Source organism: Paenibacillus sp. D51F (genome assembly GCF_053345695.1).
In genome coordinates this window covers 57,672-169,430 of record NZ_JBKFAO010000002.1, presented here as the reverse complement: position 1 = coordinate 169,430, position 111,759 = coordinate 57,672, and the positions used below count along the sequence as shown (strand labels likewise).

127 protein-coding genes, 1 tRNA gene and 1 riboswitch (2 of these 129 running past the window's edge) are annotated in these 111,759 nt (G+C 58.2%); of the genes, 121 read left to right on the top strand and 7 right to left on the bottom strand.

Annotated elements, in window-relative coordinates; genetic code table 11:
• The 7 genes from dxs to spo0A form a co-directional block, all read left to right on the top strand.
• Positions 1-1,200 carry the 3' portion of a 1-deoxy-D-xylulose-5-phosphate synthase gene (gene dxs / locus ACLBWT_RS04345; RefSeq protein WP_447661843.1) on the top strand. 696 nt of this gene lie to the left of the window's left edge, so 1,200 of the gene's 1,896 nt are visible here — the last part of the coding sequence; the start codon falls outside the window, past its left edge; the stop codon is at positions 1,198-1,200.
• A gap of 96 nt (positions 1,201-1,296) precedes the next feature.
• Positions 1,297-2,139, top strand: a complete 843-nt coding sequence (locus ACLBWT_RS04340) for a TlyA family RNA methyltransferase (RefSeq protein ID WP_447661842.1) — start codon at positions 1,297-1,299, stop codon at positions 2,137-2,139.
• Between the two features lie 153 nt (positions 2,140-2,292).
• The gene (locus ACLBWT_RS04335; protein WP_447661841.1) at positions 2,293-2,766 is read left to right on the top strand and encodes a hypothetical protein; all 474 of its coding nucleotides are present in this window, start codon (positions 2,293-2,295) and stop codon (positions 2,764-2,766) included.
• A gap of 3 nt (positions 2,767-2,769) precedes the next feature.
• Positions 2,770-3,219: a transcriptional regulator AhrC/ArgR gene (gene ahrC / locus ACLBWT_RS04330; RefSeq protein ID WP_021882313.1), complete on the top strand. Its 450-nt coding sequence runs from the start codon at positions 2,770-2,772 to the stop codon at positions 3,217-3,219.
• Positions 3,220-3,252: 33 nt separating this feature from the next.
• Entirely contained in the window at positions 3,253-4,953 is a 1,701-nt protein-coding gene (recN, locus tag ACLBWT_RS04325; protein WP_447661840.1) for a DNA repair protein RecN, read from the top strand.
• A 120-nt stretch (positions 4,954-5,073) separates the two neighbouring features.
• Positions 5,074-6,402: a SpoIVB peptidase gene (gene spoIVB / locus ACLBWT_RS04320; protein WP_447661839.1), complete on the top strand. Its 1,329-nt coding sequence runs from the start codon at positions 5,074-5,076 to the stop codon at positions 6,400-6,402.
• A 197-nt stretch (positions 6,403-6,599) separates the two neighbouring features.
• Positions 6,600-7,415, top strand: coding sequence for a sporulation transcription factor Spo0A (spo0A, locus tag ACLBWT_RS04315; protein ID WP_447662242.1), 816 nt, complete (start codon positions 6,600-6,602; stop codon positions 7,413-7,415).
• Positions 7,416-8,260: 845 nt separating this feature from the next.
• Here spo0A and ACLBWT_RS04310 read toward each other — a convergent pair.
• Positions 8,261-8,539: a DUF2627 domain-containing protein gene (locus tag ACLBWT_RS04310; RefSeq protein ID WP_447662241.1), complete on the bottom strand. Its 279-nt coding sequence runs from the start codon at positions 8,537-8,539 to the stop codon at positions 8,261-8,263.
• Positions 8,540-8,717: 178 nt separating this feature from the next.
• Between ACLBWT_RS04310 and lpdA the strand changes: the two genes are divergently transcribed.
• The 5 genes from lpdA (at position 8,718) to lipB (ending at position 14,414) form a co-directional block, all read left to right on the top strand.
• Positions 8,718-10,145 (top strand): dihydrolipoyl dehydrogenase, encoded by a 1,428-nt coding sequence (lpdA, locus tag ACLBWT_RS04305; protein ID WP_447661838.1) that lies wholly within the window; start codon positions 8,718-8,720, stop codon positions 10,143-10,145.
• A gap of 116 nt (positions 10,146-10,261) precedes the next feature.
• A complete protein-coding gene (locus ACLBWT_RS04300; RefSeq protein WP_447661837.1) occupies positions 10,262-11,287 on the top strand; it encodes a thiamine pyrophosphate-dependent dehydrogenase E1 component subunit alpha in 1,026 nt (341 codons plus the stop codon).
• Positions 11,288-11,290: 3 nt separating this feature from the next.
• Positions 11,291-12,274, top strand: a complete 984-nt coding sequence (locus ACLBWT_RS04295; RefSeq protein ID WP_447661836.1) for an alpha-ketoacid dehydrogenase subunit beta — start codon at positions 11,291-11,293, stop codon at positions 12,272-12,274.
• Between the two features lie 66 nt (positions 12,275-12,340).
• Complete coding sequence (locus ACLBWT_RS04290) at positions 12,341-13,678, top strand: dihydrolipoamide acetyltransferase family protein (RefSeq protein WP_447661835.1); 1,338 nt, start codon at positions 12,341-12,343, stop codon at positions 13,676-13,678.
• A gap of 31 nt (positions 13,679-13,709) precedes the next feature.
• Complete coding sequence (lipB, locus tag ACLBWT_RS04285; protein ID WP_447661834.1) at positions 13,710-14,414, top strand: lipoyl(octanoyl) transferase LipB; 705 nt, start codon at positions 13,710-13,712, stop codon at positions 14,412-14,414.
• 39 nt (positions 14,415-14,453) lie between these two features.
• Here lipB and prli42 read toward each other — a convergent pair whose 3' ends face one another.
• Positions 14,454-14,552, bottom strand: a complete 99-nt coding sequence (prli42, locus tag ACLBWT_RS04280) for a stressosome-associated protein Prli42 (protein WP_157053892.1) — start codon at positions 14,550-14,552, stop codon at positions 14,454-14,456.
• 102 nt (positions 14,553-14,654) lie between these two features.
• Between prli42 and ACLBWT_RS04275 the strand changes: the two genes are divergently transcribed.
• Positions 14,655-15,782, top strand: a complete 1,128-nt coding sequence (locus ACLBWT_RS04275; protein ID WP_447661833.1) for a M20/M25/M40 family metallo-hydrolase — start codon at positions 14,655-14,657, stop codon at positions 15,780-15,782.
• Between the two features lie 67 nt (positions 15,783-15,849).
• On the opposite strand, the gene mciZ is transcribed toward ACLBWT_RS04275, so the two are convergent.
• Positions 15,850-15,990: a Z-ring formation inhibitor MciZ gene (mciZ, locus tag ACLBWT_RS04270; RefSeq protein ID WP_447661832.1), complete on the bottom strand. Its 141-nt coding sequence runs from the start codon at positions 15,988-15,990 to the stop codon at positions 15,850-15,852.
• Between the two features lie 112 nt (positions 15,991-16,102).
• On the opposite strand from mciZ, the gene ACLBWT_RS04265 reads away from it, so the two are divergent.
• The 34 genes from ACLBWT_RS04265 to ACLBWT_RS04100 all read left to right on the top strand — a co-directional run bounded on the left by ACLBWT_RS04265 (position 16,103) and on the right by ACLBWT_RS04100 (position 47,096).
• Positions 16,103-16,690: an NUDIX hydrolase gene (locus ACLBWT_RS04265; RefSeq protein ID WP_447661831.1), complete on the top strand. Its 588-nt coding sequence runs from the start codon at positions 16,103-16,105 to the stop codon at positions 16,688-16,690.
• 72 nt (positions 16,691-16,762) lie between these two features.
• Complete coding sequence (spoIIM, locus tag ACLBWT_RS04260; RefSeq protein WP_447661830.1) at positions 16,763-17,401, top strand: stage II sporulation protein M; 639 nt, start codon at positions 16,763-16,765, stop codon at positions 17,399-17,401.
• Positions 17,402-17,478: 77 nt separating this feature from the next.
• Positions 17,479-17,937 carry a ferric iron uptake transcriptional regulator gene (gene fur / locus ACLBWT_RS04255; RefSeq protein WP_447661829.1) on the top strand — a complete coding sequence of 153 codons (459 nt, stop codon included), beginning with the start codon at positions 17,479-17,481 and terminating at the stop codon, positions 17,935-17,937.
• 330 nt (positions 17,938-18,267) lie between these two features.
• The gene (locus ACLBWT_RS04250) at positions 18,268-18,501 is read left to right on the top strand and encodes a DUF4227 family protein (protein WP_447661828.1); all 234 of its coding nucleotides are present in this window, start codon (positions 18,268-18,270) and stop codon (positions 18,499-18,501) included.
• 97 nt (positions 18,502-18,598) lie between these two features.
• Positions 18,599-19,570, top strand: coding sequence for a tyrosine recombinase (locus ACLBWT_RS04245; protein WP_447661827.1), 972 nt, complete (start codon positions 18,599-18,601; stop codon positions 19,568-19,570).
• Between the two features lie 21 nt (positions 19,571-19,591).
• Positions 19,592-20,422 (top strand): purine-nucleoside phosphorylase, encoded by an 831-nt coding sequence (locus ACLBWT_RS04240; RefSeq protein WP_447661826.1) that lies wholly within the window; start codon positions 19,592-19,594, stop codon positions 20,420-20,422.
• A gap of 111 nt (positions 20,423-20,533) precedes the next feature.
• Positions 20,534-20,710 (top strand): aspartyl-phosphate phosphatase Spo0E family protein, encoded by a 177-nt coding sequence (locus tag ACLBWT_RS04235; protein ID WP_447661825.1) that lies wholly within the window; start codon positions 20,534-20,536, stop codon positions 20,708-20,710.
• A gap of 217 nt (positions 20,711-20,927) precedes the next feature.
• The gene (locus ACLBWT_RS04230; RefSeq protein WP_447661824.1) at positions 20,928-22,166 is read left to right on the top strand and encodes a D-alanyl-D-alanine carboxypeptidase family protein; all 1,239 of its coding nucleotides are present in this window, start codon (positions 20,928-20,930) and stop codon (positions 22,164-22,166) included.
• Between the two features lie 110 nt (positions 22,167-22,276).
• Complete coding sequence (gene spoIIAA, locus ACLBWT_RS04225) at positions 22,277-22,630, top strand: anti-sigma F factor antagonist (protein ID WP_048748177.1); 354 nt, start codon at positions 22,277-22,279, stop codon at positions 22,628-22,630.
• Positions 22,627-23,079: an anti-sigma F factor gene (gene spoIIAB / locus ACLBWT_RS04220; RefSeq protein ID WP_447661823.1), complete on the top strand. Its 453-nt coding sequence runs from the start codon at positions 22,627-22,629 to the stop codon at positions 23,077-23,079. Before spoIIAA ends, spoIIAB begins: the two co-directional genes overlap by 4 nt.
• A 19-nt stretch (positions 23,080-23,098) precedes the next feature.
• Positions 23,099-23,854, top strand: coding sequence for an RNA polymerase sporulation sigma factor SigF (gene sigF, locus ACLBWT_RS04215; RefSeq protein WP_447661822.1), 756 nt, complete (start codon positions 23,099-23,101; stop codon positions 23,852-23,854).
• Between the two features lie 130 nt (positions 23,855-23,984).
• The gene (locus ACLBWT_RS04210) at positions 23,985-24,644 is read left to right on the top strand and encodes a stage V sporulation protein AA (protein WP_447661821.1); all 660 of its coding nucleotides are present in this window, start codon (positions 23,985-23,987) and stop codon (positions 24,642-24,644) included.
• On the top strand, positions 24,637-25,065 hold the full coding sequence (locus ACLBWT_RS04205) for a stage V sporulation protein AB (protein WP_447661820.1): 429 nt from the start codon (positions 24,637-24,639) through the stop codon (positions 25,063-25,065). The genes ACLBWT_RS04210 and ACLBWT_RS04205 overlap by 8 nt, the downstream gene beginning before the upstream one ends.
• A gap of 488 nt (positions 25,066-25,553) precedes the next feature.
• On the top strand, positions 25,554-27,305 hold the full coding sequence (locus ACLBWT_RS04200; protein WP_447662240.1) for a spore germination protein: 1,752 nt from the start codon (positions 25,554-25,556) through the stop codon (positions 27,303-27,305).
• Between the two features lie 152 nt (positions 27,306-27,457).
• The gene (gene lysA / locus ACLBWT_RS04195; protein ID WP_447661819.1) at positions 27,458-28,789 is read left to right on the top strand and encodes a diaminopimelate decarboxylase; all 1,332 of its coding nucleotides are present in this window, start codon (positions 27,458-27,460) and stop codon (positions 28,787-28,789) included.
• A 940-nt stretch (positions 28,790-29,729) separates the two neighbouring features.
• On the top strand, positions 29,730-30,161 hold the full coding sequence (locus ACLBWT_RS04190) for a peptidylprolyl isomerase (protein ID WP_447661818.1): 432 nt from the start codon (positions 29,730-29,732) through the stop codon (positions 30,159-30,161).
• Positions 30,162-30,378: 217 nt separating this feature from the next.
• A riboswitch (FMN riboswitch) is annotated at positions 30,379-30,583 on the top strand.
• Between the two features lie 277 nt (positions 30,584-30,860).
• A complete protein-coding gene (ribD, locus tag ACLBWT_RS04185) occupies positions 30,861-31,991 on the top strand; it encodes a bifunctional diaminohydroxyphosphoribosylaminopyrimidine deaminase/5-amino-6-(5-phosphoribosylamino)uracil reductase RibD (protein ID WP_447661817.1) in 1,131 nt (376 codons plus the stop codon).
• Positions 31,976-32,650: a riboflavin synthase gene (locus ACLBWT_RS04180; protein WP_447661816.1), complete on the top strand. Its 675-nt coding sequence runs from the start codon at positions 31,976-31,978 to the stop codon at positions 32,648-32,650. Before ribD ends, ACLBWT_RS04180 begins: the two co-directional genes overlap by 16 nt.
• A gap of 24 nt (positions 32,651-32,674) precedes the next feature.
• Positions 32,675-33,907: a bifunctional 3,4-dihydroxy-2-butanone-4-phosphate synthase/GTP cyclohydrolase II gene (locus tag ACLBWT_RS04175; RefSeq protein ID WP_447661815.1), complete on the top strand. Its 1,233-nt coding sequence runs from the start codon at positions 32,675-32,677 to the stop codon at positions 33,905-33,907.
• A 37-nt stretch (positions 33,908-33,944) separates the two neighbouring features.
• Positions 33,945-34,415: a 6,7-dimethyl-8-ribityllumazine synthase gene (gene ribH / locus ACLBWT_RS04170; protein ID WP_447661814.1), complete on the top strand. Its 471-nt coding sequence runs from the start codon at positions 33,945-33,947 to the stop codon at positions 34,413-34,415.
• Positions 34,416-34,501: 86 nt separating this feature from the next.
• On the top strand, positions 34,502-35,284 hold the full coding sequence (locus tag ACLBWT_RS04165; RefSeq protein WP_076356475.1) for a segregation and condensation protein A: 783 nt from the start codon (positions 34,502-34,504) through the stop codon (positions 35,282-35,284).
• Positions 35,256-35,867: an SMC-Scp complex subunit ScpB gene (scpB, locus tag ACLBWT_RS04160; RefSeq protein WP_447662239.1), complete on the top strand. Its 612-nt coding sequence runs from the start codon at positions 35,256-35,258 to the stop codon at positions 35,865-35,867. The genes ACLBWT_RS04165 and scpB overlap by 29 nt, the downstream gene beginning before the upstream one ends.
• 115 nt (positions 35,868-35,982) lie before the next feature.
• The gene (locus ACLBWT_RS04155) at positions 35,983-36,669 is read left to right on the top strand and encodes a DUF2953 domain-containing protein (protein ID WP_447661813.1); all 687 of its coding nucleotides are present in this window, start codon (positions 35,983-35,985) and stop codon (positions 36,667-36,669) included.
• Positions 36,642-37,103, top strand: coding sequence for a GerW family sporulation protein (ytfJ, locus tag ACLBWT_RS04150; RefSeq protein WP_447661812.1), 462 nt, complete (start codon positions 36,642-36,644; stop codon positions 37,101-37,103). The genes ACLBWT_RS04155 and ytfJ overlap by 28 nt, the downstream gene beginning before the upstream one ends.
• Before the next feature lie 138 nt (positions 37,104-37,241).
• Positions 37,242-38,432 (top strand): serine hydrolase, encoded by a 1,191-nt coding sequence (locus ACLBWT_RS04145; protein ID WP_447661811.1) that lies wholly within the window; start codon positions 37,242-37,244, stop codon positions 38,430-38,432.
• A gap of 21 nt (positions 38,433-38,453) precedes the next feature.
• Complete coding sequence (locus tag ACLBWT_RS04140; protein ID WP_447661810.1) at positions 38,454-39,140, top strand: nucleoside recognition domain-containing protein; 687 nt, start codon at positions 38,454-38,456, stop codon at positions 39,138-39,140.
• A 24-nt stretch (positions 39,141-39,164) separates the two neighbouring features.
• The gene (locus ACLBWT_RS04135; protein WP_021878382.1) at positions 39,165-39,698 is read left to right on the top strand and encodes a spore maturation protein; all 534 of its coding nucleotides are present in this window, start codon (positions 39,165-39,167) and stop codon (positions 39,696-39,698) included.
• 139 nt (positions 39,699-39,837) lie between these two features.
• A complete protein-coding gene (locus ACLBWT_RS04130; protein WP_447661809.1) occupies positions 39,838-40,584 on the top strand; it encodes a pseudouridine synthase in 747 nt (248 codons plus the stop codon).
• Between the two features lie 76 nt (positions 40,585-40,660).
• A complete protein-coding gene (locus ACLBWT_RS04125; protein ID WP_447661808.1) occupies positions 40,661-41,191 on the top strand; it encodes a redoxin domain-containing protein in 531 nt (176 codons plus the stop codon).
• Between the two features lie 53 nt (positions 41,192-41,244).
• Complete coding sequence (resB, locus tag ACLBWT_RS04120; protein WP_447661807.1) at positions 41,245-42,903, top strand: cytochrome c biogenesis protein ResB; 1,659 nt, start codon at positions 41,245-41,247, stop codon at positions 42,901-42,903.
• The gene (ccsB, locus tag ACLBWT_RS04115) at positions 42,900-44,159 is read left to right on the top strand and encodes a c-type cytochrome biogenesis protein CcsB (RefSeq protein WP_447661806.1); all 1,260 of its coding nucleotides are present in this window, start codon (positions 42,900-42,902) and stop codon (positions 44,157-44,159) included. Before resB ends, ccsB begins: the two co-directional genes overlap by 4 nt.
• Before the next feature lie 36 nt (positions 44,160-44,195).
• Positions 44,196-44,912 (top strand): response regulator transcription factor, encoded by a 717-nt coding sequence (locus ACLBWT_RS04110; RefSeq protein ID WP_447661805.1) that lies wholly within the window; start codon positions 44,196-44,198, stop codon positions 44,910-44,912.
• 2 nt (positions 44,913-44,914) lie between these two features.
• Complete coding sequence (locus ACLBWT_RS04105; protein ID WP_447661804.1) at positions 44,915-46,357, top strand: ATP-binding protein; 1,443 nt, start codon at positions 44,915-44,917, stop codon at positions 46,355-46,357.
• Between the two features lie 181 nt (positions 46,358-46,538).
• Positions 46,539-47,096, top strand: a complete 558-nt coding sequence (locus ACLBWT_RS04100; protein WP_447661803.1) for a histidine phosphatase family protein — start codon at positions 46,539-46,541, stop codon at positions 47,094-47,096.
• Between the two features lie 111 nt (positions 47,097-47,207).
• Here the strand turns inward: ACLBWT_RS04100 and serA are convergent, their stop codons facing one another.
• Complete coding sequence (gene serA, locus ACLBWT_RS04095; RefSeq protein ID WP_447661802.1) at positions 47,208-48,800, bottom strand: phosphoglycerate dehydrogenase; 1,593 nt, start codon at positions 48,798-48,800, stop codon at positions 47,208-47,210.
• 361 nt (positions 48,801-49,161) lie between these two features.
• On the opposite strand from serA, the gene ACLBWT_RS04090 reads away from it, so the two are divergent.
• Positions 49,162-49,503: a rhodanese-like domain-containing protein gene (locus ACLBWT_RS04090; RefSeq protein WP_447661801.1), complete on the top strand. Its 342-nt coding sequence runs from the start codon at positions 49,162-49,164 to the stop codon at positions 49,501-49,503.
• Positions 49,504-49,506: 3 nt separating this feature from the next.
• On the opposite strand, the gene ACLBWT_RS04085 is transcribed toward ACLBWT_RS04090, so the two are convergent.
• On the bottom strand, positions 49,507-50,427 hold the full coding sequence (locus ACLBWT_RS04085) for a hypothetical protein (protein WP_447661800.1): 921 nt from the start codon (positions 50,425-50,427) through the stop codon (positions 49,507-49,509).
• 61 nt (positions 50,428-50,488) lie between these two features.
• On the opposite strand from ACLBWT_RS04085, the gene ACLBWT_RS04080 reads away from it, so the two are divergent.
• Genes ACLBWT_RS04080 through ACLBWT_RS04070 form a run of 3 tightly spaced genes read left to right on the top strand, consistent with a single transcriptional unit; the run spans position 50,489 to position 52,253 of the window.
• A complete protein-coding gene (locus tag ACLBWT_RS04080) occupies positions 50,489-51,082 on the top strand; it encodes a CPBP family intramembrane glutamic endopeptidase (protein WP_447661799.1) in 594 nt (197 codons plus the stop codon).
• Positions 51,079-51,363, top strand: coding sequence for a hypothetical protein (locus ACLBWT_RS04075; protein WP_447661798.1), 285 nt, complete (start codon positions 51,079-51,081; stop codon positions 51,361-51,363). The genes ACLBWT_RS04080 and ACLBWT_RS04075 overlap by 4 nt, the downstream gene beginning before the upstream one ends.
• Complete coding sequence (locus ACLBWT_RS04070) at positions 51,348-52,253, top strand: metallophosphoesterase (RefSeq protein WP_447661797.1); 906 nt, start codon at positions 51,348-51,350, stop codon at positions 52,251-52,253. Before ACLBWT_RS04075 ends, ACLBWT_RS04070 begins: the two co-directional genes overlap by 16 nt.
• Here ACLBWT_RS04070 and ACLBWT_RS04065 read toward each other — a convergent pair.
• Positions 52,229-52,867, bottom strand: coding sequence for a polysaccharide deacetylase family protein (locus ACLBWT_RS04065; RefSeq protein ID WP_447661796.1), 639 nt, complete (start codon positions 52,865-52,867; stop codon positions 52,229-52,231). The genes ACLBWT_RS04070 and ACLBWT_RS04065 overlap by 25 nt on opposite strands.
• 52 nt (positions 52,868-52,919) lie before the next feature.
• Between ACLBWT_RS04065 and ACLBWT_RS04060 the strand changes: the two genes are divergently transcribed.
• The 60 genes from ACLBWT_RS04060 (at position 52,920) to ACLBWT_RS03765 (ending at position 102,632) form a co-directional block, all read left to right on the top strand.
• Positions 52,920-53,084: a hypothetical protein gene (locus ACLBWT_RS04060; RefSeq protein ID WP_447661795.1), complete on the top strand. Its 165-nt coding sequence runs from the start codon at positions 52,920-52,922 to the stop codon at positions 53,082-53,084.
• A 207-nt stretch (positions 53,085-53,291) separates the two neighbouring features.
• Positions 53,292-53,630, top strand: a complete 339-nt coding sequence (locus tag ACLBWT_RS04055) for a hypothetical protein (protein WP_447661794.1) — start codon at positions 53,292-53,294, stop codon at positions 53,628-53,630.
• Positions 53,631-53,792: 162 nt separating this feature from the next.
• Positions 53,793-54,407, top strand: a complete 615-nt coding sequence (locus ACLBWT_RS04050) for a genetic competence negative regulator (protein WP_447661793.1) — start codon at positions 53,793-53,795, stop codon at positions 54,405-54,407.
• A 104-nt stretch (positions 54,408-54,511) separates the two neighbouring features.
• A complete protein-coding gene (gene prsW, locus ACLBWT_RS04045; RefSeq protein WP_447661792.1) occupies positions 54,512-55,207 on the top strand; it encodes a glutamic-type intramembrane protease PrsW in 696 nt (231 codons plus the stop codon).
• Between the two features lie 58 nt (positions 55,208-55,265).
• On the top strand, positions 55,266-55,424 hold the full coding sequence (locus ACLBWT_RS04040) for a hypothetical protein (protein ID WP_021878400.1): 159 nt from the start codon (positions 55,266-55,268) through the stop codon (positions 55,422-55,424).
• 80 nt (positions 55,425-55,504) lie between these two features.
• A complete protein-coding gene (gene ypeB / locus ACLBWT_RS04035) occupies positions 55,505-56,851 on the top strand; it encodes a germination protein YpeB (protein WP_447661791.1) in 1,347 nt (448 codons plus the stop codon).
• A gap of 92 nt (positions 56,852-56,943) precedes the next feature.
• Positions 56,944-57,594, top strand: a complete 651-nt coding sequence (locus ACLBWT_RS04030; protein ID WP_447661790.1) for a flagellar brake protein — start codon at positions 56,944-56,946, stop codon at positions 57,592-57,594.
• A 79-nt stretch (positions 57,595-57,673) separates the two neighbouring features.
• A complete protein-coding gene (locus ACLBWT_RS04025; protein ID WP_447661789.1) occupies positions 57,674-57,829 on the top strand; it encodes a hypothetical protein in 156 nt (51 codons plus the stop codon).
• 118 nt (positions 57,830-57,947) lie between these two features.
• Positions 57,948-58,655, top strand: a complete 708-nt coding sequence (cmk, locus tag ACLBWT_RS04020; RefSeq protein ID WP_447661788.1) for a (d)CMP kinase — start codon at positions 57,948-57,950, stop codon at positions 58,653-58,655.
• Positions 58,652-59,224, top strand: a complete 573-nt coding sequence (locus ACLBWT_RS04015) for a lysophospholipid acyltransferase family protein (RefSeq protein ID WP_447661787.1) — start codon at positions 58,652-58,654, stop codon at positions 59,222-59,224. Before cmk ends, ACLBWT_RS04015 begins: the two co-directional genes overlap by 4 nt.
• 127 nt (positions 59,225-59,351) lie before the next feature.
• Positions 59,352-60,602, top strand: coding sequence for a 30S ribosomal protein S1 (gene rpsA, locus ACLBWT_RS04010; protein WP_447661786.1), 1,251 nt, complete (start codon positions 59,352-59,354; stop codon positions 60,600-60,602).
• A 151-nt stretch (positions 60,603-60,753) separates the two neighbouring features.
• Complete coding sequence (locus ACLBWT_RS04005; protein ID WP_447661785.1) at positions 60,754-61,392, top strand: YphA family membrane protein; 639 nt, start codon at positions 60,754-60,756, stop codon at positions 61,390-61,392.
• A gap of 2 nt (positions 61,393-61,394) precedes the next feature.
• Positions 61,395-62,321, top strand: coding sequence for a YIEGIA family protein (locus ACLBWT_RS04000; RefSeq protein ID WP_447661784.1), 927 nt, complete (start codon positions 61,395-61,397; stop codon positions 62,319-62,321).
• The gene (locus ACLBWT_RS03995; protein WP_447661783.1) at positions 62,314-62,496 is read left to right on the top strand and encodes a capping complex subunit for YIEGIA; all 183 of its coding nucleotides are present in this window, start codon (positions 62,314-62,316) and stop codon (positions 62,494-62,496) included. The genes ACLBWT_RS04000 and ACLBWT_RS03995 overlap by 8 nt, the downstream gene beginning before the upstream one ends.
• 100 nt (positions 62,497-62,596) lie before the next feature.
• Positions 62,597-63,919, top strand: coding sequence for a ribosome biogenesis GTPase Der (gene der, locus ACLBWT_RS03990; protein ID WP_447661782.1), 1,323 nt, complete (start codon positions 62,597-62,599; stop codon positions 63,917-63,919).
• A gap of 12 nt (positions 63,920-63,931) precedes the next feature.
• Positions 63,932-64,531, top strand: coding sequence for a glycerol-3-phosphate 1-O-acyltransferase PlsY (gene plsY, locus ACLBWT_RS03985; RefSeq protein ID WP_447661781.1), 600 nt, complete (start codon positions 63,932-63,934; stop codon positions 64,529-64,531).
• 8 nt (positions 64,532-64,539) lie between these two features.
• Positions 64,540-65,571 carry an NAD(P)H-dependent glycerol-3-phosphate dehydrogenase gene (locus ACLBWT_RS03980; RefSeq protein ID WP_447661780.1) on the top strand — a complete coding sequence of 344 codons (1,032 nt, stop codon included), beginning with the start codon at positions 64,540-64,542 and terminating at the stop codon, positions 65,569-65,571.
• A 118-nt stretch (positions 65,572-65,689) separates the two neighbouring features.
• Positions 65,690-65,965, top strand: a complete 276-nt coding sequence (locus ACLBWT_RS03975; RefSeq protein WP_447661779.1) for a stage VI sporulation protein F — start codon at positions 65,690-65,692, stop codon at positions 65,963-65,965.
• 142 nt (positions 65,966-66,107) lie between these two features.
• The gene (locus ACLBWT_RS03970; RefSeq protein ID WP_021879539.1) at positions 66,108-66,296 is read left to right on the top strand and encodes a DUF2768 family protein; all 189 of its coding nucleotides are present in this window, start codon (positions 66,108-66,110) and stop codon (positions 66,294-66,296) included.
• A gap of 17 nt (positions 66,297-66,313) precedes the next feature.
• Positions 66,314-66,610 (top strand): 2Fe-2S iron-sulfur cluster-binding protein, encoded by a 297-nt coding sequence (locus tag ACLBWT_RS03965; RefSeq protein ID WP_447661778.1) that lies wholly within the window; start codon positions 66,314-66,316, stop codon positions 66,608-66,610.
• Positions 66,611-66,640: 30 nt separating this feature from the next.
• On the top strand, positions 66,641-67,009 hold the full coding sequence (locus ACLBWT_RS03960) for a 2Fe-2S iron-sulfur cluster-binding protein (RefSeq protein WP_447662238.1): 369 nt from the start codon (positions 66,641-66,643) through the stop codon (positions 67,007-67,009).
• Between the two features lie 22 nt (positions 67,010-67,031).
• A complete protein-coding gene (locus ACLBWT_RS03955; RefSeq protein ID WP_447661777.1) occupies positions 67,032-67,796 on the top strand; it encodes a hypothetical protein in 765 nt (254 codons plus the stop codon).
• A gap of 274 nt (positions 67,797-68,070) precedes the next feature.
• Positions 68,071-69,549, top strand: a complete 1,479-nt coding sequence (spoIVA, locus tag ACLBWT_RS03950) for a stage IV sporulation protein A (RefSeq protein WP_447661776.1) — start codon at positions 68,071-68,073, stop codon at positions 69,547-69,549.
• Positions 69,550-69,835: 286 nt separating this feature from the next.
• Positions 69,836-70,954 carry a sugar ABC transporter substrate-binding protein gene (locus ACLBWT_RS03945; RefSeq protein WP_447661775.1) on the top strand — a complete coding sequence of 373 codons (1,119 nt, stop codon included), beginning with the start codon at positions 69,836-69,838 and terminating at the stop codon, positions 70,952-70,954.
• Between the two features lie 75 nt (positions 70,955-71,029).
• Positions 71,030-72,520 (top strand): sugar ABC transporter ATP-binding protein, encoded by a 1,491-nt coding sequence (locus ACLBWT_RS03940; protein ID WP_447662237.1) that lies wholly within the window; start codon positions 71,030-71,032, stop codon positions 72,518-72,520.
• The gene (locus ACLBWT_RS03935) at positions 72,517-73,503 is read left to right on the top strand and encodes an ABC transporter permease (RefSeq protein ID WP_447661774.1); all 987 of its coding nucleotides are present in this window, start codon (positions 72,517-72,519) and stop codon (positions 73,501-73,503) included. Before ACLBWT_RS03940 ends, ACLBWT_RS03935 begins: the two co-directional genes overlap by 4 nt.
• 176 nt (positions 73,504-73,679) lie before the next feature.
• The gene (locus tag ACLBWT_RS03930; RefSeq protein ID WP_076356399.1) at positions 73,680-73,955 is read left to right on the top strand and encodes an HU family DNA-binding protein; all 276 of its coding nucleotides are present in this window, start codon (positions 73,680-73,682) and stop codon (positions 73,953-73,955) included.
• 253 nt (positions 73,956-74,208) lie between these two features.
• Positions 74,209-74,285 (top strand) — tRNA-Pro (locus tag ACLBWT_RS03925).
• Between the two features lie 93 nt (positions 74,286-74,378).
• Positions 74,379-74,600 (top strand): trp RNA-binding attenuation protein MtrB, encoded by a 222-nt coding sequence (mtrB, locus tag ACLBWT_RS03920; protein ID WP_076357080.1) that lies wholly within the window; start codon positions 74,379-74,381, stop codon positions 74,598-74,600.
• Between the two features lie 212 nt (positions 74,601-74,812).
• A complete protein-coding gene (locus tag ACLBWT_RS03915; protein ID WP_447661773.1) occupies positions 74,813-75,346 on the top strand; it encodes a hypothetical protein in 534 nt (177 codons plus the stop codon).
• A gap of 105 nt (positions 75,347-75,451) precedes the next feature.
• Positions 75,452-76,324 carry a heptaprenyl diphosphate synthase component 1 gene (locus ACLBWT_RS03910; protein WP_447661772.1) on the top strand — a complete coding sequence of 291 codons (873 nt, stop codon included), beginning with the start codon at positions 75,452-75,454 and terminating at the stop codon, positions 76,322-76,324.
• 8 nt (positions 76,325-76,332) lie between these two features.
• Positions 76,333-77,052, top strand: coding sequence for a demethylmenaquinone methyltransferase (locus ACLBWT_RS03905; RefSeq protein WP_447661771.1), 720 nt, complete (start codon positions 76,333-76,335; stop codon positions 77,050-77,052).
• Positions 77,049-77,927: a UbiA-like polyprenyltransferase gene (locus ACLBWT_RS03900; RefSeq protein WP_447661770.1), complete on the top strand. Its 879-nt coding sequence runs from the start codon at positions 77,049-77,051 to the stop codon at positions 77,925-77,927. Before ACLBWT_RS03905 ends, ACLBWT_RS03900 begins: the two co-directional genes overlap by 4 nt.
• Positions 77,918-78,574 carry a UbiX family flavin prenyltransferase gene (locus tag ACLBWT_RS03895; RefSeq protein ID WP_447661769.1) on the top strand — a complete coding sequence of 219 codons (657 nt, stop codon included), beginning with the start codon at positions 77,918-77,920 and terminating at the stop codon, positions 78,572-78,574. Before ACLBWT_RS03900 ends, ACLBWT_RS03895 begins: the two co-directional genes overlap by 10 nt.
• A complete protein-coding gene (locus ACLBWT_RS03890) occupies positions 78,546-79,400 on the top strand; it encodes a menaquinone biosynthesis protein (protein ID WP_447662236.1) in 855 nt (284 codons plus the stop codon). Before ACLBWT_RS03895 ends, ACLBWT_RS03890 begins: the two co-directional genes overlap by 29 nt.
• Before the next feature lie 4 nt (positions 79,401-79,404).
• Positions 79,405-80,379, top strand: coding sequence for a polyprenyl synthetase family protein (locus ACLBWT_RS03885; RefSeq protein ID WP_447661768.1), 975 nt, complete (start codon positions 79,405-79,407; stop codon positions 80,377-80,379).
• A 42-nt stretch (positions 80,380-80,421) separates the two neighbouring features.
• Complete coding sequence (gene ndk / locus ACLBWT_RS03880; protein ID WP_447661767.1) at positions 80,422-80,865, top strand: nucleoside-diphosphate kinase; 444 nt, start codon at positions 80,422-80,424, stop codon at positions 80,863-80,865.
• Positions 80,837-81,658 carry a CheR family methyltransferase gene (locus ACLBWT_RS03875; RefSeq protein WP_447661766.1) on the top strand — a complete coding sequence of 274 codons (822 nt, stop codon included), beginning with the start codon at positions 80,837-80,839 and terminating at the stop codon, positions 81,656-81,658. The genes ndk and ACLBWT_RS03875 overlap by 29 nt, the downstream gene beginning before the upstream one ends.
• Before the next feature lie 324 nt (positions 81,659-81,982).
• The gene (gene aroC / locus ACLBWT_RS03870) at positions 81,983-83,152 is read left to right on the top strand and encodes a chorismate synthase (RefSeq protein ID WP_447661765.1); all 1,170 of its coding nucleotides are present in this window, start codon (positions 81,983-81,985) and stop codon (positions 83,150-83,152) included.
• A 1-nt stretch (position 83,153) separates the two neighbouring features.
• On the top strand, positions 83,154-84,257 hold the full coding sequence (aroB, locus tag ACLBWT_RS03865) for a 3-dehydroquinate synthase (protein WP_447661764.1): 1,104 nt from the start codon (positions 83,154-83,156) through the stop codon (positions 84,255-84,257).
• Entirely contained in the window at positions 84,254-84,631 is a 378-nt protein-coding gene (gene aroH / locus ACLBWT_RS03860; protein WP_048746911.1) for a chorismate mutase, read from the top strand. The genes aroB and aroH overlap by 4 nt, the downstream gene beginning before the upstream one ends.
• Positions 84,632-85,058: 427 nt before the next feature.
• A complete protein-coding gene (gene trpE / locus ACLBWT_RS03855) occupies positions 85,059-86,633 on the top strand; it encodes an anthranilate synthase component I (protein ID WP_447661763.1) in 1,575 nt (524 codons plus the stop codon).
• The gene (gene trpD / locus ACLBWT_RS03850) at positions 86,630-87,688 is read left to right on the top strand and encodes an anthranilate phosphoribosyltransferase (RefSeq protein WP_447661762.1); all 1,059 of its coding nucleotides are present in this window, start codon (positions 86,630-86,632) and stop codon (positions 87,686-87,688) included. The genes trpE and trpD overlap by 4 nt, the downstream gene beginning before the upstream one ends.
• The gene (gene trpC, locus ACLBWT_RS03845) at positions 87,675-88,472 is read left to right on the top strand and encodes an indole-3-glycerol phosphate synthase TrpC (RefSeq protein ID WP_447661761.1); all 798 of its coding nucleotides are present in this window, start codon (positions 87,675-87,677) and stop codon (positions 88,470-88,472) included. Before trpD ends, trpC begins: the two co-directional genes overlap by 14 nt.
• Positions 88,469-89,170 (top strand): phosphoribosylanthranilate isomerase, encoded by a 702-nt coding sequence (locus ACLBWT_RS03840; protein WP_447661760.1) that lies wholly within the window; start codon positions 88,469-88,471, stop codon positions 89,168-89,170. The genes trpC and ACLBWT_RS03840 overlap by 4 nt, the downstream gene beginning before the upstream one ends.
• Positions 89,167-90,372, top strand: coding sequence for a tryptophan synthase subunit beta (gene trpB / locus ACLBWT_RS03835; protein WP_447661759.1), 1,206 nt, complete (start codon positions 89,167-89,169; stop codon positions 90,370-90,372). The genes ACLBWT_RS03840 and trpB overlap by 4 nt, the downstream gene beginning before the upstream one ends.
• A complete protein-coding gene (gene trpA / locus ACLBWT_RS03830) occupies positions 90,359-91,165 on the top strand; it encodes a tryptophan synthase subunit alpha (RefSeq protein WP_447661758.1) in 807 nt (268 codons plus the stop codon). Before trpB ends, trpA begins: the two co-directional genes overlap by 14 nt.
• A 177-nt stretch (positions 91,166-91,342) precedes the next feature.
• Positions 91,343-92,440: a histidinol-phosphate transaminase gene (gene hisC / locus ACLBWT_RS03825; RefSeq protein WP_447661757.1), complete on the top strand. Its 1,098-nt coding sequence runs from the start codon at positions 91,343-91,345 to the stop codon at positions 92,438-92,440.
• Between the two features lies 1 nt (position 92,441).
• A complete protein-coding gene (locus tag ACLBWT_RS03820; RefSeq protein WP_447661756.1) occupies positions 92,442-93,536 on the top strand; it encodes a prephenate dehydrogenase in 1,095 nt (364 codons plus the stop codon).
• A 678-nt stretch (positions 93,537-94,214) separates the two neighbouring features.
• Entirely contained in the window at positions 94,215-94,808 is a 594-nt protein-coding gene (locus tag ACLBWT_RS03815) for an RNA polymerase sigma factor (protein WP_447661755.1), read from the top strand.
• Positions 94,805-95,404 carry an anti-sigma factor family protein gene (locus tag ACLBWT_RS03810; RefSeq protein ID WP_447661754.1) on the top strand — a complete coding sequence of 200 codons (600 nt, stop codon included), beginning with the start codon at positions 94,805-94,807 and terminating at the stop codon, positions 95,402-95,404. The genes ACLBWT_RS03815 and ACLBWT_RS03810 overlap by 4 nt, the downstream gene beginning before the upstream one ends.
• A 70-nt stretch (positions 95,405-95,474) precedes the next feature.
• A complete protein-coding gene (locus ACLBWT_RS03805; RefSeq protein ID WP_447661753.1) occupies positions 95,475-96,059 on the top strand; it encodes a histidine phosphatase family protein in 585 nt (194 codons plus the stop codon).
• Positions 96,060-96,180: 121 nt separating this feature from the next.
• Positions 96,181-97,401 carry a hypothetical protein gene (locus tag ACLBWT_RS03800; protein ID WP_447661752.1) on the top strand — a complete coding sequence of 407 codons (1,221 nt, stop codon included), beginning with the start codon at positions 96,181-96,183 and terminating at the stop codon, positions 97,399-97,401.
• Positions 97,402-97,616: 215 nt separating this feature from the next.
• On the top strand, positions 97,617-97,802 hold the full coding sequence (locus tag ACLBWT_RS03795; protein WP_021877924.1) for an IDEAL domain-containing protein: 186 nt from the start codon (positions 97,617-97,619) through the stop codon (positions 97,800-97,802).
• Between the two features lie 224 nt (positions 97,803-98,026).
• Positions 98,027-98,431 (top strand): DUF2487 family protein, encoded by a 405-nt coding sequence (locus tag ACLBWT_RS03790; RefSeq protein ID WP_447661751.1) that lies wholly within the window; start codon positions 98,027-98,029, stop codon positions 98,429-98,431.
• A gap of 270 nt (positions 98,432-98,701) precedes the next feature.
• Positions 98,702-99,235, top strand: a complete 534-nt coding sequence (locus tag ACLBWT_RS03785; RefSeq protein WP_447661750.1) for a Rieske 2Fe-2S domain-containing protein — start codon at positions 98,702-98,704, stop codon at positions 99,233-99,235.
• A 15-nt stretch (positions 99,236-99,250) separates the two neighbouring features.
• Complete coding sequence (qcrB, locus tag ACLBWT_RS03780) at positions 99,251-99,922, top strand: menaquinol-cytochrome c reductase cytochrome b subunit (protein WP_048746929.1); 672 nt, start codon at positions 99,251-99,253, stop codon at positions 99,920-99,922.
• Between the two features lie 19 nt (positions 99,923-99,941).
• A complete protein-coding gene (locus ACLBWT_RS03775; protein ID WP_076356355.1) occupies positions 99,942-100,820 on the top strand; it encodes a menaquinol-cytochrome c reductase cytochrome b/c subunit in 879 nt (292 codons plus the stop codon).
• 106 nt (positions 100,821-100,926) lie between these two features.
• Positions 100,927-101,568 (top strand): DUF1405 domain-containing protein, encoded by a 642-nt coding sequence (locus ACLBWT_RS03770; protein WP_447661749.1) that lies wholly within the window; start codon positions 100,927-100,929, stop codon positions 101,566-101,568.
• A gap of 140 nt (positions 101,569-101,708) precedes the next feature.
• Complete coding sequence (locus tag ACLBWT_RS03765) at positions 101,709-102,632, top strand: sporulation protein YpjB (RefSeq protein ID WP_447661748.1); 924 nt, start codon at positions 101,709-101,711, stop codon at positions 102,630-102,632.
• Positions 102,633-102,657: 25 nt separating this feature from the next.
• Here ACLBWT_RS03765 and ACLBWT_RS03760 read toward each other — a convergent pair whose 3' ends face one another.
• The gene (locus ACLBWT_RS03760; RefSeq protein WP_447661747.1) at positions 102,658-103,539 is read right to left on the bottom strand and encodes a YitT family protein; all 882 of its coding nucleotides are present in this window, start codon (positions 103,537-103,539) and stop codon (positions 102,658-102,660) included.
• Between the two features lie 138 nt (positions 103,540-103,677).
• Between ACLBWT_RS03760 and ACLBWT_RS03755 the strand changes: the two genes are divergently transcribed.
• From ACLBWT_RS03755 to panC, 10 genes are all read left to right on the top strand, one after another.
• Positions 103,678-104,016 (top strand): nucleotide pyrophosphohydrolase, encoded by a 339-nt coding sequence (locus ACLBWT_RS03755; protein WP_447661746.1) that lies wholly within the window; start codon positions 103,678-103,680, stop codon positions 104,014-104,016.
• Between the two features lie 51 nt (positions 104,017-104,067).
• Positions 104,068-104,586: a tetratricopeptide repeat protein gene (locus tag ACLBWT_RS03750; protein ID WP_447661745.1), complete on the top strand. Its 519-nt coding sequence runs from the start codon at positions 104,068-104,070 to the stop codon at positions 104,584-104,586.
• Between the two features lie 42 nt (positions 104,587-104,628).
• The gene (gene dapB, locus ACLBWT_RS03745; protein WP_447661744.1) at positions 104,629-105,435 is read left to right on the top strand and encodes a 4-hydroxy-tetrahydrodipicolinate reductase; all 807 of its coding nucleotides are present in this window, start codon (positions 104,629-104,631) and stop codon (positions 105,433-105,435) included.
• Positions 105,436-105,478: 43 nt separating this feature from the next.
• Positions 105,479-105,892, top strand: coding sequence for a methylglyoxal synthase (locus ACLBWT_RS03740; RefSeq protein ID WP_447661743.1), 414 nt, complete (start codon positions 105,479-105,481; stop codon positions 105,890-105,892).
• A gap of 4 nt (positions 105,893-105,896) precedes the next feature.
• Complete coding sequence (bshB1, locus tag ACLBWT_RS03735) at positions 105,897-106,607, top strand: bacillithiol biosynthesis deacetylase BshB1 (protein WP_447661742.1); 711 nt, start codon at positions 105,897-105,899, stop codon at positions 106,605-106,607.
• Positions 106,608-106,671: 64 nt separating this feature from the next.
• On the top strand, positions 106,672-107,835 hold the full coding sequence (gene bshA, locus ACLBWT_RS03730; RefSeq protein ID WP_447661741.1) for an N-acetyl-alpha-D-glucosaminyl L-malate synthase BshA: 1,164 nt from the start codon (positions 106,672-106,674) through the stop codon (positions 107,833-107,835).
• The gene (locus tag ACLBWT_RS03725; protein ID WP_447661740.1) at positions 107,832-109,190 is read left to right on the top strand and encodes a CCA tRNA nucleotidyltransferase; all 1,359 of its coding nucleotides are present in this window, start codon (positions 107,832-107,834) and stop codon (positions 109,188-109,190) included. The genes bshA and ACLBWT_RS03725 overlap by 4 nt, the downstream gene beginning before the upstream one ends.
• Positions 109,187-110,167, top strand: a complete 981-nt coding sequence (locus ACLBWT_RS03720) for a biotin--[acetyl-CoA-carboxylase] ligase (RefSeq protein ID WP_447661739.1) — start codon at positions 109,187-109,189, stop codon at positions 110,165-110,167. The genes ACLBWT_RS03725 and ACLBWT_RS03720 overlap by 4 nt, the downstream gene beginning before the upstream one ends.
• Before the next feature lie 339 nt (positions 110,168-110,506).
• The gene (gene panB / locus ACLBWT_RS03715) at positions 110,507-111,361 is read left to right on the top strand and encodes a 3-methyl-2-oxobutanoate hydroxymethyltransferase (RefSeq protein WP_447661738.1); all 855 of its coding nucleotides are present in this window, start codon (positions 110,507-110,509) and stop codon (positions 111,359-111,361) included.
• Positions 111,358-111,759, top strand: the start of a protein-coding gene (panC, locus tag ACLBWT_RS03710) for a pantoate--beta-alanine ligase (RefSeq protein ID WP_447661737.1). Its footprint extends 492 nt past the window's final position; the window shows 402 of its 894 coding nt (coding positions 1-402); the start codon lies at positions 111,358-111,360; its stop codon lies off the right edge, out of view. Before panB ends, panC begins: the two co-directional genes overlap by 4 nt.

Genomic DNA, 111,759 nt, shown 5'->3' with positions numbered 1-111,759 from the left:
CTGATGAGCGGCATCTTGTTCGAGCAGTTCGGGTTCCATTATCTCGGTCCGGTCGACGGCCACGACATGGGCCAGCTGCTGGATGTGCTGCAACAGGCGGGCAACGTGCAAGGACCGGTTCTTGTGCATGTCGTCACGGTCAAAGGCAAAGGATATACGCCGGCCGAGAACGACTCGTTCAAATGGCACGGGGCTTCTCCGTACAAGATCGAATCCGGCCAAATGCTCAAGGCGGTCGGACCGCCGATGTATACCGAGGTGTTCGGCGATGCGCTCATCGAGCTGGCCGAGCGCGACGAGCGCATCGTGGCGGTCACTCCGGCGATGCCAGCAGGATCCGGGCTGATGAAGTTCGCGGCCCGTTTCCCCGGCAGGATGATCGACGTCGGCATCGCGGAGCAGCATGCGGCGACGATGTCGGCGGCGATGGCTATGGAAGGGATGAAGCCGGTGTATGCCGTGTACTCCACCTTCCTGCAGCGCGCCTATGATCAAGTCGTCCATGATATTTGCAGGCAGAACGCGAACGTCATTTTCGCCATCGACCGCGCCGGCTTTGTCGGTCCGGACGGCGAGACGCATCACGGCGTGTATGATATCGCCTACTTGCGCCATATTCCGAACATGGTGCTGATGATGCCCAAGGATGAGAACGAGCTCCGCAACATGATGAAAACCGCCGTCGATTACAACGAAGGCCCGATTGCCATTCGTTATCCGCGCGTGAACGGAACGGGGGTCGAGATGGATCCCGTCATGACGCCGATTCCGATCGGCACCTGGGAGACGGTCCGCGCAGGCGAATCGGCCGCGGTCATCGCAGTCGGACCGATGGTCCAGGCAGCGGAAAAAGCCGCCGAGCTTTTGAAGCGGGAAGGTCTTTCCCTTCGTGTAATCAATGCCCGCTTCATCAAGCCGCTGGATCACGTCATGCTTGATTCCTTGGCGGAAGAGGGCATTCCGCTTCTCGTCATGGAGGAAGGCTCGCTCCAAGGAGGGCTCGGAAGCGCGGTGCTGGAGCATTATGCCTTGGGCGGGCGCACGGGCGTCCAGGTCCGGCTGATCGGCATACCGGATGAATTCATTGAGCATGCTTCCATTGAGGAGCAGCGCGCAGAAGTAGGGTTGACGCCGGAGCGTCTGGCGGCCGAGGTCATGGGACTGCAGCCGAGGCGCAAGCGGGCGACGAACCAGCTTTGACGGCAGATGGCCTGCGGCGTTCTCACGCTGCAGGCCTTTTTTTTGGTCAGGGAAACGAATGCGGACCCATAATCATAACAAGCAGAGGAGAAAGCAATGGCGTCTTCCAAAGAAAGAATCGATGTGCTGCTCGTGGAGCTGGGATATTTTCCGAGCAGGGAAAAGGCGAAGGCGGCGCTGATGGCCGGCCTTGTGCTGGTGGACAACGAACCGGTGGACAAAAGCGGGATGAAGGTGGACCGCGGCTCCGATATTAAAGTCAAGGGAAGCGTCCATCCATATGTCAGCCGCGGAGGTCTGAAACTTGAGAAGGCGATCCGTGAATTCGGGCTTGATCTCACCGGCCGCACGATGCTCGATATCGGGGCTTCGACCGGGGGATTCACAGACTGCGCGCTTCAGCATGGAGCCGGGCATGTCTACGCGATCGATGTCGGGTACAATCAGCTCGATTGGTCGCTTCGGCAGGATCCGAGAGTGACCGTGATGGAAAGGATCAATTTCCGTTTCATGACTCCCGAAGACATCAAGGGAGCCCGGCCGGATTTCGCTTCCATCGATGTATCCTTCATTTCGCTGAAGCTCATCCTGCCGCCGCTGTCGCAGCTGCTGGATGCCGGAGCGGATGTCGTGGCGCTGATCAAGCCTCAATTCGAAGCCGGCCGCGAGAAGGTCGGCAAAGCCGGCATCGTCCGGGAGCCTGCCGTTCACAGGGAAGTGCTGCATTCGGTGCTTGAAGCTGCGGACGCGGCCGGTTTCGCTCTCGTCGACCTGACGTATTCGCCGATAACCGGCGGCGAGGGCAATATTGAGTTTCTGGCGCGCTGGAAGCGGAGCGGCGGCGAGGAAAAGGACTCTGCAGAAGCGACTGGATGGTCGAGCGAGCAGATCAGCCAAGTCGTCCGGGAAGCCGGGGAGAGATTCGGCTCGGGCAAATAAATTCTTCCATCCCCACTTTACAGACAAACGCATGTTCTGGTATTCTGGAAACAACAAACAAATGTTCGGGGATAATTCTCACTCTCCATGAAGGAAATGCGGCAGAAAAATCGAATTCATCCCTCACCGCTGCTTGCGGGAGGAGGGAAGATCGTGGATCTGTTCGTCATGGTTGCGGCAGTTCTGCTAATCGTTTATTGGGGGTACCGCGCCTTCTACAATTGGCTCCATCAGCCGCGAGGGATGAAGCGGCTTGTGCTGGGAAGAGGAGAACTGCTTGAACCTGACGATGCCCATGTGCTCTTTCTGGAATCACGAGGATATGAAGTATTGTCCGGCAAGCACAAGGTTCCGATCGCCGTGGAATTGGACGGTCAGGAATTGTACAGCCGCCTCTACATCGACTATGTGGCGGAATGTGATGGACTTATGTATGCGGTGAAGATCAGCCGCGAACGCCAGCCCATGGATTGGACGGGCAGCGGGCTTCGCGATCGGCTGCTGGTTTTCAGCCTGCTTATGCCGGAACTGGAAGGCATTCTGGTGGTGGATCCGGCGGAGCGGTCGATAAGAACGGTCAAGTTCGATTTAGAGGATACAAAGAGGCCAAGAACAAGGGAGGCATAAGGGATGAAAGGTCTTCGTCATGTCAAGATCAGGGAGATCATCGGCAGGAGCGTCATCGAAACTCAGGACGAGCTGGTGGAAGCCCTGCGTGCGACCGGGCTGCAGGTGACCCAAGCAACCGTGTCGAGGGATATCAAGGAGCTGCAGCTCATCAAGGTGCCTGCTGAAGACGGCAGGTACAAATATTCATTGCCGCAGGAACAGCGTTTCGTTCCCGTCAACAAGCTCAAGCGTTCCATGCTGGACAACTTCCTCGGCGTGGATCAGGCAGACAACCTGGTCGTCATGAAGTGCTTGCCCGGGACAGCCAACGGAATCGCTTCCCTGCTGGACGGCATGGAATGGCCTGAGATCATGGGAACGATTTCCGGCGACGATACGATTTTGATTATATGCCGCAAGAAAGAAGGCGGCAGCAAGATCGTCGACCTGCTGCTCGGCATGATGAACTAATACCTACTTTTACGGAACGAGGAGTGTGTCTTTATGCTTCGCGAATTGTCCATCCGCAATTTAGCCGTTATTGAAGAAGTCACGGTCGGTTTCCATGATGGTTTCCATGTATTGACCGGCGAGACGGGGGCCGGCAAGTCCATTTTGATCGATGCGCTCATTCTTTTGATCGGCGGCAGAGGATCCTCGGATATGGTCCGCTACGGATGCGACAAGGCGGAGATGGAGGCGACATTCGATCTTCCGGCCGGCCATCCGGTATGGAGGGCGATCGAGCGGCTTGGGCTTCAGGGCAGCTCGGAGGACCTGCTCATCATCCGCAGAGAGCTCTCCGCTCAAGGAAAGAGCTCTTGCCGGATCAACGGCAGCATAGCCAATCTGACGATGCTGCGCGAGGTCGGAGAGTGCCTGGTCAACATTCATGGCCAGCATGAGCATCAATCGCTTTTGAAGAGCGAGCATCATCTCGAATGGCTCGACCTGTTCGCAGGCGAGAAGGTGGCTGGCTTGAAGCGTGAGTATCAGGCCGCCTTCTCCCGCTACGGCGAAGTCCGGCAGGCGCTCAAGAACGCCCAGGATACAAGCCGCCACAACATGCAAATGCTCGACCTCTACAAGTTCCAGCTCCAAGAAATCCGTTCAGCCGGGCTCAGGAAGGATGAATGGGATCAGCTGCAGGAAGAGAAGGAGAAGCTTTCGCACTCGGAAAAGCTGATGTCCCATGCATCGGCTGCATACGGGCTGCTGTTCGATGGCGGGTCGCTTGAGGCGATCAGTTCGGCGATCGCCAAGCTTGAAGACATCAAGGCTTACGATTCGGCTGTACTGGAGCCGCTGCTGGAACAGCTGAAGGGAGCGTTCTACCAAGCCGAAGATGCTGCGCATCAGCTTCGAGGATATCGCGATTCCGTTCAGAGCGATCCGGAGCGGCTTGACGTCATCGAGGACAGGCTTACGGTCATCGGCGGCCTGCGTCGCAAGTACGGAGACACCGTTGCTGATATTCTGGCTTATTACAAGAAAATCAAACATGAAGCGGATCTGATCGAGAACAGGGACGAGCATATCCGGCAGCTGGAGGCGTCGCTGTTAAGCGCACATGCGGAAGCGTCGGCGCTTGGAGAAAGCCTCTCGCACGAGCGCTCGATCGCCGCAGAACTACTGTCGGCATCGGTCGAGCTTCAATTGAAGGATCTCGGCATGAGCCGCACCGTTTTCCGCGCTTCCCTGCAAAGACAGCCGCAGGGCGATGGCTACCGTCTTGGCCTCAACGGCATCGACGAAGCTGATTTCCTTTTGGCCCCCAACCCTGGCGAGCCGCTCAAGCCGCTCAGCAAAATCGCTTCCGGAGGCGAGATGTCCAGGATCATGCTGGCGCTCAAAAGCATATTCGCGGAGATCGATCAGGTACCCGTACTTATCTTCGATGAGGTGGATACCGGCGTAAGCGGCAGGGCAGCGCAAGCAATAGCGGAAAAGATGTCGCAATTATCCGGCAAATGCCAGGTATTCTCGATCACCCATCTGCCGCAAGTCGCCTGCATGGCGGATTATCATTATGAGATCAGCAAGGATGTCGTACGCGACAGGACTGTCACATCCGTCAAGGAACTGAGCGACCGCGAGCGGATCGAAGAGCTTGCCCGCATGCTCGGAGGCGTTGAAGTGACGGACAAAACCCGCCATCATGCACAAGAAATGCTGGTGCTGGCAGATCGACAAAAAGGGGCCTGATCAAGGTATTCAGGGAATGTTTTATCGGACATAAATCAGGGGGGGCGGGGTACCTTATAGGTACGCAATTGGCGATTACCTTTCTCGTCAAGCGATGGAACTACAGGGAGCGTGAGATCATTGAGCGCCAACCAGCGGAAGCGGTGGTTCGGGTTAGTTCTTGTATTCTTCGTTTGCATGATCGGCATCTCCAGTCCGTTCCTGAATTATGCCTCATTCCCGAAAGAGCTGCGTTTATTCTCCGGGCAGATGAAACGACTGGATTACAACATGCCCGTTCGTGCGGACGTGACCGTGGACTCCAACCTCATTCATGTGAACGGAAAATCCGAAGGAAGGCAATCCCTTGATTTGAACCGGCCCATATCCATTGCCGCTTCCAAAGAAACCGGCAAAGCCACGATGTCCTTGAAACTGTTCGGAGCTATCCCCTTCAAGACAGTTCATGTCGATGTCATTCCCGATCTGAAGGTCATTCCAGGAGGACAGACGATCGGAGTCAAAGTGAAATCCTCAGGCATTCTTGTTGTCGGCCATCATCTCGTTAAGGAAAGTCCGCAATCCAAAGTTTCTCCTGGAGAGCTTGCAGGCATTCGTTTGGGCGATTTGATCATGGAGATCAACGGCCAGCGCGTACGTGAAGTCAAGCAGGTCGCGGAATTTACCGAGACAGCCGGAACCAGCAAGGAACCGCTGAGACTAAAAGTCAAAAGGGCTGGAAAAATGATGGACATCGAGCTAAAGCCGGCTTACGACGTGGATGACCGCTCCTGGCGAATCGGCCTTTATATCCGCGATTCGGCTGCAGGCGTAGGCACGCTGACGTTCTACGCGCCGGATCAAGGCGTGTATGGCGCTCTGGGACATGTCATTACCGATCTGGATACCGGCACGGCCATTGAAGTCGGGGACGGCCAAATTCTCCAGTCCAATGTGACTTCCATCAACAAAAGCTTGAGCGGCGAACCGGGCGAGAAAAGAGCGCATTTCGTGAATGAAAGCCAGATCCTCGGCAACATCGAACGCAATACGCCTTTCGGCATCTTCGGCAAGATGAAAGAAATGCCAAGCCATAGCTATCAATCCGAAGCGGTTCCAGTCGCTTTCTCGGAAGAAGTCGCAGAAGGACCGGCCGAAATTCTGACCGTGCTGAGCGGACAGAAGGTCGAGCGGTTCAAGGTCGAGATTTCCCATGTGAGCCGTCAGAAAAGCCCAGCGACAAAAGGCATGGTCATCAAGGTTACGGACAAAAGGCTTCTGGATTTGACGGGCGGCATCGTTCAAGGCATGTCGGGAAGTCCGATCATGCAGAACGGCAAGCTGATTGGAGCGGTGACGCATGTATTCGTAAATGATCCTTCTTCCGGATATGGATGTTTTATCGAGTGGATGCTTCAAGACGCAGGCGTTCTTCTTCAAACCTCGAACAGGGACCTTAAGGCAGCTTGATGCCTTGAGGTCCCTGTTTGTCGAATGATAAGGAACGGGGTCGCTAAATGTAGCAAAATAATTATTATACATATATCGTTAGGGAAAATAAAGAAAAATAATATTCGACAGAAGGATTTCAATTGAAACTGTCGAAATGTTATAGGAGCAAAATGAAACAGCCGACCATCTCAGTTCAATTTGGAGGAGGACCAATTTTGGCTAAAATCGAAGTTTTGTTAGCAGATGACAATAGGGAATTTACGAACCTGCTTTCGGAGTACATATCGGAGCAGGAGGATATGGAAGTTTCCGGCATCGCTTACAACGGCGAAGAAGTATTGCGTTTGCTAAGCGAAATGGAACGTATTCCGGATGTGCTTATTCTCGACATCATCATGCCTCATCTTGATGGTCTCGGCGTTTTGGAACGTCTGCGCGATGCCGGAATTCAACCGATGCCTAAAATAATCATGCTGACAGCTTTCGGCCAAGAGAACATCACACAAAAGGCCGTACAGCTGGGAGCATCCTATTATATCCTCAAGCCATTTGACATGGAGATGCTGGCCAACCGCGTTCGTCAGCTTGTAGGCAATTCGGCGGTAATGGCATCATCCGGCTCCTCGTTCTCCGCATCTTCGGTCATCAAGTCCAACGTGGTGCCGATCGCAAAAGGGAAAAATCTGGACGCCAATATCACCAGCATCATTCATGAAATCGGCGTTCCTGCACATATTAAAGGATATCAGTATCTGCGCGAGGCCATCACGATGGTGTACAACAACATCGAGATTCTCGGCGCCATCACCAAAACGCTGTATCCTGCCATCGCGGAGAAGTTCAAGACGACTCCTTCCCGCGTCGAACGCGCTATCCGCCATGCCATTGAAGTCGCTTGGACGCGCGGTAACATCGACAGCATCAGCCACCTGTTCGGCTATACGATCAACATCAGCAAGTCCAAGCCGACAAACAGCGAGTTCATCGCCATGGTGGCGGACAAGCTGCGGATCGAGCACAAAGTCAGCTAGTCAATTCAATCCATTTGTTCGCATGGATGAGCTCGACTGCATACACGCTCCTTACTGCCCGGCAGCTTGCGCATTTACAGCCGCGGAGGATAAGAATCTGGTTCTGCATGGCGAGGGTATGAAAGGATTGGATGGCTTTTCAAGAAACTTATGCCCTCTGCATCAAGCTCATCTAGTCTTGGCAACATGAAAGCTTAGTATAAGCTTCGTAACCTAAAAGGTCATTAGTCTCGGTAACATCAAAGCTCAGCATAAGCTTCGTACCATCAAAGCTCATCTTAGCCTTGGTACCATCAATGCTCATCTTAGCCTTGGTACCATCCAAGCTCATCTTAACCTTGGTACCATCCAAGCTCGTCATAACCTTGATAAGACCAAGAAGACCGTTGGGCATTAAGCCGCAACGGTCTTCTTTTATCGCACTGCATGAAGCCGCGTGATTGTAGCGCGCAGTCATATCCAGCGGGAGCTATTTCTTTTTGGAACGGTTTTTGGAGGATTTCTTGGCCCGGGAGATGCTGGATCGATTGCAGTCGCCATTCACGTGAAGTTCATGATTCTCGTTATTAACAGAGCCTACATGTTCATCGCGGCAATTGTAACGGTAAACGTCGCAACGGACGGGAACGCAGTGATGACGAGTGACGATATCGATGTTGTGGACGACTCTGACGAGCTGCGGATGATAGATATCGCGGTAGACCGTTTGAGTAGGATCGACAACTGTCTCTTCAGGACAATATGGACGGTTCGGATGACAGGACATGCTTGCAACTCCTTTCCTAACTGGTTACTTGTATAGTACGAGTCAGGAAAGGGAATTGCTTGTGCCATCGCCTTGCGGGTCAAAGGTTGGGTCTAGGCCGCTTCTTCTTGAATCTCGGAGCGACATAATTATGCTTGCGGTCGCGGAAGAAGATCCATCCGCCAATGAAACCGATTCCGACAGCAAACATGATAAACCCGCCAATGAATGGCAGCCATTTGAAATGCGGAATGATGGAATCATTGCCGAGATCGGCAAAATATTCGAACGTGGAGCTCTTCATCTTCAGAAATCCGTAACAGGCTATGATTCCGGGAATGACAAGAATAAGAATAGCAATAAACCTGGATATGACCATTCTCATGGTGTTCTCTCCTTAATCAGGCCCAAACTCGGCATTATTCCTGACAAAGTTGCCTAAAATAAGCCTTTTTTAATGATAACGTTAAACGGCATGCTTGTCCATGCAGTGTTATTCGCGTTTTAAAAAAGGTACAATGGAGTCATTGCACTTTGATTGAAGGGGAAGCGATACGATGACGATTCAAGTAGATATTGCCGTGCTTGGCGGGGGACCCGGCGGATACACGGCTGCAATTCGAGCGGCGCAGGAAGGGAAATCCGTAGCGATTGTGGAGAGGGATCGAGTCGGCGGGACATGCTTGCATCGAGGCTGCATTCCAAGCAAAGCCCTGCTTCGAAGCGCGGAAGTGTACCAGTCGCTCCTGCATGCGGATGCATATGGAGTCAGGGTGGACAAGAACGGCATAAGTGTGGATTTCGGAGCCGTTCAGAGCCGCAAGGAAGGCGCCGTCGATCAGTTGTACCGCGGGCTCCAGCAGCTGATGAAGAAACACGGCATCCAGATCGTGCATGGCAGCGGGCGCATTGTCGGTCCGTCCATCTTCTCGCCCAAGAGCGGCACGTTGGCCGTCGAATTGGCGGACGGGGAGACGGAATCCGTCGTGTCCAAACAGCTGATCATCGCGACAGGCTCGCGTCCGCGGATATTGCCGGGTCTGGAACCGGACGGCGGGAATGTCTTGAGCAGCGACGAGGCGCTCCGTCTGGAGTCGCTGCCTGCCTCGATGATTATTGTCGGAGGAGGCGTAATCGGAGTGGAATGGGCTTCCATGCTGACTGATTTCGGCGTCAAGGTGACGCTTGTCGAGACAGCTTCGCGCATTTTGCCTGGAGAAGATGCCGACGTCTCGGGAGCTTTAGCCAAAGCATTGAAATCCCGGGGAGCCATCATCCATACCGACGCCGTCGTCATTCCTGAGACGCTGGAGCGCCAACCGGCGGGCATTGCCGTCGATGCGCGAATCGGCTCCGCGACCGTCAAGCTCGAAGCCGAGAAGCTTCTGGTATCGGTAGGCAGGGTAGCCAACGTCGAGGGCATCGGCCTTGAAAATACCGATATCCAGGTCAGCGGCGGCTGGATCAAGGTGAACGGCAGCCTGCAAACATCGGAGCCTCACATTTACGCCATTGGCGACGTTACCGGAGGGGTGCAGCTGGCGCATGCCGCCGCTCACGAAGGAATCGCGGCTGTGGAGCATATTCTCGGCGAAAAGACGGCTCCGCCGGCTGCGCACCGGATTCCGCGCTGCGTATACAGCTATCCGGAAACAGCATCGATCGGATATACGGAGGAGCAGGCCCGAGCCCAAGGGCATGAACCGAAGACTGCGCGCCTTCCATTCGCAGCGGTCGCCAAAGCGATCGTGCAGGGAGATACGCAGGGCTTTGTCAAAGTCATCGCGGATTCGACGACAGGGGATTTGCTCGGCGTCCATATCATCGGCGCTCATGCGACGGAGCTGATCGCCGAAGCAGCGCTCGCTCAACTCGTCGACGCCGTGCCATGGGAAGTCGGAGCGAGCATCCATCCTCATCCTTCCCTATCGGAAGCGTTAGGTGAAGCCATGCTGGCCGTGGACGGCAAATCCTTCGCATTCTGACCTTCCAGCCGCTTTTGGGCGGCTGGAGTTTCCTTTTGCCCGAGACCGAGTTATAATGAGTATGATCAAGTATTAGTACCTGGTATTAAAACTAGGAGCAGAAGGAGGTTCATCCCATGAACCAACCACCTGTAGGCAGCTTGACCCGTCACCGCGAGCTCGGATTGTCGGATGAAGATGCTGTTCAAATGTATGCGAAAATGCGCACGGCCCGGATGTTCGACGAGAGAGTCCTCTTGCTGCAGCGTGCCGGCAAAATCAATTTCCACGTATCCGGAATCGGCCAGGAAGCCGCTCAAGTGGCCGCAGCCTGGGCTCTTGACCGGGACCAGGATTATTTCCTCCCTTATTATCGCGATTACGGCTTCGTCCTCTCGGTCGGCATGACGCTGCGCGAGCTGATGCTGTCCGTCTTCGCCAAAGCAGAGGATCCGACGAGCGGAGGCCGGCAGATGCCGGGCCACTTCGGCCACAAGCGTCTGCGGATCGTCACCGGCTCTTCTCCCGTGACGACCCAGGTTCCCCATGCGGTCGGCATCGCTCTGGCCGCCAAGATGAAAGGCGAGCAGAGAGTCAGCTTCGTGACGTTCGGGGAAGGCTCGAGCAACCAGGGCGATTTCCATGAAGGCTGCAACTTTGCGGGCGTCCATAAGCTGCCGGTCATCCTCATGTGCGAGAACAACCAGTATGCCATCTCGGTACCGGTCCACAAGCAGCTGGGCGGCCGGGTGGCGGACCGTGCCCTCGGCTACGGGTTCACCGGCCTGCGAGTGGACGGCAACGATCCGCTTGCGGTCTACGGCGTCGTCAAGGAAGCGCATCGTCGAGCGCTTGCCGGCGAAGGGCCTACCCTCGTCGAGGCGATGATGTACCGGGTGTCCCCTCACTCCACTTCGGACAACGATCTTGCATACCGGACCAAGGAAGAAGTCGATGAGAACCGCGCCAAGGACGGCGTGATCAGCTTCCGCCAGTATCTGATCGATGCCGGCGCCTGGAGCGTGGAGAAGGACGAGGAGCTGACGGCAGCGATCCGCCGGGAGCTCGACGAGGCGACGAAATATGCCGATGAAGCGCCTTTCCCCGCGGCTGAGAGCACGCTGCTCCATGTCTACGCGGACGGAAGCGAAGGAGGAAAGTAAACGATGCCAGTACTCGACTATATAGAGGCGATCCGGCTTGCCATGAAAGAAGAAATGGAGCGCGATCCGGATGTATTCGTGCTCGGTGAGGATGTAGGCGTCAAGGGCGGCGTGTTCACGACGACGAAGGGTCTTCAGCAGCAGTTCGGCGAGACCCGCGTCATGGATACTCCGCTGTCGGAATCGGCGATCGCCGGGGTTGCGATCGGAGCGGCCATGTATGGAATGAAGCCGATCGCAGAGATGCAGTATTCGGACTTCATGTTCCCTGCGACCAATCAGATCATCAGCGAGGCGGCCAAAATCCGTTACCGCTCGAACAACGACTGGTCATGCCCGCTCGTCATCCGCGCGCCGATCGGCGGCGGCATCTTCGGAGGCCTCTATCATTCCCAGTGCCCGGAATCGGTCTTCTTCGGAACGCCAGGGCTCAAGATCGTCGCCCCTTATACGCCTGCGGACGCCAAAGGACTGCTGACTGCCGCTATCCGCGACCCTGATCCGGTGTTGTTCTTCGAGAACAAGAAATGTTATACGCTCGTCAACGGCTCCGTTCCGGAAGGCGATTATACGGTGCCGATCGGCAAGTCCAATGTACTGCGGGAAGGCGATGACATTACGGTCATCAGCTACAGCCTGCCTCTTCATTTCGCCCTGCAGGCGGCCGAGGAGCTCGCAGCGGAAGGAATCAGCGCGCATATTCTGGATCTGCGCACTCTTCAGCCGCTCGACAAGGAAGGCATTCTCGAAGCGGCCCGCCGCACTGGGAAAGTGCTGATCATTCATGAGGACAACAAAACCGGCGGCATCGGCGCGGAGGTGTCCGCGATCATCGCCGAGGAGATGCTCTACGAGCTTGACGCCCCGATCCGCAGATTGTGCGGTCCGGATGTGCCGGCGATGCCGATCAATCCTCCCGGGGAAAAATTCTTCATGCTGAACAAGGACAAAGTGCTCGAGGCCATGAGAGAGCTTGCTCTTTACTGATCCCGATGCTTTGCGATTACGAGCCATGAGGTCCCTGTTCCAAGCAGGGGCCTGGCAAGGAGCGATATGATGAAAGTGACCGTACAAGAAATCGTTATGCCCAAGCTGGCCGAATCGGTCGTAAACGCCACGATCGAGCGCTGGCTGAAGCAGCCGGGCGAGCAGATCGGCATGTACGAGCCGGTATGCGAAATCATTACGGACAAAGTCGGGGCGGAGATTCCGTCCACGATCGCAGGCAAGCTGGTCAAAATCCTGGTCGGAACCGGAGAGACCGTCGAAGTCGGAACTCCGATCTGCCTGATCGAGACCGAGGCCGAAGCAGGATCGCCGGCCCGCGGCGTTGCTCCAACCGAAGAGGCGAGGTCCGCCGCGGCTGCATCCCCGGGGCAGCATGCGCGTCCTGCAGGAGCGATGCGCGGCCGGTACTCGCCGGCTGTCCTTCAGCTGTCCGCCGAGCACGGGATCGACCCTGCCGACGTTCCAGGAACGGGGACAGGCGGCAGGGTGACCCGCAAGGACATTCTGGCCCATGTCGAAGCATCGTCCAAGAGACAGGCTTCCGGCTCAGCAGCTTCGGCATCCGTGCTTGAGCCCGGCGACCGGATCGTGGAATCCCGCGGTCCCGTTCGTTCTTCCGGGCTGCATCTCAGCGAGAGCCCGCGCATCCCTTCGGTGGAAGCCGAAGGCCAGGCGATTCCCGGACGAGGCGAGTATTTCATCGACGTGACCCCGATCCGCAATACGATCGCGACCCGGATGCGCCAAAGCGTCACGGAGATTCCGCATGGCTGGATGATGATCGAGGTGGATGTGACAAACCTGGTCGTGCTGCGGAGCAAGATCAAGGACGACTTCCGCAAGCGCGAAGGAACGAATCTGACCTACCTGGCGTTCTTCATCAAGGCGGTCGTCAATGCGATCAAGGACTTCCCGATCATCAACTCGGTATGGGCGGTCGATAAGATCATCGTCAAGCGCGACATCAACATCTCGATGTCGGTCGGAACGGAGGATTCCGTCATCACGCCGGTCATCAAGAACGCCGACCAGAAAAACATCGCCGGCCTCGCCCACGAGATCGACACCCTCGCGCGCAAAACCCGCGAAGGAAAGCTGCGTGTCGACGACGTCCAGGGAGGCACCTTCACGATCAACAACACCGGCTCGTTCGGGGCGATCCTGACCCAGCCGATCATCAACTATCCGCAAGCCGCCATCATCACGTTCGAATCCATCGTCAAGCGGCCCGTCGTCATCAACGACATGCTCGCTGTCCGTTCCATGGCGAACATCTGCCTGTCGCTGGACCATCGGATTCTGGACGGCGTCATCTGCGGACGCTTCCTGCAGCGGGTCAAGGAGAACCTGGAAAGCTTCAGCTCCGAGACGCATCTGTACTAAAACGAACGAATTTCACGACAGGGAGGATCCCATGAACATCAGGCAGCCATCCGGCAGGCCGCTCCTGGCTAGGTATATCGACTTCATAGAATATGGAGAAGCATGGGAGCTGCAAAAGGAATACGTAGCGGAAATCGATCGGGGGGAGAGAGCGGAGACGCTCCTCCTTCTTCAGCATCCGCCGACCTATACGCTTGGAACGGACCGCCATCCGGAGCATCTGCTGCTGAGCCCGGAAGAGCTCCGCAAGCAAGGCATCGGCGTGTTCGAAATCGACCGCGGCGGCGATATTACGTACCATGGACCGGGTCAGCTTGTCGGTTATCCGCTTATGTATCTCGATGCAAAAGGGCTCGATTTGCATGGCTTTTTAAGGGAATTGGAGCAGGTCATCATCGACTGGCTTGCCGATTACGGCATTGAAGGCGGGCGCAAGCCCGAGTATACGGGAGTGTGGGTCGGCGATGAGAAAATCGCCGCCATCGGCATCAAATTCAACAAAGCAAGGAAACGCAGAGGGTTCGTGACCAGCCATGGATTCGCCCTGAACATCAAGGCCGGCATTGCGGAGCAGGGGTTCAGCGGAATCATTCCATGCGGCATTCAGGAGTACGGGGTAACCTCGTTCGAGGATCTGACCGGCATCGAGATGAGTCTCGAGAGGGCGGCCAGGGAAATCCTGCCCCATTTCATGGGCAGGTTCGGCTTCGATCCGGCGACTGCAGCCGGGGAATGAGGAGATGAAGGGAGCCGGCCGGCCAGGCCGGCCGCTTCGTCAAAGCAGCCAGCCGATGCTGGACAGGACGGTCGTGACGAGCAGAGTAATCAACACGACGTAGACGATGACTTTCATGATGCGGTTGGGATTGTTCATCAGCTCTTCTCCTTCCGGGGCCGCTGCCCTCCGCATTCGGAGGACAACCCATACCGCTATTGTAACGGATTCGGAAGCAGATCGAAAGGAAGCGATCGGAAAATGGTACATAAAGACAGGGTTGTAAAAGAGTTCATGGAGCTTGTCCAAATCGACAGCGAATCCCGCAATGAAGGCGCGATCAGCCAAGAGCTGAAAAACAGATTTTCCGCCCTCGGACTTGAAATCGAAGAAGACGATGCGGCCGCCGCCACCGGTTATGGCGCGAACAATCTGTTCGCTACGCTGAAGGCTTCGCCAGGCGTCGAGGCGCCTGTCATCTTCTTCACCTCCCATATGGATACGGTGAAGCCGGGCATCGGCATCAAGCCCCGTCTCGACGACGACGGCTATCTGCGCAGCGACGGCACGACGATTCTCGGAAGCGACGACAAGGCGGGCCTGGCCGCGATGCTGGAGGCGATCCGGCTGCTCCAGGAGAACGGAATTCCACATGGAGAAGTCCAGTTCGTCATTACGGTCGGAGAGGAAACGGGCCTCGCCGGAGCCAGGGCGCTGGACCGCAGCAAGCTGCGCGCCGAATACGGCTATGCGCTCGATTCCAACGGACCGGTCGGGGGCATCGCGGTGGCGGCCCCGGCCCAGACGAAAATCTTCATCCATGTCAACGGCCGCTCGGCGCATGCCGGCGTCAATCCGGAAGACGGCATCAGCGCCATCCAAGTCGCCTCCAAGGCGATCTCGCGCATGCCTTTGGGACGAATCGACCATGAGACGACGGCTAATATCGGCCGGTTCGAGGGCGGCAACGCCACGAATATCGTCTGCGACTACGTCCGTCTGGAGGCCGAAGCCCGCAGCATCGACGGCGCCAAGCTGCAGGCGCAGATCGCCGCCATGAGGCAAGCGGTCGAAGCGACAGCTGCCGATTACGGGACGACAGCGTCGCTTGAGGACAGCCTGATCTATCCGTCCTACCTTCATGCCGATGACTCCGCCGTCGTTCTAGCGGCTGCCGCAGCGATCCGCTCTATCGGACTTTCTCCGTCGACCTTCCGCTCAGGCGGAGGCAGCGACGCCAACATCTTCAACGGACTGGGCGTGCCGACGGCCAATCTCGCTGTCGGCTACGAGCATATCCATACGACCAAGGAGCAGATCAAAGCCGACGATATCGCGAAGCTGGCGGAGCTAGTTGCGGCCATCATCCGCTTGAGCGGCCAAGCGTAGCAGAGCGCCTTTCCCAGGGATCGGCGGGCCGCCAGGCGGAACGGAAAGCCTTGAAATGGACTCGCCGTCAGGAACGCTTGGAGAGGAATCTTTCCAGGCTCTTCTCTTCCGGGCGCCCGGCTTCGCGGCTCAGCTTGCGGAGGGTATGGCGGATTTCCCATGCTTTTCCGACCAGCTTGAGCTCCTTGGCTCCAACGTACATTTTCATGGATACGCACATCCTTATCACGAAGGTTATGCCTGAGCATATGAAGAGATGGGACAAGTTATTCCGGAGCGTCTGCAGTCCGGCTCCGAACGAACAGGAGGCTGATGGACAAATGAACCAATCGGACGGGCCTAAAAAGCTTCCCGGCGCGGAGACGACCGTTTCATCCGAAACGATCTTCGAGGGCCGCATCATCACGCTGCAGGTCGATCAGGTCAAGCTTCCCGGCGGCAAGATCACATCCCGGGAAATCGTGCGCCATCCTGGCGCCGCGGCCGTGATCGCGCTGCTGGACGGCAAGCTGCTGACGGTCGGCCAATACCGCAAGCCGATGGACAAATACCAGGTCGAGATCCCTGCAGGCAAGCTGGATCCCGGCGAGGACCCGGCGACATGCGCCGCGCGCGAGCTGCGCGAGGAGACGGGGGTAAGCGCCTCGGAGATGAAGCTGGTGGATGCGTTCTATACTTCGCCGGGGTTCGCCGACGAGAAGGTGTATCTCTACGCCGCCGAAGGACTCAGCCAAGGCGAGAGCCAGCCTGACGACGATGAAGAGCTGCATGTCGAAGCCCTGACGATGGAGCAAGCCGAGGCCTACATCCGTGAAGGCGTCATCGGAGACGCCAAGACGCTCATGGCGGTGTATTTGTGGAAGCTTTATCTGCACACCGGCGTGATGGGCTTCCGCAGCGAGAACTAGCAAGCTGGCATGAACCGGACCTGCCGGGCATAGATTGTCTATACGCGGACAAGCCTGGAAGGAGGAAGGCGAATGCTTGGCATCTTCAAGGCACCGGACAGGGAGAGCAGGATGCTGCTCTTGTTCGTCGCGGTGCTTTTTGCTGTAGGAGTCTTATTCGGCACCGTACTGGCAAGCTCGCTTCCCGCCGGGCAGCAGCAGAGCCTCGGAGAGGAGCTGAGCGTCTTCATGGGCTCGCTCTCCGCCGGCTCCGGCCCTGATCCTGCAGCGGCCTTCTGGAGCGCGCAGTGGCTGCATGGCCGCTGGCTGCTCGCGATCTGGCTGCTGGGCTTGACCGTAGTCGGGATGCCGTTCATCCTGGCGCTCGATTTCTTCAAAGGCGTGCTCGTCGGATTCGCGATCGGAACGCTCGTCAGCCAGCTGTCGTGGAGAGGCTTCGCCTTTTCCCTGCTGTCAGTCGTTCCTCCGAATTTGATCGGCGTCCCGGCATACTTGGCCGTCAGCAGCGCATCGATCTCTTTTTCCCTCTATGTCATCCGCAACCGGTTCATCCGCAGGAAAGGTTCCCTGCTGCCTCCCGCAGCTGCGCTTGCCGGCACTGCGGCGGCGATGTTCCTGGTGCTGGCGGCTGCTTCGGCGGTCGACGCCTGGCTGTCTCCGTCGTTGATGAGATGGGCGGCGGACTGGGCGGCAGCAAGCCGGAATCATTGACTTCATAGAAGTTTTCCAACTATAATAGGTTCATAAGCGCCGGCGGCAAGCCGGCTTTCTTGTAGTAGGGGGGAATTATGGAATCCCGCATTGATGCCATTAAGCAGCAGCTCCAGTCGCAGGGCTACAAGTTGACCCCGCAGCGCGAAGCAACCGTTCGCGTCCTGCTTGAGAACGAAGAGGATCATCTCAGCGCCGAGGATGTGTTCATGCTCGTCAAGGATAAGGCTCCCGAGATCGGCCTTGCCACCGTCTACCGCACGCTTGAGCTCCTCAGCGAGCTTCACGTCGTGGAGAAGATGAACTTCGGAGACGGCGTAGCCCGTTACGATCTCAGAACGGACAACAGCAAGCATCACCATCATCATCTGATTTGCGTGCAATGCGGCTCCATGGAGGAGATCAAGGACGACTGGCTCGGACCTCTGGAAGAACGTCTCGAAGCCGAGTACGGATTTTCCGTTCTGGACCACCGGCTTGATTTTCAAGGAATCTGCAGGCGCTGCCGAGACCTGAGCGACTCAAAAAAGCCATGACAGCTCTGCATTCGTTTCCGGCCCCCAGCGGGGAGGGAAATGGAATGGCAGAGCTGTTTTCTGCTTTCAGCGGGCAGCGTGTAGGCAGGACTTTGCCGCCGGCAGACAGACGGAGCCGATTCGTCCGAGCTGGAGCAGTCCGGCTCCTTGGGAGCGGCTTCCATAGCCCGGCAGCCTGCGTGCACACCGCTTGAGCACCGATGCGGCTCCTGCCGGGGGCAGGCCGGGATGGGCGGCGAGCAGCAGGGCTGCGCCTGCCTGCGGGAGCAATAGTGGGCATAGAGCGCGATCGGCGAGCATAGGTTGTCACTGTAAAGGAGGCGCCTGTCCATGATTCTCTCCATCCGAAGCTGGGTGTCGCGGCTAGCTTTCATCGTGCTGTTCGCTGCCCTTACCGTCGTGTTCTACGAAGGCTGCCGTTTGGCTGAAAGCTGGGTCGCTCCGGTGAATCCTTATGCGCTGCCCCGAGGGCCTGCCCTCAAAGTATTCGAGCCTCACGGGGCGCCGCCGGAGGGCGGTACGATCGCCGACAGGCTGCGCTGGTTCTACTATAACGGGGAATGATCGGATACGGCGGAAGAGCCGGCATGATGCCGGAGCTTCCGCCGTTTGCCGTAAAGGGGGTTCACCGTCTATACTGACAAGCGAGGGGGAGGTTGGAATGGAGCTGAATCAATGCCTGTTCGCATATCTGGAAGAGCTGCAAAACGGCAGGAGAGTTTCGGCATCCACCTATGATGCCTACCGCCGCGACCTGGAGCATGCGCTGGCGTATCTGGAGGGGCAAGGCCTCTCGTCCATCGGGAGCGTCCAGAAGCATCATCTGATGCGTTATTTGCAGCGCATCAAGGAGGAGGGCTGCCGTCAGTCCACCGTTTTGCGCCGGCTCGCTTCGATTCGTTCCTTCTATCGCTTCCTGACGCGGGTCGGCTATACCGACCGCGATCCTTCCATGCATGTGGAGCTGTCCCGCACCGAGCTGCCGAGACCCGTGCCCCTGACGCTCGACGAGGTCGAGCTGCTGATGAATGCTCCGGAGACGGATTCTCCGGCAGGTCTCCGGGACAAGGCGATGCTTGAGCTGCTCTACGGCTCCGGCATCCGGGTGTCGGAGCTGCTCGGCATGAGCGTGTCCGATGCCAATACCGGCATGGGCTACGTACGAGTCGTATCTCCCCGGTCCAGGGAACGGATCGTTCCGCTCGGCCATATCGCCTCCGGCTGGATGGGGCTTTATTTGCGGGAAGGCAGGCCGAGGCTTGCAGAGCAGGCGGAAGCCGGAGACGGGCTTTCGAGGCGGCGGCCCGACGTTCATGACCGGGAAGAGGCAGCGCCCTTGTTTCTCAATCCGGCCGGGGAAAGGATGTCCCGACAGGGATTCTGGAAGCTGATCAAGAAGCATGCGCGCCACTCCGGAATCGACGATCCCGAGAAAATAACGCCGCATTCGCTGCGGACTTCGTTTGCCGCCCATCTGCTCGAGCGGGGCGCCGACATGCGCGCCGTGCAGGAGATGATGGGCCATGCCGGAATCGTGTCCACGGAGCGTTACGCCGGCACGGAAAGGCCCCGGGTAAAGGACGTATACGAAAGATCGCATCCGCGCGCAGGCAATCCCGCAGATCGTTTTTGAGACAAGAAAGGAAGATGAATAATGACGACAGCAGCACCGACGGCCTTACATATCCGGGAGGCAGCGGATTATATCGCCTCCAAGACATCGATCAAACCGCAGGTCGGCCTCATCATGGGATCCGGCCTCGGCATTCTCGGGGATTATATCGAAGAAGCGGTGACGATCCATTACAGCGACATTCCCCACTTTCCGATCTCGACCGTAGAAGGGCATGCCGGCGAGCTGCTGGTCGGCAAGCTTTCGGGCGTGAGCGTCATCCTCATGAGAGGGCGCTTCCATATGTACGAAGGATATGGAGCCGAGCTGACGGCTTTCCCGGTCCGTGTCATGAAAGCGCTTGGAGCGGACAAGCTGCTAGTCACCAATGCGGCAGGCGGAATCAATACGAACTATGAAGCGGGCGACCTGATGCTGATATCCGATCAGATCAACTTCACCGGACGCAACCCGCTCATCGGACCGAACGACAGCTCGATCGGCGTCCGCTTCCCGGACATGTCCGAAGGCTACAGCCGCAGAATGCGTGCCGTAGCGAACGAGATCGCTTCGGAGCAAGGCTTCGCCCTGCGCGAGGGCGTCTACCTGGCCGTTCTCGGTCCATCCTACGAGACTCCTGCCGAGATCCGCATGATGCGTACTCTGGGAGCGGACGCCGTCGGAATGTCCACCGTAGCCGAGGTCATCGCGGCGCGGCATTGCGGCATGGAGACGGTCGGGATTTCCTGCATCACGAACATGGCTTCAGGCATCTTGGACCAGCCTTTGTCGCATGAAGAAGTCATCGAGACGACAGAACGCGTCAAATCTCGCTTCCTTGGGCTTGTGCAAGCCCTCATTCCGCGCCTTTAGTCCTTTCTCGCCTCCAAAAATGATTCTTTCGGCTCGACGCGGCGCGACAGCATTTTTAATTCGCGTGGCGTATGATGACCGTGATAAATCATGAAATTTGGAGAGGAATGTATGAACGAGAGCGTTCCATTGAATCAGCAGATCGAACGGCTGCGCGGCCAAATGGTGCAGTCGGCTGAAACCCAGAATACGCTTCTGCACCGCGAAGTGCTGCGGATCAGCCAGTCTCTGGACCGGCTCATCGTGCAGGTACAGGAAGAGCGGATGACCAAGAGTCGCAAATACTAGCAGCTTTTCGGACCTGTCGAACGGGAGCCGGGCTGCCAATCGCAAGCGGGCCATGCGGGCCATTCACCGGAGAAATGTCTTCGGAGATAGCCGCATGACCCGCTATTTGTGTTGAGCCTTAGAATATCTTCTTCTTAATTGGGCGATACTGGAAAAATGTTGTGCGCCATCCTGCCACATTCCAGGAGGCCGCCAGACCTATTAGGAGGGAAACGAATTGAAACGATCCGGTAAGAAATGGGTAGCGATCATATTAGGCTTGCAGCTGATTCTGGCCTTGCCGGCCGCGGGAGCCGCCGCCCCTGCGCTTCAGCCGCTGACGCCGGGAACGGCAGAGGCGCTTGAAGCCGCTTCTGCGGCCAACCCTGCGGCGTCTACAGGCTCCGACCTGGCTCCTTCCGCCCGTTCGGCCATCGTCATGGATGCGGACAGCGGAACCGTCATCTATGAAAAGAACAGCCACGCCAAGCTTCCTCCGGCAAGCATCACCAAAATCATGACGATGCTGCTGACGATGGAAGCTTTGAAGGACGGCAAGATCAAGCTGACCGACAAGGTGCGGACGAGCGAATATGCGGCTTCCATGGGCGGTTCCCAGATCTTCCTGGAGCCTGGGGAAGAAATGACGGTGAACGATATGCTCAAGGGCATCGCGATGGCGTCGGGCAACGACGCTTCGGTCGCGATCGCCGAGAAACTCGAAGGGACCGAAGCGGAATTCGTCGCCATGATGAACGCCAAGGCTGCTCAGCTCGGACTCAAGGATACGCATTTCGCCAACTGCAACGGGTTGCCGGCAGCGGATCATTACTCATCCGCCCACGATATCGCCGTCATGTCCAGGGAACTGCTCAAGTACGGCGACATCACCAAATATACCGGCCAATACCAGGACTATCTCCGCAAGGATTCGGCCAAGCCGTTCTGGCTCGTCAACACGAACAAGCTGGTGCGCTTCTATGACGGCGCCGACGGCCTCAAGACCGGCTACACGACCGAAGCGAAGTACTGCCTGTCGGCGACGGCTTTCCGTGACGGCATGAGGGTCATCGCGGTCGTCATGGGAGAGCCGAACACGAAGACGCGCAACGCGGAAGTGTCGGGACTGCTCGATTATTCCTTTGCCCAGTACGCCAACTACCCGATCCTGAAAAAAGGCGAAAGCATGGGGATGCTGACGATCGAGAAAGGCGTGAAGAGCAAGCTTCAGCTGACCGCGCAAAACAATTACAGCATCCTGATGAAGAAGGGCGCCGCGGCCAAGGATATCCGCTTCGAGCTTAAAATTGAAGGCCCTGTCAAAGCTCCGGTCAAAATCGGCGATCCCGTCGGCAAGCTGATCGTCTATCAGGGGGACAAGGTAATCAAGGAATTCCCGGTCGACATGCCGGTATCCGTGGAACGCGCCGGATGGTGGAAGCTGTTCAAGCGCTCGACCGGAAGCCTGTTCTCTTAAGCGAGAAATGTCATAACCTAGCGCCCTGCTTCTAGTTTTGTCGTCAGGCAGGAAAGGAGCTTCGCCATGGAGAATCCCTCTGTCATTCAACGGGAGGAGTGTGCAGAGCAATGAGTCTTCATGTCGATCTGGAACATCAGCGCCATATCCTGATCGTCCGCCTGCAGGGAGAGCTGGATCACCATACGGCGGATGAAGTCAGGGCCAGGATGGAGGATGCGATCCTCAGGGGAAACAGCACCCATGTCATCCTCAGCCTGAAGGAACTGGCCTTCATGGACAGCTCCGGGCTTGGAGTCATCCTCGGCCGCTACAAGCTGCTGAAGAGCCGGGGAGGCAAAATGGTCATCTGCGACGTCAGTCCGGGAGTGTACAGGCTGTTCGAGCTGTCAGGCCTGTTCAAGATCATGCCGATTCACGACAATGAGCGCGACGCGCTCTCAAGCCTGGAGGTTGCCCTATGAACGCATCCCGGTCCAATGCCATGCAGCTCAGCTTCAGCGCCCGTTCCGAGAACGAAGCCTTCGCGCGAGTCAGCGTGGCGGCATTCGTCTCCCAGCTTGATCCGACGATGGAGGAGCTCAACGACCTCAAGACGGTCATTTCCGAGGCGGTAACCAACTGCATCATCCATGCCTATGACTGCGACGAATCCAAGATGGTCAGAATCGAAGCCTCCATCGAAGGCGATTCCGTGACCATCATCATTTCCGATGAAGGAAGCGGGATCGAGGATCTGGAGCTGGCGCAGCAGCCGCTGTATACATCCAAGCCTGAATTGGAGCGTTCAGGCATGGGCTTCACGATCATGGAAAATTTCATGGACAGCTTTGAGGTTACCAGCGAGCCCGGTCGCGGTACCCAGATCGCCATGACCAAGCGAATCGAATCCAAAAAGGCGCTCTACAATTAGAACGCATAGGGGCTGAATCATGGATGCCGAGTTGAAGAAAAACGCGGGTCCTTACCTGGACGATTCGGAAGTCAAGCGGCTCATCGCTCTGAGCCAATCCGGAGATTCCCTTGCCAGGGATACGCTGGCCCGCTGCAATATCCGTCTGGTCTGGTCGGTCGTCCAGCGCTTCATCAACCGCGGCTACGAGCCGGAGGACCTGTTCCAGATCGGCTGCATCGGATTGCTCAAATCCGTCGACAAGTTCGATCTCAGCTATGACGTCAAATTTTCCACTTATGCCGTTCCGATGATCATCGGCGAAATCCAGCGCTTCCTGCGGGATGACGGCACGCTCAAAGTAAGCCGCTCCCTCAAGGAAACGGCCAACAAAGTGCGCAAGGCGAAGGACGAGCTGTCCAAGACGCTCGGCAGGCTGCCGACCATCTCCGAGGTGGCCGGATTTCTCGGCATTACGCCGGAGGACGTCGTCTTCGCCCAGGAAGCCAATAAACCTCCGACATCGATCCACGAGACGGTATTCGAGAATGACGGAGATCCGATCACGCTCATGGATCAGATCGCCGACGAGTCCGGGGAGCGATGGTTCGACCGGCTGGCACTCAACGAAGCGATCGGCGGGCTGACCGAGCGGGAGCGCCTGATCGTGTACCTGCGTTATTACCGGGATCAGACCCAGTCCGAGGTGGCCGGCAGGCTCGGCATCTCCCAGGTGCAGGTATCGAGGCTCGAGAAGAAAATATTGCAATCGATCAAGGACCAGATCGCCCAATAGGGCGGCCTGGCCTTTTTTTGCTGTTGGTGCCTGCCGGATGAGAACGGGGCGATTTGTCCCGGGACGAGTAACCTTAATCATCCTGTCCCATACTATCCATGCACAGGCAAATGCGGAAGGAGGCGGGAGAATGAAGGGCAAGCCGGCTGATCCGACGGAGACGAAGGTCTACCTTCGGATGAAAAAAAGAATAACGGTTCCGCCTGGAAGCACAGTCCGCCTCGGAGCGGTCGCGCGGCTGCTCGCCGAGCCGCCGCTGCTGGAGCGGCTGCAGCAGCTGCCGCTCTACACCCACCGCAAGGAAGACGGCAACCGGGTCGTCATCGACGTGCTGCAGATCATCAAGACGCTGCGGGAGAAAGCGCCGGCCACGATGGTGGAGACATACGGCGATCCCCAGGTGCTGATCATGGTCGAGGAGAACGGGGCATCCGCAACGCCGCGCGCCGCCGTTCTGGTCGCCGCCTGGCTGCTGCTTTTTTTCGGAGCGGGTCTGGCCATCATGAACTTCCATACGGATGTCAGCATGAAAGAGGTCCATCAACGGCTCGCCTTCCTGCTTACCGGCAAGGAGACGCTCCATCCGCTCTGGTTCCAGATTCCGTATTCGTTCGGAGTCGGACTGGGAATGATCATTTTCTTCAATCGTATTTTCCGCAGGCGGTTCAACGAGGAGCCTAATCCGCTGGAGCTGGAAATGTACACCTATCAGGAAAATATCAACGCCTACGTCATTGCCGATGAGATGCGGAAGAAAGCGGGGAGAGTGGAGGAGAAAAGCGATGGCTGACCTGTTCGCGGGAATATTCATGGGCGTGCTTGGCTTGGCGGGGGGCATCGCGGTCGGGAGCGGCATGGTGGCGCTGCTGATTGTCTTCGATCTGATTCCGAGGCTGGCTCAGCTTGCCCGGGCGTTCAGCAAAGCCGCCGTGTTCGAGTCGGCTGTCGTCGGAGGTTCGGTGTTCTGGACCTGGGCGGATTTCTTCGATTGGCGGATTCGCCTGCCGGTTGTCCTCGCCCTTCCATTGCCGGGACTGTTATGCGGAATCTTCATCGGCATGCTGGCCGCCGCCTTGACGGAAGTGATGAATGTGCTTCCGATTCTGGCCAAGCGGCTGCGGCTGACCGCATTCATGGGAGCGCTGGTCATGGCGATGGTGATCGGCAAGACAGCGGGTTCTTTGTTCGACTGGCTCGTTTATCAGTGGTAGCTTGCCCGTGCAAGCAGCTGGCCTATATGGAAGGCGTGCATTTCCTTCCTTCTGAACGATCAACATCATGACACGGCGGTGATTGCATTATGACGAAATGGCAGCGAGTGAAGCGGATCGGCGAAGAGAAAGGAAAGCCGGCGGAGAGCTGCGAGGAGAAAAGGGATTTCTCCATCGACGAGGACTGGATGGAAGCTTTCCTGCTGGAGAGCTCGGGAGATCTCGGAGAGCGGAGCGAGGCTGCGGAGGAGGACCTGGCTGGCGCGCTCGTCGCCGAAGCGCCGGATCGAGCCGAATCGTCCAAGTCTTCGGCGGATCGTCCGGCAAGCAGGCGCGAAGCCGAATCCGCAGACGAGGATTGGGCCAGCCTGCTGGCCGAGGAGGACAAATCCTTGCCGGCGAGACAAGCCGATCCGTATGAAGGAAACAGCAGCAAGCCGCTCGATCATGGAAAGCCGGCTGCCTTCGATGGCCATGGACGGAAAGAGCTGGCCTCTGTAGAGGCGCATGAGGAAACGGAGTCTCCTTTTGCCGGCCCGGATGCCGGAAGCGCGCCGGATGCCAAGGGCAAGACGGAGCGGGGCAGGCCGGATGCTGTCGAATCCGCCGATGATAGGTCCAGTGAAGGCAGAAAAGATAGATCGGGCCAAGGCAGGACTGGCAAAGGTGATTCCGAGCAAGCGGATTCTGGAAAAGGGAATTCGGAGAAGGGCCAGTCCGGCAAGGGCAAGCAAGCCGGGAAAAATTCCGCGCCTGGAACGAACGGAGATGCGCTGGAGCCGATTCCGGACGATATCGAGGAGTTCGTCGAGCGCCTGAAGGAGGAGGCCGGCTATAAGACGAGCTTCGACGTCATTGTCCGGCAGATGACTTTAGGCGGCAAAAAGACGGCTTTCTTCATGCTCAACGGACTTTCAAGCGGGCAGCTCATGACCGAGATCATCGAACGGCTGACCTTCCTGCAAGCGGACGCGGTTACGTCGCATGCGCTGGAGTCGTTCATGACGCTCTATGTTCCGGCCGTACAGGTCGAGCAGGAGAAGGACTGGAACATGATGATGACCGGCGTGCTGAGCGGCTCCACGGGCATGTACATCGACGGGGAATCGACGATGCTCATTCTCGATACGAAGATGTTCCCGATGCGCGGTCCGGAGGAGCCTTCGCTGGAGCGCGTCGTCCGCGGCTCGCGCGACGGGTTCGTCGAGACGATGCTGATGAACGTGTCGCTCGTGCGCCGCAGGCTGCGGGATCCGATGCTGCGCCTGGAAAGTATCCGGGTCGGAGAGCGGACAAGGAGCGACGTCTGTGTCGCTTATATCGACGACATCGCGGACAAGGAGCTCGTCGAGTCGATCCGCGATAAAATTACGGCCGTCAAGCTGGACGGCATTCCGCTCGCGGACAAGCAGCTGGAAGAAGCGACAGTCAAGCGCGGATGGAACCCGTACCCGCTTGTCCGGTATTCGGAGCGTCCGGATGTGGTCGCCGCGCATTTGCTGGAAGGCAACGTCGCCGTATTCGTCGACACCTCTCCGAGCGTCATGATCCTGCCGACGACGTTTTTCGATCTGGTCCAGCATGCGGAAGAGAACAGGCAGACGCCGTTCATCGGAACATATTTGAGATGGCTCCGTTTTTTCGGCATCATGGCTTCGTTGTTTCTCGTTCCGATCTGGCTGCTGTTCGCCATGAATCCGCATCTGCTCCCGCCTTCGCTGGCTTTCATCGGGCCGGATAAGCACAGCAAGCTGCCGCTGTTCGTCCAGTTCCTGCTGGCGGAAGCGGGCATCGACCTCATGCGGATGGCCGCACTCCATACGCCTACGCCGCTGGCGATGGCGATCTCGCTCGTGTCCGCGATACTGGTCGGGGATATCGCCGTCAAGAGCGGCCTTTTCATCAACGAAGTCATTCTGTACGTGGCCGTCGCCGCCATCGGCATGTACGCCACTCCGAGCTACGAGCTCAGCCTTGCCAACAAGATCGTGCGGCTGCTGCTGATCTGTCTGGTGGCGGCCTTCCATATTCCCGGGCTTGTGCTGGGATGGACCGCGGTGTTCGTTCTGCTCGTCATGCAGCGTTCGTTCAACCGGCCCTACATGTGGCCTTTCATCCCGTTCGATCCGCAAGGGATGATCAACATCATTTTGAGGTTGCCGGTCATGAAAAACAAAAAGCGTCCGAACCTGCTTCGTCCGCAGCAGCGGGACAAGATGCCCGATGCCGAGGGAAGCTGAAGCGGCAGACTTCGGCGTCCCGGTCGAAGATGCAACAAATGCAAATGAAAGGACACAAAATCCATTTCTCCTCCAAACAGGGGTCGTTTATACTTGGATCACAATGATAAACGATTCCCTCCGGCGGAGGGCGGAAAGAAGGTGCTCTTTTCATGTATTTGCACGGAACAGCCCAAGTCAATGAACAGGGCCGCCTGGAAATCGGCGGCTGCGATACGAAGGATCTGGCGGAACAGTACGGCACTCCGCTTTATATTGTCGATGAGGCTCTTGTGCGTCAGCGTGCAAGGGAATATGTCGACGCATTCAAGGCTTCCGGATTCAAGTTCCAGGTTGCTTACGCAAGCAAGGCGTTCAGCACCGTGGCGATGTGCGCGATCGCCGAGCAGGAAGGGATGTCTCTCGACGTCGTATCCGACGGAGAGCTGCACACAGCTCTGCAAGCCGGTTTCCCGGCAGAACGCATCCACTTCCACGGCAACAACAAGACGCCTTTCGAGATCGAGATGGCCATCGACGCCGGCATCGGCTGCTTCGTGGTGGACAACTTCACGGAGCTTGAGCTGCTGAACGCGATCGCCGGGTCCAAAAACCGCAAAGTCAACATTCTGCTGCGGATCACACCGGGTGTAGAAGCGCATACCCATGACTATATTTCCACGGGACAGCAGGATTCGAAGTTCGGCTTCGATCTTGCGGCCGGTGCCGCTTATCGTGCCGTAGAGGAAGCGTCCAAGCTCGATAATCTCGTGCTTCTGGGCATCCACTCCCATATCGGCTCCCAAATCTTCGAAGTGGAAGGATTCCGCATGGCCGCTGCCAAAGCGGCTGAATTCTCTGTCGAAGTCCGAGACAAGCTGGGCCATATCTTCCGCGTCATCAACCTCGGCGGCGGCTTCGGCATCCGCTACACGGAAGAGGATGCCCCGCTTCCGGCCGGAACCTATATCGCCGCGATCACCGATGCGATCCGCTCCAACTTCTCCGCAGCCGACTATCCGCTGCCCGAGATCTGGATCGAGCCGGGCCGCAGCATTGTGGGAGATGCCGGTACGACGCTGTATACCGTCGGCACGTTCAAGGAAATTCCCGGCGTGCGCAAGTACGTCGCCGTCGACGGCGGCATGACCGACAATCCGCGCCCTGCGCTGTATGAATCCAAGTACGACGCCGTGCTTGCGAACCGCGCTTCCGAGCCAGCGAGCGAGACGGTTTCCGTAGCGGGCAAATGCTGCGAGAGCGGCGATATGCTCATCTGGGACCTCGAGCTGCCGAAGGCGGAAAGCGGCGATCTGCTGGCTGTATTCTGCACCGGCGCCTACAACTACGCGATGGCGAGCAACTACAACCGCATCCGCCGGCCGGCCGTCGTCCTCGTCAAGGATGGCCAGTCCGACCTCGCCGTGCAGCGCGAATCTCTGGAAGATATATCCAGAAACGACCTTCTGCCGGAGCGCCTGCGCAAGGCTGGCGTCCAATCTTAGTCGTAAAAGCAAAGCCCTTCGGAGAAACCCGCGTTAATCAACGTCGGGCTTCTCTTTTTTTAATTCCGTTTGCCTATTTCTCCGAGGCTCTTCGGCAGTGAGTGAATTAGACGGATTTTTCGCCTAATTCCTTGAAATTAGGGTAAATAGGAGCGAATAAGAAGGGTTTTCCGCCTTATTCCTTGAGATTAAGGTAAATAGGAGCGAATAAGACGGGTTTTCCGCCTTATTTCTTAAGTTTAAAGTAAATAGGAGCGAATAAGACGGGTTTTCCGCCTTATTCCTTGAGTTTAAGGTAAAAAGGAGCGAATAAGACGGGTTTTCCGCCTTATTTCCTCGAGTTTAGGGTAAAGAGATGGGAATTAGACGAATTATTCGTCTAATTTCAAAAATTTGGAATGAACACCGTGTTTGACGAACTTATCCAACGTATTGATGGACGGACAACAAAGGTATCTCTCTGCTCCTGTGCAAACGGAGCTGTCCTCTGTTTGGACAGCTGCCGTTTTGCTTTTCGAGAATAGAACCCGCGCGAGAACCGCGGTTTCTCTCTGCTCCTGCGCAAACGGGGCTGTCCTCTGTTTGGACAGCGGCCGTTTTGCTTTTCGAGAATAGAACCCGCGCGAGAACCGCGGTTTCTCTCTACTCCTGTGCAAACGGAGCTGTCCTCTGTTTGGGCAGCTGCCGTTTTGCTTTTCGAGAATAGAACCCGCGCGAGAACCGCGGTTTCTCTCTACTCCTGTGCAAACGGAGCTGTCCTCTGTTTGGACAGCTGCCGTTTTGCTTTTCGAGAATAGAACCCGCACGAGAACCGCGGTTTCTCTCTACTCCTGCGCAAACGGGGCTGTCCTCTGTTTGGACAGCTGCCGTTTTGCTTGGAATGCTGCCTTAGTGTATGATAGAATCCGTACATACCGTTAGAGGACAAGGAGTGACTATCATGGCAAAACAAGCAAAAATCACGCTGGAAAACGGCGGAGAAGTGGTTCTGGACCTGTTCGAAAAGGACGCCCCGAACACGGTCGCCAATTTTGAAAAGCTCGCGAACGAGGGCTTCTACAACGGACTGAGCTTCCACCGCGTCATTCCGGGATTCGTCGCTCAAGGCGGCTGCCCGAACGGCACCGGCACCGGCGGCCCTGGCTATACGATCAACTGCGAGATCAACCCGAACAAGCATGAGCGCGGCTCCCTCGCGATGGCGCATGCGGGACGCAATACGGGCGGCAGCCAGTTCTACATCTGCTATCAGCCGCAGCCGCATCTGGACGGACAGCATACGGTCTTCGGCAAAGTTGCCAAGGGCATGGAGTATGTCGATGCGTTCAACAACGGCGCGAAAATGGCCAAAGTAGAAGTTTCCGAGGCTTAAGGAAGGCTTTGCCCGAATAGTCCGGCGGAGGGACAGCCCTCTGCCGGCTTATTTCTTTTCTCCCTTGTCCGCAGCCGCGAAGCCGGAACGGCTCCAATTCCAAGCCGCCGACTTGCAATTTGGATGGAGGCAAGGTAAGATGCAGGAAGAACAGTTATCATTCTGGATACAGTTTCTTGCCGGCATGATCGTTCGACAGGTTTGAACCAAATACAGCGGTTTCCTTCGGGGTCGGGTGAAAGTCCCAACCGGCGGTGATCCGCCTGCGAGCGCCAGAGCAAATGCTCCGCCTCGGCAGCGCGGCAAGTCCGTGACCCGATTGCCATTTCCCGCAAGCTCTCGAGAGCCTGCGGCGCAAGGCAAGCGGTGGACCTGGTGAGATTCCAGGACCGACAGTACAGTCTGGATGGGAGAAGGAGCCGCTTTTGATGCTCGCCATGCCTTGTTCCAAGGCGTCTATTTTGGCATCCATCAGCGAAGGCCATCCCTCCGGATGGAGGATGTTTGGCATATTCGCGAAATGTTTTGCCATAGACACCTGCTGGTACGAAGCATGCATGCGGGAATAGCGACGGGTGTCCGTCTGCTTTCCCCTACCCTGGCAAGGAACTGTACTTTCCTTGCCGGCGTGATCATCCTAAGCGGACTCGATTGTCATCCACACCCCCGAAGGTTTAGCGTCGGGGGTGTTTTTGCGTTATGGAACGGATGGACGACGGATTTTATATGGATCTGGCCCTGGAGATGGCTGCCAAGACGTCGGGGCAGACCTCGGTCAATCCGGTCGTCGGCTGCGTCGTCGTCAACAACGGCCGCATCGTCGGCATCGGAGCGCATCTGAAACGGGGAGAAGGCCATGCCGAGGTGCATGCGCTCAATATGGCCGGCGAAGAAGCGGAAGGCTCGACCGTCTATGTGACGCTAGAGCCATGCAGCCACTTCGGCCGGACGCCGCCGTGCTGCGACCGGATCATTGCCGCCCGCGCGGCCAAGGTCGTGATTGCGGCGATCGACCCGAATCCCGCTGTCGCGGGAAGCGGAGCCGGCAAGCTTCGCGAGGCCGGCATCGAGGTCGTCACCGGAGTCCGCGAAGCGGAATCCAGACGTCTGAATGAAGCGTTCAACAAATTCATAACGACCGGGCTTCCGTTCGTCACGCTCAAGACGGCCTCGACGCTGGACGGCAAGATCGCAGCGAAAAGCGGCGACAGCCGTTGGATTACCGGACCGGAATCACGCGAGGCGGTCCATGCGCTGAGACATCGCCATCAAGGCATCATGGTCGGGATCGGGACCGTGCTGGCCGACGACCCTTCGCTCAGCGCAAGGCTTTCCGTGCCGGCGCTCCAGCCGGTCCGGATCGTTGTCGATTCAACGCTGCGGCTCCCGCCGAAGGCCAAGCTTATGGATGGCGCAGCCCCGGTCATCGTGCTGGCGTCCGGCGCTGCCGACCCGGCGAAGCGGGCAGCTCTGGAAGCCGCCGGCGCCGAGGTGATCCTTTGCGGCCATGGCCGAACGGTCGACTTGAAGCAGGGAATGAAGCAGCTCGGCGAGAGAGAAATCGGCTCGATCCTCCTCGAAGGAGGGGGCAGGCTGAACGGGGGCATGCTGGATAACAGGCTCGTCGACAGGATCAGGCTGTTTTTCGCTCCGAAAATCATCGGCGGGGGAGCCGCTTCGCCGGGAAGCTTTGATTTCGGCGGGTTTCTGCGGATGGAAGAGGCGATAACCCTCGTGGATACGGAGATGGAGCGGTTCGGAGACGACTGGTGCTTGTCCGGAGTTCCGCTTTACGGAGATAAGGAGGCTGAGCCATGTTCACCGGCTTGATCGAAGAAATAGGCACCCTGCAGCGGGTGTCCCAGAGGGGCGAGGCTCTCTTGCTGACTATTGGAGCTTCCAAGGTTTTGGAAGGGGTCGGCCTCGGGGACAGCATTTCCGTCAATGGAGTGTGCCTGACGGTTACTTCCTGGGACAAACGAAGCTTCAATGTCGACGTCATGCCGGAAACCTACCGTCATACGAATCTGAAGGACCTCCCGGCCGGAAGCCCCGTCAATCTGGAACGGGCGATGGCGGCAGGGGGGAGGTTCGGAGGGCATATCGTTCAAGGGCATGTGGACGGCACCGGAATGATCATGCAGCGCAGGGTCGACGCCAACGCGGTCGTGTTCCGGATCAAGCCTCATGATGACGCGCTTATGCGATATGTCATTCCCCAGGGATCCATTACAGTCGACGGAATCAGCCTCACGGTAACCGGTACGGAAGGCGGCGGACTCGACATATCGATCATCCCCCACACGTTGGCCCAGACGGTGCTTCAGCATAAAAAAGCCGGAGACACCGTCAATCTGGAATGCGACATTGTCGGGAAATACGTGGATCACCTGCTTCATTACGGCAGCCGATCCGTATCCTCGCCTTCCGCTTCCCAGCCCTCTGGCGGTCTAAGCGCCGCCTTCCTTGCCGATAATGGATTTATTTGAGAAGCCTGAAGGGAGAGGACAGAAGTGGAACACTTTGACCATCAAGAAGGACCGACACCGTTCGATACCGTCGAGGAAGCGATCCAGGAGCTGCTTGCAGGCAAGCCCGTCATCGTCGTCGACGACGATGACCGCGAGAACGAAGGAGATCTGATCGCGCTGGCCGACAAGCTGTCTCCGGCCGTCGTCAATTTCATGATTACGGAAGCCCGCGGACTCGTCTGCGTGCCGATTACGGCGGAGAGAGCCGAGGAACTGGAGCTGCCTCCGATGGTGTCGCAAAATACGGACTATCACGGAACGGCGTTCACGGTATCCGTCGACCATATCTCCACGACGACCGGCATATCCGCCCATGAGCGTGCGGAGACGATCAAGGCGCTGGTCGACGGGACGGCCAAGGCGGGCGACTTCCGCCGTCCGGGCCATATCTTCCCGCTGATCGCCAAGGACGGCGGGGTGCTGCGCCGGGCTGGACATACGGAAGCCGCGATCGATCTGGCCCGGCTGTGCGGCTCCAAGCCCGGAGCGGCTATCTGCGAAATCATCAAGGAAGACGGAACGATGGCCAGGCTGCCCGATCTGACCGCGTTCAAGGAGAAGCATGGCTTGAAGCTCATTACCATCCAAGCGCTGATCCAGTACCGCCATCGCCGCGACAAGCTTGTCGAACGGGTGGTAGAGGTGAACATGCCGACCGACTTCGGGGTTTTCCGGGCTGTGGCCTACACCAATGAGACAGACGGGAAGGAGCATGTGGCCTTCGTGAAGGGAGAGATCGATCCGTCCAAGCCGACGCTTGTCCGCGTCCATTCGGAATGCTTGACGGGCGACGTCTTCCATTCGCGCCGCTGCGATTGCGGTCCGCAGCTGGCGGCGGCTCTCCGTCAGATCGAGGAAGCCGGGAGCGGCGTCCTGCTCTACATGAGGCAGGAAGGCAGAGGGATCGGGCTCATCAACAAACTCAAAGCCTACAAGCTGCAAGAGCAGGGATTCGATACGGTAGAGGCGAACCTGAAGCTCGGCTTCGGGGCGGACTTGCGGGATTATGGCATTGGAGCCCAGATCCTGCGCGACCTCGGCATCGCCGAGATGCGCCTGATGACGAACAATCCCCGCAAAATCCGCGGTCTGGAAGGCTACGGACTGAGCGTTGTGGAGCGGGTTCCGATCCAGATGGAGCGCAACGAAAGCAATACGAACTATCTGAATACAAAAAAATCGAAGCTAGGCCATCTGTTGGAGTTTGAAATATAAGCCGATTATCATAGAATAGAAAGGTGTGTTCAGTTCCATGACGAAATATTATGAAGGACATCTGGTCTCGCAAGGTCTTAAATACGGGGTTGTCGTCGGCAGGTTCAACGAATTCATCACAGGCAAGCTGCTGAGCGGGGCGCTGGATGCGTTCAAGCGCCATGGCGCTGGAGAAGAAGAAGTGGAAGTGGCCTGGGTTCCGGGAGCGTTCGAGATTCCCTTGATCGCGCAGAAAATGGCCGAAAGCGGCAAGTACGATGCGGTCATTACGCTCGGTGCTGTCATTCGGGGATCGACGCCCCACTTCGACTACGTATGCAGCGAGGTAGCCAAAGGGGTGGCGGCCATCAACCTGAAGACCGGGATTCCGACCATCTTCGGCGTTCTGACGACCGATTCCATCGAACAGGCCGTGGAGCGGGCCGGAACAAAGGCAGGCAACAAAGGATGGGAAGCGGCGACGGCAGCCATCGAGATGGCGAATCTGACCCGATCCATCCAGGGCTGAGCAAGGAACAGACCTTGCCGGCGCAACGTTCCGCCGTCCGATACGCATACGAACGAGCGGGACGACTAGACGGAGGGTGAAGCGGCATGTCCGTGCACTACAAACTGGAGTCATTTGAAGGGCCGCTGGATCTGCTGCTTCACTTGCTCGACAAAGAAGAAATCGAAATCTACGACATACCGGTAAGCCGCATCACGGATCAGTATATGGAGTATCTTCATGCGATGCAGGAGATGGAGCTGGATGTGACGAGCGAGTTTCTCGTCATGGCTGCCACTCTGCTCGCGATGAAGAGCGGCCAGCTGCTGCCGAGGCCTCCGGTCATGGAGGAATACGAAGAGTACTGGGATGAGGACGAAGGCCTTGACCCGCGGGATGAGCTCGTGCTCAAGCTGGTGGAATACCGCAGGTTCAAGCAGCTTGCCGAGCAGCTTCGCGACCGCGAGATGGCCAGAAGCCTCGTGTACAGCAAGGAGCCGGAGGACCTGACTCCTTATTTGAAGGAAGACGACACCCATCCTCTGGAAGGGCTTGACTTGACCGACCTCATGGCCGCCTTCCGCAAAGCTCTGCGCAAGGCCGTCCGCCGCAGCGCCGTCGCTACGGTGCACAGGGACGAGATCAGCGTGAAGGACCGCATCCGTGACATCTCTGAGCTGCTGCGCGAGCATGAGACGGTCCGCTTCTCCCGGCTGATCGGCGGCGGCTTGGAGCGTCATGAGATCGTCGTGACGTTTCTGGCCATTCTGGAGCTGATGAAGATGAAGCAGGTCCGCGTGTTCCAGAACAGCCTGTTCGACGATATTGTCATCCATTGGAGAGGGGAAACGTCTGAAAGTGATGTATCAGCAACTGAAATCGATTATTGAGGGACTCCTGTTCATGGCAGGAGATGAAGGACTGAACGCCCGCCAGCTGGCGGATATCATGGAGATCGACGCCAAGGCCGCGGCGGACATCGCCCACTCTCTCCAAGCAGATATGGAGAAGGACGGGAGGGGGATCCGCATCGCCGAAGTGGCAGGGGCATTCCGATTCACGACCCATCCCGGCCATGCGGCCTACTTCGAGCGGATGGCTTACAGTCCGACGCGGTCGAGCTTGTCCCAGGCGGCGCTTGAAACGCTGGCGATCGTAGCCTACCGCCAGCCGATTACGAGGGTGGAGATCGAGGAGATCCGCGGGGTCAAGAGCGAGAAGGCGATCCAGACTCTGGCCGCCAAGGATCTGATCGAAGAGAAGGGCAGAGCCGAGCAGATCGGCAGGCCGATCCTGTACGGGACGACCCGGTCCTTCCTCGACCACTTCGAGCTGTCATCCTTGGCCTCTCTGCCCGAGCCTTCCTCGGTCAGTCCGGACAACGATCTGGACGAGCAGACCCAGCTGCTGTTCGACAGGCTGGAGCAGCGGCAGCTGACGATAGACGATGCGGACAGGGAAGGAAACGACTGACGCGGAATGCAAAAAAGATCGGCATAAGCCGGTCTTTTTTTTCATTTCTGGGCATGCTAGCCATAGGCGCGGCCGCAGAAGAACAGCCAAGGCTGCCCTCAAAGGTGGTGCAGACATGCTTGGCTACCCTTATGGCTGGCTTACGCCTCTTATTCTGCTCGCAATCGCCGTCGCCTCCGCTTGGCTGGCTCCGCTGCGGATCCGGGCGGAGTTCGAGCGGACAGGCAAGGATGACAATATCGTCGTTGAATTCCGGACCTTGTTCGGGCTTCTGCATTACAAGTGGTCCGTTCCGTTCATCCGCCTGACCGGCGGCGGTGTCGATGTCCGCAACCAGACCAATCTGGATAAGGGCGTCCTGGACACGGAGACACGCAGAGACGGCAAGGTTACGATGGAGAGCGTGAACAAGTGGATCGAGCGGGCCAAACGAATGTTGAGGCAGACCGACGATCTGACCGGCCTTGCGCGCCATACGCTTTCGAGAGTGGAAGTGCGGAAATGGGAATGGAACTCCGCCATCGGAACCGGGGACGCGGTATGGACCGCAATGGCCACGGGAATGGTATGGTCCGTCAAATCGACCATTCTTGGCGTGCTCTCGCAGCTGACCCGGCTCAAAACAAAGCCTTCCGTCACGGTCCAGCCCGAATACCGCGGCGCAGGGTTTACAACGAGTTTCTTGTGCATAGCCCAAATCCGCTTTGGTTATGCTATCCTTGCCGGACTGCAGCTGCTTGTCCGGATGAAGAGAACGGGAGGAGGCGTCAGATTATGGCAGAACATCCTATTCAAGGCCTAATGCAGACCGCCATGGAGAACATCAAGGAAATGGTGGACGTCAACACGATCGTCGGCGATCCCGTGCAGACGCCGGACGGCAGCGTCATCATGCCGATCAGCAAAGTCGGCTTCGGTTTTGTCGCGGGAGGAAGCGACATCCGTTATGACGGATCGGACAATAGCGCGCAGTCCCAAACGGAGGGAAGCTCGGCGAACATATCGCTGCCATTCGGCGGCGGCAGCGGCGGCGGGGTATCCATCACGCCGATCGCATTTCTAGTTGTCGGCAGTCATGGCGTCCGCGTCGTGCCGCTAGACAACCAGACGCATCTCGTCGAGAGAGTCATCGATTCGGTGCCGCAGGCGTTCGAGAAGATTACCGGCATGTTCCGCAGCAACAACGGGACAGAACGTGTGGAAAGCACTCTTATCGACACCGATCATCTCATTTGATTTTCCGGGCCAATAGGCCTTTCCGCTGCCCGCGAGACGGGCAGTTTTTTTTCTTGGAAGAGAGCTTGTTCATAATTGCGGGACAAGGCACATAATCTATCAACAGGGAGTCGGCCCTTGGCTGATCCTTCAAGGAGGATGTACGAATTGACGGCAAAATCGGCATTCAAAACGTGGGGCGCGGCGCTGCTGTCCTGCGCTCTTGTCCTTACGGTCCGGACGGGAACAGCTGCGGCCGAGCCCGCTCCGTTGTCCACCAGCGCCAAGGCCAGCGCATTGATCGACGTGCAGTCCGGCAGGATTCTGTACAGCGAGTCGGGCGACGAGCCGATGCTTATCGCCAGCCTGACCAAGATCATGACCGCGATCACCGCCATCGAAGACGGAAATATCAAGGATACGGTGACTGTAGGTCCGCGTGCCGTGGGCAAGGAAGGCTCTTCGATCTATTTGCGCCTGGGCGAGAAAATGAGCCTGCACAATATGCTGTACGGCCTGATGCTGCGTTCCGGCAACGATGCCGCCACGGCGATCGCGGAGCATGTCGGAGGTTCGGAGGAAGGCTTCGTCCGCATGATGAACGAGAAGGCGGAATGGATCGGTCTGGAGCATTCGCATTTCGAAAACCCCCATGGACTGGACCAGAAGGGCCATCTCTCCACAGCGAACGATCTTGCGAAGCTTGCCGCCTATGCCCTGCACAATCCGGTGTTCGCGGACATCGTCAAGACCAAGGTGCGCAAAGCGCCGAACCCCAACGATCCGTGGGACTACAGCTGGGCGAACAAGAACAAGATGCTGGCCTTCTATGAAGGCGCGGACGGGGTCAAAACCGGCTATACGAAAACAGCTCTGCGCTGCCTGGTGAGCTCTGCGACCCGGAACGGCCAGCAGCTTGCGGCCGTCACCTTGAACGACCGGGACGATTGGAAGGATCATCAGAACATGCTTGATTGGGGATTCCAGCATTACCCTTTACGCCAGATCGCCAAGAAAGGCGAGGCAGTCCAAGGCTATCCCCTGGCGTCCGGGAGAAGCTTCAGCTACCCGCTTGCCGAGGGAGAGGAAGCCGGACTGACCGCGAAGCTTATTCTGCTGGACTCGGCGAAGCAGCCGACGCGCTATGCTCTCGGAGAACGCGGCAAGCTGGAATGGTCGCTGGCAGGAAAGCCGATCGGCGGGTCACCTGTCTATGATGCCGGCAGCCCGAGGCTCGGCATGCCCGACAAGCCTGCGGGTTCGTTCCGGCCGGGCGGCATGTTCCCGACCCGCTCCGAGAGATTCGCGGCAGCGCTCAAGAAGACGGAAGAGGTATTGTTCGGCAAGTAGAGCGGAAGGAGCTGATGCCGGTTGGTCAACTGGATCTGGCTGTTTTTCATCGTGGTCAGCATCGCGGCGGCGGCATTCACAGGCAGGATGGACCAAGTCACGCAGGCGGCTTTCGACGGAGCCAAAAACGGAGTGACGATCTGCTTCGGGCTGATCAGCATTCTCGTATTCTGGATGGGACTCATGAGAATTGCCGAGGACGCCGGGCTGCTGAAGCGGCTGGCCAAGCTGCTGAGCCCTCTCGTGCGCCTGCTGTTCCCGGATGTGCCGAGCGGCCATCCAGCGCTTGGCTATATCATGAGCAACATGAGCGCCAACATCCTGGGACTCGGCAATGCCGCCACGCCGATGGGAATCAAGGCGATGCAGGAGCTGCAGAAGCTCAATCCGAGGCCGGACACGGCCAGCCCGGCCATGTGCACCTTGCTTGCCCTCAATACATCCAGCATCACGCTCGTCCCTACGACTCTGATCGCAATCCGGATGAACTACGGCTCTGCGAACCCGGCGGAGATCGTCGGCACGACGCTGGCCGCTACCGCTGTCGCGACTGCGGCCGCCATCGCCTTGGACCGCTGGTACAGGCGCAAGCAGCCGCCGGCGGAGCTCATGCCCCCTGCCTATCCGCGCGATAACGGGCTTCGTTCCAGCGGCAGGAGCCGCTCGTCCGGAACGGCGCCTCCCGGCGCTGCCCGGCCTCCGGCCTAGACAACGGGAAGGGGAGACAAGTCCATGCTGCAGATGATCAATATCCTATCCGCCTGGATGATCCCCGCGATCATCGCCTTCATCCCCCTCTACGGCGCCTACCGCAAAGTTCCCGTCTACGAGACGTTCACGGAGGGGGCCAAGGAAGGATTCGGCACGGCGATCGGCATCATCCCGCATCTTGTCGGCATGCTGGTCGCGATCAGCATGTTCCGCGCTTCCGGAGCGATGGATGTCATCGTCGGCTTCATCCAGCCTCTGCTGGGAAAGGCGGGCATTCCCGGCGAGGTTCTTCCGCTGGCCTTCCTGCGTCCGCTCACCGGCGCCGGCTCGCTCGCCTTCACGGCCGACCTGATCCAGACCTATGGGCCGGACAGCATGATCGGGAGAATCGCCTCCACGATTCAAGGGAGCACGGATACGACGCTGTACGTCCTGACGGTTTATTTTGGAGCGGTCGGAATCCGCAAAACCCGTTATGCCCTGAAGGTCGGCTTGGTTTCCGATCTGGTCGGTTTTCTCGCGGCGGTATTCATCTGCCTGTACATATTCAACTGAGCCGCGCCACTCGCCTAGCCATCAATAGATCAAGCCTGCTCCTCCGGAGGGCAGGCTTTTTTGCGCATGGGACAGCATCGCTCCGTCCAGCTTGTGCTTTTGTCCTGCAATCGGTATGATGAAGGGTGAGGTGAAGGAAGTGGAACGTTTACAGAAAATCCTGGCCGCTGCCGGCGTGGCATCGCGCCGCAAATGCGAGGAACTCATTACGAGCGGAGCGGTCGAGGTCAACGGGATCGTCGTCAAGGAGCTCGGCACGAAAGCCGATCCGGCCAACGACATCATTGCCGTCAAGGGCAAGCCGATCGCATCCGAAAAGAAGATTTATTTGATGCTCAACAAACCGAAGGGCGTCATTACGAGCGCTTCGGACCCGAAAGGACGCAAGATCGTCAGCGACTTCCTGCCCGGCATCAAGGAGAGGGTATACCCTGTAGGCCGGCTGGACTATGATACGGAAGGCCTTCTGCTGCTTACGAACGACGGCGAGTTCGCCAACCTGCTGACGCATCCGAGCCACCACGTGCCGAAAACCTATCTGGCGACAGTGAAGGGCGTGCCGCACGGAACCGCTCTGGAGAAGCTGCAGAACGGCATCAAGCTGGAGGATGGAATGACCGCTCCCGCAGAGGTCGAATATCATGACGTCGACATGGACAGCAAGCAGTCCACTGTCCAGATTACGATCTACGAGGGACGCAACCGGCAGGTGCGCCGCATGTTCGAGGCGGTAGGACACCCCGTAACGCGCCTGAAGCGGATCCAGTTCGGCCATCTTGGGCTCGAGAACATGCAAAGGGGCAAATTCCGTCATCTGACGGTCTCCGAAATCAAGGAGCTTATCGACGCGGCGAACAGCAAGTCACATAAAGTTCATAAAAAGTAAGAGGCAGCCCGCTGCTGGAAACTTTTCCGCGCTATAATGAATGATAAGAAACGCTTTCATTAGGATGGTGAACATCATGAGGGGCTCTGCCCGCAGACCCGTTCAAATCATAATCCTTCTCGGCGTCTTGCTCCTGGGCGGTTACGCCATCGGCAAGACGCTGTTTGCGTCGAAGGAAGGATTGCCGTCGCCGGGCGACACGCCGCCGGCCTTCACGCTGTCCACTCTTGACGGCAAGACGGTCTCCCTGGATGAGTACAAGGGCAAGCCCGTCGTGCTCAATTTCTGGGGCAGCTTCTGTCCTCCATGCGTCAAGGAAATGCCGGAGTTCGAGCGTCAGTACGAGAAGTGGAAGGGAGAAGGCCTGGAAATTCTGGCCGTCAACCTGAGCGAGGACAATCTGACCGTGCAGAATTTCGTCGCCGGCATGGGGCTTACCTATCCGATCCTGCGCGATGTGGACAAGGACACGGAACGGCGGTACAAGCTCAGGCAGTATCCGACCACGTTCTTCATCCGTCCGGACGGCAAGATCGGGGAAGTGTACGCCGGAGGAATGAAGGAAGCTGACATCGACGAGCGCGTGCAGCGGCTGCTCCAGGACTGAGGTCCGTCCGCCGCTGCGCCGCACACACAGCTCCATGACAGGGGGATACATCGGTGTTCCAAAACACCAAATGCGAATGCGGCCATCAAAACCCGACCGGCACCGTGTTGTGCGAGGCTTGCGGCAAGCCGCTCGACGAGAAGGAAGCCGGCGGCACCGACTTGCTGGAGATGCGCTACGATGGAGCGGCACGCCGTTCCCAGAAAGCCGACCCATCAATCATCGACAAGATCTGGAATTTCTTCTCTTCCGTCAAGATCGCCGTTTACCTGATCATCATCACGCTGATCGGGGCATCGCTCGGCACGATCTTTCCGCAGGAGGATATTTTCCTCTCCAACATGGACATGCCTTCTTACTACAAGGATACATACGGAACGCTCGGCAGCATCTATTACGAGCTGGGACTGTCGCATACATACGAATCCTGGTGGTTCATCCTGCTGCTCGTCATGATCGGCACCTCGCTTGTCATCTGCAGCCTAGACCGGGTACTTCCTTTATACCGGGCGCTCAACAAGCAGCAGATCCGCAAGCACGAATCGTTCCTGCAGCGGCAGAAGGCCGTCTATGCCGGAGAAACCGACCAAGGCCAGGACTTCATCGACTTGTTCGCCAAGCAGGCCAAGAAGCGGCATTACAAGGTGACGCGGACCGAAGACGCCCTGCTGGCGGAGAAGAGCCGCTTCAGCCGCTGGGGACCATACATCAATCACATCGGCCTCATCGTCTTTCTGCTGGCAGTGCTGGCGAGAGCGATTCCGAGCTGGCAGCTGGACGAGTACGTGACCGTCCCGGAAGGGGATACGGTGAGGATCGAGAATACGGACCTCTTCGTCAAGAACGAAAAGTTCACGGTCCAGTACTACAAGGACGAGGAGCTGCCCGCCGAGCTGCGGGGAACGAACCGCGCCAAGCTGTACCGGACCGATGCGGTCCTATACCGCTGCCTGGCGGATTGCGGTCCGTCGTCGCCCGAACCGAAGCTGGAGCAGGTCGCTTCCCATCACATCGAGGTGAACAGCCCTCTGGAATACAAGGGGCTCAAGCTTTACCAGTTCGACTATGACAGCACTCCTGTCCTGCGCGAGGTCAGCCCCATGCTGGTGGACAAGCAGACCGGCAAGCAGTACGGACCGTTCAAGCTGGCGATGAAAAATCCGCAGACCAGCTACGAGCTCGGGCCTTACAAGCTGGAGCTGAGGCAGAACTTCATGGAGTTCGCAATCGGCGAGGACGGCAAGCCGATCACCAAGTCGAGGGATCCGAAGGCTCCTGCGTTCATTTTCCTCATCAAGGGGCCTGGATTGGCCGAGGAAGGCGAGCCCTACATCTACTTCCCGATGCAGAAGGACAAAGCCGCGTTCAGCCAGGACAAGCTCAACAAAGGCATCGCCGACCGGTTCGAAATCAAGGTCGGCAGCATGCAGAATGTCAAATTCGTCGAATTCACGACGTTCCTCAACGTCAGGGTCGACAAGGCGATGCCTTACATCTGGACCGGACTGGCCATCTCGATGATCGGCTTGATCATGGGCGCCTACTGGCAGCATCGCCGCATCTGGCTGCGCCTGGACGGCAATGCCGTCACGATCGGCGCGCATACGAACAAAAACTGGTACGGCATGAGGGCCGACCTGGCCGCTGCGCTCAAGGCCGCAGGCATCCAGGTTGATCCCAAGAGCCTCGACAACGGAGGGAACCGGACGTGAATTGGCTTGATTTCAGCAGCTCGGCTTTCGTCGCTGCTTTCTTTCTCTACTGTTTCGGATTTTTATTTTTCGTAACGGCTATCGTCGGCCGCAGATGGAGCCACGGCAACCCGGAACGGCATGAAAAGCGCTGGGGAAAAATCGCTTTTATCGTGTCCGTGCTCGGACTTGCGGCCCATCTCCTCTTCTTTACCACCCGCTGGGTCGGAGGAGGCCATATTCCGATCAGCAACATGTATGAGTTCATGACCTTCCTGGGCATGGCTATCATGGTGGCATTTACCATTATTTATCTCATCTACCGCAAGCCGATTCTGGGCATGTTCGCCTTGCCGCTTGTCGTGATCATCGTCGCTTACGCGTCCGTGTTCCCGCAGGAAGTGCAGCCGCTGATTCCGGCGCTCAACTCCTACTGGCTCAAGATCCACGTGACGACAGCGGCGCTCGGAGAGGCCTTCCTGGCCGTCGGCTTCGCCGCCGGGCTGCTCCATCTGCTCCGCACGATCGACTTTGCCGGCAAATCCGAAGACTCCCGCAAGGAGCGCCTCTGGATCGAAGTGACGATGTTCATGATCGTCGTCGCAGTCGGATTCATCATCACCGTATTCGCCTTCCGTGCGGCAGGGTATGAAGCCCAGTTCACCCAGGAGAACGTGCAGGTCAGCCAGGCTGGCGAGGAGAGCTCCAAGGTGGAGACCGTGAACTACTCCATGCCTCCGATCGTCAAGCCGTTCAACAGCACATTGGTCCAGATGGACAGCTTCCTCGGCATCAAACAGCCTGTATTCGAAGCTCCGTCCTGGATGAACGGAATCAATGCCGGCCGCAAGCTGAACACCGTCATCTGGTCCTTCCTTTCGGGCCTGATCCTGTACGGCATCCTGCGTCTTGTTCTGCGACGGACGCTGTCGGCAGCCATCCATCCGTACACGACGGATATCGATCCCGACGATCTGGATGAGATCAGCTACCGGGCGATCGCGATCGGCTTCCCGATCTTCACGCTCGGAGCGCTTATCTTCGCGATGATCTGGGCGAGCATCGCCTGGTCGCGCTTCTGGGGCTGGGATCCGAAGGAAGTATGGGCGCTCATCACCTGGCTCTACTACAGCGCCTACCTCCATCTTCGGCTGTCGCGCGGCTGGCACGGCAAGCGCTCGTCGTGGCTGACCGTCATCGGCTTTCTCATCATCATGTTTACGCTCGTAGGCGTCAACCTGGTCATCGCCGGGCTGCACTCCTACGCAGGCGCCTAATAAATTCGTTAAGGGATCGAAAGGAGCTGATACGGAGTGAATGAATATTTGCATCGCATCCTCGTCGTCGACGACGAGGAGCGGATTCGCCGCCTGCTCAAGATGTACCTTGAGAAAGAAGGGTATCAAATCGAGGAGGCGGATGACGGCGAGACAGCTCTTCGCATGGCTTCCAGCCAGGATTTCGATCTCATCCTGCTGGATGTCATGCTTCCCGGCATCGACGGCATCGAGGTATGCAGCCGGCTTCGCCAGATCAAGGCGACACCGGTCATCATGCTGACGGCCAAAGGCGAGGAAATGAACCGCGTGCAAGGCTTCGAGGTCGGGGCGGACGACTATGTCGTCAAGCCTTTCAGCCCGCGCGAGATCATCTACCGCGTCAAGGCGATCCTGCGACGTTCCTCGGCGACAGCGTTCCTGTCGCGGGAGACGGCCGCCAGCAGCAACATCGTCTTCCCGCATCTCGTCATCGAGCATGACGCGCACCGGGTAACCGCTGGCGGGCAGGAGATCAGCCTGACGCCGAAAGAGTACGAGCTGCTCCATTACCTGGCCGTAAGCCCGGATAAAGTATTCTCCAGGGAAGAGCTGCTGAAGGATGTATGGAACTATGAGTTCTTCGGCGATCTGCGGACGGTCGACACCCATGTCAAGCGGCTCCGCGAGAAGCTCAACAAGGTGTCTCCGGAAGCGGCCGCGATGATAACGACCGTCTGGGGAGTCGGCTACAAGCTCGAGGTTCCGAAGTAAAGATGAGATGGCTGTGGAGAAGCGTCGTCGGCAAGCTGTGGATCACGATCATGCTGCTCGTGGCGGTCGTTCTGATCATCCTGGGCATGTTCCTGCTCCAATACATCGACATCGCCTTCGAGGATTCATTCCGGGTCAAGGTGCTGTTCATTTATATCGGGATAATCGGGTTCCTGCTGTCTACTTTTTTCGCTTTCTTCCTATCCAGCAAAATCACTCAGCCGCTCCTTCAGCTCAAGGATGCGGCTGACCTGATTTCACAGGGCGAGTATCGGACAAGAGTGCCGATCCGCTCCTCCGATGAAATCGGCGAGCTGGCAGGAACCTTCAACCGGATGGCGTCCGAGCTGCATGAGCTCATAACGGATCTGAACCATGAGAAGGAGCATCTTTCGAGCGTGCTGCGAAGCATGGCGGACGCGGTCATCACGCTTGATGCAGGCGGCAACGTCGTTCTGGCGAATCCGCCCGGAGAGCTGCTGCTGGAGCGCTGGAGAAGGGTGGACTGGAATCAGGACGAGGATCCGGAAGGGATTCCCCTGGAGTCGGCGCCTCGTCCGCTGCGGGATCTGTTCCGCACGGTATCGATCGAAGGCAGGGATCTCAGCCAGAAGCTGCAGGTCCAGAGCGGTGTGTGGTCGGTCGTAATGGCCCCTCTCAAGTCGGAGGAAACCGTGCGTGGAGTCGTGGCCGTCATGCGGGATGTTACGGAAGAGCATCGCCTGGAGAAGCTGAGGCGGGATTTCGTCGCCAATGTGTCCCACGAAATCCGGACGCCGCTGTCGATGCTGCAAGGATACAGCGAAGCGCTGCTCGACGATATCGCCGGCTCGCCGGAGGAGCGGCGCGAGCTCGTTCAAGTCATACACGACGAGTCTCTGCGAATGGGCAGGCTCGTCAAGGATCTGCTTGATCTGGCGCGGATGGAAGCCGGCCATGTGGAGCTCAACTTCAATTCCGTGGATCTGGACGGGCTGGTGAGCCGTGTCGTGCACAAGTTCCAGGTGTACAGCATGGACCGGGACATCAAGATAGAATACCGTTCTCCGGAAGAGGCTGTCATCTTGGCGGAGGCCGACGAAGACAGGCTGGAGCAGGTGCTTACCAATCTGCTCGACAACGCCGTGCGGCACAGCTCCGACGGGTCTACCATCCGTCTTGCGCTCGGACTAAAGGATGAAGCCGGCGGCACAGCTGCCGTGCTCAAGGTTGCCGACGAAGGCCAGGGTATTCCGGCGGATGACCTGCCTTATATTTTCGAGCGCTTCTATAAGGCCGATAAAGCCCGCAAGCGGGGCGCTGGAGGCGGTACAGGGCTGGGGCTGGCGATCGTGCGCAACATCGTGGACGCCCATGGCGGCACGATCCGCGCAGAGAGCACCGAAGGCGTCGGAACATCCTTTACGCTGCAGCTGCCTGTCGAAGGCCATCGTGTTATGTCTTAACACCCTTCATAGGAGGGTGTTTTTTGTTGAATCCGGGGCTCTAATCTTGTTGCTTGTGAAACATTTAAGGCGAATAGGAGGAGGCGTCTGCCGGAATGCCGAAAAGTCGAAATGGAATCCGAGGCATTGACGATTGAAAGGAATGGAATTTGATTTTGAACGGATGGAGGGGAAAGCTGGAATGAAATCCATTTATTTGATCCGCCATGCCCACTCCGTTTATACTCCCGACGAGCGCAGCCGGCCTTTGTCGGATGCGGGGAAAATGGATGCCGGGCGAGTTGCGGATTTGCTGGAGCATGAAGAGATCGCGGAAATCTGGTCCAGTCCTTATTTGAGGTCTGTCCAGACCGTGGAAAAGCTGGCGGAGCGGATAGGGCAGCCTATCCGGCTGAAGGAGGGCTTCAGGGAACGGCTGCTCTCTGACGTGCCTGTCCGCGATTTCGGAGCTTCCGTGAAGCGGTTATGGGATGAGCCCGAGCATGCCTTCCCTGGAGGGGAATCCAACCGCATGGCGACGCTCCGTGGGATGGAGGCGTTAAGGGGAGTGCTGGAAAGCTCCAGTTCAAACCGCATAGCCGTCGGAACGCATGGCAATATCATGGCGATGATGATGAACGCCTTGGACGGCAGCTGCGGCTACGAGTTCTGGAGAGGGCTGGAGATGCCGGATATCTATAAGCTTTCCTTCGGAACAGAGGGAAGGTATAAGGGAGCCGAGCGCATCTGGAGCCGATAAGCCTCGGGAAGGACAAGCGTTCATCTCTAGTGGATCAGAGAAGAGGATACGGAGCCGATGGAAAAACCCCGCGGGCAGGCTGCCCGCGGGGTTGCTATGGGTCTGGAGGAATCAGTACAGCGTGATTTCCTTGGCCGATTTGAGCTCGTCGAGCTGCGTCATTTGGCCGAGCACGTCTTTCGGAACGCTTTTGTCTACCGTCAGGACCATGATGGCGGCGCCGCCTTCGGCTTGCCGTCCGACCTGCATGGTCGCGATGTTGACTTCGTTCGAGCCGAGCAGCGTTCCGATGCGGCCGATGATTCCCGGACGGTCATGGTGGGAGATCAGCACGAGATGGCCGGATGGAGCGACGTCAACCGGGAAGTTGTCGATCTGCACGATGCGAGGGCCGTATCCGGTCAGCAGCGTACCGGCGACATGGCGGCTTTCGCCGGAGGTGCGCAACGATACGGTGACCAGATTGGTGAAGTCCTTTGCCGCATGGGACTGGTTGATGACGACGTTGACTCCGCGTTCCTTGGCCAGATGCAGGGAGTTGATGATGTTGACCTGATCGCTTCCCAGATGGTGTCCAAGCACGCCTTTGATGATATATCGGGTGAGAGGCTGGGTATCTACTTCGGCAAGATCGCCGGAATAGCCGACCGTAATTTCGGCAACGGGGCCTTCGGCTATCTGCGCGGCCAGCATGCCCAGCTTCTCTCCAAGCTCGAAATACGGCTGCAGCTTGGTCATGACCGCTGCGGCGACCGGAGGCATATTGACCGCATTCACGAACGGCTCGCTGCGGAGAATATGGAGCACCTGCTCCGAGACGTCGATGGCGACGTTCTCCTGGGCTTCGACGGTCGAGGCGCCAAGATGCGGAGTGACGATGATTCTAGGATTGTTCAGGAAAGGATGATCCGCTGCAGGAGGTTCCGATTCAAAGACGTCGAAGGCCGCGCCGGCCACGATGCCTGCGTTCACGGCATCGACGAGAGCGTATTCGTCGACGATGCCGCCGCGGGCGCAGTTGACGATCCGCATGCCCGGCTTCATGACCTTGAACTGCTCCGCTCCGATCATGTGGCGGGTTTCCGGCGTGAGCGGAGTGTGGACGGTCATGAAGTCCGCGCCGCGCACGATATCGTCGACGCTGGCGAGCGTCACGCCGAGCTTGTCCGCCTTCTCTTCCGTGAGGAACGGATCGTATCCGAGAATGTCCATGCCGAACGCCTTGGCGCGCTTGGCCACCTCGCTGCCGATCCGGCCCATGCCGACGACGCCGAGCTTCTTGCCGCGCAGCTCTACCCCCAGGAAGGATTTGCGGTCCCATTCCCCGTTGACGGTCTTGGCATAAGCCTGCGGGATGTGGCGGGCTACAGCCATCATCATGGCGAAGGTATGCTCGCAGGTCGTAATCGTATTGCCGTCCGGCGCGTTGATGACGATAATGCCTTTGCCGGTAGCGGCTGGAAGATCGATGTTGTCCACGCCGACTCCCGCCCGGCCGACAACCTTGAGGGAAGTGCCGGCTTCGAGCACTCTGGCCGTCACTCGCGTCTGGCTGCGGACCAGCAAGGCGTCATATTCGCCGATGATGGCTACAAGCTCGTCCTCGCTGAGGCCGGGCTTCTTGTCCACCGATACGTCGGGAGCATCCATCAGCTGCTGGATGCCCAAATCGCTGATAGGATCGGAAACTAACACTTTGAACATGGGATTGCCTCCTAGCAATGGGGTGTAGGCATACGGCGCTGTGCAGCGCCGCCTTCATGGAGGCGGCAACCGTATGCGCAGGAACATCATGCAGACTATCGTGGTTCAATATAGAAAAAAGCCCGTTCCGACGATGGGAATGCCCAGCCGGGACGGGAATTTCTGGAGAACTGCCGGGCTTGATGGAGACGGCCGGGGATGGAATCGCCTTATGTCCTGTCGTTTGAAACCATATGCTGGTGCTGGCTGACCTCTACTATTCTAAAGCGGTGAAGTCCTAATTGCAATGACAAAACTTGATGGAGGCGCTTTTTTTCGCTATCATTCTTCCTACCAACACTAGGGGGAGGTAGAACATCCCATGTCAGCATTGCAACAGCCTTCCATTAGGGAAATCCAACCCTCGGACCTGCTGGAAAAGGTCCGCTCCGGAGCCGTCCGGATGGATCAGATCATCGATGTGAGAGAAGAGGGCGAGTGGGAATACTACCGTCTGGAAGGCTCCCGCCATATTCCGATGAATTCCATACCGGAGCATCTCCCGGAGCTTGACGCCGAAGAGGAATGGTTCCTCATGTGCGCTCACGGAGTGAGGAGCCTTTATGTCCTGGACTATATGCGCAAGCAGGGATTTTCCAACCTGCTGAACGTGACGGGGGGCATCAGCGCCGCCGCGTCCGAGCTCGGCTTCAGCTATGATTAAGGCCTAATTGTCCGGCGGCAGGAAGAATGGCAGCTGAGGCAGAGTCTCCTTGCCGTACAGGCGGGACTTCATGGTCCAAAAGTCGCCGCCTCTGACTGCTCCCGTGCCGGTTACGACATCGGCAAGCTCATTGATGGATGACGCATGCAAGCGCTGCGATTCGCCGGATTGGAGGAGAGCGTCGACGGATCCCGCAAGATCCTGGGGATAATAGTCGGTCCATTTCCCGCGCTTCTCGAGCAGATCGGCCATCAGCTTGATCTTGACGAGGAGCGGGTAGGAGGTCCAGGCGCTGCTCTGGACCGTGCCGGTCAGGGAGGCTTCGGACGGGACGCTGCCGTCGACGCCGGATGCCCACTTCAGCATGGAGGAATAATAATCCTTCTGGGCGGCCAGGCCTTTTCGGGCAGCATCCTTATAGGACGGCTGCTTGCGGAGGGAGGCGAGGAAGCTGTCCGCCGGCTGGCCTGACGCCGACTTGGCTGCTGCAGCCGAAGCCTGCGAGATGGAATCTAGGCTAGCCAGATAACCGTTTCTTGCGCTGGCCAGAAGACCTGTATCCGGGACGGAGCGCACCGACTCGATCTCCTTGCGCTTCTCGTCCGCGAGATCTCCGAGGTCCTTGAGAAGAGATGACGAGGCCGGTATGTTGCGGGACTCCACTTTCTTCTCCATGGCGAGCCATGCGTTCTGAAATTCACGGTAAGGAGAAAATACGGTATGATAGAACGATACCAGATCTTGCTGGGAGTACGAGGTCTTGGCGGAAGCGGCGGAGGCCAGCAGCTTCTTGGCCTCGTATCTTGATTCCGTGCGGCTTGATCCCACTTGGAAGCCGGCGAAGAATGCGCCGACCGCCGCGACCAGCATGAAGATGAAACCGAGGCTGAAGAGCATTTGATAGCGGCTGAGATGTTTGTCCATTGTTTTCTCCTCGATGATAAAGATTAACGGATTTCGATTCCTTCAAGACAGGCGGGACTACATGAAAAAATTCGACATCCGCAACATTCGCGTCCGGAGCGTTTCGGTAGACGAGCTCGACGACCGGATGCTGCTGCTCAACTTGTACATGACGCAGGCTATTACCCTCATTATCGGCTTGGTCTGGTGTTTTTTTCAGGGCCGCAATCCGATTGCGCTGTTCCGTTGGCCCGACAGCCTCGCCTTTTTATACTGGGGCTTCGGTTTCGCCCTCCTGATTCTCGTGGTAGACCTCTTCATTTCCCGTTGGGTGCCCGAGGAAGCAGCCGATGACGGCGGCGTGAACGAACGCATTTTCCGCAACAGGCCGGTCTGGCATATCGCCCTTTTGTCCCTGGTGGTAGCTATATGCGAGGAGCTTCTGTTCCGGGGCGCGATCCAGCATTCGCTGGGAGCCTATTGGACCAGCATCCTGTTCGCGGCTATCCATGTCCGGTATTTGAAGCATTGGATTCCGACCGCGCTTGTCTTCGGCATCAGTTACGGCCTGGGCTGGATCTATATCCGCACCGGAACGCTCCTTGCTCCGATCGCCGCCCATTTCGCCGTCGACTTCATCATGGGCATGATCATCCGCTACAGGAGGCAGCCATGAGCAGGATCGAGAAATTCGGAAGACGAAGGCTGGAGGAGCAGAAAACGACTTCGGTTGAAGCCGGGACGGAGCTTGAAGGCGACGGTTACCCGCCGAGGCGGGAAAAGCATCCGTCCCTGCAGCCCAAGCTGACGAAATGGCTTGTCAATACCTTGATGCTGCTGTTCATCGTCCTGGCCTGCACGCTCTTCTTCTGGGGACGCAGCTTGTTCGCCCCGCAAGAAGGCGCCCACGATGCGGCAGAAGCATGGAAAGGAGCATGCCTTTGCGCTTCTACCTGATCCTATTCATTCTCATCGTCGCTGCATGGCTGGGAGCCATGTTGATCAGACGGATGATGGCCGAAGCGGCAAGCAGCCGGATCGCAGCCGAGACGGTCGCTCTCGAACGGCTTCCCGAGGCGCTGGAGGGGTATCGCATCCTGTATATGAGCGACATCCACAGGCGCAGTCTCAATGAAGATGTCCTCCGTCAAGCACGCGACAGTGGAGGGGCCGACCTCGTGCTGATCGGCGGCGACATGAGGGAGAAAGGCGTTCCGCTCAATAGAGTGGAGGACAACATGCGTTTGCTGGCTCGGATAGCTCCCGTATACGCGGTGTTCGGCAATCACGATCATGACGAGGATATCGATTCCTTGGCAAAGCTTTTGGAACGCTGCGGAGTCACCGTGCTCGTGAATCGTTATGTATGGGTTCAAGACGGGGCGGCGGCGCCGTTCAAGCTGGCCGGAGTCGATGATCCCCGCTTGGGCAAGGACCGTCTCCAGGCTGCTCTTGGAACGCCGCTTGAAACAGCGGAAGTCAAAGCGGACAGCTGGCCTGATGATCCATTTACGATTTTGCTTGCCCATGATCCCATCATCGCGCATCGCAACCCTTCTATCGAAGCCGATCTCGTTCTTTCCGGACATACGCACGGCGGGCAGATCATCCTTCCATTAATCGGTCCGGCGATGAGAACGGCCAGCGTAAGAAGGTTTCGGTCCGGATGGTTCGACCTTGCGGGCTGGTGTGGAAAAGGCCAAGACAAAAACGGACCCGAAAGGGTCCGCATGCTGGTCAGTCCTGGATACGGCACGTCAAAAGCACCGATACGCTGGAATTGTCCGCCTGTCATCCATCTGCTGTCGCTGACCCGCAGCAATCAGCCTTGCGGCAAGTCGATGTAGGCAGGGTCGATAAAGCCGTAGCCTTTTTCCTCGAGCTTCGTCAGTAGGCTGTCAAGGGCTTCCTTCGTCCACGGAAGCTCATGCATCAGAATGTTGGCTCCGGGATGAAGCTGCTCCAGCACGTTTTTGATGACCAGCTGGGGATCTTTCTTCGTCGCCTTCAGATCCCAGTCAAGGGAACCGTTCGACCAGGTCATGTACAGCATGCCGTCTTCCTTGGCGACTTCCTTGCCGACATCTCCGCCGGTTCCGAATGGTGGCCGGAAAAATTGCGGCCGTTTTCCGGTCAGCTCCTCAACCAGATCCGACACATCGCCGAGCTGCTTCTGCACCTCGGCCTTGCTTTTTTTATGGAGATCGATATGGTCCCAGGAATGGTTGCCGATCGTCTGGCCGCGTTCGTCGATCAGCTTCAGCAGCTCGGGATTTTCCTTCACCCTGTACCCGTTGACGAAAAAGATCGCCTTGGCGCCGTGTTTGTCCAGCGTGTCGAGCATGGAGGTCAGCTCTTCCTTTTCCTTCGGCCCGTCGTCGAATGTGAGCAGGACGGCCTTGTTCGACATTTCCGGATCGACGGGGGAGAAGCGGAACGTTTTCGAGCTCATTTTGAACATGGCTTCGGCCTCCTGCGGGGTTGCGGACGGCTGCGGCGAAGGTGACGGCGATATGGACGGCGAAGGCGATGACGCCGACGGCGCAGGAGAGGACGATGCGGAAGGAGGCGAGGAGGGGGCAGGAGTTCCGGATGCGCTGGCGCCGTCCGTCTTCCCTCCGCAGCCGGAAAGCAGGACAGCTGCCGCGGCAGCAAGTCCGATGGTCTGGAGTGCATAAGATTTCATGTACGTTTCAACCTCCACAAGCAAAGCTGTATTCATGGGGATCCTTAAGTCCCGACACCGGGAAATACGATCCAAGACATCCATTTTATCATATTAAACCTTGCTTCGCTTACCCAATCGGAATGGATGATAAGGAGTCGGCCGGGCATACTACTCCTATCATGAACAGCCGGGTATCGGCGCTTAGGAGGCAGATGAAATGAAACTGGGAGGATTTATTGCCGGAAGTTTGATTGGAGCGGCGGCAGCCCTGTATGTGGCCCGCAAAAGGCCGGGAGCGGCAGCGGCAGCGTCGGGCATTGCCGGAAAGCTGTGGTCCAAGGCCGCCGGGAGAGCGATGTCTGGGATGATCCGGAACAAAAGCGGCGCGACGCCGCGCCGCAGCCCGGTGAGATCCTCGTCGGGGAATGGCTCCAGCCGGGTCGCGGACAGCGGTTCTTGGGAGCGGATCGCTGCGCTCGTGAACAGCGATCCGGAGGTCAAAAAGGAATCGGAAAAGATCATTGCAGAAGCTTCATCGTCCCCGGCAACCCATTGAATCTTCCGGCCGCTTCCCTCTATGGGGAGGCGGCTGTTTTTTTGACCTGCTCGTGCATTCCTTCTTCATAGATGTTAATATAGATATATGGCACGTATGCCGCACATTATGGCTTGCGCTTCATACGCTGTTATATCCGATGCTGCAGAGGAGGATCCTGTCATGAAGATCGAACGGTTGGGGCAAGACAAAATTCGCATTTTTCTGACGTTCGACGACCTGCTGGAGCGCGGGATCCAGAAGGACGACATGTGGCGCGAGATACCGAAAGTGCATGAGCTGTTCAGCGAAATGATGGACCAGGCCTATTCGGAACTCGGCTTCGATGCGAACGGACCGCTTGCGGTCGAAGTCATCGCGATGCCGGCTCAAGGCATGGTGGTAATCGTCACCCGCGGCAAGATGAATGCAAGCTCGGACGCGGGACGTGCCGACGAGGACGATGCGGACGAGGATATGTACGAGATGGAAGTGACGCTCGAATCCAGCGATACGATCATGTACATGTTCAAGGATTTCGAGGATGTCATCTCCGCAGCCAAGCAGCTCTCGGCCTCGGAACTGACGGAAGAAGGAAGACTGTACGCATACAACGGACGCTGGATCCTCGCTTTCGATACCGCTTCGGCGGAACCGGCGGGACAGAATGCAATGATTGCCATTCTGGCGGAGTTTGGAGACGCGACCTCGGTAACCTATGCGGTTTTGGAGGAGTACGGCAAGATTGTCATGCCGGCCGATGCGGTTCGCGGGCTTTGCCTTCATTTTAAATCTTAGTCCCAGTTGCCAAGAGCATTCGCGATTCATCGGGAATGCTCTTCTTTTGTGCTGAACGGGACTGAACCTATACTTTCATCAAAACGAAGGAGGCACGGGATCCCTTGCTGCTTTTCTCGATATTGACGGCCGCAGTGGCTCCGGGCATCTCGCTGCTCACCTATTTGTACCTGAAGGACCGCTACGACAGCGAGCCCATCCATCTTGTCTTCAAGCTGTTCCTCACCGGCATGCTGGTCGTCGTGCCAATCATGGTCATCCAAAGAGGACTGGAGCTCTGGCTTGGAAGCCATCCGCTTCTATTCTCCTTCGCCTTCTCTGGAGGCGTCGAGGAGATTTTCAAATGGTTCGTCCTTTACCATATCATCTACAATCACATGGAATTCGACGAGCCGTATGACGGCATCGTATATGCGGCCAGCGTCTCCCTCGGCTTCGCCACCCTGGAGAACATCATGTACGCCGTATTCTATCCTTCTACTTTCGGAACGATGATGCTGAGGGCGCTGCTGCCCGTGTCGGGACATGCCTTGTTCGGCATCATGATGGGCTACTATTTCGGCAAGGCGAAATTCGCTCCCAAGCGCCATATCCGCAGGTTCCTGCTGCTGTCTTTGCTTCTGCCTGTCTTGTGGCACGGCTTGTACGACTGGATCCTCACATCGACAGCGAGGGAATGGGCTTGGATCATCGTGCCATTCATGGCGGTGTTGTGGATCTGGGGCCTCCGGAAGATCGGCAGGGCCAATTCCCGCTCTCCGTTTCGGATCGTGGGCAGGGAAGAAGAGGTTAAGCTTTGATCGTTCCGTCCATACTTGCTTGTAGAGACAGTCGCTCAACGCGGGAGGACGCAAGCATATGGATGAGGCAAGAGTGAAGATCAGCATTCGCTGCCGGCTTTGCGGGGAGAAGTTCGTTCTTCGCGGCCGCAGGGACCAAGGCCGTGTCGATACCGGCTTCAAGCAGTGCCTGTGCAGCAATACCGATGATTTCGAAATCGAAGAGCTGCCGGTATAAAGTCATAGCCGCATGCATAAAGCTCCTTTACTTCAACCAAACTAACACCAGGTTTGGCATAAGAAAGGAGCTTTTGCCGTATGTACCAACGTTTAAGCCGTGTGCTTTTCCCCGTTATGACGCTGCTTTTTGTCGGCGCGATCTATTGGGGCTACCAGGAGCATCAAGAGAAGAATTCGGTCTTGATCAAGGCGGAGAACCAGTATCAGAAAGCATTCCATGAACTGAGCTATCATGTGGACCAGCTCCATCACCAGCTCGGCAGCACGCTGGCCGTCAATGCCGCCTCCCAGGGCTACCAGCGCAAAAGCCTCGTCAATGTGTGGAGATTGACCAGCCAGGCGCAGAGCGAGATCAACCAGCTGCCTGTCAGGATGATTCCTTTCCATAAAACCGAGGACTTCCTGTCGCATATTTCGAATTTCGCCTACAAGACATCCATGCGGGATTTGACGAAGCAGCCGCTGAGCGACGGTGAGATGAGCACGATGAAAACCTTGTATGCAAAATCGGCCGAGATCGCCCAGGAGCTTGGAAAGGTGCAGGATAAAGTGCTGCAAAACAAGCTGCGTTGGATGGATGTCGAAATAGCGATGGCCGCCGACAAGCAGAAATCCGGCAACTTCATCGTCGACGGATTCAAGGGCGTCGATTCCCGGATGGACAAAATGGCCTCGATCGATTGGGGACCGACGGTAAACGGCTTGTATGAGAAGAGATCCGTCAGCATGCTGAGCGGCAAGCCTGTTACGGCCGAGGAGATCAAGTCCAAGGCGGCCAAGTTCCTCGGCATGTCTTCGACGGAAGGCATCCGGGTCGTCGAGAACGGCAAAGACACCAACTATAAGACCTTCTCTGCCGTCGTCAAGGAAAAGGGAACGGGCAAGAACATTTCGATGGACTTTACTTCCCGCGGAGGCGACCTGATCTGGTTCGTCCATCCCCGCGATGTGGCCGACAAGACGATTGGCATGAAGGAAGCCCGCGCCAAGGCCGACGAATTCCTGGACAAGCAAGGCTACAAGAAAATGACGCCCGTTACCTACGACGAATATGCCAAGGAAGCGGTATTCACCTATGTAGGAAGCGACAACGGCGTGCTGATCTATCCGGACAAGCTCAGCGTGAAGGTCGCGATGGACAAAGGCGATGTCATCGGGCTGCAAGCCAGCGACTATGTCTTCGCGCACAAGGAGCGCAAGCTCGGCAAGCCGGCGATGACGGAGGCCAAGGTGCGCGGCGGCTTGAGCGAGGCGATGAAGAAGTCGCCAGCCAAGCTTGCCCTGATCAAGAACGACGACAACCAGGAAGTGCTGTGCTATGAATTCAAAGGCGAGAGCAACGGCACCAAATACCGCATCTATCTGAATGCGGACACCGGGCTCGAGGAAGCGGTGGAGGAACTGCCGGGAGAGAGCCGCTCCTAGATCGCCGACCAGGCAAAAAAGCCCATTTTTCGATATGGCTCCCCATCATCCGACATGCTATAATCATGGCATTACGGGAGGGGGAGCCTATTTTGCTGCCTAGGGTAAACGAAAATCTATACATTCAAGTGGCTTCTTCCGATGAAGAAGAAGCTCAGATGGTCTTCAAGTCCCGGATCGCGGACGAGGATGCCGAGGCCATATACATTGAAGTTCCGCTTCATGAGCCCAGCCGCAAGCTGAAAAAGCTGTACATCGGGGACGAGCTTTCGGCCCATATCGTCAGCTCGGAAGGCATCAAGCATTTTTTCAACTCCCATGTTCTCGGCTTCCGGGAAGACGTCATCCGTCTGGTTCGGATCCGCAAGGCCGATCCCGACAGCATGACGAAAATCCAGAGGCGCAGCTTCCTGCGGGTGCCGGCCGATCTGGAGCTTGCGGTGTCCATCCGCGGACGCATCCGGTTCGTGGCGATGACGGATGATATCGGCGGCGGCGGCATATCGTTCCTCTGCGATCAGGCCAAGCCGGTCGAACAAGGAATGGAGCTGGAGTGCTGGCTGCTCGTGCCTTACAAGAACGGGACGCTCGAGCATGCCTTCTTCAAGGGCGAGGTTGTCCGTGTCGACATGACGGATACGGGCAAGAAGCAGGCGATGCTCAAATTTACGACGATTTCGGAGCCGGACCGGCAAAGAATCATCCGTTTCTGCTTCGAACGGCAATTGGAATTCCGGAAGTAATCTTGTTCTCGAGCGTACATAACCTAGTTTTTAATGGGCAACATAGGCCTATATTCCTGCGATTGGAAGGGATGGGCTGATGAGAAGGATGGAGGACAAGGTCACCTGGGGGCTTGCCGCCTGCTTTCTTCTTCTGTTCGCCGCTTTGCTGGCTGTACAGGCTGCGGCATGCATGCATCGCGACCGGGGGGATATCGTCAGCCGCCGCAACCAGGAGGGGGAGAAATTCCGATAGACGGTTACTGTTTTGCATCCAACAGTCGACTGTGATATAATTATTTGGCAGGCACAGCCTGCTTTTTTTCTGATTTTGAACGAGAAATTCTCATGGACATCGCTTGGAGGAACGCCCTTTGAGTACCCATCACGACGGGGTAGGCGAGCGCATCAACATTGCGATCGACGGACCCGCCGGTGCCGGCAAGAGCACCGTAGCCCGGAGCGTTGCCGAGGCATTAGGCTATATTTATATCGATACTGGCGCCATGTACCGCGCAGTTACATGGAGCGCGCGTTCCGCCGGCATCGACATCGGCGACGACGGCGCGCTGGCGGAACATGCGGAGGGGCTGGATATTTCCTTGGCTCCGGGACCCGACGGCCAGATCGTCTTGCTGAACGGAGAGGATATCACAGCCTTGATCCGCTCCCGGGACATCAATCTGAACGTTTCCCAAGTCGCGGCCAACGATCGGGTCCGGATGCTGCTGGCGGACAAGCAGCGCAAGCTGGCGGACGGCAAGGGCGTCGTCATGGACGGCCGGGACATCGGCTCGCATGTGCTGCCGGATGCCGAGCTCAAGATCTACCTGACGGCCAGCGTCGAGGAAAGGGCGCTCAGAAGGTTCCGCGAGACGGATCCCGATTCGGGGCTGACGCTTCAACAGCTGGAGAAGGAGATCGAGGAGAGGGACCGCAAGGACATGCAGCGCGCCGTGTCGCCTTTGATCCGTACGCCGGATCATATTCTGGTGGATACGACCGGCATTCCTGCCAGCGGGGTCATCGACACGATCACATCGCTCAGCCGCAAAAAACTGGCGGAGGCGAACTTGCCATGATCTACACCTTTTGCCGCGCTGTCCTGAGAGGCGCCTATGGCTTGCTGTTCCGTCTCGAAGCCAGAGGACTGGAGAACATACCGGCCGCAGGGCCAGTCATTCTCTGCTCCAACCACATCAGCAATTTCGATCCGCCGACCGTCGGCATCAAGCTCAGCCGCAAGGTCCACTACATGGCGAAGGCCGAGCTGTTCAACGTGCCGCTGTTCGGCCCCTTGATCAGGGCTCTGGGCGCATTCCCCGTCAAGCGCGGCGGAGTGAGCAAGGACTCCATCAAGACGGCGATAGCTCTTCTCAAGGAAGGCAATGTCATGGGCATCTTTCCCGAAGGAAGCCGCAACAGCGGAGGCGACGCAGCCAAGAAGGGCGCGGCCATGATCGCCATGCGCAGCGGAGCGGTCGTCATACCGGTCGCCATCTCGGGGTCCTACAAGCTGTTCCGCAAGACCGTCGTCTCCTACGGCAAGCCCGTGGACTTATCCGAATTCATGTCTTCATCCGGAGATGCGCTGGAACAGGTGACAAGAGCCATCATGAAGCGAATCGAAGAACTGCGCAAGCAAGCGTAAGCATGTTTTATTCCCTTGTTCCTGTCAGGGTAGGGATTCATCGGGAGCCCAAGTTTCCGCCCTTCCGTTTCAATGGTACAATATGGGTTTAAATAAAGTTGGGGTATGAACTGAGGAGGTTATTTCAATGTCAGAAGAAACAAAGATCCAGGACTCTGTCCAAGAATCTCAGCAAGGTCTTAGCCAAGATGAGCTTGAGAACATCGTTTCCCTCAAAAAGGGCGACATCGTGACCGGCACGATTGTGAAAGTTGAAGACAACCAGGCAACCGTAAGCCTAGGTTATAAATATGACGGTGTGGTTCCACTGCGCGAGCTCAGCTCCGTACAGCTGGACAGCGCCAATGACGCGGTGAAGCTCGGCGAGGAAATCACGCTGAAGGTCATCACGATCGACGACGAGAAGGAGAAGCTCGTTCTCTCCAAGAAAGCCGTCGACGGCGAAAAGGCTTGGGATTCCCTGCAAGCCCAATTCGAAGCCGGCGAAGTTCTTGAAGTTACCGTGGCCGATGTCGTCAAAGGCGGTCTCGTCGTTGACGTAGGCGTGCGCGGCTTCATTCCGGCTTCCATGGTCGAGCGTCATTTCGTCGAGGACTTCAAAGACTACAAGGGCCGTACCCTGAATGTCAAAATCAAAGAAATCGACCGCGAAAACAATAAAATCATCCTCTCCGCGAAAGATGTTCTGGAGCAGGAATTCGAGAAGAACAAGCAAAGCGTCATTTCCGGCCTCGAAGTCGGCCAAGAGCTTGACGGAACGGTTCAACGGCTGACTCCGTTCGGCGCATTCGTCGATATCGGCGGAGTAGACGGCCTTGTTCACGTTTCCGAAATGTCCTGGCAGCATGTTGCGCATCCGAAGGATGTCGTAACGGAAGGCCAATCCGTCCGCGTCAAAGTCCTCAAGCTGGACCCTAACGCAGGCAAAATCAGCCTCAGCATCAAAGCTGCCCAACCGGGACCATGGGAATCCGTAAGCGGCCAATTCAAAACGGGCGACATCGTAACGGGTACCGTTCGCCGCCTTGTAACCTTCGGAGCTTTCGTTGAAATCGCTCCTGGAGTGGAAGGCCTCGTTCATATTTCCCAAATCGCTCACCGCCACGTGGCGACTCCTCAGGAAGTGCTCAAGGAAGGCCAAGAAGTTCAAGCCAAAATCCTTGACTTCAACCCGTCCGAGAAGCGCGTAAGCCTGAGCATCAAAGAAACGGAAGAGGCTCCGGAGCAAGCTCCGCGCGCCGAGCGTCCTCAGCGCGAGCGTTCCGACCGCGGCGGATTCAAGGAGAAGATCGACAACCCGAACGTCTCCCTGAGCAACCAAAGCATGAGCTTCAACCTTGGCGAGCGCTTCGGCGACAAGCTGAGCAAATTCAAGTGATTCAAGACGGTGCAGCCCCGCGCTTATGATGCGGGGGCCGCATCGGCTCGACAGCCTTTCCGATTCAGGTCGGAAAGGCTTTTTTATTTGCTTTCGCTCCGCGATTCAAACCTTGGCACTTCGCGCATAATACGCGGAGGAGGTGCAGGCAATGAGTGGAATGGAAGAAGGATTTCTGGCATTGGAGCTCGCGGCTGTCTGGCTGATTCTGCTTGCGACCGGCTGGAACATGGAAGCGGCTGGAGGATTGGGATGGAAGACGGCGATGGCAGGCATCGCCGGCATGATCATACTGTCGCGGGTCGAGCTTGATCTGCCGTGGGGTCTGAAGGCAAGCGCATCGGCGGCCGCCTTGCTGCTGGCATGTCTTGCAGTCTGGATGTCGGGAGTGCGGCGCGGAGACCGCTTCTATACGGCGGGCTGCGCCTTGCTTCTGGGGCTGCTTATGGCATGGATGAACACTCTGTATGCTTCAAGCCCGCTGCTGACCGTCGTGAGGGCGGGCTGGGACATTCCGATCTTATGCGGCATGCTCGCTGCCCTCCTCTCTCTGCGGGCGGCCAACCAATTTGTCATTATCGCCGCGGGATATTGGATTGCATCGGTTTTTCCCGCATGGCTTCCCTCATCCCTTGGTGCCGCGTCCGCGATCGGCAAGGCAGGCTGGTGGGACGGCTTTGCCGCAGCCGCAGCGTCATGCCGTCTTCTGACGGTTGTCATTTCCGCGGCCGCGTCCGGATTCTCCCGCTTATTCATGCAGCGAATGGATAACAGGGAAGGGGATATCTGAGGATGGATGACGTGTCGATCTACTTGCATGAACATCGCATGGTCGTCGGCGTGATGGCCGGCATCGCCTTTGGATTGCTGGCACGGATCCTGCTGCTGCGCACGGATTACAGGCAGTATCCCACTTACCCGCACGGCCAGATCATCCATATCTCGCTCGGAGTGATCGCCTCGGCGCTTGGGGCGGTCGCCGTTCCGGCACTCTACCAGAAAAACCTGACGGCCTTGACGTTCCTGACGGTCGCCGCCCAGCAATTCCGCGAGGTGCGCAATATGGAAAGGGAGACGCTGAGCAAAATGGATTCCATGGAAATCGTCTCGAGAGGGACTTCGTACATCGAAGGGATCGCCATGGTCTTCGAAGGCCGCAATTATCTGGTCATCATGGCGGCCATGGCCGCCAGCCTGTTCGCCGTCGCTTTCAATCTCTGGATCGGGATAGCGGGAGGATTGCTGTCCTTGATCGTCGTATGGAAATTGAAATCGGGTAAATCGCTCTCTGCCATCGCGGACATTATTCCCGGCGAGGTCAGAATCGAAGGCCCGGATCTGTATGTCGACAACATCTACATTATGAATGTCGGCCTGCAAAGCAACCGGGACATCATCGCGAAGCATGGCCTTGGACTCATCGTCAAGCCCCGCAGCGCCAACGGCCGGGTCACATTGTCTAATCTTGGACAGAGGCAGGCGCTCCTCTATGATCTGTCCACGATTCTAGGCCTGCACAGCGACGAAGGGGAGCCGGCCTTGGTCCCGATGGCCAAGCTGGACCTGGACAGCGGCTGCCTTGGCGTCTTCATTATTCCGCATGAGCGCGATCTGTCCAAAGCGTGCGAAATCGCCAGGCGTGTCCCGCTGCTGGAGATGGCGGTTCGAATGCCGTCCAAAGCGGGAGTCAATCAGGGGGAGGGCGGATCGAATGGCTAGCATCGTTGCCATTGTCAGCACAAGCCATGACTCTGTAGCTGGCGGAGCGCCGATTTTTATTGAGAAAGATGTTGAAAAAGCCCAGGAGACGGCATTTTTCCTGGAGAAGATCATGGACGCGACCGCGCATGATCTGAAAAACGGATCGTTCATCCTGGTGGACAGAAGCCGGTAGGCGAACCCTGCGTTTCCATAGGAAACCATTGAAAAGTTAGCCAACGAGGCTGTTTTTTGCTATGATGAATGGCGTGAGTATTTTTGAGAGGGTGTATACTATGGCAAGACCCGTTATAGCCATCGTGGGCAGGCCTAATGTGGGGAAATCCACGATCTTCAATCGGGTCATAGGCGACCGCCTGGCTATCGTTGAGGATAAACCTGGCGTCACGCGTGACCGGATCTATGGAACCGGTGAATGGAATGGAAGATCGTTCAGCATCGTCGATACAGGCGGCATCGAGATCGACGGAGAAGACGAAATCATGAAATCAGTCCGGATGCAGGCTGAACTGGCTGTCGAGGAAGCAGATGTCATCATCTTCATGGTCGACGCCAAAACCGGACTTACCCTTGCGGATGAAGAAGTGGCTCAAATGCTGTTCCGTTCGCGCAAGCCGGTTGTCGTAGCCGTCAACAAGGTGGACAACCAGGGCCGGATGGAAGACATTTACGAATTCTTCGGGCTCGGCTTCGGAAGCCCGATCGCCATCTCCGGTTCCCATGGCACCGGCATTGGCGACCTTCTGGACGAAGCCGTATCGAAGCTTCCCGAATTGGAAGAAGATCATTACGACGAGGATGTCATCAAGGTCGCCTTGATCGGCAGGCCGAATGTCGGCAAGTCCTCGCTCGTCAACGCGCTGCTCGGCGAAGAGCGGGTTATCGTCAGCGAAGTGGCGGGAACGACCCGCGACGCGATCGATACCCCGTTCGAGAAGGACGGCCAGCGCTACGTACTTATCGATACGGCCGGCATGCGCAAGCGCGGCAAAGTGTACGAAACGACGGAGAAATACAGCGTCATGAGATCGCTCAAGGCGATCGAACGAGCGGATGTCGTTCTGATCCTGATCAATGCCGAGGAAGGCATCATCGAGCAGGACAAGCATATCGCCGGATATGCCCATGAAGCGGGCAGAGCCTCCATTTTTGTCGTCAACAAATGGGATGTCATCGACAAGGATGAAAAATCCATGCAGAACTTTACGCAGAATATCCGGGATCATTTCCTGTTCATGTCGTACGCGCCGATTGTATTCCTCTCCGCGCTGACGAAGTCCCGTCTGCATAAGCTTCTGCCGGTCATCAACCACGCCTCCGAGCAGCATTCCCTGCGCATTCAGACTCATCTGCTCAACGATGTGATCTCGGATGCCGTTGCGATCAATCCTCCGCCTACAGACAAAGGACGCAGGCTGCGGATTAATTATGTCACGCAGGTGGCGGTAAGGCCTCCGACGATCGTCATCTTCGTTAACGCTCCGGAGATCATGCACTTCTCCTATGAGCGCTATCTGGAGAACAAGATCCGTGCCGCGTTCAACTTCGAAGGCACGCCGATCCGTCTGTTCACGCGCAAGAAGTCGGACGAGGATTAGGAGAGAACGAGGTTGCTGACATCCATCATTGCGATTGCAGCGAGCTATTTGCTCGGCTCTGTTTCCTTCAGCATTCTGATAGCCCGCTATGTGAAGGGCATTGATATCCGCCAGCATGGCAGCGGCAATGCCGGAGCTACCAATACGCTCCGCGTGCTCGGCAAAGGCCCCGGCATCGCCGTCTTCCTGCTGGACATCGCCAAAGGCGTCTGCGCCGTCCTGCTCGGGCAGCTGCTCGTCCCGGAATCGGACTGGGTGCCCGCGATTTGCGGACTGGCCGCGATCATGGGACATAATTGGCCGCTATATTTCCGCTTCAAGGGAGGCAAGGGAATCGCCACGACGGTAGGAGCTCTCGTCGTCCTGTCGTTCCTGCCCTGCCTGATCGCCGGCATCATTGCGATCGCGGTCATAGCCCTGACCCGCTACGTTTCGCTCGGCTCGCTCGTCTTCGCTTTGTTGACGCCATTATTCATATTCTTCCTTGAAGGCGCCGAGCCGGCGTTATGGGCAGCGATGCTGTTATGCTTATTCGCTTTTGTCCGTCATCGGACCAATATCGTCAAGCTGGCGCGCGGCCAGGAAAACAAGCTCGGATCGAAGAAAGGATGAGCAGCACAATGCCGACAAATGCGGAAACCAACGGGCGGCGGCGCCTCCGCGTAACGGTACTTGTCGCAGGCAGCTGGGGAACGGCGCTGTCATCGGTGCTTGCGGACAATGGCCACGAGGTGACCATATGGACCCGCAGCGCCGGACAGGCGGAGGAAATCAGCCAGCGCCACACCAACTCCCGTTATTTGCCGGATATTCCGCTGGCGTCTGCGCTTCGCGCGACGACGGATATGCAGGAAGCTCTTCGCGAAGCCGAGCTGGTGCTGTTCGCAGCTCCTTCCTCCGCAATGCGGGAAGTAGCAGCCGCCGCGGCGGGGGCGATCGGCCCGGAGGCCGTCATCGTCCATGCCACCAAAGGATTTGAAGCGGAGAGTCTGGAGCGCATGTCCCAGGTGCTTGCGGGCGAGCTTGGAAGGGATGAGCGCGAGATCGTCGTGCTCTCGGGACCGAGCCACGCCGAGGAAGTCGTGCGCAAGCTGCCGACGACGGTTGTCGTCGCCTCGATATTCCCTGGACCGGCCAAACGGGCGCAGGACGCCTTCATTAATTCCTGCTTCCGGGTCTATACCAATCCCGATGTCATCGGAGTCGAGGTCGCCGGCGCGATAAAGAACATCATCGCGCTGGGAGCCGGCCTCTCCGACGGACTCGGCTTTGGCGACAACGCCAAGGCAGCGCTGCTGACCCGCGGCTTGGCTGAAATCGGCCGCCTCGGCTCCGCGATGGGGGCGACGATGATGACGTTCGCCGGGCTCGCCGGAGTCGGCGACCTCATTGCGACCTGCACGAGCCCGCATAGCCGCAACTGGAGAGCGGGCTCGCTGCTCGCCAGCGGCCTGTCTCTGGACGAAGTGCTGGAGAAGGTCGGCATGGTCGTGGAAGGCGTGCGCACGACCCGCTTCGCCCGAACGCTCGCGGCGCGCTACGGCGTCGAAATGCCGATAACGGACCAGCTCTACGAGGTGCTCTTCGAGGGCAAGGATCCCCGCGAAGCGGTGGAGATGCTCATGCTTCGAGACCGCACCGGCGAACTGTAGTCCTTACCCGGCATCCGCCCTCACCCCGAGCGGCTTCTCCTCATAAGATGAGGCTAGAGCGGTTATGACGCCGGCTTCGGCCGGCGCTAGCCCCATCAATACTGGGGAGGCGACAATGGTGAGCAAACATTCGCCGAAGGATATTCTTGGAGCAGTCAACAAGAAAACCGGCAAAAACATTACGGAGAATCAGGTCAAAAAAATCGCCAGCGGAGTCACTCCGGAGACGATCCAGAGTGAGGAAGAGCTTCGCAAGCTGGTGAAGCAGGTTGCCAATATGGCGAAGGTCCCGGTGTCGGAGCAGACGATGAACGACATCATCAAAGCCGTCAAGGCGAGCGGCATGAACATGGGCAGCCTGGAAAGCTTGATGAAAATGATGATCAAGAAATAAGGACGCATCGTTCCTGGAACGGCCTCGGACCGGCTGAGCTTACGCTTGCCCGGTCCGTCGTTCCGGAGCGGCCGGGGACAAGCCTTTTGCAGGACGGCGGCATCGCTCGGAGGTGGTCCGGAGGAATGGAGAGGCGTAACAAATGCAACCGAGTCCGATGACCGTAATGTGGATCTCGCTGGCCGGAATCGGCCTGATGGTCATATCCGCATTGGTGATTACGTTCGCCCGCATGAAAACGAAGGGGATTCTGCGAGGCGTTCTGTCGCTGGCCGCATTCGCCATGCTGGTATTCGGCTTTATCCTTGGCGTGTTTTCGATTATCGTCTGACCGGAGGGAATGACACGATGATTACTCTCATCGGCCGTACGCGCGCTACGGACGCGGATGCCGTGAAAGGCCGCACGCTGCTCCAGCATGCGGTGAAGACCAGGGCGGAATGGGGCTACAACTGCAGCCGTGGAACATGCGCCCGCTGCCGCTGCCATGTCGATCAAGGCATGGAGCATCTTGAAGACGTCACCGACGCCGAATGGGACCGCCTGGAGCCGGAAGAGCTTGATCAGGGCTTCCGTTTGTCCTGCCAGGCTGTCGTGAACAGCGACGATGCGGTCATCGTCGTCCGGCACAAGCCTTATTTCTAATTAGACAGCCTACATAAAGGAGGCGGCGCGATCATGGCAGAGGCGACCTTTTGGCCATCGGGCAAGACCGTCAAGGTCAGGCCGGGCACGACGCTGCTGAGCGCTGCAAGGCAGGCAGGCCTCAGCGTTCCCGTGCGCTGCGACGGCAAAGCCGCCTGCCTCATGTGCAAGATGTCGCTGCTCCCCGACCACGGGGAAGAGGGGCTTTCCCGCCTGAGCGACGTGGAGCGCCGCAAGCTTGGAACCGACGGGCTTGAGCGGCTGGGCTGCCAGAGCAGGATTACGGGAAATTGCCATGTCAGCATACCCGAAAGTCCGCTGAAAGCAGCTGTAAGACGTCAATTGGAGCGTCAGGCCGCTGAAGACGATGACGATTGGCTGCGGGGATTCCGAAGCTAGTCCGAAGCAGGAGGATGGCATTATGTTGAGAAAAGGATCCCTTGGCCGCCCGGCGGAGGGGCGCAAACGGCGAGGCATCGCAGGAGCCGCAGCCGCCATGATGCTGGCGGCTGGCTTGTCCGGCTGCATGTATCCGCGAGAGCGCATGGCCGAAAGCCAGGTTCCATCGATGGACGCCGTTGCCGGGGTGCAGGCGGTGGTCGATCTTTATCAGCAGAAGAAGGGTCTTCTGCCGATCAAGAACGCCAACCAGGAAACGCCGATCTACGAAAAATTCGTCATCGATTTTCCCAAGCTGCAGCGGGAGAACTTCATGTCGGATCTGCCGGCGGCTTCGTTCGAGAAAGGCGGCAGCTATTACTTTCTGATCCAGAACGAGGAGAAGGATCCAACCGTGAAGCTGATGCCGCTGATGATCTTCCAGGCGGTGAACGACGTGCAGGGCTGGGTCGACCAGTACGGCCGCAGCCATGGAGGCGATCTGCCGGCCGCCGGCGAAGCTTATCCGGGCTACAGCCGGATCGACTTCAAAAAACTGGGCCAGCGGGAGCCTTCCGTCCGCAGCCTGTATTCCGGCGGCGCCTTGCCGTTCATGATGAGCGATGAGGGGCGGGTCTACGCGGATTACGGAAGCGACCTGATGCGCTTCGTCCAGAAGCGCGGCCTCGACAAGGTGGGGGCGGAGCTCGACCTGCGGCAGCTGCTGGCGGAGGACACCGACTTCGTGCCGGTCAAATCCCCGCCGTTCAAGCTTGTCGGCGGGGAGCCTGTGGCCCAGCCCGAATAGATCTTATAGGACGAGAACCTTCTTGTCCCTTTTTCGCGAAGCGCGAGAGGGATGGAAGGTTCTTTTCTGCTATCTGGGGGCATATCAATCTATCTTGAAAGGGCTATGGATATCCGGACCGGGATGCAAGAATGTTGGACGCAACCGTCATAATCCGGAAGGATGGACAATAAGCTATTACTAGTCCACAGCATGTACGAGTTGCGTCGCTTGCCTACCCTCTTGACCGGTGGAAGGCGACGAACCGGATATTCGATTGGGAGGGGATCTGAAAGTGGAAAAAGTGGATATTTTCAAGGACATCGCGGAGCGTACCGGCGGAGACATCTACCTCGGCGTCGTCGGTGCGGTCCGAACAGGCAAGTCGACGTTCATCAAGCGATTCATGGAAACGACCGTACTTCCCAACATTACGAGCGAGGTGGACCGCATCCGTGCGGTGGATGAGCTTCCGCAAAGCGCGGCAGGCAAGACGATCATGACGACGGAGCCCAAGTTCGTTCCGAACCAGGCTGTCCGCATTCATGTCGCCGAAGGCCTGGAAGTCAACGTCCGCCTCGTCGATTGCGTCGGATACGCTGTGGATGGCGCCAAAGGCTACGAGGACGAGAACGGCCCGCGGATGATTACGACGCCTTGGTTCGAGGAGCCGATTCCATTCCAGGAAGCGGCGGAGATCGGAACCCGCAAGGTCATCCAGGAGCATTCCACTCTCGGCGTGGTCGTTACGACTGACGGCACGATTGCCGAAATTCCCCGCAGCTCGTATGTCGAATCCGAAGAACGCGTCATCGCCGAGCTGAAGGAAGTCGGCAAGCCGTTCGTACTCATCATCAACTCCACCCGTCCGAAAAGCGATGAAGCCCTGCAGCTTCGCGGCGAGCTTCAAGCCAAATACGACATTCCGGTCATGTCGCTGAGCGCGGCTGCCATGGGCGAGGAGGAAGTGACCTCCGTCCTGCGCGAGGTGCTCTACGAATTCCCTGTGCATGAGGTCAACGTCAACCTGCCCAGTTGGGTCATGGTGCTGAACGAAAGCCACTGGCTGAGAAGCAATTTCGAGAATTCGGTCCGCGATACGGTCCAAGACATCCGCAGGCTGCGCGATGTGGACCGTGTCGTCGCCCAGTTCATGGAATACGACTTCATTTCCAGAGCCGGCCTCAGCGACATGAATATGGGGCAGGGCGTAGCGGAGATCGACCTGTACGCTCCGGATGAGCTGTACGACCAGATCCTGATGGAAGTGGTCGGCGTCGAAATCCGGGGCAAGGACCATCTGCTGCAGCTCATGCAGGATTTCACCCATGCCAAGCGCGAATACGACCGCTTCTCCGAAGCGCTGGAGATGGTCAAGACGACCGGCTACGGCATCGCGGCTCCGACTCTTGCCGAAATGCAGCTTGACGAGCCGGAGCTGATCCGCCAAGGCTCCCGCTTCGGGGTCAGGTTGAAGGCGACGGCGCCTTCCATCCACATGATTCGAGTGGACGTGGAATCGGAGTTCGCTCCGATCATCGGGACAGAGAAGCAAAGCGAGGAACTCGTGAGATACCTCATGCAGGACTTCGAGAACGATCCGATCAAGGTATGGGATTCAGACATGTTCGGCCGTTCGCTGCATTCCATCGTGCGGGAAGGCATCCAGGGCAAGATTGCGATGATGCCGGACAATGCCCGCTACAAGCTGCAGGAAACGCTGGGCAGGATCATCAACGAAGGCTCCGGAGGCCTTATCGCGATCATTCTCTAATGAATTAATTATTCAGCACCGGGGGGCTATCGCCCTCCGGTTTTTTGCGTGCGCCGGACAGAGAGCAGGGGGGAATAATGACTGGAATATTTTGGAGCGACAGCGCTTTAAACAAAAAAAGCTTGAATATTATTCGTGAAGTTCTATAATTATCCCTATCCAAAATATTCAAGCCATTTCGATGTCAAATCATTTAAATCCGATTGACATGCTTGGATAAAATGCTATGATGTTGCTTAACAAGCACATTCAGGAAGCTTGACATCACGGGGGAGGAAATACAGAGATGAACTGGGGCAAAAAATCACTGATCGTTCTCGCAGCGGCAGCTTTATTGGGTACGGCCGCATGCGGGCAGAAAGGCAATAATTCCGAGGCAGACGGAGCTGGCACGGGTGGAAGCGCGGCAGCCGGCAAATCAAATGGAATTCTCGCCACGCTCGGCGAAGGCAATGATTCGCTGAAGGGCAAGAAGATCGCGCTCATCATGCAGTTCAACGAAGGGGCGTTTTCCGCCCAATACGTTGCCGGCGTGAAGGAGCAGGTCGAGAGCTTCGGAGGCACGGTGCAGGTGCAGGCCTCGGGCAACAATCTGGCCGAGATGTCCTCCAAGCTTGAAGCTGCGGTCAACGGCGGCGTAGACGGCATCCTTACCGACCACGGCACGGCGGAAGCGCTGAAGTCCGGCGTAGAGAAAGCGGTCAGCAAGGGAATTCCGGTCGTAGCGTTCGACGCCGACATTACGGTGCCGGGAGTCACCGTGCTGCAGCAGAACGACCAGGATATGGCGGACAAGTCGCTGGAGAAGCTGAAAACGGATATCGGCGGCAAAGGGAACATCGTCAAGGTGTGGGTTGCAGGCTTTGCGCCGATGGAAAGACGCCAGATCTCGTACAAGAAGTTCATGGATGCGAACCCGGATATCAAGGAAATCGCGCATTTCGGCACGGCGGACAAGCCTGCTCTGGATACGCAGAACCAGATGGAAGCCATCCTCAAGCAATATCCGAACAAAGGCGACATCGCAGCTGTCTGGGCATCGTGGGATGAATTCGCCAAAGGAGCCGTCCGCGCTATCCAGCAAGCGGGCCGCAATGAGATCAAAGTCTACGGCATCGATATGAGCGACGAGGACCTGCAGATGATCCAGGATCCGAATTCTCCTTGGATCGCCTCGGTTGCCGTGGATCCGAAGGATATCGGCCGCGTGCAGGTACGGTACCTGTACCAGAAGCTGCATGGCGACAAAACCGATGACAAGGTCGTCCTTGATGCGGTTGCCGTAACCCGCGACGCATTGCCGAAGGACAAGAAGATCAACACGACTGAGCTCAGCGAGTATGTCGAGGGATGGGGCAAGAGCGAGCAGGGAATCGCCGATTGGATGGGGAAGACGGGCAATTAAGGGACAAGCAAGAAGGATTGCGACCAGATCGATGAACGGGAGGGATGACGCTTGAGCCAGCCAAGCATGCTGTGCATGTCTGGGATATGCAAGTCCTTTTCCGGAGTCCCGGCATTGAAGGACGCCGGCCTCGAGGTGGCGGGAGGAGAGGTTCATGCTCTTCTCGGCGCCAACGGGGCAGGCAAAAGCACCCTGATCAAAATACTCTCCGGCGCGTACGGAGCCGACTCGGGCAGCGTGGAGATCAACGGGGGACCGGTCGCTCTCGGCAGTCCGGCCGAGGCGAAGGCGCTAGGCATCCACTGCGTCTACCAGGAAGTGGACACGGCGATCGTGCCGGCACTCAGCACGGCGGAGAACATCCTCCTCGACCGCCATGCAGCCAGCGGCGCGGGACGATGGGTGAACTGGAAGGCGATGGCCGAGGAAGCCGGAGCCGCGCTGAAGCGGCTCGGCGTGGAGCTTCCGCTCCATAAGCCGGCCGGAGAGCTGTCCCTTGCGGAAAAGCAGCTGGTGCTTATTGCCCGCCTGCTAACGGAACGCGCACGATTCGTCATTCTGGACGAGCCTACGGCGCCGCTCAGCCTGGAGGAGGCTGAGCGGCTCTTCCGTGTCATCGAAGGGCTCAAGGCAAGCGGAATCGGCATTATCTTCATCACCCACCGGCTTCCGGAGGTGTTCCGGGTCAGCGACCGAATCACCGTCATGCGCGACGGCATGCGGGTCCTTACCGCAGACAAGGGGGAGCTGACCCCCGAAGGCGTAGTGGAAGCGATGCTCGGACGCAAATTCGAGGAAGAGTATCCGAAGCTGGAGGCAGATATCGGCGAAGTCGTCCTCGATGTCAGCGGACTGCGGAGCGGGAGCCGGGTGAAGGATGTCAGCCTGAAGGTGCGGAGCGGCGAAATCGTCGCGGTTGTAGGGCTTGTCGGGGCAGGCAAGACCGAGCTGTCCCGAGCCCTCTTCGGCGCCGATTCCGTGGAGGGCGGGACGATCAGCGCAGGCGGAAGACGACTGAGGCTGAATCAGCCGGCCGACGCCGTAGCGGCGGGAATCGCCCTCGTGCCCGAGGAGAGAAGGCGGCAGGGCATTGTCGCGTCGGATTCCGTGCTGCGGAATCTCAGCCTCCCTTCCTTGAAGCGCTGGACGCGGCTCGGATTTTTGGCTGGGCGCAAGGAGGAGGACTCGGCCTCGGGCCTGATCTCTTCGCTTGGAATCAAGACGGCGGGCTTCCAGCAGATCATCGCGACGCTGAGCGGAGGCAACCAGCAGAAGGTCAGCATCGGCAAATGGATTCCGACGGAAGCGTCGGTATATCTGTTCGACGAGCCGACCAAGGGAGTGGACATCGGCGCCAAAAGCGATATCTTCCGCGTCATCGGCAATCTTGCCGCGCAGGGCAAGGCGATTCTGTACCTGACTTGCGAATTCCAGGAAGCCGTCGGCATCGCCGACCGGATTCTGGTCATGTATGACGGGGCTATCGTGAAGGAGTTCCCGAGAGGACAAGCCTCTCTGGAAGAGCTGCTCATCGAAGCCAGCGGAGGAAGAGGAGGAACAGCATGAATTCCAGATCGGCCGATTTCATTTTCAAATACGGATCGCTCTTGGTCATCGGCATTGTCATTATTTTCTTTTCTTTTTGGGATAAGCATTTCTTTACGTACGACAACCTGGCCTCGATTCTGAGGGCGATCTCGATCACGGCGTTCGTGGCGATCGGCGTCACATTCTCCTTGTCCGTGGACGGCTTCGACCTCTCGGTCGGCTCGACCGTATCGATCGTCATCGCTTTTTCGACGGCGCTCATGGTCTGGTATCAGATGCCGCTCGCGGTCGTCATTATCGGCTCGCTCCTGCTCGGAGCGGCGGTAGGGCTGATCAATTCGCTCCTGATCGTGCGGGTGCGGATTCCGGACTTGCTGGCCACGCTCGCGATGATGTATGTCGTCTCGGGCATCCAGCAAATATTCACCAAAGGCAATTCCATCTACAGCAACATGATCATGCCGGACGGCTCGACCGCTCCGGGTACGATTCCTTCGTCCTTCCTGTGGCTGGGGCAGGGCGAGCTGCTCGGCATCCCGGTTCCGGTCGTGCTGATGGCCGTCGCATTCGTGGCCGTATTCATCTTCTTCAAATACACGCGGATCGGACGCCAGATGGAAATGACCGGGGGCAACGAGGAAGCGGCTCGTCTATCGGGCGTAAGGGTGAAGCGCATCCGCACCGCGGCTTATGTGCTGTCGGGGTTGTTCGCCGCAATCGGAGGCCTGCTCTTCGCAGCCCGTACCGGCAGCGGCCAGTCCGGCGCTGGCGCGCCGATCCTCATGGAAGCGGTAGCGGCCGTATTCGTCGGCTATTCGGTGCTGGGCAAAGGGCGGCCCAACATCGTCGGCACCTTTTTCGGGGCCGTTCTGATCGGCGTGCTGCTGAACGGACTGACGATGATGAACGTTCCGTACTATTCCAACGACTTCATCAAGGGCGCCGTGCTGGTGCTCGCGCTGGCGATCACATTCATTCACCTGAACCGAAAAAGGGCTTGATACGCCTCTTTGAAACCGGTTTTCAAACCGCTCTCCAAGGGCTTTGTCCTGCCAAAAATAGTCTTGTATTCCGCTTGTTGCTGGTATAGTATAAGTTTGTTCCGCTTCAAAAGGTATATTTTTGCAGGAAACGGCAAAACAAGTGATAGGGTTAGTACCATTGGGAGGTGAGATCATTGAACAAGACCGATCTGATTGCCAAAGTATCCGAGCTGACCGAGCTGTCCAAAAAGGACGCGACGAAAGCTGTTGACGCGGTGTTCGACGCCATCTCCGACGCCCTTCAGGCGGGAGACAAAGTCCAGCTTGTCGGCTTCGGCAACTTTGAAGTTCGCGAGCGCCAAGCACGCAAAGGACGCAATCCGCAGACCGGGGAAGAAATCGAAATCCCTGCGAGCAAGACGCCTGCCTTCAAGCCGGGCAAGTCCTTGAAAGACCTCGTATCCAACTAATCCCTCCTTGCAGGGAGCCGTCCGAATGCTTCCGTTCGGACGTTTTATTTTTTTGGGCTCAGAGGATTCAAGGCCGTATAAGTGCGCAAGAGAGAATCCTTGAACGACCTCAAGAACGGTTGCAAGCCCCTGCACGAGGATGCTATAATCTTTCCTGTGCCGAAGCGAAGGATGTCGTGAATCATTCTTTTTCTTCTTCCGGATCGCATATCCGAAGCGCGAATGCAGCCGACGCAAGGCAGATCGATGTTGTCGGGGTATGGCGCAGCCTGGTAGCGCGCACCCTTGGGGTGGGTGAGGTCGCAGGTTCAAATCCTGTTACTCCGACCATACATATGTATCGCAAGCTGCTTTCCTGGATTGTCCGGGAGAGCAGTTTTTGATAGAAGCCCTGCTGAAATGAACAGTGAAGGAGGCATGGACATGGAAGCTCTCGAAGGAGATTACATTGTCATCAAGGCGAAGGATCAAGGCGTAACCGTCATCGGCCTCACTCGCGGAACGGATACCAAGTTTCACCACTCCGAGAAGCTGGACAAGGGGGAAGTCCTCATCGCCCAGTTCACGGATCATACATCCGCGATCAAGATCCGCGGCCGCGCGACGATCATGACGCGGTACGGCACGGTCGAAGCCGGAGAATGAAGGACAGGCGGGAGCCTGTTTTTTTTTGCCATCTGGAGACGAAGGGATTCTCTTCGACTCCAATGAAATCCAGAAGCAAGTGGCTATGATTGCCCGGAGAGGCCGATTGCAGCAAAGCTTGGACATGATTTGCGCCCGCTGCCCGTATACTGATCTCATAAGCGCTTGGAGCATCAGGCGCTTCAGGCCGACAGGGCAGGAGGTGCGCGCTTATGCGTGCGGGAATCGGGATTCGGCTGGCTGCTGCCGGCTGCGCAGCTTTGGGGGCTGTACTGTTGCTGTCCATCTTCCCCTCGCCCGGCGGGGTTGCCGTGGATAAGGAGAAAGCCGTGTTCCGCGTCCAGCGGCCTGCTCTGCTGGACCAAGGCAGCTTGGTGGACCGGCTCAGCGCGATGAGCCTGACGAGGCGGATCACAAGGGTGGAATGGACCGGGTCGGTCCTCAAGATCGATCTTGACGGGCAAGGAGCAGCTCCAGGAGGCCGCGACTGGCTCGGCGATATCCGCCAGCTGGCCGGCCTGAGCTTCGTGCAGGCCGCCAATGTGAGCCGGCTGCTGGTGCGCGTCGAGGACAGCAGGGGCACGCTGCTCGCAGCGGCGGATATGAGGCGGGCGGATCCGTGGATGAATGCGGAACAGCTCAAGGATTGGAGCGATATCAATCCGGCGCAAAACAAGCTTTGGGCGTCCAGGCTCCGCCTTACCTACCATTCGGAATGGGCGGCCGGATCAGTCGGCAGGCTGTGAATCCGTCTTGACGGCGACGCCTGTGCTTAAACTATTCGATTGTGGTATAATAGTTTAGATTATTGAACGGTCAATTATCGGCCGTTATGTTCGGAGGCTTACCCGATGACACGATACCGAATTCCTGAACTTGCCAGCAAATACATCGACCATGAGATGATCAGGCGCCACGCGGCCTTGCCGGATTTTCCCGACAGCCGGATCCGCCTGCTGTTCGGATTCCTCAGCCAGCACAGGTTTGCGGCTGCCGCAAGCGAGCTCTATTCGCTTGCGGTTTCTCTCGTGCAGCTCGGGCTTGACACCCATGACCGCGTCGATACCGAAGCCGGGGATCGCGGCATCAAGGATATGCGCGAGCGCCAGCTGCGCGTGCTGGCTGGCGATTATTTCAGCAGCCGCTTCTACCAGCTGCTGGCCGGAGCGGGCCAGATCGATATGATCCGCCGCCTCAGCAGCTCGATCTGCGAGGCGAACAGGCTCAAGACCAGCCTGTACGTGCAGGCCAAGGACAACTCCCTGACGGCGGAGGAATACCTGGATCGGCATGCCGGCATCCGCAGCATCCTCTTTGACAGCTTTACGATTTTGCTGGAGGAAAAGATTCGTCCCCTATGGAACGAGCTGCTGCTTACGCTGGCGCGAATGGAAGTTCTGCACGAGGAGTGGTCGCTTTCGCTTCGCGGGGATGCGCTCGCGGGAGGCTGGGGCTACTGGCATGTGCTCGAGGCGGGTTCAGCGGAGGACCGGGAGCTGCTTCTGCAGCCTTCCGCTCCGGATTCCGCCGCAGCCCGGGACCTGATCGAGCGCTATCGGATCCAGCCGCTGCTGGCGGACAAGCTTGCCGCTTGCGCGGACAAGTTCAGGACGCTGGCTGGACGCATCGAGTCGGATCGCCTGGCGCAAGAAGTGCTGCTGATCGGCGACCGGCTGATGGCCGCAGCCGTACCGACTACCCCAATGACCGGCGAGATGAGGTGACAACGAGAATGGAACAGAATGAAAAAGCCAGACACGTTCACGGCGTATTCGAGAAGATCGCTCCCAAATACGATTTGATGAACGATTTGCTGAGCTTCCGCCGGCATAAGGCCTGGCGGAAATTCACCATGCGCAAAATGAATGTGCAGTCCGGCCAGACCGCGATCGACCTCTGCTGCGGCACTTGCGACTGGACGCTCTCCATTGCAGAGGCGAGCGCGACCGGCCGTGTCGTCGGGCTGGATTTCAGCCAGGCGATGCTCGATGTCGGCAAGCGCAAGGTCGTCGAGGCAGGACGAGGGCAACAGATCGAGCTGATCCGCGGCAATGCCATGGAGCTGCCGTTTCCCGACGATTCCTTCGATTTCGCGACGATCGGATTCGGCCTGCGCAACGTGCCGGATTTCGAGCAGGTGCTGCGGGAGATGAAGCGGGTGGTGAAGCCGGGCGGCAAAGTGGTCTGCCTGGAGCTGTCGAAGCCTACCTGGCAGCCGTTCAAGGGCATTTATTATTTCTATTTTCAGCAATTGCTGCCGCAGCTCGGCAAGCTGTTCGCCAAGTCGTATGAGCAGTACAAGTGGCTCCCGGATTCTCTCAAGCAGTTTCCAGACAGGCATGGATTGACGGAGTTGTTCCGCAAGACAGGGCTGGAGTCGGTGATCGCGGACGCGCTGACCGGGGGCATTGCAGCGCTGCATATCGGAACGAAGGGGACGGAAGGAAAATGATTCGCAAACTCCGCATTTTTCTGGAAATGATCAAGGTTGAACATACGATTTTCGCGCTTCCATTCGCTTATATGGGCATGCTGCTCGGCTCCGTCACCATGGAAGGGCATCTCCCCTCCTGGGCGGAGGCGGGATGGATTACGCTGGCCATGATCGGGGCGCGCAGCACGGCGATGGGGCTGAACCGCCTCATCGACAAGGCGATCGACCTGCGAAATCCGAGAACGGAAAAGAGGGCACTTCCTGCCGGTCTGCTCAAGACAGGAGAGGTTGTGCTCTTCGTCATCCTTTCCTTCGTCCTCTTTTTCATCGCGGCCTCGCAGCTGAATCCGATCTGCCTGAAGCTGATGCCGATCGCGATTTTCTTCCTTGTCATTTATTCCTACGCCAAGCGGTTCACCTGGCTCTGCCACCTCATCCTGGGGCTTACGATCGGACTGGCGCCGCTCGGCGGCTGGGTAGCCGTCACCGGCTCCTTCCATCCTGGAGCATGGGTGCTTTACGTCGCCATCGTGTTCTGGCTGGCCGGCTTCGATACGATTTATGCGCTTCAGGACATCGATTTCGATCGCAAGGAGAAGGTCTACTCCATTCCTGCGCGGTTCGGGGTCAACCGCTCGCTGACGATCGCGAAGCTGTTCCACGTCATCACGGCAGCCTGCTTCCTGCTGCTGTTCGTCATTACGGATCTCAGCTGGCTTTACCTGGCCGGCGTCGTCATTTCTCTCGGCATCCTTTTCTATGAGCATCTCATTCTGAAGCCGACGGACATGAGCCGCCTGCAGACGGCGTTCTTCACGATGAACGGTGCCTTGGCCATAACCATGCTGGCCTTCGCTATCCTTGATCTGGCGGTGATTCGGGCATGGAGCTAGATACCGGAGGGATGCCGCCTGCAGCTCCTATGCGCTGGGTCGTCGGCATAACGGGAGCGAGCGGGGCTGTCTATGGGGTCCGTCTCGTGGAGGAGCTGCTCCGCGCGCGCGTGCAAGTGCAGCTGGTCGTTACGGATTCGGGCTGGCGGGTTCTGAAGGAAGAGCTGGGCTGGAATGCCTCCAAGCGGGCGGAAGCGCTTGAGCTGGCATTTGGCGATGCGTTGTCCGAAGGCCGGCTTCGGCTCTATCCGAATGGAGACATCGGGGCCAATATCGCCAGCGGCTCTTACCGGGTGCAAGGCATGGCGATCGTGCCCTGCTCGATGGGGACGCTGTCCGCTGTCGCGCATGGCTCTTCCGACAATCTCATGACCCGCGCCGCGGATGTGATGATGAAGGAAGGGCGCAAGCTGATCCTCATGCCTAGGGAAACCCCGATGCATGCGGTTCATTTGGAGAATATGCTGAAGCTCTCCCGAATGGGAGTGTCCATCGTGCCGGCCATGCCGGCTTTCTATTACGGTCCCCGGACGATGGAGGACCTGGTCGACTTTCTGGTCGGCAAGCTGATGGACGTGATGGGACTGGAACACGACTTGTTCCGGAGATGGGGAGATGATGACAATGGCTCACAGCGGACCGATTGACGTCGGGAGGATCGATTACACCAATGCATGGCCGATGTTTCATTATGTACCGGATACCGACGAGGCGTATACGATCGTCAAGAAGGTGCCGTCCGATCTGAACCGGATGCTGAAGGCCGGAGAGCTCGAGGCGTCTGCCGTATCGTCCTTCATCTACGGAATGGATCCGGAACGCTACCTGCTTCTGCCGGACTTGTCCGTCGGCACGGTGGGACCGGTCCAATCGATTCTGCTGTTCATGAAAAAACCTCTGAAGGAAGTGCTCCGCGGCCGGATCGCCTTGACCCGTACATCCGCGACTTCCATCAATCTGCTCAAAATGATTCTGACCTTGCGGTATGATGGCAATCCGGAATATTCGGTCATGGAACCGGACCTGGATTCCATGCTGGCGGAGCATGACGCCGCCCTGCTGATCGGGGACAGCGCGATCAAGGCGTCGTGGCTCAGCCACGGGCTCGAAGTGATGGATCTCGGCGAGGAGTGGCATACCTGGACCGGACTCGGCATGACTTACGCCGTCGTTGCGGCGGACCGCGGCGCAGTGGGCCGGCACCCGGACAGTCTGGCCAAGCTGCATCGGGACATGCTGGAGAGCAGGCGGCGCAGCCTGCAGGATCTGACCCCTCTCGTGGAACGGGCCATGGCATCCGTTGGCGGCACATCGGCTTATTGGAACGCTTATTTCCAGGGGCTGCGCTATGATTTCGGACCGGAGCTGCGGGCGGGACTGGAGCTGTACTATAAGCACGCGCACACGATGGGGCTTATCGATCGGGAAGTGGCGCTGGAATTTTTGAACTCGCAATCATTCTCGGGCAGGTGAATTCATGAAACTTCTTGATTTGTACGCCAAAATGAAGGGCGACCTCAATGGAATCGAACGGCAGCTCGAGCTGGCCGTCGCGGAGGACAGCAGTCTGCTCGGCGAAACCTCGCTCCATCTGCTCCAGGCTGGAGGCAAGCGGATCCGTCCTGTGTTCGTGCTGCTCGCCGGCCGGTTCGGAGATTACCGGCTGGAGGAGCTGCAGCGGGTCGCCGTCACGCTCGAGCTGATCCATAGCGCCAGCCTCGTCCATGACGATGTCATCGACAATGCCAGGACGCGCCGCGGCCAGCCGACCGTCGGCTCCAAGTGGGACAACCGCATCGCCATGTACACCGGGGACTATATCTATGCCAAGGCGCTGGAGCTGATCACGACGTTCTCCAATCCGGAGCTGCATCAGATTCTGGCCAAGGCGATGGTCGAGATGTGCATTGGAGAAATGGAGCAGGTACGCGACTTCTTCAACACCGAGCAGTCGGTCCGCAACTATCTGAAGCGGATCCGCCGCAAGACCGCTCTGCTCATCGCGATCAGCTGCCAGCTCGGCGCCGTCGCCGCGGGCGCGGACCGCCGGACTAGCGGGCAGCTGTACCGGTTCGGGTACAACATCGGCATGACGTTCCAGATCCGGGACGATCTTCTGGATCTGCTCGGCACGGAGAAGCAGATCGGCAAACCGCCCGGCTCCGACATCCGCCAAGGCAACATGACGCTTCCGGTGCTGCTTGCTCTGCAGGAGCCGGAGCTGCGCGAGCCGCTGCTGCGCGAGATCGCCGTCATCCGCGAGCATGAAGGCCATTCGGATACGCGAAGCGCCATCCAGCTCGTGCGCTCGAGCGTCGGCGTAGGCATCGCGGAGCAGATGGCGGAGCAGTTCATGGCAAAAGCTTTGCAGGCTCTGGAAGGACTTCCGGACTTGCCGGCGAAAAAGAACTTGACCGACATTGCCCGATTCATCAACAAACGCAGCTATTAACGGCAATTGCCGGCATACGACTGCAATCAGGAGGGAATTCGCATGGAAAGAACGTTCTTGATGGTCAAGCCCGACGGAGTGCAGCGGGGCCTGATCGGCGAAATCGTCACCCGATTCGAGAAAAAGGGACTGCAGCTGGCCGGAGCGAAATTCATGCGCGTGAGCAAGGAGCTCGCGGAGCAGCATTATTACGAGCACAAGGGCAAGCCCTTCTACGAGCCGCTGCTTGCTTTCATAACCGCGGGACCGGTCTTCGCCATGGTATGGGAAGGGGACAACGTCATCGCCCTTACCCGCGCCCTCATCGGCAAGACGGACGCTGCCGAGGCGGCGCCCGGCACCATCCGCTCCGATTATGCCGTACATACGAACCTGAACCTGATCCACGGTTCCGATTCCCCGGATAACGCCAAGCGGGAAATCGGCCTGTTCTTCAGCCCGGAGGAGCTTATCGACTATGACCGGACCATTGCCCGCTGGATCTGACAAGACGAAGGCGGAGGATGAGGATTTCCTTCGTTTTGTCGGCTTGATCCGCTCATCTACCCGAATCGACCTGTCCCAGTACAAGGAAGCCCAGATGCGGAGACGGCTGACGACTTTGCGCCATAAGCATGGCTACGCCACATTCGAGGCTTATTGGAAAGCCCTGTCCGGCAGCGACGCCTTGATGGACGAATTCCTGGACCGGATGACCATCAACGTAAGCGAGTTCTGGCGCAATCCCAACCGCTGGGATGTGCTGGCGAGCCGGTTCCTTCCCGAGCTGCTCGGCGAATCGCCGAGGCTTCGCTGCTGGAGCGCCGCATGCTCCACCGGAGAAGAGCCGTATACGCTGGCTGTTCTGCTCAACGAAGCCGGCGCGCTGTCCCGCAGCCAGATCGATGCGACGGATCTGGACCGCACCGTGCTTGCCAAGGCCGCTCAAGGCTCATATCCGTCCCGTTCCGTCAAGGATGTGCCGAAAAAGGTGCTGGACAGCTATTTCGAAGGCTCGGGAGACAGCTATCGGATCCGCAAGGATATCCGCGAGAAAATCTCGTTCCGGCAGCATAACCTGCTCGATGATGCTTTTGGAGGTCCGTACGATCTGATCATCTGCCGCAATGTTATGATCTATTTTACCGAGGAAGCCAAGTCGGGGCTGTACCGCCGGTTTGCCGCAGCCTTGAGGCCGGGAGGCATTCTGTTCGTGGGCAGCACAGAGCAGATTTTCTCCCCGGGCGACTATGGCCTGGAACCGGCGGACACGTTCTTCTACCGCCGCAGCCACGCATGATTCCGCCGGCTCCCCGAGAGCCGGTTTTTTTGCGTCCATGCGACATGGTCCCCGTCGTCAATCCAAGCGCAGGCGTTCGATTCATTGCGGCGGGAACCGCTCTGGTCTTTCTTGTCAAAGTGGATGGGCTATACTATAATGGGCAAAGAAACTTGGACGAACGGCGAAGAATTGCAAAGGGCTGAGCGCTGCCCGGACAGGTCATTCCTTCCGGCTGCGCCCAGTCCGTCTTGTCGCAGTATGGCACTTGCATTCTTAAAAGCGTTGTCGTATTAAAGCGAGCCCGGCGATGCCGGCGCTTGCCATGATGAGGGGGAGTTAGTCATGAGTTTACGTTACCTGACAGCGGGAGAAACACACGGCCCCCAGCTGACGGCCATTATCGAAGGGTTGCCGAGCAATCTCCAGCTTGATTTCGAGGAGCTGAACTTCCAGCTCCACCGCAGGCAGCTCGGCTACGGCCGCGGCAGGCGCATGCAGATCGAGAAGGATACGGCCGATATCGTCGGAGGCGTCCGTCATGGCCGCACGACCGGCGCCCCCGTAGCTCTAGTCGTCGCGAACAACGACTGGAAGCATTGGACTTCCGTCATGAACATCGAGCCGATCGAAGGCGGCGACGAGGCCAAGCGCCGGGTCCACCGTCCGCGTCCGGGCCATGCGGATCTCAACGGAGGCTTGAAATACAACCTGAAGGACCTGCGCAACGTGCTGGAGCGCTCCAGCGCGCGCGAGACGGCTGCCCGCGTGGCGGTCGGCGCCGTCGCCCGCCAGCTGCTGGCGGCATTCGGCATCAAGGTGGCCGGCCAGGTCATCCGGATCGGCGAGATCGAGGCGCCGCCGAACAACCTCTCCGCCGACGAGCTTCGCGAGCTGACGGAGCAATCGTCCGTCCGGGTCGTAGACAAGGCGACGGAAGAGAAGATGACGGCTTACATCGATCAGATCAAGGCCGAAGGAGACTCTATCGGAGGCATCGTGGAGTGCATCATCGAAGGGGCTCCTGTCGGACTCGGCTCGCATGTGCAGTGGGACCGGAAGCTGGATTCGCGAATTGCCGGCGCAGTCGTCAGCATCAACGCGTTCAAGGGCTGCGAGATCGGCATCGGATTCGAGGCCGGCGTGCTGCGCGGCTCGCAGGTGCATGATCCGATTCTCTACAGCGAGGACCGCGGCTACCACCGCGCCTCCAACCGCGCTGGCGGCTTTGAAGGCGGCATGACGACCGGAGAGCCGATCGTCGTGCGCGGCGTCATGAAGCCGATCCCGACGCTGTATAAGCCTCTTGCAAGCGTCGATATCGACACGAAGGAGCCGTTCACCGCGCAAGTGGAGCGCTCCGACAGCTGCGCGGTTCCGGCCGCGAGCGTCGTCATGGAGCATGTCGTCGCCTGGGAAGTGGCGAGGGCGTTCCTGGAAAAGTTCGGCGGCGATTCCATGGAGGAAATCCGCGCCAACTACGACGCCTACCTCAGTCAAGTAGGGGAATACTAGCATGCGCGAGCTCACGGTCAACCTCGGGGACAGATCCTACCCCATCTACATCGGCCAAGGGCTGATCGCGCATGCCGGCGGGCTGTTCGCCGAGAAGGGAATCAGCCGCAAATCCCCGCTCCTGATCGTCACCGACGAGAATGTCGCGGACAGATGGCTGGAGCCGCTCGCCGCGGCGCTGGAAGCTTCGGGCTATGCGGCGGCGCGGTTCGTCGTTCCTGCCGGGGAAAAGTCGAAGTCTCTGGACATGTTCCAGAACGTCATGACGGCTTGCCTCGAAGCCGGCCTGGACCGGAAGTCCGCCATCGTGGCGCTCGGCGGCGGCGTCGTCGGCGATCTGGCTGGTTATGCCGCCGCATCCTATATGCGCGGCATCTCTTTCGCCCAGGTGCCGACGACGATTCTGGCGCATGACAGCAGCGTCGGCGGCAAGGTGGCGGTCAATCACCCGCTCGCCAAAAACATCATCGGCGCTTTCCATCAGCCGGAGCTCGTGCTGTACGATCTGGATACGCTGCTTACGCTGCCTCCGCGCGAGGTGAGCAGCGGCCTGGCCGAAGTCGTCAAGCATGGCTTGATCCGCGATGCCGGGTTCGTCGAATGGATCGTCGGCCATGCGGGGCAGCTGCTTGCGCTGGAGCCGGACGTGCTCGGCCATGCTCTGTACACGGGCTGCTCCGTCAAGGCGGATGTCGTCTCCCAGGACGAGCGGGAGAACGGCCTGAGGGCCATTCTCAATCTGGGGCATACGATCGGCCATGCGCTGGAGGCGGTCGCCGGCTATGACGAGCTGCGCCATGGAGAAGCGATCTCGATCGGCATGATCGGATCCGCCATGCTCGGCGTTGAGCTTGGAGCGCCGCGGGAAGTCTACGAGACGACAAAGCGCGCGCTGGAATCGGTAGGACTTCCGGTCACGCTGCCGGAGCATTACGATGTCGATGCCGTCATGGAAGCGATGATGCATGACAAGAAGTTCGGCGAAGGCCGGATGACCTTCATCGTGCCGACGGCCGTCGGCTCGGTCGAGATTCGAAGCGACATCGAGGCCGGCATGGTGAGAGCCATCGTCGAGAGGCTGAAGCGGGAGGAGAGATGGACATGAGCGTTAGAGGAATTCGAGGAGCGATCACGGCGGACTCCAACGAGGAGCGTCCCATTCTGGATGCGACATTGGAGGTTCTTCAGGGAATCGTAGCCGACAACGGAATTGATCCGGAAGACATATGCAGCGTCATGATTACGGTAACGGCCGATCTCGACGCCGCGTTCCCGGCGAAGGCGATCCGGGAAATGGACGGCTGGGAGCTGGTGCCTCTCATGTGTTCGGTCGAAGTTCCGGTGAAGGGCAGCCTGGAGCGGTGCATCCGCTTGATGCTGATGGTCAACACCGACCGGACGCAGCGGGAGATCCGCCATGTCTACATGAAAGGCGCAAGGGCGCTGAGACCGGATCTGAGCGGCACATCGGCTCCCTAGTACGCTGCGGCCGAGGGAGCTTGAAGAAGCTTTTCAGTCCTCTTTTTGATGATTCGGCGCTTGCAGGCCAATCCTTTCTTCTTGACGCCTGCAGTCATCGTCCTGTATAGTTGAGGCAGTTAAGCAAAGTCCGAGTGGGACTTTCCAAGGCAGTCTTCGTACATGTCCGGCGGCAAGAGGGCCGAGAGTGGCGGGGAGCCTTAGATGAGACTAGACGAGCCCGAGTTTGAGCTGAAGCATGGAGGACAGCCCGCTGCGGCTGCTTCATTCGCGATTGCCGTACTTTCCTGCAGAGGGAGTGTGGTTCGTGCATGATTCCTTGCCTGCCATCGTCTTTTTTGTCTTATCTATTTGGAACGCTCCCGCGCATGCGGGAGCGTTTTTTGCTTTACTGCCATCCTGGATTTCAAGAAGGAGACGATAAGCGATGAATCAAGAGCTTGAGACGATCAAGTCGATGGCAGGACGCTACAACCTTATTCCGGTCGTAAGGCAGCTGCTGGCCGATACGGAGACGCCGATCCGGCTGTTCCAACATTTTGCCGGCGAGAAGCGCGCCTTCTTGCTGGAAAGCGTAGAAGGCGGAGCGAAGTGGGCGCGGCATTCCTTTATCGGCATGGACCCGTTCATGATGATCAGCGGCAAGAACGGTTCCATGGTGATGGAAACGAACGGAGAGCGCATCGAGCTTGACGGCAAGCCGCTGGAAGCGCTGAAAGCAAGATTGAGGGCATACCGAAGCCCCGAGCTTGCAGGACTTCCTTCCTTTACCGGCGGGGCGGTCGGATTTTTCGGATACGATCTGCTCCACTACTACGAGAATCTGCCGAGGCACAGGCAGGACGACCTGCAAATGAACGATCTTCAGTTCATGTTTTGCGATACGATGATCGTTTTCGACCACTTCAAGCAGCAGATTCAAGTCATCGGCAACGTGCATATTCCCGAAGCCGCCACGGACAGCGACATCGAGCGCATGTACAACGCTGCGGTGGGCAGGATCGACTCCGTGCTTGAACGGATCCGGCAGCCGGTGCCTCTTCCGCTTACGTCAGGCGGAGCTCTCCCGGAAGATCCCGATCTCGGCGATATCCGCTCCAATGTCACGAAGGAGCAGTTTCTCTCGAACGTGGACAAAGCCAAAGAGTACATCCGCGCGGGAGACATCTTCCAGGTCGTTCTGTCCCAGCGGTTCCATGTCGAGACGGAAGTGGATCCGCTCCATGTATACCGGGTGCTGCGCACGCTGAATCCTTCTCCGTATATGTATTATCTCAAAATGGATGAGGAAGTCATCGTCGGCACGTCGCCCGAGGCGCTCGTGAAGGTAGCCGACGGCAAGGTGGAGACGAGGCCGATCGCGGGCACGAGGCCGCGGGGCAGAACTGCCGAGGAGGACCTCGCTCTCGAAGAGGAGCTGCTCGCCGACGACAAGGAGCGGGCGGAGCATTTGATGCTCGTCGATCTCGGCCGCAACGACATCGGCCGCGTGGCGGAGTTCGGCACGGTGAAATGCGATTCCTTCATGCAGGTCGAGCGGTATTCCCATGTCATGCATATCGTATCCAACGTGACGGGCAAAATGCGCGGCGACCGGGATTTCTTCGATGCCTTCATCAGCTGCCTGCCGGCCGGAACGGTGTCGGGAGCGCCCAAGCTGAGAGCGATGGAAATCATCGCCGAGCTCGAGAACGAGGCGCGCGGCGCTTATGCCGGGGCGATCGGCTACTTCGGCTTCAGCGGCAAAAGCATGGATACATGCATCACGATCCGGACGATCATCTTCAAGAACGGCAAAGCCTATGTCCAAGCCGGAGCGGGAATCGTCTGGGATTCGGTGCCGGTCAAGGAATACGAGGAGACGGTGAACAAGGCCAAGGGCATGCTCAAGGCGATCCGCATCGCCGAAGCGGCTTTTCCGGCGGCTGCGAAGCGGATTCCTGAGCTGCAGCTGGTCAACAGCGACTATTACGCCGATACGATGAAGGAGGCGCGGACATGATGGAAGCGATGCAAGGAGTTACGATCACCGATGCTCTCGGCCGCCTGATCGGCGGCGGCAGCTTGAGCCGCGAGGAAGCCGGAAGCGTGATGCGTCTCATCATGGAGGGAGAGGCGACCTCAGCCCAGATCGGCGGCATCGTCACCGCACTCCGCATGAAAGGCGAGACCGTGGACGAAATCAGCGGCTTCGCCGAGGTCATGCGCAGCTACTCCGACCGCGTCAGCACGACCCGCGACGGCCTGCTCGATACTTGCGGCACGGGCGGCTCGGGCATCCATAAGTTCAACATCTCCACCTCTTCTTCCATCATCGCGGCGGCTGCCGGAGTACGGGTCGCCAAGCATGGCAACCGCGCCATGTCCGGCAAGGCCGGCAGCGCGGACGTGCTGGAGGCGCTTGGAGTCAACATCAGCCTGACCGCCGTGCAGGCGGCCGAATGCCTCGAGGAGATCGGCATCTGCTTCATGTTCGCGCAGCTCTACCATCCTTCCCTGCGGCATGCGGCGGGTCCGCGCCGCGAGCTAGGCGTGCGCACGATCTTCAACATGCTTGGACCGCTCACCAACCCGGCAGGAGCCGACCGCCAGCTGCTCGGGCTGTACGACCGCTCCCGCACGGAATCCGTTGCCCGCGTCCTCGGCGGGCTCGGCCTGAAGCGGGCGATGGTCGTCTCCAGCTACGACGGATTGGATGAGATCAGCATATCCGCTGCAACGCAGGTATCGGAGCTTGCCGTGGACGGAACGGTCCGGACCTACGATCTGACGCCGGAATCGCTGGGGCTGCGGCGCTGGCCGCTGGAGGCGATATCCGGAGGCAGCCCGGCGGACAACGCGGAGATCATCCGCGCCATCTTCAGCGGGCAAGAGACCGGAGCCTACCGGGATATCGTTCTTTTGAACGCCGGGGCTTGCATCTATGTCGGAGACAAGGCACAATCGCTGGAGGAAGGCGTCGAGCTGGCGCGCCGCATCATCGACGGAGGAGCCGCAGCAGCCAAGCTGCAGCAGCTGATCCGCAAGACGGGGGAATACAGCCATGTTTCTGGATAAGATCGTCCATACCAAAAAAGAAGAAGTCGCGGAGCTTGCCTCCCGATTCAAGCTGGGAGAAGCCGAGAAGGAAATTTCGCGGATGGAGCCTGCCAGGGGATTCATCCATGCCGTCACCGCAGGACGGAAGCGTCCCGTCGGGCTTGTCGCGGAAGTGAAGAAGGCGTCTCCGTCCAAAGGGCTGATCCGGCCGGACTTCCAGCCGGAGAAGCTGGCCCGGTCTTATGAGAGTGCCGGAGCGGACTGCCTTTCGGTGCTTACCGACAGGGACTATTTTCAGGGGTCGAACGAATATCTGACGGCCGTCTCCAGGACGGTGAAGCTGCCGCTGCTGCGCAAGGACTTCCTCATCGACTTCCGCCAAGTCTACGAGGCCAGGCTGATCGGAGCCGACGCCGTTCTGCTGATCGCCGCCATCCTGAAGCGGGCCGAGTTGAAGGAGCTGCATGAGATCGCCGAATCGATCGGGCTCGACGTGCTTGTCGAGGTTCATGACGAGCGTGAGATGGACATGGTGCTGGAGCTTGGCTTGGCCAAGCTGGTCGGAATCAACAACCGCAACCTGCATACCTTCGAGACGGATCTCGGCACGACGGCAAGACTGGCGGCGATGGTGCCGCCGGGCGTGTCCCTGATCAGCGAGAGCGCGATCTCCAAGCCGGAGGACGTCGAGTATGTCGCCTCTGTCGGCGCTTGCGGCGTTCTGGTCGGAGAGCATTTCATGCGCCAGCCGGATCCCGGAAAGGCAGTCCTCGACTTGATGGAAGCGGCAGCGGCGAGATGACAGGCGCGGGATATCCAAGTCGACAGGAGTATCCTCTGCTCAAAATATGCGGCATCAGGGACGAAGCGACGGCGAGTCTCGTCGGAGGGCTTCCCGTGGATTACGCGGGATTTGTATTCGCCCGCAGCCGCAGGCAGGTATCGCCGGAGCAGGCGGGGGCATTGATTGCAGCGCTGCGTGCGGGCGCCAACCAGGCTCGCGGAGATTTCCCGTCGCCGCAAGCGGTGGGCGTGTTCGTGGATGCATCTCCGCAAGAGCTGGAAACGGCGCTGAGGCATGCTCCGCTCCAGGCGCTGCAGCTGCATGGGGACGAAGAGCCGGAGCTATGCCGGATCGCCTCCGGCTTGGGCGTTACGGTCTGGAAGGCTCTTCATGCGGATCCGGACGGGACGCCGGCCGGCATCAGCCGCAAGCTCGGGGAATTCGCGGAGGCGGGAGCGGACGCTTTCCTGCTCGATACGGCAGGCGGCGGCACCGGCAAGACGTTTGATTGGAGCCTCATACCGGCCTATCAGGCTGCGGCGCGCGGCATCGGGAAGAGGCTGTTCATAGCCGGAGGACTTCATGCCGGCAACGTATCGGGTCTGATTCAGCAATTCTCGCCAGACGGCATCGACGTCTCGAGCGGCGTTGAAGCCGCCGGCGTCAAGGACCCGGAGCTGATCCGGGCATTTACGGAAAGGGTGAAGCAAGCATGATTCAAGTACCAGACGCAAGCGGACGATTCGGCAAGTTCGGCGGCCGTTACGTTCCGGAGACGCTGATGAACGCGCTCCTCGAGCTCGAGGAGGCATACAAGCATTATTCCCAGGACCCTGACTTCCAGGCTGAAGTGAACGAGCTTCTCCATCAATATTCCGGCAGGCCGACATCCTTGTATTTCGCCGAGCGGCTGACTCAGCATCTGGGCGGAGCGAAGATCTATCTCAAGCGCGAAGACCTCAACCATACAGGCGCCCATAAAATCAACAATACGATCGGACAGGGCGTACTCGCCAAGCGGATGGGCAAGAAAAAAATCATCGCCGAAACCGGCGCCGGCCAGCATGGCGTCGCTTCCGCCACGATCGCGGCCTTGCTCGGACTGGAATGCAAGGTATTCATGGGCGAGGAAGACATGAAGCGCCAGCAGCTCAACGTGTTCCGGATGCAGCTGCTTGGAGCGGAAGTGGTGCCGGTGCTCTCCGGCACGCGCACGCTCAAGGATGCCTGCAACGAAACGCTGCGCTACTGGGTCAGCAATGTGGACGATACGTATTACATTCTCGGTTCGGTGACAGGTCCCCATCCTTATCCGATGATCGTAAGGGATTTCCAGCGCATAATCGGGGACGAGGCTCGCGAGCAGATTCTAAAGGATGAGGGACGGCTTCCGGATTATATCGTGGCCGCCGTCGGCGGCGGCAGCAACGCCATGGGCATTTTCTACCCGTTCGTAGGAGACGAGTCCGTCCGTCTGATCGGCGTCGAAGCGGCCGGACGCGGCGTGGATACGGAGGAGCATGCCGCCACGATGACCAAGGGCCGGCACGGCGTCTTCCAAGGCTCTCTCAGCTACGTCCTGCAGGATGAGACGGGTCAAGTGCAGCCGGCGCATTCCATATCCGCCGGACTCGACTATCCGGGAATCGGTCCCGAGCATGCTTATCTCAAGGACGTCGGACGGGCGGAATACTTCCCGGTCACCGACGCCGAGGCTCTCGAGGCTCTCCAGCTGCTGTCGCGGACGGAAGGCATCATTCCCGCCTTGGAGTCGGCCCATGCGATCGCGCATGTGATGAAGCTTGCACCGTCCCTGCCCGCCGACCAGACGATCGTCGTCAGCCTCTCGGGGCGCGGAGACAAGGATGTGGAAACGATTATGGGATATCTCGGAGGGCTGAAGCATGAATCCAATTGACCTCGTCTTCGAGCGGCTCAAAGCCGAGAAGCGGACGGCGCTCATTCCATTCATCACGACCGGTGATCCCGATCTGCGCACGACGGTCGATATTGTCGTCGAGCTGGAGAAGGCCGGAGCCGACATGATCGAGCTCGGCGTGCCGTATTCCGATCCGCTTGCCGACGGCCCTGTCATCCAGAAGGCTTCCGAGAGAGCTCTGCGCAATCCGATAACGCTGGAAGCATGCGTCGATGTCGCGGCCAAAGCCCGGGAGGCAGGCGTCACGATGCCCTTCATCCTCTTTACTTATTACAATCCGGTGCTCCAGTACGGCCTCGAACGATTTTTCACCTTGCTCCACGAGCAGGGCATCAGCGGTCTGATCATCCCGGATCTGCCGATCGAGGAGGATGGCGAGGTGCGCGAGATGGCGGCGGAAGCGGGCGTCCATCTCGTGCCGCTCGTGGCGCCGACCTCCAAGGCGCGCGTCCAGCGGATCGCCGCCGAGGCCCAGGGCTTCGTCTACTGCGTGAGCTCGCTAGGCGTGACGGGCATGCGCAGCGAGTTCCATGCCGGCCTCGAAGGCTTCCTGGAATCGGTGCGCGAGGCGACGCCGCTGCCGATCGCCGTCGGATTCGGCATCAGCAGCCGGGAGCAGGTGGAGCGGATGAGCGCCAGCGCGGACGGAGTCATCGTCGGCAGCGCCATCGTCCGCCAGGTGGAGGAGGCGCTGCCGCTGCTCTCCGACGAAACGACGTACCGGCAAGGCATCGAGCGGATCGGCCGTTTTGTCGCCGGATTGCGGGTTTAGCCTGTCCGGCAGCCATTCCTGAATGGCTTCACAAAGAGCATCGGCTTCCTTCGGGCGTCGATGCTCTTTGTGATAGTGCAACGCTTTAAAGTGCTTCCATCTTTCCGCCATCTGTGAGACAATAGATGCCATAACGCAACACCCAGGCGGAAATCAAATCATTGAGGTGACGACCCTATGCAAGCAAAGCGCAACATCCTACATCTGCCCGTCTACCAGCCCGGCAAGCCGGTGGAGGACGTCAAGAGGGAGCTTGGACTGGACGAAGTCATCAAGCTCGCCTCCAACGAGAACCCTTACGGCAGCTCGCCGCTGGCCCGGCAGGCCATCATCGCCGAGATCGAGAACAACAGCATCTATCCCGACGGAGCCAGCATCGAGCTGACGGCGGCCATGGCCGCCAATCTTGGGGTGCAGCCGGAGCAGCTGATCTGGGGCAATGGAGCGGACGAGATCATTCTCATGATCGCGCGCTCCTTCCTGGAGCCGGGAGACGAGACGGTCATGGCCAGCGAGACGTTCTCCCAATACCGCCATAATGCCGTCGTGGAGAACGCCGTCATTATCGAGATCCCTCTGGTCGAAGGCAGGCATGACCTTCCCGCGATGCTGGCAGCCGTAACGGACAAGACGAAGGTGGTCTGGATCTGCTCGCCGAACAATCCGACAGGCTCGATCGTGACGCAGGAGGAGCTGTCTTCCTTCATGAACAGCATCCGCAGCGACGTGCTTGTCGTGCTGGACGAGGCTTACTGCCATTTCGTCGACGATGTGGACTACCACGACAGCCTGGAGCTGCTGAAGCGCTTCGACAACCTGATCTCGCTCCGCACCTTCTCCAAGATCTATGGACTCGCGGCGCTGCGCATCGGATACGGAATCGCCCACCCGTCGGTCATCAACAGCATCAACCTGGTGCGGGAGCCGTTCAATACGGCCCGAGTCGCCCAAGCTGCGGCGAGGGCGGCGCTTGCCGACCAGGACTTCGTCGACGGCTGCCGCGAGAAGAATATCCGCGAGCGCGATTACCTGCAAGGGGAATTCGACCGCCTTGGACTGAAGTATTTCCCGACTCAGGCGAACTTCATCTTCGTCGATGTTCGGTTTCCTTCCAAGGACGCTTTCGACGCCCTGCTCCGCAAAGGATTCATCACGCGGGCCAACTGGCCGAAGTCGCCGAACTGGCTGCGGATCTCCATCGGCAAGGCGGAGGACAACCGCAAGCTGATCGCGGCTCTGGAACAGGTTTTGAGAGAAGCGGCGGTGCTCGGGTAAGTTGGATACTAGAATCGCAGTTATCGGAGCCGGCCTGATCGGCGGCTCTCTTGCCCTTTGCTTCAAAGGAATGGAAGGATTCCATGTCACAGGATACTCCTACAGGCAGGAATCCGCGGACAAATACTTGAAGCTTCATGTCGTGGATGAAGCGACGACTTCGCTGGAGTCGGCCGTCCAGGAGGCCGACTTCATCTTTCTGTGCGTGCCGGTGGGGTTGATCGGCGACTACCTCGTCCAGCTCGGCAAGCTGCCGCTCAAGCCGGGCTGCATCATTACCGACGTAGGCAGCACGAAGGCCGGCATCATGGATGCGGCATCGCAATGCGATCTCGGGCGCGGCTTGTTCATCGGCGGCCATCCGATGGCAGGCTCGGAAAGAGCGGGAGTCGAGGCCGCTTCAAGGCATTTGTTCGAAAATGCCTTCTATATCCTTACTCCTGACCCGGCCGCGCCGGAGGAGGCTGTCGCGAGGCTCAGCAGCCTGCTTGCCTTGACGAACGCGAGAGTCGTGTCGATGGACCCGGTCCAGCATGACCGCATCGTCGGAGCGATCAGCCATCTGCCGCATCTGATCGCAGTCGCCCTGGTCAATCAGGTGCAGAAGCGGAACGAGGATTCCGGCATGTACGCCATGCTGGCGGCAGGAGGATTCCGGGATATTACGCGGATCGCTTCGAGCGATCCGACCGTATGGAGGGATATCCTGCTGGACAATCGTGATGTCGTGCTCGACCTGCTGGACGAATGGAAAGGCGAGATGAGCCGTTTCGCCGATATTCTGAGGGACGGAGACGGGGAGGCTGTCAGCGAAGCGTTCCGGAGCGCGGGCGAATTCCGCGATTCGCTGCCGGAGAGACGCCGCGGCGTGCTGCAATCCGTCTATGAATGCTACATGGACGTGCCGGATCATCCCGGCATCATCGGCAAGATCGCCACGGAGCTCGGCAACCGCAGGATCAACCTCAGCAACCTGCAGATCATCGAGAGCCGCGAGGATGTGCCAGGCGTGCTCAGGCTCAGCTTCCGCACGCAGGGCGATCTGGATCAGGCCGTCGACGTGCTGGAGCAATTCAAATATACAGTCAAGTTCTGAATAAATAAAAGATCCCGGGATCCGGGATCTTTTTTTATAGGGGGAACTCTTGCAGGGCGAACGCCGACCTTCCCATCAAAGGGCATCAATCCATGCAAAAATGTCTATTTACCTCGCCAAAATAAAAAATGAAAACGCTTATTGACAAATTGAAAACGGATACATTATACTAGCACTACAGTATGGTTTCTCTCCACTCCTATCCAACTCCATCGCACGTCTTGTGCGGGCCGCCTTTTATAAGGCGGCTTTTTGTTTTTAATGCTTGTCCCATCGGTGATGATTGCGAATCTTGCTTGTCCTGCAGCACGTTCAAAACGGTTGATTCGATGAAACAAATAAACGGAATCGCATCTCTGTGCCGGGCCGCCTTCTATAAGGCGGCTTTCGTTTTTCTTAAACTTTCCTCATTTTCCGATTTAACCTCCGGGCCCATGCTACAATACAGTGAGTTTTGGTCCATCCAATTTATGGGTAATGATTCTTGTCGAAGGCGGCAGGATTATGAGTTTCCTTATCGAATTGGAATCTATACAGAATGAGACCCGCCATTCCGAAATACTCATAAGAGGCCGCCCGAACTTTTTTCTTCAGACAGCGCAACTTTCTGCAGCCGCTCCGGTACAATTGTGTAACCGGAACGGAATATTTGCAGGTGAGGAGGTACTACCGCCTGTCATGGTTGATTCCGAACTTATCCGGCAAATCAAAGACGGAAATATTGAGCTCTATTCCGAATTAATGAGGCGTTACCAGCGTAAGATCATGTCCTTCATCCTTCAAATGCTGCGAAGCTCCAAGATGGAGCTTGTCGCGGAGGATCTGTGCTCCGAAACCTTCTACAAGGCCTATCGAAGCCTGAGCTCCTTCCGTGAGGTGGATGCCCAATTCTCCACATGGCTGTACACCATCGCGCGCAATACGGTGCTCAGCGAGCTGCGCAAGCAGCGCAGCATACATATCCCTCTCGAAGAGAGCGGCCTGATGCCGGCAGCGCCGGAGGAGGCGGCTCCCGAGCAGCAGATCCTTCAGGGAGAGCGCATGACGCTCGTCAGAGATGCGATCCGCACCTTGCCCGAGAAGCAGCGATCCGCGCTCGTGCTGAGAGAATATGATGGATTGGATTATCAGGAAATCGCTGATATTCTTGGAGGCACGGTCAGCTCGGTCAAATCCTTGCTCTTCCGCGCCAGAAGCAGCGTGAAGATGCAGCTGGAGCCTTACTTCGAAGAGGTTGCGAGCGAAGATTTCGAAGGGATGAAGCTGCGATGAAATGCGATGAAGTGCAGGAGGCGCTCGGCCTTTACTGGGATCTCCCTGAAGGCGATCCTTTAAAGCTGTCCGTCGACCTGCATTTGAAGCATTGCATAGCTTGCAAGGAAGATTTCCGCTTATGGGAGGAAAGCGAGCTGCTGATCAGGCAGCTCGCGGAGGAAGACGAAGCTGCTTCCTGGGAATCCGCTGAGTCAGTCAACCGACAGGTTATGGATCGAATTTATGCGGAAGACGGGTACAATCCCAAGCCGCGCATGTTTCATCCGCTGGGCAGGCATCTGAACAACCGGGTTTCGGCTGCTGTGGCAGCTTGCCTGGCGATGTTTACGACCAGCTTGTTATATGTACTGTTAAGCCGCGGCGACGCGGATTCGGAAACGGTTACCAAGACCGGGTTGATGGAGACCGCAAGCGCCTCATCGGGCACGATGTTCAAGGCAAGCTTTTCCGCCGATACTCCCGTAGCCCAGGTCAGCGATCCGTTCATACTCAATATCGTGCCTACAACGCCTCAATATTGGATCATCTTGTCCATGCTGGGGCTGGTACTGATTTTGTTCATGCTGAATTGGCTTTCGCGAATTCGCAAATAATGGTCAAACCGTTTCCGGCTGCATTTGCGGCCGGATTTTTAGGTTCAGAACGAAGGAGAGAATGGACAAGATGATGAAGCTAGGGCTGATCCGTCATGGGAAGACGGATTGGAATGCAGAGGGACGAATTCAAGGCATCACGGACATTCCGCTGAACGGAGAAGGGCGGGATCAGGCCGGAAGACTTGCGGATAGGCTGCTGAGGGACGGCGACAAATGGGATGGAGTCGTGACCAGTCCTTTGGTCCGTGCGCGTGAAACCGGGCGAGTGATTGCCGAGAAGCTGGACATTCCGCTGCTTGAGCCGGAACAGCTTCTGTCGGAGCGCAGCTTCGGTCTTGTGGAGGGAACAAAGGAAGCGGAAAGGATAGAGCGTTGGGGAGCGATGTGGCGGACCCATCCTGATGCTGGCATCGAGTCGGATGAACGCGTGCAGGAACGAGGACAAGCCTTCGTCGCCAGCATGGAGAAGCTGTACCCTGATTCCAGGCTGCTAGTCGTTACGCACGGAAGCTACCTGGCTCAACTGCTGGAAGTCCTCTGCGACGGACTCAGCCAAACCTATCTCAACAACATGTCCTATTCCATTCTTGAGTTCGACGGCAGCAAGTGGACGCCGCTGCTTCATAATTGCACCCTCCACCTCGAGAACTAAGCCGAGTCCGGTTTCATGCCGCCTTCGCCTTCCGGCGAAGGTTTTTTTTCGTTCCCGCCATGTCTTAAACTTCGAGGATCTTCCCATAATGGTACTAGCAAATGGCAGGAGGGAAGAGAGAATGAACTTCGCGGATATGCTGGGTTACGCCGATATCGCCCAGCTCAGTCGGATAGCGGATGTATACCAATGCGAGTGCAACGGACATTCCAAAAACGAGCTGATTCAGTCCATCCTTTCCAAGGTGGGATCAAGGGAAGTATTCGAGGCTCAGGTGGGCAGCATGCGTTTGGAAGATTTGCGTTTCATCAACTCTCTGCTATTCGACAAAAGGGAATTGTTCAGCCTGGAAGAGTTGATTGCACGGGTGCAATCGAGCAAGCTTCAAGAAGATGAGGTTGATGGCGGGTCACGGATAGCGGAAACGAAGCGTCCGCTTGCGGACAGCGTTCCGAAAAACCGCCGCAAGGGCAAAGCTCAGCCCGTACCTGAATCGGGCCCAAGGGAAATCATCTCCCGCTTCAAGCAGCAAGGCTGGCTGTTCAACGGAATAAGCGGCCCGGAGCGGTATCTGTTTCAGATTCCGAAAGATCTGAAGGTGAAGTTCCGAGATGCGCTGGGACGCCGCTTCCGTGAAAGCCTCATCTATGCGGGCGAGCCTTCCGTCTACAGGGATGAACAGGAGCTGCTCGGCGAGGACGTACATGCGTTGCTCTCCTATGTCCGCCATCACGAAGTGCCGCTGACGAGAGACGGATACATGCACAGGCGTACAGTCATGCAGATTATGGAGAGCTTCGGCGTGCAGGAGGAGCCACCGGCCAAAGCGGCATTCCGCTTCGGATACGGGCGCCGATTCCGCGAATATCCCGAGCGATTCTCGCTGGTCTATGATTATTGTTTCTATAATAAGTGGATCGTGGAAGATGAGGACATGCTCGTCTTGTCGGAGAGGGGAACCGAGGCGCTATTGGACAGGCGCGCGGCGACAGCCGAACAGCTCTATCGCTTCTGGCTTCGGCTGTATAAGGGCGCAGTCCCGAATCTTCTGTCCCTCGCTCATTGGATCGACGATTTGGCGGACCGCTGGGTGACGGCGGATTCGCTCCGAGCTGTCCTCCTTCCCTTCATCAAGCCTTATTATTACGATACGGCCGATTCCGTGATGGACAAGCGGATTCTCATGATGCTTCTGCATCTGGGCATGCTGCGGATCGGGGAAGACGAGAAGCTGGGCACCGTCGTGAGGATGACCAAGCTGGGAAGCGCGGTCGTGGCCGGCGTCCATGTGGAGCATCAGGACGTGCTGTATGTGGAGGCGGGCGGCGATCCCGTACTCTAGCAAGTAGCGCTCGGGCTGCCGCACATTTGATTGGAGCGGGCTTCTGTAATCTTCCCTCTGAAGTCCGGCGGAATAGAATGATAGCAGGAAGAATGGCTGCGGGCAGTCTCTACATCTATACGCTCTACCTGAAAGGAAACTAGTAACGGGCATCATGAAGATCTAGGAGAGAGCTTGTATAGGTGCACGGATGATTCGATACGGAGGTGTATCCTATGATGGACAAATTGAAAGCGAACTATGAAGTCATGCTGGGTCTGACAGCTGAAATGATCCTGGATGAAGCCTTGCTTAAATTTCGCAGAGCAAAAATCTATGCAGCCATAAACGATGCGCTCGAAACCGGAGACAGGGATCGCTTCCAGAAGCTGTCCGAGGAGTGGAACGCTCTCCGCCGCTGAGTTTTCCCGCTTCATGTCGGCCTTCGGTCCGGCCGCTTCCGCGGCTGGCCGGAGGCTGTCGTTTTTTTGCCGCGACGGACAGGCCGCCGACACGCAGGCCGGTTGCTGCCCGAGGATGGATGTCCGGAGCGGAACGAATGAACCTGGCAGGCTGAGGATGTTGGCAAAAACGTCCCTTCAAGGTAACATAAGGGAGGCGAAAATAACGAAGGAAGTGGAACAGCATGAAATTCAGCGAAATTGAACGTCAGCGCTGGCCCGAGCTGCAGCCGTACATGGATACTTGCCTGCTTCCGGTGACCGGTCTTTCCGGCACGGAATCTCCTTGGCAGGCGGCTGAGGCGCTCGAGAAGCTGCGCGATCTGCTTGACGCGGCGGAGATTCCGTTCAAGGGAAGAATCATTTCTTATCCGGCCGTGCAGTATCGCTCCGGCCATGATCTGGCCGAATTGGACGAGCTGTGCAGGAAAGTCAAAAGCGGTGGCTTCCGCTATGTCATCGCTGCATCGGCTGCCGTCGACCTGTCGGGGCTGGAGGAGGCGGACTTGGCGCTTGGCCCGGACGATAGCGGAGCGCTGCCGGGGCCTTCCGATATCTCCTTGCGGATCCGGGAGTTATGGAAAGCCTGACAGAATGGATGAAGCTTTTGCGACGAATGGGATGCATAATTTCTTTCCGCGAAGGGGAAACCATTTGTCAGGGAATGATTGTAAACTCGCCCCCGTGCGATCGCCCTCAAATGTGACAAATTAGCAACAAACATGGGAGCGATTTTTGAACATTGAACTTCCAAATTCTTGACGCTCCCAAACGTCTAAAGTATGATAGGAATTGCTTGGTTCGACACGGAATGTCTGGCGGACAAGGCATCCGATATGGTTGCAAAGGGGGTTGAACAGATGAGTACTCACGAAAATCAAGAATCCGCACACGCTCCCGTGAAGCGCAAGGAAATGTCGAGAAGGCAGTTTTTGGCTTACACCCTCGGAGGAGCCACCGCATTCATGGCCGGCGGAGCCGTCCTGCCCATGATCCGGTTCGCCGTTGATCCGCTGCTGGAGAAACGCTCCGCAGGCAGCTTCGTCAAGGTCGTGGAAGAGAGCAAAGTGAAGGTCGGCGAGCCGACGGAGTTCAAGTTCAAAATCCATCAAGTCGACGGGTGGTATGTAAGCGATCCCGAGCAGGCCGCATGGATCATGAAGGACGACAACGGCAAGATTTTCGCGCTTTCTCCGATCTGCAAGCACTTGGGCTGCACGATCGGCTGGAACACCGAGAAAAACAACGAATATGTGTGCCCTTGCCACGGCGCCCACTACACCGTAGACGGCAAAAACCTGTCTGTAGCGCCGGCTCCTCTTGACGAGTATCAGGTCAAGATCGAGAACGGCTTTGTTTACCTGGGCGATATCGTTCCGAACACAAGGGTTTAGGAGGCGTTAATTCAGATGTTTAAAAGCGTATACAACTGGATCGACGAACGTCTTGACGTGACGCCCCTGTGGAGGGATGTTGCGGACCATGAGGTGCCGGAACATGTCAATCCCGCGCATCACTTTTCAGCCTTCGTCTATTGTTTCGGAGGATTGACGTTCTTCATTACCGTTATCCAGATACTGTCCGGCATGTTCCTCACCATGTACTACGTTCCGGATATTATCAACGCTTACGCGAGCGTGGACTATCTTCAGCACAAGGTGCCGTTCGGCTCGATCGTACGCGGCATGCACCACTGGGGAGCCAGCCTCGTTATTGTCATGATGTTCCTACATACGCTTCGCGTCTTCTTCACCGGATCCTACAAGGCTCCGCGCGAGATGAACTGGGTTGTCGGCATGCTGATCTTCTTCATCATGCTTGGACTCGGCTTCACCGGTTACCTGCTTCCTTGGGATAACAAAGCGTACTTCGCAACCAAGGTCGGCATTCAGATCGCCGATTCGGTGCCTTATATCGGGGAGTACATCAAAGTCTTCCTGCAGGGAGGAGACATCGTCGGAGCGACTACGCTGACCAGGTTCTTCGCGATTCACGTGTTCTTCCTTCCAGGCGCCCTGCTGGCTCTGCTGGCTGCGCACTTCTTGATGATCCGCAAGCAAGGCATCGCGGGTCCTCTATAACGGTAGAGGAGGGACTCACATGGCGCACGGCAACAATTCAAACGAAAAAGTCGTTTATGTCGGCGACTCCCGTGTTCGCAAGCGCGAAACCGTCAACAGCATCCCGCCGGACTACACTTCCTTCCCTGGACGTTCGGAAGCCTTCATTCCGAACTTCCTGCTGAAGGAATGGATGGTCGGCTGCGTCGTGCTCGTCGGATTCCTCGTTCTTACGATCGCAGAACCGCCACCGCTCGGTTATCCGGCGGATCCGACCAACTCGGCATTCATTCCGATGCCGGACTGGTACTTCTTGTTCCTGTACCAGCTGCTGAAGTACCCTTGGGTATCCGGCTCGTACGTACCGCTCGGCGTTATGGGCGTGCCTGGCGTCGCTTTCGGCTCGCTGCTGCTTGCCCCGTTCCTGGATACGGGCAAGGAGCGCCGCTTCTACCGCCGTCCGATCGCAACGGCTCTCATGCTCTTGTCGCTGGTGTCGTGCTATTATCTGACCAAGGTCAGCTGGGACCACTATCAGCATGAGCTCGAGATCACCAACACGGTGCCGGAGCATATCGAGCGCGAGGAAAAAGCCCGCGAAGCGGCCGCTTCCGGCGAAGAACCGCCTTCGGCAACGAAGCCGAAGGAGGACGTCGCTCTCGTCGATGCCGACAACGCCGGCGTGAAGACGATCATGGAAAAGGCCAAATGCATGACTTGCCATGGCACGGATCTGAAAGGCCAAGCCGGAGCGAAGATTCCATCCCTGCACGGCGTCGGCGATCTGCTGGACAAAGCGCAGCTGACGGATATCGTCACCAACGGCAAGGGCGGCATGCCGGCCTTCAAGGACACTCTCTCCGCGGAAGAGATCGATACGCTCACCACTTGGCTCGCCAAGCAAAAAGCGGCTCAATAAGACAACCAGCCTGATCGTTCCCGGACGATCAGGCTTTTTCGTCAACCGACGCGCTTATCATTATTTTAAAGGGCGACACGCACGCTAACCAAGGAGGCTCATCGTCTTGTTTTCGAATTTGTTCAGCCGCTATGCCTTGTTGAATCGCCGATTCCTGTGGCTGCTGCTCGTCGTCAATGCGCTCGGCACCGTGTACGGATACTATTGGTACAAAGGACAGCTGGAAGCGACCGTCGACGCCGGCAATCCGCTCTGGCAGCTCGTGTTCGTTCCGGACAGCCCGACAGCCAGCCTTTTCTTCACCTTGAGCCTGCTTTACCTGCTCTTTCCGCCTGCGAATCCGGGACGGCTCGGCAAGACGGTCCGTGTCTTGATCGAAGGTCTTGGAACCGTCACATCGGTGAAATACGGCATTTGGGCAACAACGATCATTCTCGCCGGCGCTGCCCGGGGAGAGATGCTGGAGCCTGCGCATTTCATGCTGATGGCTTCACATCTGGGCATGGCGCTGGAAGCTCTTCTCTATGTCCGTTTCATGGCTTTGGGCAAGACCGCCGCGCTGGCGGCTGCCGGATGGCTGCTGCTCAACGATTATTTCGATTATCACTACGGCATCTACCCCTATCTGCCAAATGCGCTTGAAAACGATGTGCCCGCTGTGCGTACATTCACGATCGGGCTGTCGATATTCAGCTTGCTGGCCGTCTGGCTGGCGCAAACGATCGGGCGCAGGAGGCAAGGACGCTGACTTGCAGTACCCTCGAATGACGATCTGACTCAAGCGCTGAAGGTGGCCGCTCCGCATGCCGAGAATCCGCTTCAATCGTACAAGCCGTACATATCTCCCTATCCCCAAGCATAGTAGTAGGATAGACAGGAGGGATAGGCATGTCCGGCAAATGGACTGGAGTGTGGATCGGCTTACTGGCAGGGGCGGCTGCCCTGCTGCTGCTCCATGGAGCGGTGTACGCTTCGGGCAGCGCATACATCGGCAATTCGGAGATCGGCTCGGCTGCCGAGCCCGCGCAAAGGTTCCGGAGCACCGCGAACAACCTGTACACGGCCGTCGTGAACGGGGACCGCAGCGGCTCCTATTACGAGCTTGTCAAACTTGCGAAGCTGGCCGGCGACCGCAGCCTGCGCTTGCATGGATATAGCGCCGGCTGGGCGGCGGTCGACAAGAGCCTGTCCGATGCCAAGGCTGCGCTGTCCGCAGGGACAGAATCGGACAGGCTTCTGGAGGCTGCGTCGAGGCTGAGGCTGGCGGCGGACAGCTTGGCGGGAGGCGACGAGGCGTTATGGCTGCAGTACGAGCCTCTGCTCAAGGAGGATGCCCGGCAGATCGCGATCGCTTGGACGACCAGCGGCAGCTTGGCCGAGGCTGCGGCAGCGGCGAGGCTTGCCACCCTCGAGCGGCACTGGGAGGTCATCGAGCCTGCCGTGCTGCTGAGCCGCGACCCGCTTCAGGCCGAGGCGATGAGGGAGGCTGTAATCTACACCGGGAAGCTGCTGAAGGCGGGCGGCGACTCTCAGTCTGCTTGGATCATTCAATCCTTCCGTTCTCTTTCGGAGACGGCGGGCACGCTCTTCCGCGCCGAAGGGTCGGAAGGCAAGGAAGATACGGAGCCTGCCGTAGCGCCGCCAGCGAGTCCGATCATGCCGGGAGGCTGGATGATTTATACGCTCGTGCCGCTCATTGCCGCCGTGCTGGGCTATGCCGGCTGGAGCAATTACCGCGGCGGCCAGCATGGCGTCCGGGTGCATCCGGCCAAAGGCGAGCCGCCAAGCCATAACGGAGTCGCTCGCAAATAAAAGAAGAAGCCTGGCCGGCAACCGGTCAGGCTTCTTCTTTGAATCCTTCTCCAAGCACGTCGTGGACGTCATTGATGACGATGAATGCGCGGGGGTCGATGCTGCGGACGATCATGCGAAGAGTGCGGATTTCCTGCCGCGAGACGACGCAGTAAACGACTTGCTTGTCCGTTTTGGAGTAAGCTCCGACGGCGGGAATAAGCGTGACGCCGCGCTCCATTTCCACGGTGATCTTGTCGGCGATGGCCTCGCCGTGCTCGCTGATGATGGAGAACGCCTTGGCCGCATACGCGCCTTCCTGGATGAAGTCGATCAGCTTGGAGGCGATGAATACGGCGACGAGAGTGTAGAGCACCTTCTCCTTCGGAATGTAGATGAGCGACAGGCCGATGATGATGGCATCCGCCGCCAGGATGACCTGGCCCATGCTCCATCCTTTGGAGCGGGTGAGGATGCGCGCGGCGATATCGACGCCGCCTGTCGTGCCGCCGAAGCGGAAGACGATGCCAAGGCCCATGCCGAGCGTGACGCCGGCGTAAAGGGCAGCCAGAATGAAATCATGCTCGGCGTAGAAAGGCACCATCCATCCGGCCGAAATCGCCTTTTCGAAGATGGCCAGAAATACGGAGAGGCTGACGGTTCCGATGATCGTCATGACCATGGACAACTTGCCGAGAATGCGGAGGCCGACCAGGAACAACGGAATGTTCAGGACAAGCGTCGTAATGGACAGCTTCCATCCGAGCGCATAGTTGAGAAGGATGCCGATGCCGGTAACGCCGCCTTCCATCAGCTGGTTCGGGAGGACGAAGTACTGAAGTCCAAAGGCATAAATGGCAGTTCCCAGCATGATCGGGAAGATCGTGCGATAAATGTAGTTCCATTGAATCTTGGATAGCTTGGACATAGACGGTTTCTCCTTGACGATGACTTCGCTTGCCTGCCATGGGCGCGAGCCGTTAGTAGGCAGGGGCTTAAATATTGTGTTCAAAACTGCTTTAGGATAACATAGGTAAAGATACCTTGCAAAGAAGGGAACTTGTCCATGAGCGAAAAATCTCTTGCCGCCATCCAGCGGGAAGTCGACGAATACATAAGCCAGTTCAAGGAAGGGTACTTCAGCCCCTTGTCTCTCATGGCCAGACTCACGGAGGAATGCGGCGAGCTGGCGAGGGAGATCAACCATACGTACGGGGAGAAGCCCAAGAAGCCGGACGAGGCGGACAATTCCGTCGAGATGGAGCTGGGGGACATCCTCTTCATCCTGAATTGCTTCGCCAATTCGCTGAACATCGATCTGACGAAGGCGCATGATGCCGTCATGCACAAGTTCAATACGAGGGACGCGGACCGCTGGACCCGCAAAAACGGCGAACCGCAATAAAGCCCCTGGCATATGCTGTAACCATCATCCTCTGAGAAGGAAGGTGGGCGGATGGACGGGGAAAGCTGCATCAAGAAAGCATACGAATCCATACTCGGCGGCGACTTCGACGGCGCGATCGGATGGTTCCGGCAAGCAATCGACATGGAGCCTGACAATGCGTCTTTTCATTATAAATGCTCCGTCTCCTGCACGCGCAGCGGCAGATGGGAGCTGGCCCTTCATCATGCCAGACTTGCAAGCGAGCTGGATCCGGGCCATGCGGAGTACCGCTTCCATCTGGATGTCGTGGACTCCCGCAGGCTCGTCTCGGATGCCAAGCTGCTGCTGGCGGCCGGACCTGCCCATGCCTCCGAAGCTCTTCTATTCGCCCAGGAGGCCCGGCTTCTGGATCCGCTCAACGCCGAGGCCAGCCTCGCGGCCGGACAGTGCTATTACGTGCTCAATCGGCTCCAGAATGCAAAAGATTGCGTGATGGAAGCATGCAGGCTGGATCCTTCCTCCGAGGAAGCCCGCATGCTGCTGCGCAAGCTGAACCGGGCGATCAAGCCGACGAACAAGCCGCGCTGAACGGTATGGAAGCCGACTACTTAACTCGAGGTGATCGATATCATGAATACTCCTATCAAAGTCGCGGTAGCCGGCGCTTCCGGACGAATGGGCCGCGAAGTCGTCAAGCTGGCCCTGCAGGATGAAAGCTTCCAGCTGACGGGCGCCATGTCCCCGTCGGCCGGCGCTGTCGACGCGGGCCGTCTTGTCGGTCTCGAGCCATGCGGCTTGACGGTGTCTCCATCGCTGGAGGCGATGCTGGACAGCGGAGAAATCGACGTTCTCGTCGATTTCACCGTGCCGCAGTCCGCATATTCCAACACGCTGGAAGCCGTAACGCGCGGGATTCGCCCTGTCGCCGGCGTGACCGGCTTTACTCCGCAGCAGATCGCCGAGCTGGACGAGCTGTGCAAGCAGCAGGGGATCGGCGGGCTGATTGCTCCGAATTTCTCCATCGGGGCGATTCTGATGATGAAATTCGCCGCGGAAGCCTCCAAACATTTTCCCCATCTTGAAATCATCGAATATCATGGGGACCAGAAGCTCGACGCTCCCTCCGGCACTTCAATCAAGACGGCCGAGCTTATCTCCGAGGCGCGGCGCGAGCTGAAGCAAGGCAATCCTCGGGAGGAAGAGACGATCGAAGGCGCTCGAGGCGGCTACTATGACGGCTTCAGAATCCACAGCGTGAGGCTGCCCGGCGTGTTCGCCCAGCAGGAGGTCGTCTTCGGAGCGTTCGGGCAGACGCTCAAGATCCGCCATGATTCCTATGACAGAGCCGGCTATATGCCGGGCGTCGCCCATGCGATCAAGAAAGTGATGACATATGAAGGCCTCATCTATGGATTCGAACATATCATGGAACCGTGACAGCGACCGAACAAACGCATCGATACATGAAGGAGTGAGAGCGATGCTTAGCATTGCATTTATCGCGCATGACCGCAAAAAAGACGAGATGGTCAACTTCGTCACCGCTTACGAGGAAGCATTCATCGGCAACAAGCTGTATTCGACCGGCACGACGGGCTCGCGCATCATGGAAAAGACATCTCTCAACATCCACCGCTATATGTCAGGTCCGCTCGGCGGGGACCAGCAGATCGGAGCGCTCGTCGCCCAGGATCAGCTCGACCTCATCATTTTCCTGCGGGATCCGCTCATGGCTCAGCCGCATGAACCTGATATCATCGCCCTGCTGCGCCTCTGCGATGTCCAAGGCATACCGGTGGCGACCAATATCGCGACCGCGGAGCTGCTCGTCAAGGCGATGCAGCGCGGGGACTTCGCTTGGCGCGAGCTGGTCGACAAGTACAAGCCGGAGTAAGAAGATGAGACAGCAGACAGACATCCTCGTCTTCGGCGCCCATGCGGACGATGCGGAGATCGGCATGGGCGGCACGATCCTGAAGCATACCGATGCCGGAATGACGGTCGGGATCTGCGATTTGACGGAATCGGAGATGAGCTCCAACGGAAACGTCGAGCTTCGCAAGCAGGAAGCCGAGACAGCCGCCAGAATACTCGGCCTGACCGTCCGCAGCTGCCTGGGCCTTCCCGACCGCGGCCTGACGGGGGAAGCATCCCAGCTGGCTGCCATCACCAATGAAATCAGGCTGCGCAAGCCTAGAATCGTGTTCGCTCCTTATTGGCAGGACCGCCATCCGGATCACAACGCGGCCAGCGCCATGGTCGAAGAAGCGGTATTCAACGCCAAGCTGAGACGTTATTTGCCGGATTCGGACCTGGAGCCGGTCAACGTGGAACAGCTTGTTTTTTATTATATCAATGACCAGCGCGACATCGCCTTGACCGTGGACATCAGCAGCTACATCGGCCGCAAGCTCGAAGCGCTGTCGGCGTACCAATCGCAGTTCGCCCCGGCAACCGCAGGCGACGGCAGGGTCGATACGCCATTGACTCAAGGCTATGTCAAGCGGGTCGAATATCGCGACTACCTGACCGGACAAGCGGCGGGCTGCCCGCATGCGGAAGGCTTCGCGCTCAAGAAGCCGCATCCGGTGTCGCATTTCATCGGCTGATGCCTAAAACCCCGGTTAGGGGAATACATATGGAAGCAGAGCGCCACGAGCGGGAGGAACCCACATGACCAGAAAACTGAAAATCGGGATTACCTGCTACCCGACCCTAGGCGGATCGGGCGTAGTCGCGACGGAGCTCGGCAAGCTGCTGGCCGAGAACGGGCATGAAATCCATTTCATCACGCACAGCATTCCTTTCCGGCTGGGCCAGTTCCACAAAAACATTTTCTTTCACGAGGTCGAAGTCAACAACTATTACGTCTTCCGCTATCCTCCCTACGATCTCAGCCTGGCCAGCAAGATGGCTCAGGTTGCGGAGATGCAGAAGCTCGACATCCTGCATGTCCATTATGCGATTCCTCATGCCGTATGCGCGTTTCTGGCCAAGCAGATCCATGGCAAAGGCCTGAAAACGGTGACGACGCTCCATGGCACCGATATTACGGTGCTGGCGCAGGATGAGTCGCTGAAGGACCTGATCCGTCTCGCCATTCACGAGAGCGACGCGGTGACGGCCGTCTCCCGGGATTTGATCCGCGAGACGAGGGAGCTTCTGGACATCACGACTCCGATCGACTTGACCTACAACTTTGTGGACAAAAGAGTCTATTACCCCCGGGATACATCCAGCCGGAGGGGGGATTACGCCGCGCCGGACGAGAAAATCCTGATGCATATTTCCAACTTCCGTCCGGTCAAGCGGGTCGGCGATGTCATCGACATCTTCCGCCGGGTATCGGAACATGTCCCTGCCAAGCTGCTGCTTGTCGGAGAAGGACCCGAGCTGTCGCGCATCCAGTGCCAAATCCGCGAAATGGGCTTGGAGGACCGGGTGCATTTCCTCGGCAAGCAAGAGGACGTAGCCGAAGTCATTTCCCTGGCGGATCTCATGCTGCTTCCCTCCGAGAAGGAGAGCTTCGGCCTTGTCGCGCTTGAAGCGATGGGCTGCGGAGTTCCGACGATCGGGTCCACGGCAGGCGGCATTCCCGAACTCGTCTCGCATGGAGAGACCGGCTTCCTCTCGCCGATCGGCGATACGGCCGATATGGCGCGCAATGCGGCGAGGCTGCTGACCAACCCGTCCATGTACGATCAATTTCGGAGCGCGTGCATCAGGCGCGCTTACGGAGAATTCTGCAACGAGCGGATCACGCGCGAATACGAGAAGATCTACTACCGGGTGCTCGGCATGGAGGCGGAGCTGCCCGTTCCGGCTTGCGAGGGATGAACGGGGAGCCCATCACGTCGCTTCCTCTTGAGATGCGGGATGCGGCTCCTGTCCTGCGGAGGCTGCAGGAGGCCGGGCACACAGCCGTATTCGTAGGCGGCTGCGTTCGCGACATGCTGCTCGGGCTGCCGCTTAAGGATGTCGACATCGCGAGCTCCGCTTCTCCGGAGGAAGTAATGGAGCTGTACCCGGACAGCATTCCGACCGGCCTTCAGCATGGAACCGTAACCGTACGGCATGGGGGAGAGCTGTACGAAGTGACGACCTTCCGCACGGAGGGGGAGTACGCCGATCACCGGCGTCCGTCCGAAGTATCGTTCATCCGGGAGCTTGCAGGCGACCTGCAGCGGCGCGACTTCACGATCAATGCGATGGCTCTGCATCCGGACGGAGTTCTGGAAGATCCGTTCGGGGGCATGTCGGACCTCCGGCGCAGGCTTATCCGCGCGGTGGGGGATCCCGAAGCCCGCTTCGGCGAGGATGCGCTGCGCATGCTGCGGGCGGTGCGGTTCTCGTCTGTCTACGGCTTCCGGCTGTCCCATTCGACCTGGCGGGCATTGCTGCGCCATCGCGGCAGCTTGAAGCATGTCGCGATGGAAAGAATCGGCTTGGAGCTTGATCGCATCGTTGCGAAAGGGAGCATCGGATCCGGTGCTTCCTGGCTTCATGCGAGCGGACTTCTGGAATGCTTCAAGGAGCCTCTATTGCTGCCCGGCGGGCAGCTGCCGCGGCCCGGTCCAGCCCATAAGAAGCGGCATGGAGAAAAAAAAGCAGCCGATAGCCTGCTCGGCAGGCTCGCTGCCCTGGACAAGCTCTCAGACGGGGAGCAGCGCTGGCAAGGGCTGTTCATCGTCCTCGGAATGGACAAGGACATGGCCGGGGAGTGGTTCCGGCGGCTGCGGTATTCGCGCGCCCGCAAGGAGAAGCTGGAATCCGTGCTCTCGATTCATCGCTGGATGACCGTCTCGGGAGACAAGCCCACTTCCTCGGAATGGCATGCCGCTGTGCTCGGCATCGGAGAGGAGGCCGCCGAGAGCTGGCTGCGCTTGATGGAGGCGGCGGCTTCGGCAGGACTTGGACTTGATTTCGAAGCGCTGCCTCCGGGCTGCGAATCTTCCGCCGCGGAGATTCGGACCTGGATGGAGCAGATGCCGGTACGCGGCATCGGCGGCTTGGCGGTGGACGGCAAGGACATCCAGCATCGGATCGGGGCGCGTCCGGGACCTTGGATGGGCAGGCTGCTGGAACAGCTGGCCCTGGAGGCTGCCGGAGGAGCGGTGCCGAATGAACAGAAGCCTTTGCTGGAACGTGCGGCAGAGCTGTATGAACAGAAGCAGGGAGGCACGCCGTCATGAATACGGAACAATTGCTTCGACTATTCGAAGAAAGCGGCGATGAATACCTCTCGGGGGAAGCCGTCAGCAGGGAGCTTGAGGTGAGCCGGACTGCCGTCTGGAAGCAGATCCGCAAGCTGGAGGAGGCGGGATTCGTCTTCGAGGCTTCCCGCAAGCGGGGATACAAGCTGATTTCCAAGCCGGACCTGTTGTCGGAGGAGCGGATAGCCGCCCATCTGCAGACCCGCGAATTCGGCCGCAGGCTGCTGCTGATGGACAAGGTGGATTCAACTCAGAACATCGCAGCCAAGCTCGCTGAACAAGGAACTGAGGAAGGGACGCTCGTGCTGGCGGAGCAGCAGCTGAGCGGCCGCGGCCGGATGGGCCGCGGCTGGGTGTCGCCATACGGCAAGGGGCTCTGGATGAGCCTGGTGCTTCGTCCGCCGCTTCCGGTCAGCAGCGCGCCGCAGCTGACACTGCTGACGGCGGTCGCCTTATGCCGGGCGCTCAGGCTTCATACCGGGCTGGATATCGGAATCAAATGGCCCAACGATCTGCTTCATGAAGGCAAAAAGCTGAGCGGCATCCTGCTGGAATCGGCCGCCGAGGACGAGCGGATCCGCCATATCGTAGCCGGCGTCGGCATCAGCGTAAACATGGCTGAAGGCGATTATCCCAACGAGCTGCTGGAGCGTGCGGCATCGCTGCGCATCGCGGCAGGCCGTACGTTCGACCGGGCTGAAATCGCCGCCGCCTTCCTGAACGAATGGGAGTCGCTGTACAAGGTTTATCTCGCGGAAGGCTTCGCTCCGGTCAAGCTTCTGTGGGAAGCCTTGTCGGTGTCGCTCCATCGCAAGCTCGTCATCTCGACTCCTCAGGGAGAGATACAGGGAACGCCTATCGGGCTCCACGAGAGCGGAGCGCTGCAGGTCGAGCTCGAGGACGGCACGGTCACAGCGTTGTTCTCGGCAGAGATGGGCGAGCCTGCCCGATCCTGATCTTTCAAGCCGGTCCTGGACACTAAAGGGCCGGCTTTTGGCTTCATTTACGGAGCTGGGGCGATCTGTTATACTGGTGATGACCGGGCGGTATCGACAAGATCCGAACCGCACTGGCACAGCCGGGCAGAAGGCAGCACATCTGCCATTTTACAGAAGGAATGTTGCAAGACCAGCAGTGCGTTTACTTTTGCTCTGAGCCGCTTCAGGACCGAGACAAGAGGAAAGCCCGCAGGCGTTTTTGACATCCTTTTTCGGGCTGGATCTTTTAGCGGCGGCTAAAAGGTTTTTTTGTGTTCACACTAACCTGGATGGGTACCGAAAGGGGAACAACGCGAAATGAAACAAGCGCTAACGATTACGAAACTGCAAAAAATGAAGGCAGAGGGAGAGCCGATCACGATGGTGACGGCATACGATTACCCGTCGGCCAGACTGGCAGAAGAAGCGGGAATCGACACCATTCTCGTCGGCGATTCGCTCGGCAATGTCGTGCTCGGCTACGACACGACCGTACCGGTGACGCTGGACGATATGATATATCACGCGCGGTCGGTTGCGCGCGGAGCACAGAACACATTCCGCATCGTCGACATGCCGTTCATGACGGCGCGCATCAGCCGGGAGGAGACTCTCCGGGGGGCAGGACGCCTCATGCAGGAAGGCCACGCCCATTCCGTCAAGATCGAGGGCGGCGAGGAAATCGCGGAGCATGTCGCCGCTTGCGTGCAGGCCGGCATTCCCGTCATCGGCCATATCGGCCTGACGCCTCAGTCCGTGCACCAGCTGGGCGGATACAAGATCCAAGGCAAGCTGGAAGCAGAGGCTGCGCGCCTCGAAGCCGACGCGCTCGCTCTGCAGCAGGCAGGGGCCTACGCGGTTGTCCTTGAGCTCGTCAAGGAACCGATCGCGACGGCCATCTCCGGCAAGCTCACGATTCCCACGATCGGAATCGGAGCCGGTCCCGGCTGCGACGGGCAAGTGCTCGTCTACCACGACCTGATCCAGTACGCATCTCCATACCGCGCGAAGAAATTCGTGAAAACCTACGCCGATGTCGGATCGACGATCCGCGAGGCGCTCGGCCAGTATGTGAGCGAAGTCAAGGGCCGCAGCTTCCCTGCGGCCGAGCATACTTTCGGAGCTGCCGCTGCCGCGCCGGTCGGCGCTCTGTACGGAGGCGAGCGGAAATGAGCGCAACGGCTGTCAAAACGAGCCCTCTCGTGCTGAGGACGATTGCTTCTCTTCGGGAGGAGCTGTCCGCGCGCCGGACGGCCATGCCGCAGCTCCAGGTCGGCCTCGTGCCGACGATGGGCTATCTCCATGACGGGCACGGCAGCCTGATCCGCCGCTCCGCGGCGGAAAACGGCTTGACGGTTCTGAGCATCTTCGTCAATCCGCTGCAGTTCGGGCCGAACGAGGATCTCGACCGCTATCCGCGCGACGAGGAACGCGATCTGCGCCTCGCGCGCCAGCAAGGCGCCGATATCGTCTTCATGCCGAACGTCGAGGAGATGTATCCGCGCAAGCCGCTGACGAGAGTGCTGGTCTCCGAAGTGACCGAAGCTCTTTGCGGCGCTTCCCGCCCCGGC

Bases quoted from the DNA above. Each gene is read 5' to 3' on its own strand.
- spoIIAB (WP_447661823.1), top strand. From the start codon at position 22,627: ATGAACGCATCCCGGTCCAATGCCATGCAGCTCAGCTTCAGCGCCCGT.
- fur (WP_447661829.1), top strand. From the start codon at position 17,479: ATGGAATCCCGCATTGATGCCATTAAGCAGCAGCTCCAGTCGCAGGGC.
- ACLBWT_RS04090 (WP_447661801.1), top strand. From the start codon at position 49,162: ATGTCAGCATTGCAACAGCCTTCCATTAGGGAAATCCAACCCTCGGAC.
- ACLBWT_RS03725 (WP_447661740.1), top strand. From the start codon at position 107,832: ATGAACGGGGAGCCCATCACGTCGCTTCCTCTTGAGATGCGGGATGCG.
- rpsA (WP_447661786.1), top strand. From the start codon at position 59,352: ATGTCAGAAGAAACAAAGATCCAGGACTCTGTCCAAGAATCTCAGCAA.
- ACLBWT_RS03790 (WP_447661751.1), top strand. From the start codon at position 98,027: ATGAAATTCAGCGAAATTGAACGTCAGCGCTGGCCCGAGCTGCAGCCG.
- ACLBWT_RS03765 (WP_447661748.1), top strand. From the start codon at position 101,709: ATGTCCGGCAAATGGACTGGAGTGTGGATCGGCTTACTGGCAGGGGCG.
- ypeB (WP_447661791.1), top strand. From the start codon at position 55,505: ATGTACCAACGTTTAAGCCGTGTGCTTTTCCCCGTTATGACGCTGCTT.
- ACLBWT_RS04275 (WP_447661833.1), top strand. From the start codon at position 14,655: ATGGTACATAAAGACAGGGTTGTAAAAGAGTTCATGGAGCTTGTCCAA.
- ACLBWT_RS04265 (WP_447661831.1), top strand. From the start codon at position 16,103: ATGAACCAATCGGACGGGCCTAAAAAGCTTCCCGGCGCGGAGACGACC.
- ACLBWT_RS04290 (WP_447661835.1), top strand. From the start codon at position 12,341: ATGATGAAAGTGACCGTACAAGAAATCGTTATGCCCAAGCTGGCCGAA.
- ACLBWT_RS03915 (WP_447661773.1), top strand. From the start codon at position 74,813: ATGCGTGCGGGAATCGGGATTCGGCTGGCTGCTGCCGGCTGCGCAGCT.
- ACLBWT_RS03795 (WP_021877924.1), top strand. From the start codon at position 97,617: ATGATGGACAAATTGAAAGCGAACTATGAAGTCATGCTGGGTCTGACA.
- bshA (WP_447661741.1), top strand. From the start codon at position 106,672: ATGACCAGAAAACTGAAAATCGGGATTACCTGCTACCCGACCCTAGGC.
- ACLBWT_RS03995 (WP_447661783.1), top strand. From the start codon at position 62,314: ATGGCTAGCATCGTTGCCATTGTCAGCACAAGCCATGACTCTGTAGCT.
- ribD (WP_447661817.1), top strand. From the start codon at position 30,861: ATGGAACGGATGGACGACGGATTTTATATGGATCTGGCCCTGGAGATG.
- ACLBWT_RS04080 (WP_447661799.1), top strand. From the start codon at position 50,489: ATGAAAAAATTCGACATCCGCAACATTCGCGTCCGGAGCGTTTCGGTA.
- ACLBWT_RS03965 (WP_447661778.1), top strand. From the start codon at position 66,314: ATGATTACTCTCATCGGCCGTACGCGCGCTACGGACGCGGATGCCGTG.
- hisC (WP_447661757.1), top strand. From the start codon at position 91,343: ATGCAAGCAAAGCGCAACATCCTACATCTGCCCGTCTACCAGCCCGGC.
- ACLBWT_RS03720 (WP_447661739.1), top strand. From the start codon at position 109,187: ATGAATACGGAACAATTGCTTCGACTATTCGAAGAAAGCGGCGATGAA.
- bshB1 (WP_447661742.1), top strand. From the start codon at position 105,897: ATGAGACAGCAGACAGACATCCTCGTCTTCGGCGCCCATGCGGACGAT.
- ACLBWT_RS04145 (WP_447661811.1), top strand. From the start codon at position 37,242: ATGTACGAATTGACGGCAAAATCGGCATTCAAAACGTGGGGCGCGGCG.
- ACLBWT_RS04000 (WP_447661784.1), top strand. From the start codon at position 61,395: ATGGATGACGTGTCGATCTACTTGCATGAACATCGCATGGTCGTCGGC.
- ndk (WP_447661767.1), top strand. From the start codon at position 80,422: ATGGAAAGAACGTTCTTGATGGTCAAGCCCGACGGAGTGCAGCGGGGC.
- trpB (WP_447661759.1), top strand. From the start codon at position 89,167: ATGATTCAAGTACCAGACGCAAGCGGACGATTCGGCAAGTTCGGCGGC.
- ACLBWT_RS03805 (WP_447661753.1), top strand. From the start codon at position 95,475: ATGATGAAGCTAGGGCTGATCCGTCATGGGAAGACGGATTGGAATGCA.
- ACLBWT_RS04135 (WP_021878382.1), top strand. From the start codon at position 39,165: ATGCTGCAGATGATCAATATCCTATCCGCCTGGATGATCCCCGCGATC.
- aroC (WP_447661765.1), top strand. From the start codon at position 81,983: ATGAGTTTACGTTACCTGACAGCGGGAGAAACACACGGCCCCCAGCTG.
- ACLBWT_RS04025 (WP_447661789.1), top strand. From the start codon at position 57,674: ATGAGAAGGATGGAGGACAAGGTCACCTGGGGGCTTGCCGCCTGCTTT.
- qcrB (WP_048746929.1), top strand. From the start codon at position 99,251: ATGTTTAAAAGCGTATACAACTGGATCGACGAACGTCTTGACGTGACG.
- ACLBWT_RS03935 (WP_447661774.1), top strand. From the start codon at position 72,517: ATGAATTCCAGATCGGCCGATTTCATTTTCAAATACGGATCGCTCTTG.
- ACLBWT_RS03910 (WP_447661772.1), top strand. From the start codon at position 75,452: ATGACACGATACCGAATTCCTGAACTTGCCAGCAAATACATCGACCAT.
- ACLBWT_RS03980 (WP_447661780.1), top strand. From the start codon at position 64,540: ATGCCGACAAATGCGGAAACCAACGGGCGGCGGCGCCTCCGCGTAACG.
- ACLBWT_RS04005 (WP_447661785.1), top strand. From the start codon at position 60,754: ATGAGTGGAATGGAAGAAGGATTTCTGGCATTGGAGCTCGCGGCTGTC.
- ACLBWT_RS03900 (WP_447661770.1), top strand. From the start codon at position 77,049: ATGATTCGCAAACTCCGCATTTTTCTGGAAATGATCAAGGTTGAACAT.
- ACLBWT_RS03840 (WP_447661760.1), top strand. From the start codon at position 88,469: ATGACAGGCGCGGGATATCCAAGTCGACAGGAGTATCCTCTGCTCAAA.
- ACLBWT_RS04250 (WP_447661828.1), top strand. From the start codon at position 18,268: ATGATTCTCTCCATCCGAAGCTGGGTGTCGCGGCTAGCTTTCATCGTG.
- ACLBWT_RS03970 (WP_021879539.1), top strand. From the start codon at position 66,108: ATGCAACCGAGTCCGATGACCGTAATGTGGATCTCGCTGGCCGGAATC.
- ACLBWT_RS04180 (WP_447661816.1), top strand. From the start codon at position 31,976: ATGTTCACCGGCTTGATCGAAGAAATAGGCACCCTGCAGCGGGTGTCC.
- ACLBWT_RS03800 (WP_447661752.1), top strand. From the start codon at position 96,181: ATGAACTTCGCGGATATGCTGGGTTACGCCGATATCGCCCAGCTCAGT.
- ACLBWT_RS03885 (WP_447661768.1), top strand. From the start codon at position 79,405: ATGAAACTTCTTGATTTGTACGCCAAAATGAAGGGCGACCTCAATGGA.
- trpD (WP_447661762.1), top strand. From the start codon at position 86,630: ATGATGGAAGCGATGCAAGGAGTTACGATCACCGATGCTCTCGGCCGC.
- ACLBWT_RS04065 (WP_447661796.1), bottom strand. From the start codon at position 52,867: ATGTTCAAAATGAGCTCGAAAACGTTCCGCTTCTCCCCCGTCGATCCG.
- ACLBWT_RS04085 (WP_447661800.1), bottom strand. From the start codon at position 50,427: ATGGACAAACATCTCAGCCGCTATCAAATGCTCTTCAGCCTCGGTTTC.
- ACLBWT_RS03810 (WP_447661754.1), top strand. From the start codon at position 94,805: ATGAAATGCGATGAAGTGCAGGAGGCGCTCGGCCTTTACTGGGATCTC.
- ACLBWT_RS04205 (WP_447661820.1), top strand. From the start codon at position 24,637: ATGGCTGACCTGTTCGCGGGAATATTCATGGGCGTGCTTGGCTTGGCG.
- ACLBWT_RS03940 (WP_447662237.1), top strand. From the start codon at position 71,030: ATGTCTGGGATATGCAAGTCCTTTTCCGGAGTCCCGGCATTGAAGGAC.
- ACLBWT_RS04245 (WP_447661827.1), top strand. From the start codon at position 18,599: ATGGAGCTGAATCAATGCCTGTTCGCATATCTGGAAGAGCTGCAAAAC.
- lipB (WP_447661834.1), top strand. From the start codon at position 13,710: ATGAACATCAGGCAGCCATCCGGCAGGCCGCTCCTGGCTAGGTATATC.
- der (WP_447661782.1), top strand. From the start codon at position 62,597: ATGGCAAGACCCGTTATAGCCATCGTGGGCAGGCCTAATGTGGGGAAA.
- prli42 (WP_157053892.1), bottom strand. From the start codon at position 14,552: ATGAACAATCCCAACCGCATCATGAAAGTCATCGTCTACGTCGTGTTG.
- aroB (WP_447661764.1), top strand. From the start codon at position 83,154: ATGCGCGAGCTCACGGTCAACCTCGGGGACAGATCCTACCCCATCTAC.
- trpC (WP_447661761.1), top strand. From the start codon at position 87,675: ATGTTTCTGGATAAGATCGTCCATACCAAAAAAGAAGAAGTCGCGGAG.
- ACLBWT_RS03815 (WP_447661755.1), top strand. From the start codon at position 94,215: ATGGTTGATTCCGAACTTATCCGGCAAATCAAAGACGGAAATATTGAG.
- ACLBWT_RS03740 (WP_447661743.1), top strand. From the start codon at position 105,479: ATGCTTAGCATTGCATTTATCGCGCATGACCGCAAAAAAGACGAGATG.
- ACLBWT_RS04155 (WP_447661813.1), top strand. From the start codon at position 35,983: ATGCTTGGCTACCCTTATGGCTGGCTTACGCCTCTTATTCTGCTCGCA.
- trpA (WP_447661758.1), top strand. From the start codon at position 90,359: ATGAATCCAATTGACCTCGTCTTCGAGCGGCTCAAAGCCGAGAAGCGG.
- ACLBWT_RS04235 (WP_447661825.1), top strand. From the start codon at position 20,534: ATGAACGAGAGCGTTCCATTGAATCAGCAGATCGAACGGCTGCGCGGC.
- ACLBWT_RS04055 (WP_447661794.1), top strand. From the start codon at position 53,292: ATGAAACTGGGAGGATTTATTGCCGGAAGTTTGATTGGAGCGGCGGCA.
- ACLBWT_RS04210 (WP_447661821.1), top strand. From the start codon at position 23,985: ATGAAGGGCAAGCCGGCTGATCCGACGGAGACGAAGGTCTACCTTCGG.
- ACLBWT_RS04050 (WP_447661793.1), top strand. From the start codon at position 53,793: ATGAAGATCGAACGGTTGGGGCAAGACAAAATTCGCATTTTTCTGACG.
- ACLBWT_RS04100 (WP_447661803.1), top strand. From the start codon at position 46,539: ATGAAATCCATTTATTTGATCCGCCATGCCCACTCCGTTTATACTCCC.
- ACLBWT_RS04125 (WP_447661808.1), top strand. From the start codon at position 40,661: ATGAGGGGCTCTGCCCGCAGACCCGTTCAAATCATAATCCTTCTCGGC.
- ACLBWT_RS04190 (WP_447661818.1), top strand. From the start codon at position 29,730: ATGGCAAAACAAGCAAAAATCACGCTGGAAAACGGCGGAGAAGTGGTT.
- spoIIM (WP_447661830.1), top strand. From the start codon at position 16,763: ATGCTTGGCATCTTCAAGGCACCGGACAGGGAGAGCAGGATGCTGCTC.
- panB (WP_447661738.1), top strand. From the start codon at position 110,507: ATGAAACAAGCGCTAACGATTACGAAACTGCAAAAAATGAAGGCAGAG.
- mtrB (WP_076357080.1), top strand. From the start codon at position 74,379: ATGGAAGCTCTCGAAGGAGATTACATTGTCATCAAGGCGAAGGATCAA.
- ACLBWT_RS03785 (WP_447661750.1), top strand. From the start codon at position 98,702: ATGAGTACTCACGAAAATCAAGAATCCGCACACGCTCCCGTGAAGCGC.
- ACLBWT_RS04165 (WP_076356475.1), top strand. From the start codon at position 34,502: ATGTCCGTGCACTACAAACTGGAGTCATTTGAAGGGCCGCTGGATCTG.
- ACLBWT_RS03955 (WP_447661777.1), top strand. From the start codon at position 67,032: ATGTTGAGAAAAGGATCCCTTGGCCGCCCGGCGGAGGGGCGCAAACGG.
- scpB (WP_447662239.1), top strand. From the start codon at position 35,256: ATGTATCAGCAACTGAAATCGATTATTGAGGGACTCCTGTTCATGGCA.
- ACLBWT_RS04105 (WP_447661804.1), top strand. From the start codon at position 44,915: ATGAGATGGCTGTGGAGAAGCGTCGTCGGCAAGCTGTGGATCACGATC.
- ACLBWT_RS03760 (WP_447661747.1), bottom strand. From the start codon at position 103,539: ATGTCCAAGCTATCCAAGATTCAATGGAACTACATTTATCGCACGATC.
- mciZ (WP_447661832.1), bottom strand. From the start codon at position 15,990: ATGAAAATGTACGTTGGAGCCAAGGAGCTCAAGCTGGTCGGAAAAGCA.
- ytfJ (WP_447661812.1), top strand. From the start codon at position 36,642: ATGGCAGAACATCCTATTCAAGGCCTAATGCAGACCGCCATGGAGAAC.
- trpE (WP_447661763.1), top strand. From the start codon at position 85,059: ATGAATCAAGAGCTTGAGACGATCAAGTCGATGGCAGGACGCTACAAC.
- lpdA (WP_447661838.1), top strand. From the start codon at position 8,718: ATGACGATTCAAGTAGATATTGCCGTGCTTGGCGGGGGACCCGGCGGA.
- ACLBWT_RS04240 (WP_447661826.1), top strand. From the start codon at position 19,592: ATGACGACAGCAGCACCGACGGCCTTACATATCCGGGAGGCAGCGGAT.
- ahrC (WP_021882313.1), top strand. From the start codon at position 2,770: ATGAAAGGTCTTCGTCATGTCAAGATCAGGGAGATCATCGGCAGGAGC.
- ACLBWT_RS03905 (WP_447661771.1), top strand. From the start codon at position 76,333: ATGGAACAGAATGAAAAAGCCAGACACGTTCACGGCGTATTCGAGAAG.
- serA (WP_447661802.1), bottom strand. From the start codon at position 48,800: ATGTTCAAAGTGTTAGTTTCCGATCCTATCAGCGATTTGGGCATCCAG.
- ACLBWT_RS04015 (WP_447661787.1), top strand. From the start codon at position 58,652: ATGATCTACACCTTTTGCCGCGCTGTCCTGAGAGGCGCCTATGGCTTG.
- ACLBWT_RS04040 (WP_021878400.1), top strand. From the start codon at position 55,266: ATGGATGAGGCAAGAGTGAAGATCAGCATTCGCTGCCGGCTTTGCGGG.
- ACLBWT_RS04075 (WP_447661798.1), top strand. From the start codon at position 51,079: ATGAGCAGGATCGAGAAATTCGGAAGACGAAGGCTGGAGGAGCAGAAA.
- ACLBWT_RS03775 (WP_076356355.1), top strand. From the start codon at position 99,942: ATGGCGCACGGCAACAATTCAAACGAAAAAGTCGTTTATGTCGGCGAC.
- sigF (WP_447661822.1), top strand. From the start codon at position 23,099: ATGGATGCCGAGTTGAAGAAAAACGCGGGTCCTTACCTGGACGATTCG.
- ACLBWT_RS04300 (WP_447661837.1), top strand. From the start codon at position 10,262: ATGAACCAACCACCTGTAGGCAGCTTGACCCGTCACCGCGAGCTCGGA.
- recN (WP_447661840.1), top strand. From the start codon at position 3,253: ATGCTTCGCGAATTGTCCATCCGCAATTTAGCCGTTATTGAAGAAGTC.
- ACLBWT_RS04340 (WP_447661842.1), top strand. From the start codon at position 1,297: ATGGCGTCTTCCAAAGAAAGAATCGATGTGCTGCTCGTGGAGCTGGGA.
- lysA (WP_447661819.1), top strand. From the start codon at position 27,458: ATGTATTTGCACGGAACAGCCCAAGTCAATGAACAGGGCCGCCTGGAA.
- aroH (WP_048746911.1), top strand. From the start codon at position 84,254: ATGAGCGTTAGAGGAATTCGAGGAGCGATCACGGCGGACTCCAACGAG.
- ACLBWT_RS03895 (WP_447661769.1), top strand. From the start codon at position 77,918: ATGGAGCTAGATACCGGAGGGATGCCGCCTGCAGCTCCTATGCGCTGG.
- ACLBWT_RS03875 (WP_447661766.1), top strand. From the start codon at position 80,837: ATGACCGGACCATTGCCCGCTGGATCTGACAAGACGAAGGCGGAGGAT.
- ACLBWT_RS04295 (WP_447661836.1), top strand. From the start codon at position 11,291: ATGCCAGTACTCGACTATATAGAGGCGATCCGGCTTGCCATGAAAGAA.
- ACLBWT_RS04060 (WP_447661795.1), top strand. From the start codon at position 52,920: ATGGACGGCGAAGGCGATGACGCCGACGGCGCAGGAGAGGACGATGCG.
- spoIIAA (WP_048748177.1), top strand. From the start codon at position 22,277: ATGAGTCTTCATGTCGATCTGGAACATCAGCGCCATATCCTGATCGTC.
- ACLBWT_RS04310 (WP_447662241.1), bottom strand. From the start codon at position 8,539: ATGGTCATATCCAGGTTTATTGCTATTCTTATTCTTGTCATTCCCGGA.
- dapB (WP_447661744.1), top strand. From the start codon at position 104,629: ATGAATACTCCTATCAAAGTCGCGGTAGCCGGCGCTTCCGGACGAATG.
- ACLBWT_RS03890 (WP_447662236.1), top strand. From the start codon at position 78,546: ATGACAATGGCTCACAGCGGACCGATTGACGTCGGGAGGATCGATTAC.
- ACLBWT_RS03750 (WP_447661745.1), top strand. From the start codon at position 104,068: ATGGACGGGGAAAGCTGCATCAAGAAAGCATACGAATCCATACTCGGC.
- ACLBWT_RS03945 (WP_447661775.1), top strand. From the start codon at position 69,836: ATGAACTGGGGCAAAAAATCACTGATCGTTCTCGCAGCGGCAGCTTTA.
- ACLBWT_RS03755 (WP_447661746.1), top strand. From the start codon at position 103,678: ATGAGCGAAAAATCTCTTGCCGCCATCCAGCGGGAAGTCGACGAATAC.
- ribH (WP_447661814.1), top strand. From the start codon at position 33,945: ATGACGAAATATTATGAAGGACATCTGGTCTCGCAAGGTCTTAAATAC.